The following is a 115,343-nucleotide window of genomic DNA, read 5'->3' as shown; positions in this document are numbered from 1 at the left end:
CTGCAAAACCTACTAAACGTTGGGGACCATCCTCTTCTCAAAGATTCAAGGTGGGATATACGTTGACTGGTATTCAGTTTGGTAATACAAGTTCAAGTATGTATTTTGATGGTCTGATTTCTGATATTCGTATGTGGAAGAAGTGTCTGACGGCGGAAGAAGTAAAAGCTAACTTGCGTACAATAGCTTCTCCATCTTCGTCGGACTTATATGGCTATTGGAAATTGGATGAAGGAGAAGGAAATACATTGAAGGACAGTTCGGGCAATGGGCGTGATTTAACTTTCCCTGCTTCGGCAAATATCATTTGGAATGCAGAATTCAATGATTTGCCTCAAGATAATTAAAATGTGATTTTATATTGGGAGTTATTGTGTTTTTACGTAACTCCCAATATTAACTTAAAGAAATGATGATGAAACGTTTTATGTCAGCTTTGATCGTTTTACTGTGCTCTATTGTTGGCGTATGTGCTCAACAACAGGGAAAAACTGTATTACGTTTTGATACTACTACTTGGAATTTTGGTAATATTCAGGAAGTAGAAGGCAAAGTGAGTCATACTTTTCATTTTACTAATATACATACTTCTCCTGTTGTGATTGAAGAAGTGATTTCAACTTGTGGGTGTGCCATTCCTGTTTATAGTAAACAACCTGTAAAACCAGGGCATACAGGCACTATTACCGTAACTTTCGATCCTAAAGGGCGAACAAACTTTTTCTCTAAGAGTATAAGGGTTGTTTCTAATTCAGGGCAAAGTGTCAATACTCTTTGGGTAAAAGGCACGATAAATACAATGAATCGTATAGAGGATGAATATCCTTATTCTTTATCATCAGATATTCTGGCAGATCGAATGACTCTATCTTATGATCTGTTACAGCATAATGGGAGGTCAAAACAATTGGAAATTAGAATCTATAACCGATCGGATAAAATGGTCAGGTTGTCATACTCGCTGTTGGATAAGAGTGGATGTTTGTCGATATCTATGCCATCATCTCTTCAAGGTCGATCTTGTGCGACTATAAAAATAACAGCTTCTCCTTTAAAAGGCTTTTACGGTACATTTAAAGATAAGATTATTATTAGTGCCAATTCCGTACACAGTTCTTCTATACAAATCTTTGGTACAGTGATTGATGATATGAGAAAAGTAAGCACGGCAACTGCTCCCCGAATGAAGTGTTCACAATCTTATTTTAATTTGGGGAATATCTCATTAAAAAAGCATATTCAGAGAAAAGTAAAAGTTACTAATGAAGGGGCGAATCCTCTTATTATCCGCAAAATAGAATGTCCGGAATTTGTTTCTACTAATATCCGGGGTGAAAAGGTTTTGAAGCAAAATGAGTGTCTGGAGGTTCTGTTTGAATTAAATGTATCATCTTCAAACCATCTATTGGATGCAAAGGTCAAGTTGATAACAAATGATGCTCATCAGCCTGTACATACAGTTATATTTGAAGGGGAAATGGGTAAGTAGGGTTGAATATCTCTATTTGAAAGATTAGAAATACACTATAAATTAATTGAGTCATTTTACTGTATATAACATTATGATAAAACGATTGTATATTTTGGTGATAGTACAGATGGTATGTACTTTGGGGTTTACTCAATCCTCTCCCTCGTTACCTGCTTACAAAGATCCCAGTTTGTCAATAGATATAAGACTTTCAGATTTACTTTCCCGCATGACTTTAGAAGAAAAGGTCGGTCAGTTACTTTGTCCTTTAGGTTGGGAAATGTATGAAATACATGGTAATGAGGTCTGTCCTTCCGGAAAATTCAAGCAATTGATTAAAGAAAGGAATGTTGGAATGCTTTGGGCGACTTATCGTGCAGACCCGTGGACAAAAAAAACTCTGGCAAATGGACTTAATCCCGAGATGGCAGCAAAAGCAGGGAATGCATTGCAAAAATATGTGATGGAGAATACTCGTTTGGGAATTCCGATGTTTTTAGCAGAAGAAGCCCCTCATGGGCACATGGCAATTGGTGCTACAGTTTTTCCTACGGGTATCGGAATGGCGGCTACTTGGTCACCGGAATTAGTAAAAGAAGTTGGTCAAGTTATCGCTAAAGAAATTCGTTCCCAAGGTGGGCATATTAGTTACGGTCCCGTACTTGATCTGACCCGTGATCCCCGTTGGTCCCGCGTGGAAGAAACATTTGGAGAAGATCCTGTGTTGAGTGGTATTTTAGGGGCGTCTATGGTTGACGGTTTAGGTGGAGGTAATCTATCACAAAAATACGCTACCATAGCTACCTTGAAACATTTTCTGGCATACGCTGTGCCGGAGGGTGGACAAAATGGTAACTATGCTTCAGTCGGTATTCGTGATTTGCATCAGAATTTTCTTCCTCCTTTTCGTAAGGCAATAGATGCAGGGGCATTGTCTGTAATGACTTCATACAATTCGATAGATGGGATACCTTGTACGTCGAACCATTATTTGCTGACTCAACTCTTGCGTAATGAATGGAAGTTTCGTGGCTTTGTAGTTTCCGATTTATATAGTATTGAAGGGATTCACGAAAGCCACTTTGTTGCTCCAACCAAAGAGAATGCAGCCATACAATCTGTAACGGCTGGTGTTGATGTTGACTTGGGTGGGGATGCTTATACCAACCTTTGTCATGCGGTTCAATCCGGACAAATGGATAAGACTGTGATTGATACGGCTGTCTGCCGGGTGTTACGGATGAAGTTTGAGATGGGCTTGTTTGAGCATCCTTATGTGGATCCGAAAATTGCTGCTAAAACAGTACGCCGTAAAGAACATATCGAACTGGCACGTAAAATCGCACAGTCTTCCATAACACTTCTCAAAAATGAGAATTCAATTCTTCCTTTAAGCAAGACGATAAATAAGGTGGCGGTAATTGGCCCTAATGCTGACAATCGATATAATATGTTAGGGGACTATACAGCTCCTCAGGAAGATAGTAATGTGAAAACAGTTCTTGATGGAATTCTAACAAAATTATCTCCTTTTCGTGTGGAATATGTACGAGGCTGTGCTATTCGTGATACTACAGTGAATGAGATAGAACAGGCAATTGAAGCTGCCCGCCGCTCCGAAGTTGTAATTGTGGTTGTGGGTGGTTCCAGTGCCCGTGATTTTAAAACGAGCTATAAAGAAACAGGTGCGGCTGTAGCTGAAGAGGGTAGTGTAAGTGATATGGAGTGTGGAGAAGGATTTGACCGTGCCAGTTTATCCTTACTTGGTAGACAACAAGAACTATTGGAATCTTTGCAAAAGACAGGTAAGCCTTTGATTGTCGTTTATATTGAAGGTCGTCCTTTAGAAAAGAATTGGGCTTCGGAATATGCTGATGCGCTACTGACTGCTTACTATCCGGGGCAGGAGGGTGGAAATGCTATAGCGGATGTTCTTTTTGGAGATTATAATCCTTCCGGACGTTTGCCAATCTCCGTTCCGCGTTCTGTAGGCCAGATTCCGGTTTATTATAATAAGAAAGCTCCTCGAAATCATGATTATGTGGAAGTGTCATCTTCTCCGTTATATAGCTTTGGTTATGGGATGAGTTATACCACTTTTGAATATTCTGATTTGCAGGTAGTGCAGAAATCTGCTCGTTGTTTTGAAGTCTCATTTAAAGTAAAGAATACAGGGAAGTATGATGGTGAGGAAGTATCACAACTTTATATGAGAGATGAATATGCATCAGTTGTTCAGCCGATGAAACAGTTGAAACATTTCGAACGTTTCCATTTGAAAAAAGGAGAAGAGAAAAAAGTTACTTTTGTTTTGACAGAGGAGGACTTTTTCTTGGTTAACTATACTTTGAAGAAAGTAGTAGAGTCGGGGACTTTTCAGGTAATGATAGGTAGTTCTTCTGATGATATAAGGTTAGAAAAATCTATTTCAGTAGAATAAGTTTCATCTTTTGAAAGTTGTTGCTTACTTTTATAAATCTTGATAAATAAAGAACAAAACTAATATTTCTAATTATATCAGCGAATGAACGTATTCAGATAGTACTAGTACACTGGAAATAATAAAGAGAGAATATTCCTTTTACGGAAATATCCTCTCTTTCTCACTTAAAAACCTAAACCTTTTATCTTAATTATTTGCTATTATAAGCCGTCAACATCCAAACCAATTTTTCCTGTTCTTTCAGATAATCGCTCATCATCGAAACGGTTACTTCATCTCCGGCTTGAGAAGCGATAGACAAGATTTTACGTTCTTCACCAATCAGATAACTGATACTCTGAAGGATATTGTTCAGTGCCTGTTCGCCGTTGCTCACCTTATCTACTTCACTGATATTTGCTACTTTCAAATAATCGCTGAATTTATTGGCAGGAGTACCGCCCAACATCAAGATACGTTCTGCAATTTCGTCTACCTTTTCGGCTGTGTCATCATACATCTTTTCGAATTGGCTGTGGAGAACAAAGAAATCATGTCCTTTGATATTCCAGTGGAAACCGCGGAGATTGGTGTAATACACTTGGAAGTCTGCTAATAGTTGTTGCAAAGATGCTACTACGTTGTTTGCTCCCGATTCATTCAGTTTGATAAATTCTAAAGTTTTCATATTCTTTTTATTTTTAATGATTTATACTTGTTTTCTTTTTTTTCTGTACTGCAAAGATAAGGCGGAAAATGCTTGTTGTCAAACTGAAAATTTCTATCTTTGCATAGATGAAATCTATAACTTAACATGATTTGATAGATGACGATACAACAATTAGAATATATATTAGCCGTAGACCAGTTCAGGCATTTCGCACGGGCAGCCGAATATTGCCGTGTGACGCAACCTACTTTGAGTGCCATGATTCAGAAGCTGGAAGATGAATTGGGAGTAAAGTTATTCGATAGGACAGTGCAACCCGTTTGTCCGACACCCATCGGGCAGAAAGTGATAGACCAGGCTCGTGTGATTCTGGCGCAGGCAGCTCAAGTAAAAGAAATCATCAGTGAAGATAAGCAATCATTATCAGGTGTATTCCGCTTGGGAGTATTACCCACTATCGCTCCTTATTTGCTACCCCGTTTTTTCCCTCAACTGATGGAGAAATATCCCGAACTGGATATTCGTGTCACGGAAATGAAAACCCAGGATATTCAGCAGGCTCTGCATGCCGGCGATTTGGATGCAGGGATTATTGCCAGTAAATTAGAAGACACATTCTTGACGGAAGAAACTCTCTTCTATGAGCAATTTTATGCTTATGTATCACGGAAAGAACCCTCGTTCAAACATGACGTTATCCGCACTTCCGATATAACCGGCGAACATCTTTGGCTTTTGGACGAAGGACATTGTTTTCGTGACCAACTTGTCCGTTTCTGTCAGATGGAAGCGGTGAAGGTTAGTCAGATGGCTTATCGCCTGGGAAGCATGGAAACCTTTATGAGAATGGTAGAAAGCGGAAAAGGAATCACTTTTATTCCCGAACTGGCAGTGGCTCAATTGACGGAAGAACAGCGACAATTAGTACGTCCGTTTGCTATCCCCCGACCGACGCGGCAAGTGGTGTTGGCGACAAATAGAGATTTTATTCGTCACAGCCTGCTATGTGTTCTGAAAGAGGAAATAAAAGCTGCAGTCCCCAAAGAAATGCTTACTTTGCAGTCCATACAGTGTTTGCTATAATAATAGAGGTTGAGATGATTCCTGTCATATACCCTTGTACCGGGTATAAGCGAAAAGAATAACTCCAACAGTGGCAAAGCGGGTTTCGGAGAAATTCATCGGAGTGACGTCATTGCTCAATCCTTGCTTGATAAGAGAGTTTACGATGGCCCATAAGGTAGAGGCTAATATGGCGTGCAAAAGTCCTTTTTTCATTTTATTTGCTTGCCTTTTATTCAAAAATGTTGCGAAAGCAATAATAATTTAGGCACGTAGGCTTTGTTTTCTTGGGTTAATTCTCTATATTTGATGCATTAACCATTATTTATAGTTATGAAAAAGTACATTGCAGAAATGATTGGAACGATGGTGCTCGTTCTTATGGGATGCGGAAGTGCCGTTTTTGCCGGTAGTGTAACCGGTACGGTAGGTGCTGGCGTGGGAACAGTCGGCGTAGCTTTAGCATTTGGTCTTTCAGTAGTAGCGATGGCGTATGCTATCGGAGGTATTTCAGGATGTCACATTAATCCTGCTATTACATTAGGAGTGTTCTTAACTGGGCGTATGAACGGAAAAGATGCAGGTATGTATATGATTTTCCAGGTAATCGGAGCTATTATCGGCTCGGCTATTCTTTTTGCTTTAGTTTCCACCGGTGCTCATGACGGACCTACGGCTACAGGTTCCAATGGTTTTGGCGATGGAGAAATGTTGCAGGCATTCATTGCGGAAGCAGTATTTACTTTCATTTTTGTATTAGTGGTGCTCGGCTCTACCGACTCGAAGAAGGGAGCAGGCAATCTGGCAGGACTTGCCATCGGTTTGACTCTTGTATTGGTACATATTGTATGTATTCCTATCACAGGGACTTCTGTAAACCCGGCACGTAGTATTGCTCCGGCATTATTCCAGGGAGGAGAAGCATTGTCGCAGTTGTGGCTGTTCATCATTGCTCCATTTGTAGGAGCTGCGTTGAGTGCGGTAGTTTGGAATTATCTGGGAGATAAGGAAGAAAAGAAATAAATCTTTTATAAGAATAACTTCTTTATATAAAGGAGAAGATAAAAGGGCGGCAGTTTCACAACTACCGCCCTCTTTTGCGTAATTAATATATTATATTAAAAAAGAGTGTGTTTTGCACGTTTACATTAGATTTATAATCTTAGGGAAACTTTACTTCATAAGTTTTCGGTCCGCCATATAAAGTGTTGACACGGATCCTTAATCCTTTTTTCCCTTCCATCCGGTCTTTAATCTTATCCAGTTTGAAAGATACATATCCTTCGCCCAGGCTTTGAGGATAATCACCTTCACTGTTATGGCGGAATTCCAGATTGATATATTCGTCCTCCGCACTGTCTTCGTCAGCAGTGGGAGCAGACTCTTCTTTGTCGTTGATTACGAGATTCAGGAAATGTTTTTTATCTTCACTATGCGTTCCATAATATTGGAATTCAATCGTTAGATATTTATTATCCTTGTTGATCCACATATAAGTCGTGTTGATCTTGTCATCTCCGACTTTTTCTTCATCGTTGTCATCTTCACCCATCGTGATGATGTCTTTAGTTAAGATTGGATTGATACCTCTCACCTGAATATTAAGGTCGTATCCATTTACAGGCTCTTCCAGCTCGTTGAATATCACAAAAGCTCGTTGTCCTTCCACCCAATCTTTATTACTCCATCCTTGCGCATTGCTGGGATACATCTTTTTCCCGTCATCCAAAGTGAAATAAAATTCCTTGCTATCCTGGCTAATCATATTGATGGTACTGACAACCAGAAGATCGGACGGGTTGTCATCGTCGTCCAAACATGACTGGAGAATCGGCATTGTAGTCATAATAGCAAAGATAAAGGCAATGAATTTAAATTTCTTCATATACTTATTTAAGTTTTAGATTATATAAAATGGTTCCTTTGTATTGTGAAAATGCAATGGGATAGAAAATATTGCATTTGAATCTGTTAAAGAAACAAAAGTGATAAAAGAGTTGTTCTCTCTATGCAGTATTTCTATCTTTGCTGCATTTATAAGTTAAACACGTGTATAAGAGAATGGAAGAATTAGAGTTGTCGGAACAATGCAGGCTAGGCAATAACCAAGCTCGCAAAGAACTGTATGAGCAGTATGCGGGACGTATGCTTGGCATCTGTCTTCGTTATACCGGCGACCGTGATACAGCCCAGGATCTGCTTCACGACGGTTTTTTAAAGATATTCGATTCCTTCGACAAGTTCACCTGGAGGGGTGAAGGCTCCCTGCGGGCCTGGATGGAAAGGGTGATGGTCAACACAGCTTTGCAATATCTCCGGAAAAATGATGTAATCAATCAGTCGGCACCATTAGAAGAGTTGCCTGAAGAATATGAAGAACCGGATGCTTCTGATGTAGAAGCTATTCCACAGAAAGTGTTGATGCAGTTTATAGAAGAACTACCTGCCGGATATCGTACAGTGTTTAACCTTTATACATTCGAAGACAAATCGCATAAAGAAATCGCACAGGAATTAGGTATTAATGAAAAATCTTCGGCTTCGCAACTATTTCGTGCGAAGAGTGTATTGGCAAAAAGAGTAAAAGAATGGATAATGCATAATGGATAGATAGAGATGGAAGAGAAAGAATTGTGGATGAATAAGTTGAAGGAGAAGCTCGCGGATTATTCCGAGCCGGTGCCTGCTTCCGGTTGGGAACAACTGGAAAAAGAACTTATGCCTCCTGTGGAGAAGAAAATATATCCTTATCGAAAATGGATGATGGCTGCTGCAGCTGTTATATTGTTAGCCGTCGTTTCGTCGGTAAGTCTATATTTTCTGGGGACACCGGCCGCGGATGAAATACGTCATATAAAGACTCCGGCATTGGCATCTACACCCGATGCGTTGCCGGGTGTGCAACAACCGGATGTGCAGGGCACTTCCGTAGAACCCGTCTTGCGACCAGTGGCTCGTGAAGACCGTTTGGCGAAAATTGATAAGAATCTTACAGAACAGAAAACAAATGCAGGCCAATCTGCAATAGAAAATAACAACGAACCTGTAACAGGGAATGAAAATAATCCTGTGATTGAGGAAGACCAGATGCTCAAAGGTGAGACGAAACAGACGAAAAATGAAGCAAGGCAGGTTGACAGTGAAAATGTGGGTCAGGCTACACAGTCACAGGACACCGAACGGCCGAACAACAGGCCGCGTCGCCCTTCCGGCAGAGACAAGCTGCATATTCCGGCAGAAAAAAGAGCACCTCAAAAAGGAACATGGTCCATGGGACTCTCGGTCGGAAATTCGGGCGGAGCATCCACAGAAGTCGGTGCCGGCTCTCATGCTTATATGTCTCGTGTGAGTATGCTTTCTGTTTCCAACGGTCTGATGGAGATACCTAACGATCAGACATTGGTTTTTGAAGATGGAGTGCCTTATCTGCGTCAGGCAAAACAAGTGGTCGACATTAAGCACCATCAACCTATTTCTTTCGGATTGTCTGTCCGTAAAGGACTGGCCAAAGGATTCTCTCTCGAAACGGGATTGACTTACACATTGCTTTCTTCGGATGCGAAACTGGCGGGTGAAGATCAGCAGATAGAACAAAAACTTCATTATGTCGGTATTCCGCTGCGTGCTAACTGGAATTTCCTTGATAAAAAACTCATCACTCTCTACGTTTCCGGTGGAGGTATGGTGGAGAAATGTGTTTATGGAAAGCTCGGTTCCGAGAAAGAAACGGTGAAACCTTTGCAATTCTCGGTATCCGGTGCGGTAGGTGCACAGGTGAACGCAACGAAACGTCTGGGTATCTATGTAGAACCCGGTGTTGCTTATTATTTTGATGACGGTTCGGATATACAGACCATACGTAAAGAGAATCCGTTTAATTTCAATATACAGGCTGGTATCCGCTTGACTTATTAATGCGAACTACCTTACTGAACATAGTGACGGTATCCGTTCAAGATAGCGTCACTATCCTGATTAGATAGCGTCACTATCTTGACCGGATGGCGTCACTATCCTGATATTAGTATCTTTTTCCTCATAAAAATCGGATAATTGAGAAAATATTAATAATATTGTCACCTGTTAATGGTCTATGGTTGCATACCTTTGTTGCAAAATTCTAAGCTATGGTGAATTTTACAGATGAAAAACATTTATTAATCGATTTAAAAGACGGTTCTTTTCAAGCATTTGAAAGATTGTATAATATGTACAGCGGTAAACTGTACAATTTCATTATGCGGCTTTCTTCCGGCAATCAATATATGGCTGAAGAAGTGGTGCAATCCACTTTTATCCGTATATGGGAAGTACGTGAGAAAGTCGATACGAACGCTTCATTTATTTCTTTTCTTTGTACGATAGCCAAAAATTTATTGATGAATATGTACCAGCGTCAGACCGTTGAATATGTTTACAATGAATATCTGCTGAAAAGCGGACTAGACCATGATTCACAGACGGAAGATACTATTGATCTTCGTTTCTTGAACGATTATATCGACTCATTAGCGGAAGAATTGCCGGCACAGCGAAAGAAAATCTTTATCTTAAGTAAGCGTCAGAACTATACGAATAAGGAAATTGCTGAAATGATGGGTATTTCTGAAAGTACAGTCGCCACGCAATTATCTTTGGCGGTGAAATTTATGCGTGAACAGTTGATGAAGCATTACGATAAGGTAATTGCGCTTCTGATTGCCTTTTTTGTTAATGAAATGTAATTGTAATACACGTTTTTGGATAGTAGATAGGATGAAAATGTATACTTGTAAATAAGCAGGAAAGAAGATGGATAAGATATATTATAAAGAACTGATTGAAAAGTATTTCGATGGAAATATAACGGATGCTGAAATAAAAAAGCTCTCCGATTGGATAAAGAACGACCGCCATTTACAGAACTGGTGGGAAGAAGAATTTTCCAAATCGGATGCCGGCATTAATCCGGTACTGCGCGATAAACTATTTGCCCGAATCAAAGAACAGACGCAGGGAAAAGAAGAAACACAGGGAAAAGAGAACCCAAGAACTATTCGTATGAATCCTTGGAAATGGGCTGCCGCCATCGTTTTACCCATTTGTATTGCCTTCTTCACCTACTATCTTGTAGATTCTTCCCAAACAGTGGGAGCGCCCTTTATAGTAAAAGCTGATAAAGGAGATAAAGCAACCATCGAATTGCCGGACGGAACGAATGTCGTTCTCAATTCTGCTTCGCAATTAAGCTATCTGAATAACTTCGGAGAAAATGGGCGTCGTGTGCAACTGAATGGTGAAGCCTATTTCAAAGTAGCTCATGATGAAAAGCGCGCCTTTATTGTACAGGTAGGCGATTTGGAAGTGAAAGTACTCGGTACTTCTTTTAATGTATCTGCCTATGAAGATGCTAAAGACGTGACAGTCGTTCTTTTGGAAGGAAAAGTTGGAGTCTATGCGCAGAAAACATCGCATATCATGAAGCCCGGCGACAAAATAGAATATAATAAAGCCACTCATAAGATAACAGCCACTCAAGTACACCCGAGTGACTACATTGAATGGACGAAAGGAAATATCTATTTCGAGAAAGAATCTTTGGAGAATATAATGAAAACCCTTTCACGTATCTATGACGTAGAGATTCGTTTCGACTCCAATAAACTACCTAATGAATATTTCACCGGAACCATTCCGGGAGGTGGCATACAGAATGCATTGAATATCCTGATGCTTACTTCACCTTTCTATTATGAAATGGACGGTTCGGTGATTGTTTTGAAGGAGAAATAGATAGTAATTTTTGATTGATATAAAAAGGTCATTCTTTGTGTTTTCAAGAATGGCTTTTTTTATTGAAATACTTAATAAAAGTTAAAGGGGAATAGGGGTTTGGATGGAATGAGGTAGTAACTTGTATACCTATCAAATAACTTAAAAGTATTGATATATGAAACACAGAACAACTTTTGTTAAACTCCCGCAAACTCATATAGGGAGAAGTAAAAACTGGAAAGTATTGCGGACTATTTGTTTTATGTTATTCCTGAATTTTTCTTTTGAAACTTATTCCCAAATAACGATGAACGTGAAAGAACTTTCTTTGAGAGCTTCCTTAAAGAAGGTTGAACTGGTAAGTAATTATAGGTTTTTCTATAATGAGAATCTTCCAGAATTAAATCAGAAAATATCTTTGAATGTAAAGGATGCAACAATTGATCAGACAATGAAGCAACTTCTGGATGGGATGGAATTGACTTACACCCATGAACACGAAAATGTTATCGTTTTAGTTCGTAAAACTCAACAGAGTAAACAATCCACAAAGAAAATAACAGGTACGATAGTCGATGAACATGGGAATCCGATTGTTGGTGCCAGTATAACAGTTAAAGGAACTTCTAACGGAACGATTACAGATTTGGATGGCCGTTTTTCTTTAGAGATACCATTGGGAACAACACAATTATGGGCTTCATATATAGGTTATATTGATCAGGCCGTTTTGCTTAACAATAGATCAAATATAACAATCTCTTTGAAAGAGAATATTGAATTGTTGGATGAAGTTGTTGTTGTAGGTTATAGCGCTCAGAAAAAAGTGAACTTGACCGGTTCTGTGGCTTCGGTGAATAGTGATGTTTTGGCTGCCCGTCCAATTCATAATGCGGTAACTGGATTGCAAGGTAGTTTACCTGGAGTTTCTATTACAAATACAACGAGCCGTCCGGGTGATAATAATACTAGTATACGGATTCGTGGTATTGGAACACTGAATAATTCTAACCCTTTGATTTTGATTGATGGGGTAGAGGGTAATATCAATACGTTAAATCCGAGTGATATAGAATCTGTTTCAGTTCTAAAAGATGCAGCCTCATCTGCAATCTATGGTTCACGCGCGGCTAATGGAGTTATTTTGGTAACAACTAAGAAGGCGAATAAGGATATGACTCCTACGATTACTTACTCTGGTTTTTTTGCTTTGCAAACTCCGACTGCTCTTCCTGAAATGTGTGATGCGGTTGAATATTTGACTTTATTGAAGGAGGCGACTGCCAATGTCGGTAAGCCATGGGGATATACTCAGGAGGATGTTGATGCTGTAATAAACAGAACAGACCTCAATAATAGGGCTAATGTCAATTGGGTGGATGAGCTTTATAGAAGTACGGCGCCACAGCACGGACATAATGTAAGTTTGAATGGAGGAAGTAAATCCCTTGGTTATTATCTGTCATACGGTAATTTGTCAACATCAGGATTATTTGTAGGCAATGGTTACCATGCATCAAGAAATAATCTTCGAGTGAAAGTTACCACTACTATGTTGGATAGAGTAAAAATTGATGCAAACTTTGGATATACTGACGTGGATAATTGGACTCCTGCCAGTAGTGATTCGTCAAGTGACGGTCTTTTCTATAAAGCACTAAGGAGTTCTCCATTAACTCCTGTTCGTTTTACAGATGGAGGATGGGGGTATGGAGGGAGTTCTGCCAATCCGATAGCTATTATATATGATGGTGGTTTTATTAACTACAAAGCTCGTGAAACAAACCTGAGTTTGGGTGGTGAAATGGAAATTTTGAAAGGATTTACTGCCAAAATACAATATGCTACTCGTCTCAAAGATGTATTGCGTAAGCAGCAGAGTAATAAGATACAGCATTATATACCGGATACAGATACTCCTTTGGCTTCTTCGTCTACTACTAGCAGCATTTCTCAGAGAGATATTTCAGAACGTTATCAGAACATCCTTGTACAAGGTGATTATGAACGGACATTTGGTAAACATACGGTTCATTTATTGGCAGGGTTTTCACAGGAGTGGAATGAAAACCAAACAATGAACGCATCTCGTCAAGATTTGGTATCTGATGATTTACATGTACTTAATGCTGGAACCGAGAAATTTGATAACGATGGCATGGGCGAGGAATGGGCGCTTCGTTCTGGTTTTGGAAGAATCAATTATAACTTTGATGACCGTTATTTGTTTGAAGCAAACTTACGCTATGATTTATCTTCCCGTTTTCATCCCGATCATAGAGGAGGATATTTTCCTTCTGTTTCTGCTGCTTGGAGAATATCTGAAGAGACATTTATGAGGCGTACACGAAGTTGGCTTGATAATTTGAAATTCCGGCTTTCATATGGAACTTTAGGAAACCAATATACATCATCGCTTTATCCTTATATGGCTACTATAGAACCGACTACTTCTATAATGCCTATTGGAGGAAGTATAACCTCAGCTATGCGGCAGAATAGTGCTTCTAATAGGTATATTACGTGGGAGACTATAAAAATGACCAATTTAGGGTTAGACATGGGCTTGTTTAACAATAAGTTAAATATGTCATTCGATTATTTTATAAAGGATACAGATGATATATTGTTAAGAGTTGAATTACCAGGAGTATTGGGTGTGACGGAGCCTTACCAGAATGCAGGTAAGGTACGTAATAAGGGATGGGAGTTAGCTCTTTCCTGGAAAGATAAGATCGGTAAAAACTTTACTTATGGTGTGGATTTCAACTTATCTGATGTTAAGAATGAGGTCGTAAGTATGGGTAATACTGCAGATGATTTTAGTGGTGATCAGATACGTGCTGTTGGCTATCCTATCGATGCTTTTTGGGGATTTCAGGCTGATGGGCTCTATACTGTAGATGATTTTGACTATGATGTGAATACAGGAAAGTATACTCCTAAAAAAAGTACTCCGGTTATAGAAGAATTGAGAACAAAGGTGCAGCCAGGAGATATTAAATACCGGGATTTGGATGGTGATGGTGAGATAACAACAAAGGATGACCGTACTTATATTGGTAGTGCTATTCCTAGATATACATACTCTTTAGGGGTAAATGCAGCATGGAAAGGCATTGATCTTAAAGTGTTTCTGCAAGGTGTAGGCAAGTGTGACGGTTACGTTGGCGGAATGGGACGACATGCTTTTACAGAAGTCGCGAACTATCCTCAGAAAGTACATTTAGACCGTTGGACATGGGACAACCAAAATTCTCATGCTACTTATCCTCGTTTTACATATGATGAAACGTATAATAAGAAGTTTTCTTCGTTTTGGATTGAAGATGCATCTTATCTACGTGTGAAGAATATTCAATTGGGATATACATTCCCGGCTCAAAAGATTAATTTCTTGTCAAAACTGCGTATTAGTAATTTAAGAGTTTATTTTTCGGGGGAGAATTTGTGGACTTTGACAGATTTCTTTTCTTCATATGATCCGGAATCTCCTATAAGTGATGGCGGTTATTATCCTATTACAGCTTCTTATTCGTTTGGTTTAAGTATAACCTTAAAATAATTATTTGGTATGAAAGTAAATAGTAAAATATTAATCGGTTTAATTTGTGTCATTATATTGAGCGGATGTAATGATTCGTTTCTGGATAGAATCCCATTGGATGATTTGACAGATGAGACTTACTGGAAAACGGAAGAACACCTTATTCTTGCCGCGAATGCTTGTATTAATGGTTTGCGTGGGAAAGGAACATCAGTCGATATGGAAATGTTGGGAGATAATGTTGTAAGAGAACGAAGTGCAAGTTATAAGAATATAGGTGCGGGTACATTTACAAGTGATTTATCTACTATTAATTCGGAGTGGGATACTAACTATAATGGAATTCGTCGTTGTAATCATTTCCTTGAGAATTATGAAAGAGCGGAAAAGGTTGCTCCGGAAAAAAGAGAAAGATATGCCGGAGAAGCCCGTTTTATGCGTGCATACCATTACGTATATTTGATAAATTTCTTTGGTGATGTTCCCTGGGTAACCCGTACATTGGATATTAGTGATTCGGAGTTGTATGGAGCACGTGAAGATAAAGAAAAACTGGTAGATTGGGTACTAAAAGAATTAGAACTGTCAAGTAACCAATTACCTTATGCTAAAGATTTGAAAACGACAGAATTTGGAAGACCTTCCAAAGAAGCGGCTTGGGCTCTTAGTTCTCGTTTTGCCCTTTATCATGAGCGTTGGGATATTGCTGTTTCAAGTGCAGAGCTAGTAATGGAGACCGGTTATCATGAATTATATAGTAACGGAAATCCTGCTACATCCTATTATGAAATGTTTACTTATGCGGGGAATGCTTCTAAGAATAGTAAGAACAAAGAGTTTATTTTAACAAGAGTTTTTAGTGAGGATGCTAAGCAAACGCATAACTTGAGTCGTGAATTACAGGTGCCTAATGAAGAGGCACGAATGGCTCCTTCACGTTCATTGGTAGATGCATATTTATGCAATGGATTGCCTGTTACTAATCCGGCTAGCGGTTATAATGATAAGACATATGTAACTTTGTTTGACGGACGAGACCCAAGATTAGAACAAACTGTATTAAAACGGGCTACTAAATGGGGAGGAAACCCACAGAACAGTACATATTATCAACCCAAACTTGGTGGAACAGCTTTGTCTGGTTGTAGAACTCCGTCAGGCTGGTATTTTAGAAAGTTTGTGGAGATATCGGCAGTTGCCAGATATAATAAGGATATGAATGACATACCCTTGATTCGTTATGCGGAGGTTCTTCTGAATTGGATTGAAGCAAAGTATATGAGAGGTGATCAAATAGACCAAACAGATATCAACAGTTCTATTAATCTGTTGAGGGGTAGAGTTGCTGCTCCTTTGATGATTCTTGCAGATTTGGAGTCGAATGGCATGAACTTGCGTGATGAGATACGTCGGGAAAGAAGAGTGGAGTTAGCTCTTGAGGGTGAACGTTATTTTGATATACTACGTTGGAAACAAGGTAAATTGTTGTCGGAAGACGTGAAAGGAATACGCAAAGCATCTCTGAATCCAGATCAACAGGTCTTTGTTGATGACTTGCCGTTGGATGAAGATGGGAATATAATTTTGATGACTGGTAGAATCTTTGTTGAACCGAAAAACTATTTATGGCCGGTTCCTTTTATTCAAACCCAAAGAAATCCGAACTTACTACCAAATAATCCCGGTTGGGAATAAACTTAGATAAATAATGAGTCCATTTGAAACGGCTTATTTTGAGTTGTATATTTCGGATGGACTCCATAACATGAAGAATATGAGAACTAGTAATTTTTTTCTTGGCTTGACCATATTTTTACTGGCAGCTTGTTCTTCATCTATTGATGAAGACTTGGACATAAAAAAAGATGTTGATGATCCGGTTTCTGAAAAAACATTTTCTTTGCTTTCTGTTGATGTCGGATACATAGAAAATGCAGACGCTTTAGCCGGACTGATTGGTGATGTTAATAGTGATATTGCAGCCATACAGAGAACCGGAAATGGTTTTCCAATGAAAACGGCCTACGCTTTAAGCAAAAAAGGTCAAAGGTGGCAAAATCACTTTTTTAGTGAGTCTTATCTTGTTCCGGGGAAGGGAACCGGTTTTCTATCTAAATCCATTATTAATTCAACAGAAAAGAAAGAGTTGGGTGACGTTTTATCACTTGGTATTGTAACATATCAGCTTGAAGATGGTGAAGATGTTTGGGTTGCGACTTGTAGGTTTGATGAAAATGATGCCGATAAGCAACTTCGACAAGCAGAAGCTTTGGCTAACTTTGCTGATATTGTGTCGAAAAAGTTAGTGATTGCTGCTGCGGTTTATGCTGACGAATCTAGTTCTGTCTTTGATATATTGGATAGGAAATATCGTAAGATATACAATTCGGCGGAAAATAATTCTCTAAGTTCCAAGACTGAATATAATTTCATATTGGCTCCTTTAAAACAGAATTGGACTACTCAGCTTATACAAATAGAAGGAGAAGAATTGACTTCAGTTTACAAGGCTACTTTGGTTAAAATGATATTGAAATAGAATGTTAAATGGAATTAGATTATAATAAAATGAAAAAGTTTTTTTTGATTGCTGTATTATTGAATATGTTGTTTGACGGTTATGCGCAGACAACCTTAAAAGTCATGTCTTTTAATATACATGCCGGGGCTGATGCTTCATTGGAACAATTGGCTTCTTTTATAAAAAAACAAAATCCAGATGTTGTAGCGTTACAAGAGGTAGATTACTATACTACTCGTTCTAAAGGAGTTGATATGTTATTGGAATTATCATACCTGACTGGTATGCATGGGATGTTTTTCCCAGCAATTGATGCTCATGGTGGAAAGTATGGGAATGCTATTTTAAGCAAATATAGTTTTGATGAGACACAAAAGAAAATATTGCCTTATACTTCGGGGACAGAAAAGCGTTGTGCTGCCATTGTGAAAATAGTACTAGATGATGGTACTTCCGTGTGCGTTGTCGGTACACATTTGGATATGGCGAATCTTTCTAATGGTTTGTTGCAAGTAGGAGAATTGACAAAGATACCTCAGACAGGAGAGTTGTGTGTCTTGGCAGGTGACTTGAACAGAAGAGTTGGTACGGAACATATCAACTTACTAAGTACTGTATGGGATTTAGCCGTAAGTAACACTTTTGATCATGTGGCTTATTATCCTCAAAATAGATGGGTGGTGAAAGAAACTAAAATTTTTGAAGAAGTACTTTCTGACCATAAAGCTATAATGGCAGTTTTAGAAATCAAATAAGGAGTGGAATACTTTACTTACCTCATTAATAAATTGAAATAATAAAAAATGAATAGAGCAGAATTTTTAAGAATAATGGGAGCTGGTGCAGCAGCTGCCGCGATGAGTAATTTTACATCAGTATCTCAAGCAATGGAAAGCCTGCAACAGAAAAAAAAACAGAATAATGGGCTTATAGAGGAACTATCGTCTACTCTTGAAAGTCAAGAAGCAGTAGTAGATAAGCCAATAACAGCGATTGTTATTGGTGCTGGTGCCCGGGGGCGCACCTATGCAAGTTATTCGGAGCATTTTTCAAAATCACTGAAAATAGTTGGTGTGGCAGATATAAATAAAGAACGAAAACTACACTTGAAAAATAAATATAATTTATCAGATGAACATTGTTTTAATGATTGGTCTGAAGTATTCAGTATTCCTAAATTCGCGGATGCCGTCATTATTGCTACTCCGGATAATTTACACTATCATCCTTGTTTGAAGGCATTGGAAGCTGGTTATGATGTTTTACTGGAGAAACCGGTCGCTCAATCTGTAAAAGAATGTACGGATATTCTGAAGTATGCCAAGAAATATAATCGCATTGTGGGGATATGCCATGTGTTGCGCTATGCTCCCTATTTTATGGCGATGAAGAAAGTTTTGGACGCAGGTATGATTGGCGATATTGTCAGTATTCAACATATGGAATGTATTCGCTTCCATCATATGGCTCACTCATATGTTCGCGGTAATTGGAAGAGTGCTCGGGAAACTACTCCTATTGTTATAGCAAAATCGTGTCATGACATGGATATGATGCGTTGGTTAGTCAACAAACCGTGCAAGTCTCTTAGTTCTTATGGTGGCTTAACTTTGTTTAAGCGCGAAAATGCCCCGGCTGGATCTACGGAACGTTGCCTTGATTGTGCTGTGGAGGCAGAATGTCCTTACTCGGCTAAACGTATTTATTTGAAAGATAGACGTTATCTTTATGTGTTTGATATTCCGGATAATGAACGGAATGATAAAAAATATGCTTCGTTGATTATGGACAAATTAAGAACTACAGATTATGGACGTTGCGTTTTTAGATGCAATAATGATCAGTGCGATCATTTTGTTACTTCAATGGAGTTTGAAGGAAACATTACTGGTGCTTTTTCTATGGAGGCATTTACGGCAACTGGCGGTCGATTGACTTGTATTATGGGCACTAAAGGATGGCTGAAAGGAGATATGAAGAAGTTTGAGGTGACGGATTTCTTAACCAATAAACATTCTGTCTGGAATCAGGATATATCATCTTTGCCCGGATATGAGGGGCATGCAGGTGGTGACTTTGGCATTGTCAAAGATTTTGTTTTAGCAGTGGCTAACCAAGATGCTTCTTATCTGACCAGCTCAATTGATCTTTCTATTGAAAGCCATGTGATGGGATTTGAGGCTGAACATAGTCGGGTACTTAAAAAGAGGATTGAGCTATAATGACCGTATATTCTCCACCGGATATATATATGGTGGAGAATTAAAATATCAGACATTTTGGGGAGATAGGAAAAGAGAAGGAAGAACGATAAAATAATGAATGAATATTGAAATGAGATTATATTGTATTTTATTATATGTATTTATATTATCTGGATTGCATGCTCAACAGGCAGAAAATAGGGAATATCGAAAAAATCAAACCTTTATAGGGAATGATAGTGATATTATGGTTGTATCTCACCGTGCCGATTGGCGTAATGCACCAGAGAATTCATTACAAGGTATACAAAACTGTATTGATATGGGAGTTGACATGGTGGAAATAGATTTAAAAAAAACGAAAGATGGACATTTGGTGTTGATTCATGACAGAACGGTAGATCGTACAATGAATGGAAAAGGGAAAGTGGAAGATTATACCTTGGCGGAATTGAAAGCAATGCAGTTGAAAAATGGGGTAGGTTGTAAAACGAGACACCAAATTCCTACATTAGAAGAAGTCATGCTGCTGTGTAAAGGGAAAGTTATGGTAAATATTGATAAAGGATATGATTATTTTCAGGAAGTTTATGCTGTTCTTGAGAAAACAGGAACAATAGAATGTTGTGTAATTAAAGCCGAACTTCCTTACGAACAAGTTAAAGCAGAAAATGGTGATGTGTTAGATAAAGTAATTTTTATGCCTGTTGTGCAGCTTCATAAAGAAGGAGCGGAAGCTGTCATTGATAGTTATCAGACACACATGAAACCTGCTGCCTATGAACTGGTTTTTGATAATGACAGTCCGGAGATTCTTAATTTGATAAAGAAAGTACGTAATACAGGCTCTAATCTTTTTATAAATTCGCTTTGGCCTGAACTATGTGGCGGCCATGATGACGACCGTGCAGTAGAACTTCATCAGCCGGATGAAAGTTGGGGCTGGATTATTGACCAGGGAGCCAAGCTAATTCAAACAGATCGTCCTGCTTTATTATTGGAGTATTTGCGTAACAAGAAACTTCACGATTAAACGCACTTCCTTCATGTTGAAACAACTAATCAATTTTTACAAGGTCTCTTCACCGAGACCTTGTAACGGAGAAGCTTTGTCTTCATCCGATACCCGTCGTCTGAAGTTTCTGAAATGGTCTACTTTCCTTTCTGCGACTTTTGGTTACGGTATGTATTATGTGTGCCGTCTTAGTCTGAATGTCGTAAAGAAACCTATTGTAGATGAAGGAATTTTTTCGGAAACAGAGTTAGGCATCATAGGTTCCGTATTGTTCTTCACCTATGCCATCGGAAAATTCACGAACGGTTTCTTTGCCGACCGTAGTAATATCAACCGTTTTATGACTACCGGTTTATTGATAACTGCTTTGGTTAACCTCTGTCTCGGTTTTACTAATTCTTTTATCCTGTTCGCTATCCTTTGGGGGATTAGCGGCTGGTTTCAATCTATGGGAGCAGCCTCTTGTGTAGTAGGGCTTTCTCGTTGGTTCACGGACAAAGAGCGCGGTTCATACTATGGCTTTTGGTCTGCGAGCCATAATATCGGCGAAGCGTTGACTTTTCTGATAATAGCCTCAATTGTCAGTGTGTTGGGCTGGCGGTATGGTTTCTTCGGAGCCGGTATAGTGGGATTGATAGGAGCGTTGATCGTCTGGAAGTTCTTCCATGATACTCCCGAAAGCATGGGATTTCCTTCGGTGAATGTTCCCAAACAGAAAAAGGAAATGAGTGAGACAGAAACGGCTGATTTTAATAAAGCACAGCGTCAGGTATTGCTGATGCCTGCCATTTGGATACTGGCTCTTTCGAGTGCTTTTATGTATATCAGTCGTTATGCTATCAATAGTTGGGGCGTTTTTTATTTGGAAGCTCAAAAGGGTTACTCCACCTTGGATGCCAGTTTTATCATTTCTATTTGTCCGGTCTGTGGCATAATCGGTACTATGTTTTCAGGTGTTATTTCTGATAAGTTATTTGGTGGACGTCGCAATGTTCCTGCGTTAATTTTCGGGTTGATGAATGTATTTGCTCTCTGTCTGTTTCTCTTAGTTCCGGGAGCTCATTTTTGGATAGACGTGTTGGCAATGGTTCTTTTCGGTTTAGGTATCGGAGTTTTGATCTGTTTTCTGGGTGGTTTGATGGCAGTGGATATTGCTCCCCGTAATGCTTCGGGTGCTGCATTGGGAGTAGTCGGTATTGCCAGCTACATCGGAGCCGGATTGCAGGATGTGATGAGCGGTATATTAATAGAAGGGCAAAAGACTGTTCAGAATGGCGTTGATGTTTATGACTTCACGTATATCAATTGGTTTTGGATTGGTGCTGCTTTGCTTTCGGTGTTGTTTGCTTTGCTGGTATGGAATGCAAAATCAAAAGAAGTGGATTAAAGTGAGTACATTAGGTTAGAATATAAGTCTTTGTTTTCGAGGTATTAGACACCATTCCGGGAAGTAAGTAATGATTGCTTATCTTTCTGGAATGGCTTTTTTATAATCAATTAAATAGAAAGTTTTATGGAAAATTCATTGAATGATGAATTATTGTGTTCATTGAAAGATGAACTTCGTGAAGTAACTGCACAAATCAATGTGCATAGTGAAAAATTAATGGATCTGCTCGACCAAAAAAAAGAATCGTCGGTCAACTGACTCGAGAGATGTCGCATCTCACGCCTGTCATCATCGAGTATCGGGGAAATCCGAAGCAATATGTCTCTGTTGTGCTCGATGCCATCAATCTGGGTAGGTTGACATATGACGGAGTAGCAAATTGCGAACAGACTTTTCGTGCGTTAGCAAGCGTTGTAGATGTGATAAGTCCTAAGAATGGGAAAACGCTTAGTGTAGAGACGCTGGTGTCTTATGAGAAGAAAAAGCGTGCTGGAGAATTTGAGGAAAAATAATATAAAATAAAAAGACGATTGTTGTATAGTTGAACAACAATTCGCATATTTGCAGTATGGAAAGCCTCAACGTAACCTCCGTGCATACGGAGGTTACGTTGAGGCTTTCATGGAGACTTTAACCGAAAAGGAACAAGATAAAATCCAGTATGGACTACTCTTGTTGAAAACACAAGAAAGACTCTCCACTAAATTTGTAAAATTTGTTCAGGACGGAGTTTTTGAACTTCGTACAGAATATAATGGTAATATATACCGGGTATTTTTCATTTTTGATGATGGAAATATTGTATTGTTGTTTAATGGCTTTCAAAAGAAGTCGCAAAAAACACCGGGTAGTGAAATAGATAAAGCATTAAAAATAAAGGAGGAATATTATGCAAATAAACAATCATCAAATAGTAGATTATGACGCTGTTCTTGATGCGAAATTTGGAGCAGAAGGTACTCCCGAACGTGCGGAAGCAGAAGAAAAAGCGTATGCTTTCTACACCGGGCAAATTATCGAAGACGCAAGGAAAAAGGCTAAGATTACTCAAGCAGAGTTAGCCCGACGTATCGGTTCCGACCGTTCTTATATTTCAAGAGTGGAAAGTGGTCAGACAGAACCTAAGGTTTTTACCTTCTATCGCATCATGAATGCGTTAGGTTGTAGGATCGAATTTTCGATGTCTTTATAAGAAGCGATTAAAAAAAACATGGTGGGAAATTTGAAAAAGACAGTTATCTTTTTCAAATTTCCCACCGTTTTTTTGAGGAAGAAAAAGGAAAAGGTGAGGGTAGGTGAGGGTAAATTTCTAACATTCGTATTTTTTTTTTAGAAGAAAATAGAAGAATAGAAATAAGAAATATAAAAATGAAAAGTTGCAAAAGTACCCTCACCAACCCTCACCTTTTTGCGTGCGAAGGAGATGAAATCTTATTCATATAGCCTGTTTGATTTCACCTGTTCCGTATCAATAATGAATACAGTGTATCTTCTCCCGTTTTTTCCCTTATGAAATTCGAAGCCGTGTTTGGACATCACTTTTCCTAGTTGGGCTTTGGTTCCGTGAGAATATTGATACCCCGTCCGTTCGCGAATCAATTCCGCAATTTCAGTGACCGTCAGATAATGCACCTTTTCGAAACGTTCCGGTTTGCGGATATGTGTCAACACCAGTTCTTCTTCCGGTGAGTGGAAAATGAAATCCTCGTTGTTCTCTTCAATCCGTGAGTTTTCCGATTGGGTGAACCAATACTGATACCCCGGCTTGTTGAGCAGATACTTGATTTGTGCATACAACTGCGCGTAGTTTATTTTGATAAACTCCATCGAGTTGACATGAAAGCAGAGAAAACGGCGGTTACCTGTGGTGTCGTGAAGCACTTCCTGATAATTGCATGTGCCGGCAAAAGAAGCCGTGTGAGGGAAGTTCTGTGAACGCCGCGCGTATGGCAGGCGGATGCTGATTACTTTGCGGGTAACCAAATCCTTGAAGATATTCAGTTCCCGTCCGTTCATCCCTTCAAACTCATCCAGATTGATAAGCATCGCCTGCGCTATTTTGGCCAGATCATCCTTGTTGTTCGGGTTGATAAGACCGGTAGAAAGATAGGCGCGCAATTCGGGCGGCAGCAGGTTGTTGATAAACGTAGTCTTTCCGATGTTCTGTATTTCGCTGCAAAGCAACAAAACAGTGTGGTTCACCACATCGTCTTGCGTGGCGGCAGCGCACATTCCCACCAGATAACGTTCCAGACATTCTACCCAAAATTTCTGGTGACTAGTATGCACGCTGTTGGCAAGGATACCGATATAATCCGTTCCGTCCCATTCAGGCAGCGAGTCTAAATACTCGCGAATAGGATGGTAGGTGCTGCTGAAGTCGGAGTAGATCAGATTCTGAATCGTCTTGACGGTGCACGAATAGCCCAGTTCGTTCATCTCCATCCAAATGCTGTTTTCCATCATTTCGTCGAGAATATGGAAAGGTTCCGGTTGCTCCGTGTCCGTTTTCCTTCTGCGATATTCCATGATATGAAGCACTTCGTTGTAGCGTGTATCGTAATTTTCTTTGATATGTTGCTCAATCTGTAATATTCGCTTCTGCGTACTATTCAGCTTGCGGGTGTCGAATTCCTCATTGTGTCCGTAAGCACTCCCGATCAGTGCGTCCATTTCATCCGCGGGAAGATCGGTGAACTGGCTCTTGATAAAAGCTGCCGCCTCTTCCTGGGGGACGCCGTAGCGATTGTACATACAAGCCAGGCAATGCAGGTAGTTGTTCCGGTTGCCGGTGACGTACTTTTCGGATTTATTGTGATAATAGTTCAGAGTCACCATTAAGGAAGCGTGCGAGGAATGGTAGTTGAGTGCCACTTGTTCGGTGAGGGGATTGTTGTCTGGTGCTGTCGTCTTTTTCTTTTTGCCGGATGCCCTTTTCTTCTTTTGAGACTTGAAGAACATCGGTGGCTGTTCCACGATGACAGCTGTGGCATCGGGATTGAAATAAATATCCGGATCGTAAGAGAACAGGCAAGTGCGGCTGACATCCTGTCCGGAAGTGTCGACCTCAACTCCGCAGAGTTGGGCATAAAAGGAAGCGATTTTGTGATAAGCGGCATGATGGAAATCTTCAATTTCCTGAATCGTTTCGGGCAATGTCCCGTCCGTCCGGCATACACGTACCACGATTTTCAGTCCCATTCCTTTGGGACTGATGAAAGCGATGCGGGTGTGGGCACACTTTTTTGCCAGTGCGAGGATGCGTGCCAATGCTTCCTGTGTCTGATGGTCGATGTCTACCACGATGTATCCCAGATACTTGACGAGAGTTGCGTTTGAACGTCCTCCCCGGTAGTTGGCTGAAAAGGTGATTTCCGGTAGTTCTATTTTCTTTTCGTTGGCTGCTTTCTCGCCTTGTTCCGCGAAGATTCGGCGCACGTCCTCCACTGTTTCCCGGTATGTGCCGTTGCTGATGGCCGATACGATTTCTTCTTCTGTCATTTCGGCTATGACGCGGTAAAAGTCTTGAAAGATGGTAAAATGATCCATGTTGGTTTGTTCTTTTTAATTTGCGGTTGCAAAGAAATTTGTTTGTAAAATAATAGAATGGAACTTTTCGTTTTTTTGATTAAGTTCCTAGGGTTCTCCTAAATAGCGTATGATCGTTGCCACTTGCCGGGGAGAGAGAAGCCGGTTGCGGGCACGATAGCCTTCTTGTTCGAGTTCTTGCAGGAGCGGAAGGTTGTAGACAATCCAACGACGTAGTATTTGTAAGGCTACTTTAAGGCATACGTTGGGGTTGTAAAGATGAGCTAGTTCCGACTTTTTATAAGTGCGGATATGAAACGGCTGATCCGGATAATACATGATGAATGATATTTGGTTTATGCTATAAAGTTACTGAAAATTAATGGTTTAATAAAAGAATAACGTCATTATTATTCATAGAGTATCAGGAAACTTCGTTGGGGAATCCGGAGGGTGAAAAATGTGTTATCTTTATGTCGTTAACAAATAAGGAACGCGTTCGAAATGTGTGAAATCTTAAAATTATTTTATTATGGCAATGACAGTAACTTATTCAGTAGTGCCGCGCAAGAATCCTGCCAAAAAGGATGAGTCGGCAAAGTATTACGCGCAGGCACAGGCTTCGGGAGAGTTGGATTTTGAAGAGTTGTGCGAGGGAATCACCAGTCGGTCTACCTGTACGGAGACAGATGTGCGGGCCGCCATTTCGGGTATTCTTTATGAGGCGAAGCGTGCGTTGAAAGCGGGAAGAATAGTCCGGCTGGGTGATTTGGGCAGTTTGCAGATCGGGTTGAACAGTGAAGGAGCTGTGTCGGTCAAGGAGTTTTCAAGTTCGCTGATTACGGCTGCCCATATTATTTTCCGTCCCGGAAAGACGTTGGCGGACATCACGAAGATTCTTAGCTACCAGCAGGTAACGACGCGTGCGGTGGCCCAAACGGGCGGTAGCGGCAATGAAGGAGAAGACGATGACAAAGGTTCCGGTGGCGGTTCAGACGGTGGTGGAAGCGGAGAAGCTCCGGACCCGGCAGCATGATAACTTTAATATTGGATCAAATGAAAGAAATTGTAACTAAGATTTTGGATGTAATTATGTTCCTTGTGCCTTTCTTCGGAAAAAGAAAGCGGAACAGAATTGTGAGAGAGGTGCGCTTCAATGCCACCCATAAGGAAGTGTGTAATGTGAAAACGACGGAAAGGGAGAAGGACGATGAGAAAGATTAGTCTGATTGTGATTCACTGCTCTGCTACCCGTGTCGATCGCGACTTCACGGCGAAGGATGTGGACACTGCCCATCGCTTTCGGGGCTTTTCGTGTTGGGGGTATCATTATTATATCCGCAAATCGGGACAGATAGAACCGATGAGGGATGAAGATACGGTGGGTGCTCATGCACGCGGTTTTAATGCGATTAGTTTAGGGGTGTGCTATGAAGGCGGGCTGGATGAGAACGGAAAGGCAGCGGATACACGTACTTCCCGCCAGAAAGAGGCGATGCATCGTCTGGTAAGCGAGTTGTTGCAGCGTTATCCGGATGCAAAGGTGGTCGGTCACCGGGACTTGAGCCCTGACACTAATTATAATGGAATTGTAGACCCCTGGGAACGGATCAAAGAGTGTCCCTGTTTCGAGGTGATCGAAGAATCTGAGAGTTGAGAATGGAGAGTTGAGAGTTGGCTGCGCACTGTTATACTGCATAGTTAACTCTCAATTCTCAACTCTCAATTCTCAATTCTCAACTTCTTCAACTAATTGACCACCACAGTAGTGAAATATTCTTTAAATACCTCCACGGCTTTTTCAAGTTGTTCGGGGGTATTTTCTTTTACGTCTTTCAGCTTGTATTCTTGCTCCATCGCTTCATACTTATGTACGCCTAATGTATGATAAGGCAAGATTTCCACTCGTTGCACCATCTTATATTTTCCCAGAGCCTCTCCTAAACGGCGGATGTCTTCCTCGAAATCGCTGTATCCGGGCACTAATACATAACGCAGCCAGAAAGGTTTCTCGTTTTCTTCCAGCCATGCTGCCGTGCGGATGGTTTGCTCGTTACTTCTTCCGGTCAGTGCCTGATGGCGTGCCGGATTGAACTCTTTAATATCCAGCAATACAAGATCCGTCAGTTTGAAAAGTTCTTCTACTTCTTCGTTCCAGATACCACCGTTGCTGTCTATGCATACATGTATTCCCTTTTCTTTCAGTTCACGCACTAAAGGAACAAGTGCTTTGGCCTGAAACGTAGGTTCTCCTCCGGAGAAAGTGACTCCTCCGCGTTTCCCGAAAAAAGGACGTTGGCTCATAGCCATGCGGACGATTTCTTCCGGTGGAGTAGGTGTGCCTCCTTTCCCGGCTATTGTGTCAGGGTTGGCGCAATACAGGCAGCGGAAATTGCATCCTTGAAGAAAAACGACGAGCCGTAAGCCCGGCCCGTCGAATGTTCCCATACTTTCGTATGAATGTACGTTTATCGTCATATTGAGTAGATCTGATTACATACGTTCGTGGAAGCTACGGCTGATAACTTCCAATTGATGTTCGCGGCTCAACTTCACGAAGTTTACGGCATAACCGGAAACACGGATGGTGAGTTGCGGATATTTTTCCGGATGTTCCATGGCGTCGTAAAGCATTTCACGGTTCAGTACGTTCACGTTCAGGTGGTGAGCGCCTTTGGTGAAGTAACCATCCATCATTGTCACCAGATTTTCTACGCGATCTTCTTCAGTAGCTCCCAGTGATTTCGGAACGATAGAGAAGGTGTTGCTGATACCGTCTTGTGAGTCGCGGTAACGTAATTTCGCTACGGAACTCAAAGAGGCGATAGCACCGTTCTTGTCACGTCCGTGCATCGGATTGGCTCCCGGAGCAAAAGCGACACCTTTGGCGCGGCCGTCGGGAGTAGCACCTGTCTTCTTGCCATACATCACGTTGGAAGTGATGGTGAGCAAAGACAGAGTAGGACGGGCATTCTTGTAAACCGGAAGTTTCTTCAATTCTTCGCTGAAGAAATAGACCAGGTCAACACCCAGATGGTCTACCTTGTCGTTGTCATTACCGAAGCAAGGGAATTCGCCTTGAATATCGAAACCTTCTGTCAGACCGATGTCGTTGCGGCGTGCAGTCACTTTGGCATATTTGATGGCCGACAGTGAATCGAGGGCGATAGAAAGTCCGGCTACACCGTAAGCAAGGTTGATGCGTGGGTTGGTATCTACAAGAGCCATTTGGGCTTTTTCGTAGTAATACTTATCATGCATATAATGGATGATGTTCATCGCTTCGTTGTAAACACGGGCGATTTCTGTCAATACCTTCTTGTAGTTGCTCATTACTTCTTCGAAGTTCAGTGTGTCGCTGGTTAGTACGGGGATATTTTTCACCATTACCGTACCGGTGTTTTCGCAACGTCCGCCGTTGATGGCAAGCAGCAGGGCTTTTGCCAGGTTGCAACGTGCGCCGAAGAATTGGATTTGTTTTCCGATTTCCTGATAAGATACGCAGCACGCGATTCCGTAGTCGTCAGACTGGCGCACTTCACGCATCAGGTCGTCGTTTTCATATTGGATGGAAGAAGTGTCGATAGATACTTTTGCGCAGAATTCTTTGAATCCTTCCGGAAGTTCCGGGCTCCACAATACAGTCAGGTTCGGTTCCGGTGAAGGGCCGAGGTTGTAGAGTGTTTGCAGGAAGCGGAAAGAAGTCTTTGTCACCTTTGTGCGTCCGTCGTTGAGGCGTCCGCCCAGAGATTCGGTTACCCATGTCGGGTCGCCCGCAAAGATGTCGTTGTAAGATTGCATACGCAGGTGGCGCACCATACGCAGTTTGATGACAAACTGGTCGATCAGCTCCTGTGCGAAAGATTCTGTGATAGTTCCTTTGCTCAATTCATATTCCATATAAATGTCGAGGAACGAAGAGACGTTACCCAGTGACATGGCAGCACCGTCTTGTTCTTTTACGGCAGCAAGGTAAGCCATGTACACCCATTGTACTGCTTCTTGTGCGGTGTAGGCAGGACGGCTCAAGTCGAGTCCGTAGTATTCGCCCATTACCTTCATGTCCTTCAATGCCTTGATTTGCTCTGCCACTTCTTCGCGCAGGCGGATGCGGGCTTCGGTCATCGGACCGGTAAGGTTACGCAAATCTTCTTTTTTTGCCTCAATCAGTCGGTCGATACCATAGAGAGCCATACGGCGGTAGTCGCCGATGATACGTCCGCGGGCATAGTTGTCAGGAAGTCCGGTGAGGAATCCCAGAGAACGGAACGAACGGATTTCTTCGGTATATACGTCAAATACTCCGTCATTGTGCGTCTTGCGGTAGTGAGTGAATATATCTTTTACACGGTCGTCCACTTCCACGCCGTTTTCGTGACAGGCTTTGCTCACCACGTTGATACCTCCGAAAGGTTTGATTGCACGTTTCAGAAGTTCGTCTGTTTGCAGACCGACGATCAGTTCGTTTTCTTTGTCGATATATCCGGCTTTATGAGAAGTGATGGTTGAGACGGTGACATTATCCAGTGAGCGTACTCCGTTATTGGCTCTTTCTTCTGCCAGTGCTTCGAGGCAGCGGTTCCATACAGCTTTAGTGCGTTCGGTAGGTCCTTCGAGGAAAGAAGCATCTCCATAATACGGAGTGATGTTGTGACTAACGAAATCTCTTACGTTGATTTCTGTGCTCCAAAGACCGTCTTTAAAGATCTTATTTAATTCCATAAATGATAAAATTAGAGGTTGTAGTTATCCTTTTCTTTAAAGCGCACAAAGTTACAACGTTTTTTCATATAATCAGCATAAATATGCTCTATTTTATGCTTTTCAACATAAAATACCTAGATATTGCTATTCTTTGGAAATGATGTTCGTGATTTTTTTTTGTGAAAACTCTTGTAAGTTTAAAATATATTCGTACCTTTGCACCGCTTTTAACGAAAAGCACTTCTGAAAAGGAAGTTTTGGAGAGGTGGCAGAGTGGTCGATTGCGGCGGTCTTGAAAACCGTTGTACTGCGAGGTACCCGGGGTTCGAATCCCTGTCTCTCCGCTAAGAATAGCAGCTTTTAAGCTGCTATTTCTTTTGTGGAAAATATATTTCCATTGTTTGTTTCCTTATTGGAAAATAAGGAGAGGTGCTCGAGTGGTTGAAGAGGCACGCCTGGAAAGCGTGTATACCCCTAAAGGGTATCACGAGTTCGAATCTCGTTCTCTCCGCTTTTTTGTTTGTTGTTTAAAAAATGTTTGAAAGCGGCTGCCTTGATTTTTCAAAGCAGCCACTTTTTATTCTGGACATTTATTCCAACTCCTCGATAATCTTCTTCACATCTATCGGTTGCAATCTTCCGTACACTTTCTCGCCAATCATCACTACCGGAGCCAGTCCGCAGGCACCTACGCAGCGCAGGCAGTCCAATGAGAATTTTCCATCCGGTGTAGTTTCGCCGACTTCGATGCCTAGTACGCGTTTGAATTCTTCGAGCAACTTCTCGGAGCCGCGCACGTAACATGCCGTACCCATGCAGACGGAGATGGGATGTTTCCCTTTCGGGGTCATGGTGAAGAAGGTATAGAAGGTGACCACTCCATATACTTTCGATACGGGGATATTGAGTTTGGAAGCGATGATGCGTTGCATCTCTTCGGGCAGGTAGCCGTGCAGGTGTTGCGCTTCGTGCAAAATATTGATTAGTTCGCCCGGGTTGTTTCCGTGCTTGTCGCAAATCGTTCGGACTTGTTCTGCCACATCGCAGGCTAGTTTTATATCTGACATAATACTCTTCGTTTAAAGTTAATCCATAGATTTGTTGAAATAGTGCGTGTGCAATAGCGTTTCCGATATCTCGCCCAGTGGTTTGCCGAGATATTCTTCGTACAAGGTCTTGATGTACGGATTCTCGTGCGATTTGCGCAAAGGCTTGTTGGCGTCTTCGCGGTAGAGTGCGTTGGCGCGTGCATACAATATTTCCGAGTTGCCGTGATGCAACGGCTGTCCGCCTCCTCCGATGCAACCTCCGGGGCAAGCCATAATTTCGATTACATGATATTCGTTGTGCCCGTTCCGTATATCTTCCAATAGATGGCGGGCGTTGCCTAGTCCGTGTGCGATGCCTACTTTTAATTCAAATCCGTTTAGGTTGATGGTAGCACGCCGGACACCGTTAAGTCCGCGTACTTGTTCGAAGTTTACATTTTTCAGAGATTCTCCGGTATAGATTTCATAAACAGAACGGAGGGCGGCTTCCATTACACCACCTGTTGTACCGAAAATAACGCCGGCACCGGTCGACTCACCCATAGGGTTGTCAAACGGGCTGTCCAGTACCAGCGGGAAGCCGATATTGGCGCGTTTAATCAGTCGTGCCAGTTCGCGGGTGGAAATAGAATAATCTACGTCGGGAATACCGTTCACTTTAAATTCATCGCGGGCACATTCATACTTTTTTGCCAGACAGGGCATGATGGATACGACTACCAGCTTTTCTCTGGGAATTCCCATCTTTTCCGCCCAATAGGATTTGGCGATAGAACCGAACATTTGTTGCGGTGAACGGGCGGTGGATGGAATGTCCAGCATATCCGGGAAGTGATGTTCGAAGAAGTTTACCCATGCCGGACAGCAGGAGGTCAGGATAGGTAACCGTACGGACTTATCTCCGTTGAGATAGCGCGTCAGACGGTTTAGTATTTCCGATCCTTCTTCCATGATGGTGAGGTCGGCGGCAAAGTCAGTATCGAATACATAGTCGAATCCCAGTTCACGCAGGGCATAAACCATTTTTCCGGTTACCAGTGTGCCGGGAGGAAAACCGAATTCTTCACCCAGGGCAGCACGTACGGCAGGGGCTGTTTGCACAATCACCACTTTATCCGGGTTGGCTAAGTCGTCGAGCAGACGGTTCGTATAATCGCGTTCGGTCAGTGCACCCACCGGACAGACAGCTACGCATTGTCCGCAATAGGTACATTCGCTTTCCGTCATCATCCGGTCAAAGGCAGGGGCTATCGTCGTGTTGAATCCGCGACGGATGGCACCGAGCGCACCGACTGTCTGAACATCGTTGCAGACACTTTCGCAGCGGCGACAGAAAATACATTTATCCATGTTGCGCACGATGGAGGCGGTGATTTCCCGCTTGCGGGGAGAGAGCTCGCCTCCATTGAAAGGCATTTCGCGGATATTAAAGCGTAGCGCTAATGTCTGAAGTTCGCAATTGCCACATTTGGGGCAGGTGAGACAGTCGTTGGGATGATCCGACAGGATAAGTTCGGCTACCACTTTGCGTGCGTTCATCACACGTAGCGTACTGGTTTTCACTACCATTCCTTCCGTGCAACGGGTAGCGCAGGCAGGAGCCAGATTGCGGCGTCCTATAACCTCGACCACGCAGATGCGACAGGAAGCAGGATTGTTCTTTATGCAGGTGCCTTTCAGGTCGATGTGACACAGGGTCGGTATGTTGATGCCGATTTTCGTGGCAGCTTCAAGGATGGTACTTCCTTCCGGGACGGTGATGAAATGACCGTCTATCTGGAGGGTGATTTGTTTTTCTTCCATAGTAAATAAGATTTTAGCAGACAAGAATAGCGTTGAATTTGCAGCGTGCCATACACATGCCGCATTTGATACATTTATCGGGAGCAATGACATGTGGCTTGCGCACCAGCCCGCTGATAGCATCCGCCGGACAGTTTTTGGCGCATAGATGACAACCAATGCAACGTTCCGGACTGATGGTATACGTTAATAGTGATTTACATTGCTTGGAACGACAAGTCTTATCCCGTACGTGTTCCATATATTCATCGTAGAAGTTATCCAATGTGGATAAAACGGGATTCGGAGAGGTTTGTCCCAGTCCGCAGAGGGCCGTATCTTTGATGACTTGTCCCAAAGTGGCAAGTGTGTCCAGGTCTTTTTCTGTGCCTTTTCCTTCCGTAATCTTGTTCAGTAGTTCCAGCAGACGTTTGTTTCCAATGCGGCAAGGTGTGCATTTCCCGCAGGACTCTTCCACTGTAAAATCCAGATAAAAGCGGGCTACGGATACCATGCAGTCGTCCTCATCCATGACAATCATCCCTCCTGAACCCATCATGGAACCGGCCGAGAGAAGGTTGTCAAAGTCAATGGGAGTGTCCAGATGTTTTTCTGTCAGACAGCCGCCTGACGGTCCTCCTGTTTGTACAGCTTTGAATTTCTTTCCGCCTTTGATGCCTCCTCCGATTTCGTAGATTACTTCCCGAAGAGTAGTTCCCATCGGCACTTCGATCAGCCCTACATTATTAATCTTTCCGGCAAGAGCAAACACTTTGGTTCCTTTAGAACGTTCTGTGCCAATTGTTGCAAACCAGTCGGCTCCTTTGGTTAGGATAATGGGAATATTGGCAAGTGTTTCCACATTATTTACATTGGTTGGTTTTCCCAGATAACCGGATTCGGCAGGGAAGGGAGGTTTCAGAGTCGGCTCTCCTCGTTTTCCTTCCATCGAATGAATAAGGGCAGTTTCTTCTCCGCAGACAAAAGCTCCGGCTCCGTATCGTATTTCTATGTCGAAACTGAAATCTGTTCCTAAGATATGATCTCCCAGTAATCCGTATTCGCGTGCCTGATTGATAGCTGTTTTCAGTCGGTTGATAGCTAGCGGATATTCGGCACGGATATATACCAATCCTTTGGTGGACCCGATGGAATAACCGCAGACACACATCGCTTCTACAATCGAATGTGGGTCGCCCTCCATAATGGAACGGTCCATGAATGCACCGGGATCTCCTTCGTCGGCGTTACAAACCACGTATTTGACATCCGACTGTTGTTTGTTGGCAAATTCCCATTTCAGTCCCGTCGGGAAACCGCCACCGCCACGTCCGCGAAGTCCCGAACGTTTGATAATATCAATAACGTCCGTCGGCTGTTTGTTAAGCAGGCAATCGGCCAATGCAAAGTATCCTTCACGGGCGATATACTCTTCAATATTTTCGGGATCGATAAAACCACAGTTACGCAATGCGATGCGGAGTTGTTTCCGGTAGAAATCCATGTGCTTGGAGTCGCTGACGGTATGTTCCGTTTTAGGATCTACATACAGCAACCGTTCGATTCTTCGTCCTCCGATGATATGCTCGTTGATGATTTCTTCCGCATCTTCGGGAGTGACTTGGGTGTAAAAGGTATTATCGGGGATAATTTTCACGATAGGACCTTTTTCACAGAAGCCGAAACAGCCTACGGTGATGACTTCTACTTTGTCGGTGATTTCGTTCTTTTGGATGGCTTTTAGAAGATTGTCTGTAATACCCTGGCTGGAAGATGCCTTACAGCCTGTACCACCGCAGATCAGAATCTGAAGATGTTGCGCACCGGATGCCAGTCCGTAACACTTTTCAGTCACCTTTTCATTACTTTCTTCGCGCAATGAAAGATTGTGCTCTGCTCTCTTCCTGATTGTTGCCAAATCATGGATAGATAAAATTTTCATAAGTATCAGAATTGTTAGTCGGTTTTTTGCAAATATAGTTCTTTGTTTGAATAAAAGCAGTGTTCGGGCAAATAAAACAGGTCTTAATGAAAGTAATTAGGTAAATAATTCTCTATCTTCGTATTTAATAGGTAGTAAACCTAAAAATGAAATATAAAGTATGAGACAAATTTTATTGGGACTATGTCTTCTTTGCTTATTGAATAATGTATCCGGACAGGAAAACGGACGGGAAATTCCGTTGCCGGAGAAAATGCCGCAAGAACATCCGAGAGTGTTGACTACACCGGATGGAAAGCAGGATACGTGGGAGCTGATTAAAAAAGAGAAATGGGCGAAAGACGTATTCAATAAATTGAAGGAACGAACTGAAGTATATACCAATCTGACGGATGCTCAACCCGCATGGTTGTTATCCCGTCTGGCCATGTATTGGAAATCTCATGCAACCGAGGTATATGTGAAAGGTGAGACCTACGATTATGCCGGAGGCGAAAAAGCTCCTTATCCGACTGTCCGTTATACAGGGACACGTGGAACGGCTGCTACTCATGGCCGTCCCAAACTGGCAGATGTAGTACCTTATGACGATGATGAAAACGGAAATGTGACTTTTTGCAATAATGCATTGCCGGAACGTCCTTTGGAAAGTGTACATCCGTCAAAAACGGGACGGAATATCGAAAGTCTGAACCGGGAAATTCTGGGAATAGCTTGTGATGCAGCTTTCCTCTATTGGATGACAGATGAGGAGAAATTCGCGAAACTGGCTGCCGGTGTGTTTGATACGTATATGACTGGAATTTATTACAGAAATGTTCCCATTGATCTGAATCATGGTCATCAACAGACATTGGTGGGATTGACTTCTTTTGAAGTGATTCACGAAGATGCCCTGCATATCGTTGTTCCCTTGTATGATTTTCTTTATAATTACCTGAAGATCAACTATCCGGAAAAGATGGATATCTATGCCGGTGCATTTAAGAAATGGGCGGATAACATCATAGCGAATGGAGTCCCTCATAATAACTGGGATTTATTGCAGGCACGATATATCATGAATGTGGGATTGGTGCTTGAAGATAATAAGGAGTATGCAGATGGAAAAGGACGTGAATATTATATTGATTATGTGTTGAACCGTTCCAGTATCCGTCAATGGAGTCTGTCTCGTCTTGCCGATTATGGCTTTGATTCAACAACTGGTATCTGGGCAGAGTGTCCGGGATATAGCAGTGTGGTAATCAACGATTATGCTAATTTTGCCAATCAGTTTGATAATAATTTGAAATATGATTTGGTAAAGGCTATGCCTGTACTGTCGAAAGCAGTGGCAGCCACTCCGCAATATCTTTTTCCCAACCGGATGATTTGTGGGTTCGGAGATACGCATCCAAGCTATTTGAATACGAATTTCTTTATCCGCATGATACAGAATGCGCAGGCAAACGGTAAAACGGAACAGGAGAACTACTTCACTGCTTTGCTGAAATGCTTAAATCCCGAAATTGATAATGAAAAGGGTGAGAAGAATAACGTGCGTGTATCTGTCAATTCTTTCTTTGAAGATAAACCGTTAAGTCTGAATCCGAAAGTGAAAGCAGGAAAGATAGAGGACTATGTTTCTCCTTTATTCTATGCTCCCAATGTGTCATGGCTGGTGCAGCGGAACGGAATGCATCCGCGTCATAGTCTGATGATTTCTCTGAATGCCAGTGAAGGAAACCACATGCACGCTAACGGCATCTCCATGGAACTTTATGGAAAAGGATATGTGCTTGGGCCAGATGCAGGAATTGGTCTGACTTTGTATAGTGGCCTGGATTATGCCGAATATTATTCTCAATTTCCAAGTCACAATACAGTATGCGTAGATGGAATATCGAGCTATCCGGTAATGAAAAGCAATCATTCTTTTGACTTGCTTTCCTGTTTTCCTGCTTCGGCAGAACCGGGAAAGGAGTTTACTTCTGTGACTTATAGCAATGTCTATTTTCGTGAACCGGAAAGCAGGGCGGATCAGACCCGAATGATGAGCATTGTTACCACCGGACTCGAGACAGGATATTATGTGGATGTATTCCGGAGCCGGAAAGAGCGGGGAGGGGATAAGATGCATGATTATTTCTATCATAATCTCGGACAGACCATGACATTGACAGCAGCTGATGGTACAGACCTGAATCTGCGACCGACAGAAGAACTTGCTTTTGCGGGAGCGCATCTGTATGGTTATTCTTATTTATATGACAAGAAAGTTGCAGCTACCGGTAAAGATGTAAAAGCGACCTTTACCATCGACATGAAAGATAAAGGTGGGGATGATATAGTAATGAATCTCTGGATGAAAGGGGAACCGGATCGTGAAGTTTTCACAGCCTTGTCACCGATGACCGAAGGTTTAAGTCGTACACCTGGTATGCCATATAATATAAAAGAACAACCAACATTGACTTTCGTGGCCCGTCAGCATGGAGAAGCATGGACTCGTCCTTTTGTCGCAGTCTATGAACCGAGTACGAAGAAAGAACCGTCTGCCATTCAGTCTGTATCCTATTTTGATGCGGAAGAAACTGTTTTGAAAGACTTTGCCGGTATCTGTGTGAAAAGCAAAAATGGGCGTACAGATCATATTTTCTCCTTGTCTGATGCTACGCAGACCGCCACTTATCAAGGAATGAAAGTAAAAGCAGACTATGCAATTGTCAGCAATGAATATGCAGGAAACCGGACTTTATTCCTGGGGAACGGAACACAACTTGTTGCACCCGGGGTGACCGTTCATACGGATCAGGCGGGCAATGTGTTACTCGAAAAGAAACAGGGAAAATGGTATATCCTTTCTTCTGTTCCTTGTACGGTGGTTATTAATGGAAAGAAGATAAAATCAGGAATAACATCGCAACTCACGTTATTGCCTGTCTGATTAAAATGATTCTGAATGAAAAAAGCATATCTAGTGTGGGGGGATTAATGATACTTATGATGGAATTAAACAGGGTAGGACAAAATGTGTCTTTTCTGTGATGGGAGGATTATATATGGAAATAACAAAGATGGATCTATTTAGGATATTACAAGGTAGAAAGAAGGGGCTATTGCTCACATTTATTGCATTTTCAATTTTTGCAAATGCGCAACTGGTGACTTATCCGGAAGGATTGAAAGCAGGGATGCAACATAATGACGATTATACTGTCCGGGTACGTGTGCCGGGTGGAGAATGGAAAGACTTGTTTGAATATAATGTCAGTGTGGATATGGACAATGTACAATCAGCTTCTATGGTACAGTTTGATATGGGCAGTCCTGTTGAGGTGATGGTAAAGAAGAATAACGGGCTGATTCAAGATGTACAAATCCGACCTTTGGTAAATGGAATCCGGCATACGGTAAATCAGAACACTATTTTATTTACTTTGGAGAAACCACGATATCTATCCGTGGAATTTAATGGTGACCGCTTGCATAATCTTCATCTGTTTGCTAATCCTTTGGAGACAGAAACTTACTCGGAAAGTAGTGCGGACGTCATGTATTTTGGACCGGGAATACATCGTCCCCAGGATGTTCCCAATAATCAAATTCGGATCCCTTCTAATACAACAGTTTATCTGGCACCGGGCGCTGTCGTAAAAGCAAAATTATTGATAGATAAAGCCGAGAATGTACGTATCATTGGTCGTGGAATCCTCGATCATCCACTACGCGGCATTGAAGTAACTTATTCTAAAAATGTATTGGTTGATGGAATAACCATTGTAAATCCCGATCATTATACGGTTTTCGGAGGTGAAACCACCGGCTTGACCATCAAGAACCTGAAATCTTTCAGTTGTAAAGGATGGAGCGACGGCATTGATCTGATGTGTTGCAATGAGGTATTGATTGATAATGTTTTCATGCGAAATAGTGATGACTGCATTGCTGTTTATGCACATCGTTGGAATTATTACGGCGGAAGTAAAAATATCACTTTACAGAATTCTATCCTTTGGGCTGATATTGCACACCCTGTCAATATCGGCGGACATGGCAATTCGGCGGATGAAGTGGGAGAGACAGTAGAAAACATAACTGTCCGCAATATCGATATTCTGGAACATGATGAAGATGATCCTCTTTATCAGGGATGCATGACGATAGATTGCGGTGATAAGAACCTGGTACGTAATATCTTGTTCGATAATATAAGAGTAGAAAGTATTCAGGAAGGACGTTTGTTCCATGTCAATGTCCGCTTCAATCCGAAATATGACAAGCAGCCCGGACGGGGTATTGAGGATGTTATTTTCCGTAATATAACCTATAATGGAGTAGGCGAGAATCCCTCTCTATTGAAAGGATTAGATGAGAATCGTAGAATAAAAAATGTGACTTTTGATAATGTGATGATAAATGGGGTGAAGATGAAGAATATCGATGGCTTTATAACGAATGAATTTGTGAAAGGAATTAAAGTAAAATAATTATCTTTGTTCGTAAGTAAGACATAGCAGAAAAAAGAGACTTAAAAATAACACTATGATTAACAGGCTTATATGTATTGTTTGGGTGATATGGTTGGGGAGTATCCATGAAGTAGTACAGGCACAACGAGCCTTTGTACATCCCGGTATCACTTATACAAAGGGTGATCTGGATAGAATGAAAGCAATGATTGAAGTGCAAAAAGAGCCCTACTATTCTACTTTTCTGAAATTGAAAGAATCCCCCTATTCTTCATTGGAAGCTCCTGTTCATCATCGTGGAAAGCAAATTCAGGGAGGACGATTCAATGCTACCATTGGAGTAGATGGCAGGCGTGCCCATGATTTGGCATTGCTCTGGCATCTGACCGGAGATGAGGCTTATGCACGTAAAGCGGTAGAGTTTCTGAATGCAAATTCTTATTATACAAACACAAGTAGTCGTGGTACAGGACCACTCGATAATGGCAAAATCTACTTGCTGATAGATGCTGCGGAACTAATGCGTGACTATCCGGGATGGAAAAAGGAAGATCAACGGAGATTTAAAGATATGTTGGTTTATCCGGGATATAGCCATACAGAGGATTTGGCTGCCAAGTATGCCGATTACTGGGATGATTCGAAGAATGGAATAACCTTCTACTGGAATATCTATAATTTTGATGTTGCGCGTTTCGGAAATCAAGGATTGTTTGCAGCGCGCGGAATGATGGCAATGGCAATTTATCTGGATAATGAAATAATGTATGACCGTGCTTACCGTTATTTATTGGGCATGAAACATCGGGCGGACGATTTACCTTATCCCTCCGGTCCTGCAATCAGTAGCGAAGAGCCGATCCGCACGTCACCCACCATCATTGATTATAAATTGCTGGGAAGGAAAACGGATATTTCTGATTATGGTTATGATGAGCAGTTACAACATTATATTTATCCGAACGGACAATGCCAGGAGTCAAGCCGCGATCAGGGGCATGTGTTTGCCGGAGTTCATAATTATGTGGCAATAGCGGAAATGGCATGGAATCAGGGAGACTCTCTTTATAGCTGTCTGAATAATCGTCTGTTGTCCGGATTAGAATGGAATTATCGTTATAACCTTTCGAAGATACAATCTTATGAAGATCAGAAAGAAGCCTGGGAACCCACCGGATTTACAAAAGACGCAAATGAAGTAACTTTTGAAAATGGAAAGTTTTTGCAAATAAAGAGTCGTAGCGGACGATGGGAGTCAGTAAGTATATCTTCGCATGGGCGGGGAGATGTTTCCGGGAGCGGTGGAACACGTGAAATGGCTTTGGCTCACTATGCGGTACGTGCCGGTTTACCTTTGGAAAAGTACACGTGGCTTCAACGTTATCGTGATTATATGATTGAACATTATGGCTGTGAAAACTGGGGAATAGCTCCTAATTGGTTTTACGAATGGACGGGATGGGGAACATTAACGAAACGCCTGACTCCTTGGATGGCAGGTGATCCGGTGATTTTTTCTTCGGGAAAGCGAATCTCCGGAATACATCTTCTACCCGGTACAATCCAAGCAGCTGATTATGATTACTACTCTTTATCAGAGAATCCCGAAGGTCATACCTATCATAATGTAGGGGTGAAACGGGGAAATGAATACCGTCCGGATGGGGCTGTCGAATTAAAGAACATAGGAAACGAATATGTAGTGACACAAGTAGAAGATGGAGAATGGATGAATTATACAGTAAAGGTGCCGTCTGTAGGAACATATACTGTTTATATCACTTATCAATCGAGAACTAAATCAGCACTTTCCGTTGCTTCTGATCAGGGTACTGATACGGGAACAACTTCTTTACCGGCTTCAAAGCAATGGACAGAAAAAGAAATAGGCTGCTTGTCACTTTCAGCAGGAGCATGTGTCTTGCGTTTATCGGTGAAAGAGGCAGGGGAAAATTTGCTTCTTGGCAAGATTCATGTTAGATTGCAGGGCGAAAAGAAAAAATAATCGCAGGGTAGATACGGGGATTTGACTTTTGCTTCGTATATAAAATAGTAACAATGTAAAGTGATGGCCATGAAAACACGAATATATTTGTTAATAGCCTTATTGGGCGTCCTATTCCTGAATAACGCATATTCGCAGGAGTCCTCTTATGTCTTCCGGCATATCGGGGTTACTGAAGGACTACCGGATAATTATGTCAAAAGTGTATTCTCTCTTCCGGACGGGCGGATCGGTGTCCGTAGCACAGTATTGCTTAGTTTGTATGATGGTGCAAACTATGCCAACTACCCTTTTACCCTTAGGGAAGAATATCCCATTTCATATAATCATATTATCCCTGAACAATACATTGATGCCGATAAGCGTTTATGGATGAAAGAACGTGGTATATTACGTGTTTTTGACTTGATTACTGAACAATATGTCCATAATGTAGATTCTCTGTTGCTTCAATTCGGTATCAAAGAAAAGGTGGCGGATATGTTTGTTGACTCGGAAAAACATTGTTGGTTTTTGACGTCCGGTTCGTTGGTGTATATGTATGATAGCAAGAAGAAATCTTTGGACTTGATATGCCGGAATGATGAATTTATGGAATTCTATGGTGGACTCTTAGGAGTGGAAAGCCATGGAAATTGTAGCTGGATGGTTCATCAGAAAGGAGCTATCCGTTGTTATGATCAGGAGAAGAAGCGTTTTGTCAAACAAATAAATTTCCTGGAAGGGCAGTTGAAACCGGACGATCGCGTCATCTTGAAAATACTGGGTAATGGAGACTTTTGGGCAATGTGGGATCGTGGAGTTGGTTATTATGACGTATATAACAACAAATGGAACCAGATTTCTGATATACAACTCGGACATTATTCCTGGTTTACCTCCATGGATATAGATAAAGGAGGAAATGCATGGGTTGGTACTGTACAGGATGGAATATATACCATAGATATGCATAATTTCTCGGTCACTCATACATACGATCTTTCTTTATTATCGGGCAAAAAACTGCAGAGTGGCATTCAGAGTATTTATTGTGATTGGGAAAGCAATGCTGTTTGGATTGGTTTGTACAATCAAGGTATCTGCTATTACCATCCCAGTATGAATAAACTCATGATATGCAATAAGAAAGTGCTGACCGGAGCTTGGGGGGGAGAAGAAATTCGCTGTATGTTAGAAACTTCGGATGGGGCTATCCTGATGGGAACTTCACAAGGACTTTATCGCTATTGTCCTGAGTCACACCGTATGGATATTTTTTATAAGGAATTTAATCAGAAAAACTGTCGGGTGCTTTATGAAGATAATCAGAAACGAATTTGGGTAGGCACTTATCATGACGGATTATATTGTATCGAAAAAGGAAAAGTGAGAGCCTTTGCTTATCCCAATACGGACTATCAGAATGAACTGGATTATAGCAATATACGTACGATGGTGTCGGACTCGTCCGGACGGTTATGGATCAGTATATACGGTGGCGGCGGAGTCGGTCAGCTCAACCCCGATAATGGGAAGATTACTCTGTTGTCGGAGCAATTTCCTGAATTGAAAAAATACAAAGTGGCCAATGCATTGGCTGTGGATAGTCATTCAAGATTAATAGTCGGGAGCGATAATGGTTTATATATCTATGATCCTGCAAAGAATACAGTATGGATACCGGAACAGGATGGAGGAGCCAATTCTGTATTTAATCGTGGCAGTTATAAATATAATCAGATTCTGAAAGACCATGAAGGCACATTGTGGTTTGCTACGCAGTATGGACTGACCATTTTGACTTCTGATGACAAGAGTTATACGTTAGGTAAAGAAGAAGGATTGACCAGTGCAATTCTAAATGTCGTAGAAGATCATAATCATGATATCTGGATTTCTACGGTTACTTCGATTTATAAGATTAAAGTAGATAGAAAAGCGGATAAATACTCGTTTCATGTGGTCAGTTACCTATCTGAAGCAGAGATTCGTCAGGATGATCTGTTTAATTTTCCTTCGATGGTAACCAAGAACAACAAACTCTATTTCGGGTTAATGGACGGATTTGTCACTTTCTTACCGGAGAGTATGCTTGACAACCAATGTCTTGTCCGTCCCTTGATTACCTCATTCAGACTGTTCAATGTTTCGGTTAGTTCCGGAGAAGAATATAATGGACGTGTATTGTTCGACAAGGCACTTAGCTATTCAGACGGAGTTTCTTTGGACTATGATGAGAATTTCGTAACGCTTGAATTTTCCGGGTTGAACTTTCCCAATCCTTCGCAAACCTCTTTCCGCTATTTGTTGGACGGACTTGATAAAGAATGGACTGAAACATTGTTTGAAAGCGGGCAGGGGCGTGTTACCTATAATAATCTTCCTCCCGGTGAATATATTTTTCGTGTATCGGCAGCCGGAAATGACCGGGTATGGGGACCGGAGGCGGAGTTTGCCATAACGATTCATCCTCCTTTCTGGGATACAGTTTTCGCCCGTATCCTTTATGCAATTCTTTGCTGTCTGGCCATAGTAGGAATAATCTATGTAGTCAACCGTCGTAATCACCAAAGAATGATTCGTATGCAACAGGAGGAGGCTTTGAAACAGAAAGAAGAACTGGATCAGATGAAATTCCGTTTCTTTACCAACATCAGTCATGAACTGCGTACCCCGTTGACGTTGATTATAACTCCACTCGATATGATGATACGCAGAGTAGCAGATGAGACAATGAAGAAACAGTTGAATACCATTTATAAGAATGCGCAAAACCTATTGTCACTGGTCAATCAATTACTTGATTTCCGGAAATTGGAAATGAAAGGAGAGAGGCTGAACCTGATGAATGGGGATATGGAGGAATTTATAGTCTCTGCCTGCAACAATTTTACACCGATGGCAGTCGAAAATCATCTTAACTTTGTCAATCAGACTTTGCATAGACCTGTCTATATGTTTTTTGATCGCGACAAAGTGCATAAGATTGTGAATAATCTGTTGTCCAATGCCTTTAAATTTACCCCTGAAGGTGGTACGGTAAATCTGTTCTTTTCTACAGAAGAGATCGAACAAAGAATGTATGTTAAGATTGAAGTCTCCGATACAGGAATCGGAATTTCCGAATCTGATCTTCCTTATATTTTCGATCGTTTCTATCAGGTGGGTAAGCAGGCGGATGAAAAACTGGGTAGCGGTATCGGCCTGCATTTGGTCAGGGAATATGTGACAATCCATGAAGGTAAGGTCAAAGTAGAGAGTCAGGTAGATCGTGGATCGACATTTATAGTATGGATACCGATGGATTTGAAACTGGAAGAGGAAGCCATGTCTGAAGCAACGGAGGAAATAGTGGCAGGTGAAGTTGCAGAAGCGAGTGCTCCTGTGGTTACCGGAGAAGACAATCATAAGAAATTGTTGTTGGTAGAGGATAACAAGGAATTCCGCACATTCTTGAAAGAGCAATTGGAGGATTTCTATCAGATTGTGGAAGCCGGTGATGGTGAAGAAGGCGAAAAATGTGCGATAGAGGAAAATCCGGATTTGATTATCAGCGATATTATGATGCCGAAAGTAGATGGTATTGAGCTTTGTCGCCGTATTAAGACGAATGTGCAGACTTCCCATATTCCGGTGATATTGTTGACAGCCCGTACGGCAGATGATATAAAAATCAATAGTTATGAAGTAGGAGCGGATTCTTATATGTCGAAACCTTTCAACTTTGACATGTTGATGGTTCGCATCGAAAAACTGATAGAGCAACAGGAGAAGAGAAAACAGGAATTCCGTAAGAACATTGAAGTAAATCCCAGTGCGATAACGATTACTTCGGTGGATGAACAGTTGATACAGAAGAGTCTGGAGTATTTGGAAAAGAACATGGATAATCCGGAATATGGGGTGGAAGAACTAAGCTGCGACCTGGGTATGGCGCGTATGAGTCTTTATCGCAAGCTGCAATCGATTACAGGTGATACACCAACGGACTTCATCCGTAGTATTCGTCTGAAGCGTGCGGCACAACTCTTGCAAGGCAGTCAATTGCCGATTGTGGAGGTAGCCAATCGGGTAGGATTCAGTTCGCCGAGTTATTTTTCAAAATGTTTTAAAGAGATGTTTGGGATGTTACCAAAGCAGTATGTAGAAGAGCATGAGAAAAAAGAATAATGAAAAAAGACTTCAGACTGTAATATAATTTATTACTTTTGCATCAATTTGGTTATTCGATAGCCTGTCTGGCGATCATAGTATCGCAGACTTTTAATTTTTAATCTTTAATTGATATTATATGAAAGTATTAGTTTTTATTTCATTGGTTGGAAGTTTGTTGTTGGCTTCTTGTGGAGGTAGTGGTTCGAAAGGTAATGCAAACGCTCAAGAGGTGAATCCGGCAGATACTATTTATTTGGGTGACTTGCGTGAGAAATTTGATGGAGACAGTGTGTTCTTTAAAGTCGTTGCTCCGGATCTGATGTTGATGGATTATCAATATTTATGGGCTGTAACAGAATCGGAAGCGATCGAAAAGGGTCTGACAAAAGAATACTATAAACGCGTCAAAAAAGAAATTACCGATACGAATGAAGCTATCAAAAGAGGTGTCATGAAAGGTGCGAACGTAAAACGTATACCGGATTTTCAAGAATTACAAACGAGCAAATGAAAGAATGTAGATGAGGTAACATCATCTATGCAAATATAGAAACAGGGGAGTCGTTAGAAGTAGCGTCTCCTCTTTTTTTTCTGATAATGATAAGAAAATCCCCGATGAAATGGGGAATTTTATGAAAAGAATAGAATTGTTACAATTGCGTTGTCATCTGTTACTTTTCTTGTATCCGTTCTAAAGCCTATTCCTTACTTTTGTAACATCGTTAAACGGATAAATTTAATGCCATGAATAAACAGTCTTCTACATTTGACAGATTCTTCTCTGAATGTTACTTGAAATATAGAGTCTTTATCAAGAACTATATCGCCATCCGTATTTGTCATCCATACGAAGCGGAAGATCTGGCGCAAGATGTCTTTGTTCGTTTATGGGAACACAGGGCATTTGTGAACAAAGATACTGTATGGTCTTTACTTGTCACTATTGCACGTAATCTTGTGACGGATAAAATCCGCCGTTATTATAAACAGGAAGATTTTATCTCTTACATATATAATAATGTCGAAGACAGCAGTCGGAATACCACCGAAGAAGCGGTGCAATATGATGAATTGGAAAAACTGCATCACACAGTGGTGGAAAATCTTCCTGCTAAGCGTCGTCGAATTTATGAATTGAGCTTTCATCATGAATTATCGTGTCCTGCCATCGCTGGAAAGTTGTCATTATCTCCTCGCACGGTGGAATGTCAACTATTACTGGCTCGTAAGACTGTTCGCACCTATTTGAAAAATGAATTCTCCAAAGTCGGTTAAATACCAGATTCGGAAAAACACATATTAACTTTAACAATTTAATAGTATTATGGAAATTAAATCCAAATTCTTATGTAGTAGAGGAGTCGCATTGGCTTTCGCCATGCTGCTGGGAGGATCACCTGGTATAGCGCTCTATGCAAATGAATCTGTAGAAGAGAGTTTGATTGCCGCCCAGACTGGTCGCACAATTAAAGGTCTTGTTACGGATGCTAACGGCGAACCTCTGATAGGTTGTAATGTAGTGGTGGTCGGAGGAAATGCAGGAGTAATCACCGATATTGACGGCCGGTTTACTCTGAATATTCCTGCTGATGCGAAACAGATTAAAATTAGCTATATTGGATATGTAGATCAGATTATTAACCTTCATGACCGCTCTGATTTTAAAGTTGTACTAAAGGAAGATAATAATGCACTGGATGAGGTCGTTGTAGTAGGTTATGGTACACAGAAGAAAGCTACGCTGACAGGTGCGGTAGAGCAAATAGGTAGCCAGGTATTGGAAAGCCGTGCCATTACCAATGTCGGTGCTGCTTTGCAAGGAGCTACTCCGGGATTGGTGGTCACTCGTTCTTCTTCACGTCCGGGTAATGAAGGATTAAATTTTCAGATTCGTGGTTTGACATCTGTCAATGGCGGTAGTCCGTTGATTATTGTGGATGGAGTACCCGTATTGAATTCAGAGTCATTTCAAAATCTAAATTCGGATGATATTGAGAATATTAGTGTATTGAAAGACGGTTCAGCTTCCATTTATGGTGCAAAAGCAGCTAATGGTGTTATATTGGTAACTACCAAAAAAGGTAAAGGCAAGACAACGGTAGATTATGGCTTCAATATGCGTTTCACTACCAATGGTATTATGGCTTTTTCTCCCAGTATGCAGGAATATGCCACCATGTGGTTGGAAGCCAATAAAGAAATGCCGGAACATGACTGGTGGGGCTGGGGAGAAGAAAACCTGAAAAAGATGGCTCAAGGCATTGAAGGAATTTACGAGTCGACTGTAGCCGATTGGGGTACAATGTTTGTGGGCAATGCCAATCGCTTGGATGAATTGTTTGCCCGTCGTTATTCTTATCAGCATAATTTGAGTGTAGCAGGTTCTACGGATAAATCTGATTACCGTATTTCTTTGGCTTATGCTGATAATCAAGCCAATTTGGCCACTGCCTATGACGGGCAGAAACAGTTGAACTTGCGTTTGAATTATGGAATCAAATTGACTGATTGGTTCAAATTGGAAACTTCGGCAAGTATGATTAAAACAAATACTGAAACACCGACACATGGTATCGACCGTACACTTTACGGAAATGATGCTCCGTTTTTTCCGGCTAAGAATCCCTATGGACAATGGTATGCCAACTTTGGTAATGTGGGCGACCGCAATGCGGCGGCAGCTACAACAGATGGAGGACGTGACGAGAGGGAAAAACTGACTACCCGTGTCGATTTCAAAGCATTGGTGGATATTTGGAAAGGAATCACTTTCGAGGGTACTGCTTCCTTTCAAAATGAGGAATACCGTAGAGAACGCTATTCGCTTCCGGTACAGTGTTACAATTGGTTCGGCGAGCAGACGGCGAAGTTAGTATATGAAACAACACAAACCCTTAGTACTCCGCAAGATGTGATGAACTTTAAAGATTCTCATCAGCCGGGATATTTGGTACAGGCAAATAATGCCCGGTATCAGTACTATTCAGGGTTATTGAAATATAAGCGTACATTTGCCGAAGTACATAATATAGATGCTATGTTCGGTATCAGTGCCGAGAAGTGGGTAAATAAAAAAGTCGTTACCGCCCGTGAGAAGTTTGAGGATGCCGGAATTTACGATTTGAATTTGGCTACGGGTACACAGGGTAACGGTGGAGGAAAGACTCATAATGGTACCTATTCATATATTGCCCGTTTGAATTATAACTATGCGGAAAAATATATGGTTGAATTGATGGGGCGTCGTGACGGAAATTCCAAGTTTGCTCCCGGTTATCGTTTTAAGAGCTTCGGTTCCGTTTCTTTGGGCTGGGCGTTCTCGGAAGAACAATTTGTAGAATTTTTAAAACCTGTTCTTTCTTTTGGTAAGTTGCGTTTAAGTTACGGTAGTTCGGGTAATGATGTCGGGCTGGGTGATTACGATTATGTGTCTACTGTCTCTCTTGGAACAGCCGGTTTTGGAACTATACCTGCTAATCAAGTATCTTCAGGTTTTGGCGGTTTAATTTCTTATGACCGTACTTGGGAGAAAGTTTCACAGAAAAACTTTGGTATCGATCTTAACTTTTTCGATAATCGTTTGAAAGCTACATTCGATTATTTTATAAAAGATAATACCGGTATGTTGGTAAATGTCACATATCCGGGTGTTTTAGGAGGTAAAGCTCCTAAAACGAATAGTGGTCATTTGAATGTAAAAGGTTGGGAGTTCACTATTGGATGGCGCGATCAGATTAAAGACTTTTCTTACTATGCCAACTTTAATATTGGTGATACAAAGAGTCTGTTGAAAGAGATGGAAGGAGCAGATTCTTATGGGGCTGGTTGGAATGCAGCCGTGAATGGGTATCCTTTGAATTCGTACTTCCTTTATCGTACAGATGGTTACTTTAAAGATCAGGCAGAAGTAGACCGCTATTATGCACTCTATGGAGAGGGTAAAGAAGATCTGACTGGTGTAGGAGCAGGAAGTGCAAGCCGGTTGCGTCCGGGTGATACCAAACGTTTGGATTTGAATGGTGATTATAAGATTTCCGGTGCAGGGAATGAGAATAGCGATTTGCAATATCTCGGTGACTCCAATCCACATTTTGTTTTCGGTTTCACATTGGGAGGATCATGGAAAGGTTTTGATGTGAACGCGATGTTCCAAGGTGTCGGTAAGCAGTATGTTATCCGTAATGACTGGATGGCTTATCCTTTTCAAACACGTACTGCCAATCAGAATCCGACATATTTGGGCAAAACATGGACAGAGAGCAATCCGAATGCGGAATTCCCTCGTCTGACTACTAATGCGAATCTTGCACGCTGGAATTATCAGAATAACGACTTTATGATGCAGAATAACCGCTATATCCGTTTGAAAACATTAATAGTCGGCTACACATTGCCGCAGATTTGGACGCGCAAGGTGAAACTGGAAAAAGTGCGTGTTTACTTCTCTGGTAATGATTTATGGGAAGCTACCAGTATTCGAGACGGTTTCGACCCGGAAATGGGAGCAGCCTCCAACAACAGTGGATACCCGTTTGCACGTACTTGGTCGTTCGGTCTGAACATCACTTTATAGTAGCTATGGAAAATTAAATACAGAACAGAAGATATGAAAAAGATAACGAACTATATATTAATTTGTACCTGCGCATTGGGATTTTCTTCATGCGTGAATACGTTCCTTGATTTGGAACCCCTAGATGCCAAGACAGATGTGATTTATTTCAAGACACCGGAACATTTCCGTGAATATGCTAACGGGCTTTACGGGCAATTATTGGGATGGCAGTCTTCTTATGGAAGTATATTCGATCACATGGATGCGGCATCCGATCTTTCTACTTGTTTCAGATATTCGTATGGTGTGGGAACCGGTGTGATGGGAGTTCCTAATGACGATAGTCGTTGGGGTAATTGCTATGGCAATATTCGTGCCACTAATCACATGTTTGAAAGAGCTGTTTCTTCCTATACAGGTAATTTGGCAGATATTAAAAAAGAATTAGCCGAAGGTCATTTTTTTCGTGCCTACAACTACTTTTACTTATTGAAGTTTTTTGGCGGAGTGCCTGTCGTTACGAAGGTTCTCGACGTGACTTCACCGGAGTTATATGGAAAACGTAACAGTCGTTATGAAGTTGTCGATTTGATTTTGTCCGACTTGGATGAAGCTATCGCAGGATTGCCGTTGGAACAGAATATCACTTCTGCCGACAAAGGCAAAATTAGCAAACAGGCTGCACAGGCTTTTAAGGCTCGTGTGTTACTTTATGAAGCTACCTGGCGTAAGTACAATGGCACTTCTACTGATTTTGAAGGTTCTGCCGGTCCGGCTTCCGATCAGGTAAATACTTTCCTGGAAGAATCTGTTCAACTATCCGAAACAGTGATGGGAGATGCTGCTTATTCCCTTTGGAATTATAACAATGTAGCAGCTATGAGAAATATGAGCAATCGTTACCTGTTTAATATTGAAGAAGAAGCTAGTAATCCTGCCGGTGCCGGAAGAGCGACGAACAAGGAATTTATCATCGCTTCTGTATATAGTCAGGAAACGCGTAAAGGACAGGTAGATTTGAATCGGGTGATTTATACGGATATGCGTCCCAGCCGGAAATTGATTGATATGTTTTTATGCACTGACGGGCTTCCGGTCAGCATGTCTGATAAGTTCCAGGGATATAAGAATCCGGGAGATGAATTTCAGAATCGGGATTTCCGTTTGACTTCTTATGTAGGTTCATATGCTACGAGCCTGACAGTTGAGAACTGTGGGTATGGTGTTTCCAAGTTTGCTATTACCGATATTCAACGCCAAAGTAAAGATGAATCGGCCAATTATCCGGTACTTCGGTTAGCAGAAGTATACTTGAACTATGCCGAAGCTGTGATGGAGCGTTATGGTGAAATATCGGATGACCAGTTGAATAAATCTATCAATAAGATCCGTGCTCGTGCTGGAATTGCCAACTTGACAAATGCATTGGCAAAGCGAATTCAGGAAGGGGTACCGGCAAATGCGAATAAGACAGTCAATCAGGTGATGCTGGATGAGATCCGTCGTGAACGTGCATTGGAACTCTATATGGAAGGTTTCCGTTGTGACGACCTGAAACGTTGGGGTATTGCGGAAGAGAATCTGAATGAGTCTCGTTGCGGTGCGGTGGTAGGTAATGCTAGTTATCCTACAGCATTTGTAGACGAAAACGGGAATGCTACCAGTGCTTTCAATCCGGCTATTTTTACGAAAGGAACGGAAGTTGTAGAAACAGGTAAAGGTAAGTTACCTTGTGTAGTGCTTCTCAAATCATCTGACTGTGCATTTACTAAAGGAGATTATTTGTGGGCGATTCCAAGAAATCAAATCAATCTGAATTCGAATCTGGTACAAAATCCGGGATATTAATCATTCAATTGTTTAACGTATAATACCATAGATTATATGAAGTTTTTATTCAAATATACATTTCACTTGGCAATACTTGCTTATGTTTCCGCACTTTTCTCCGGTTGTGAGCAAGACCCCAAGTACAGAGTTTATGATTATCCTGTGCCGGTAGTGGAGAGTATATATCCCACAGACGGATATGTCACTACGCAGGTTGTTATTACAGGAACCAATTTCGGTGATCGTGCTGAAGCAGTGAAAGTTTTCTTCGGTGAAGCCCAATCCAATAAAGTGCTCGACTGCAAGAACAACCGTTTGGTAGTGGAGGTGCCGGAAACGGCAGTAACAGGCAATCTGTCTTTACAGATTTATAATAAAAAGGTGGAGAATATCGGTCATTATACAGTACTACCTACACCACGTGTCATTACAGTGACTTCTGATAGTGAAGACGGTGAAGGGGTAGCCGATACGGGAGACAAGGTTACTATAACAGGTGAAAACTTTGGTACGGATCCATCCGATATTTCTGTTAGTTTCAATGGAACGCCGGCCGAATTTGAGCTGGTGGATGAGTCTACTATTGTTGCGACAACTCCTGCTGATTATCAGACAGGTAGTGTGACTGTGACTATTCACGGATATACAATGACAGGTGGTGCAATGTTCAATCCTAATTCGAAGGGTGATGTGACAGTGCTTTATCTTCAAAACTATAAGCAGCCGTTTGCCAAGGCAAATGATGAAAGTTGGAAGAACGGTGAATGGTGGACTCCGGCAGTGTGGAATCAAAATGCAGCATCGTTCAATGCAAAAGGCAATACGACTGTTTCCGGAATGCAATATAAATCAGAAGAAGGCTTAACGTTAGCATTCCAGAATGGATGGGATAAAGAAGCTTATACGAATGGGAAAATGTGGCAGGTTGCTACGCTCCGTCCTGGTAAATACAGACTGGAAGTCACTTATGCATATACATTGGTAGTTACTGATGCGGGGAACTTTATTTCCGTATTGATAGCTAAAGGAGATAGTGAAAGTGATATACCGAATGTCGCTGATCTTGAGCAATTAAATGGAGTTTATGTGGCCTATGATAAAATGGGAACAGCGAATGATTCGGGTACGTTGGTTACACCTTCATTTGAAGTAACGGAGACAACGGACGTTGTTATTGGATTCCTGACTTCATTGGCAAAGGGTAATTCATACTTTAAGGTGACAGAATTGAAATTGATTCTTGAATAATGTGGAAAAGAAAAAAGAGTAATCCATCATGATAATATAATTAAGATTATGAAGAAAATATATAACTATCTGTTTCCCGTTTTTCTCTCGTTTTTCGCATTAGCTGCTTGTGACGAGGACAATGAAGAAATTGTTCCAATGAGTTACACTGATCCTGTGGCGACCGTAACAAAGATAGAACCCGTCGAAGGATATGTTGGAAATGAATTTACCATTAATGGTGATGATTTTGGAATCAGAACCGAAGATGTAAAAGTATTTATCGGTTCCCAGGAGGCAACAGTCATCTCCTGTGCCGATGATGCTATTCTAGCGAAAGTGCCGCAATTGGCTACAAACGGAAAAATAACTGTTGAAGTCTTCGGACAACGTGTAGAAACTGATCTTGTTTATCGTGTACTTGGTAAACCGGGTGTTAGCGCAGTGAAACCTTCTTATGGTTTTCCCGGTACCAGTATTGTTTTCGAAGGACAAGAGTTTGTGTCTTCCAAAACATTATATACTTTGACTTTCGGAACTTCTACGGATAAGGCAGAGATTGTGGGAACGCCTACTGATACCGAATTTACAGCAAAAGTTCCCGAGACGGCTGTCAGTGGAGTCATGACACTTGTTATGGCAGAACAAACGATTGATTTGACTTCTTATCCTTTCACGGTGTTGAAGCATGCAACGCTTGATATTCCTAAGGAAGACGAACCGGTTACATCAGGTTTTGCTGGCAGTAAATTTGCAATAACAGGAACCAATCTTGTGCAAGAATTGCTGGATAAGTCTGTTGAAGGGTTGGAGCCTTTGAAAGTAACTTTTTCTAAAGCTGGCGGAGAACCTGTAGAAGCTGTAATAGATACAGATAATTTGACGGATAAGAGTATTCCACTCACTGTACCTGCTTCGTTGGAAGCTGGAGATTATACAATTACTGTCATTACTCCGTTTGAAACTATCGGGACACAGTTGAAATATACGGTATTACCGATGCCTACAGTAACAGGCATTTCAACGAAAGCCGGATATATTAATACGGAAGTAACGATCATTGGTCAGAACTTTGGTACGAAAGCTGAAAATATTCAGGTCTTTTTCGGAGAAACAGTTTGTGATAAAGTGACACTGAATGATAAAGGTAATATCGTAGTGAATGTTCCCAAAGGAGTTTCATCGGAAGCTCCGGTGAAGATTAAGCTGATAATTCAGGGTAAGGAAATAGAGATGGGCGAATCGGGCACATTTGAGGTTTGGGAAACTCCGGAAATCACTTCTGTTGAAACACCGTATATTTATCCTTATGGTACATTAGTAAAAGCCGGGCAGGAAATAACATTTACAGGAAAAGGTTTTGGAACGGATAAGAATTCTGTTACAGTTACTTTTGAGGGAATATCCGTACCCGTTACGGTTAAAGAGATTACTACGACTTCTATTACTGTAACGGTTCCGCAAGGTTTCAATGGTGGAAAAGTAACAATGGTGTTTGAAGGTATTGCACAACCCGTAGAGAGTGATATGTTACAACCTCTGCCGGTGGATGGAGATATTTCTCAATATGTACTCATGAACTATAAACAGCCTTTTGAATATGTAAAAGAAGGTGGGGATAAAGGATTCCATAAAAAAGGAGAGTGGGCAAAAGCTGCTTATTGGATAGTTCAGAACTCTAACTTGACTGCTGGTGAAGGAGGTGCTGCTGTTGATTTGGCATTTAAAACGAAATATGGTGATGGAAGTGATGCAGGTTTGGCTTTACAAACAGATTGGGGATTTGACAATCCTAAAAATGATGGTAAGGTATATCAGACTTCTCATCTTCAAAAAGGAAAATATAAGTTGACGGCACACGTTTATGAATATGACGGCAGAGGTTTTACCGGTTATGTTGCGGTTTGTAAAGGTAACGAGATGGCAAATACGAGTGATATACCAAGTAAGAGTCTGGCAAACGCTTCTATTTCGGGTACGGGTGATGTAGTAGTTGATATTCTTGTTGAAGAGCCTACCGATGTTGTCATTGGTTTTGTATGTACGATTACAGTAAAACAAGGACGGGCTAAGATAGATAATTTCAAATTAGAGTTAGTAGAGCAATAAACTATAATTGGGTGCACCGTAATCAATGGTACGGTGTACCATTAAACCAAAAATATGATGAAAAAGATATATTATATAGCCGTGGTATTCGCTATCCTGTTTTTGGCAGGATGTGGTGACGGCATTGACCTTCCGGGTGTCAATGTGGAAACTGATTTGAATAAAATTCCTCTTCCTGATAATAACGTAAATTTGGAACAGGTTGAACTTAAACCGTCAACGGAACCCATGCTGCATGAAGGGTTGCATACGGAGGAAGACTTCCAGCGTATCCGGGATAAAAAAGCTGCCGGAGAAGAGCCTTGGGTTAGCGCTTATCAATTATTAGTAGAAAGTCAGTTTTCGCAGAAGACGGCAGATACTTATCCTACGGAATGGATTAAACGTGGAGTTTCCGGTGATGAAAATTATATGAATGCAGCCAGAGGGGCCACTATTGCATATCAGCAGGCGCTTCGTTGGAAGATTGAACAGGATGATGAATATGCGGCAAAAGCAGTGGAGAATCTGAATAAGTGGGTACAGACTTGTGTAGGTGTAACAGGTAATACGAATTTATCGCTTGCCGCAGGACTTTATGGTTATGAATTTGCTATTGCCGGTGAATTATTGAGGGATTATGAAGGATGGGATCGTGCGGACTTCGCAGCGTTCCAGAATTGGTTGCTTAAAGTGTTCTATCCTGCTAATGATGATTTCCTGAAACGTCATCACGATACGAATGCGTTACATTATTGGGCTAACTGGTGTCTTTGTAATATAGCGGCTAAAATGGCTATCGGCATTGTAACCGATCGTCGTGATATTTATAATGAAGGTATCGGCCATTTGCAGACAGGTGATACAAACGGACGTTTACGTCGTGCTATCTATCACGATTATGCACCGGACTATAACTTTGCTCAATGGCAGGAAAGTGGACGTGACCAAGGGCACACGTTGATGTGTGTCGGATTGATGGGAGTTATTTGTCAGTTGGCATGGAGTCAGGGAGACGATTTCTTTGCTTATGATGACAATCTGTTCATGCGGGCTTGCGAATATGCTGCTTGTTGTAATTACACTAATGAGACTGTACCATATACTACTTATATATGGCAAAAACAGAGTCAATGGGGATATCCGATTCCGGAAGAGCAAACAACACTTGGTGGCGGTAAATGGATCAAACGTGCAATATGGGCGTTGCCTTACTATCATTACAAAGGGGTAAAAAACATCTCGGATGATAATCTCAAATACACTAAGATTGCTACCGAATATGTAGGAATAGAAGGAGGCGGCGGTTATTATGACGCTAACTCCGGTGGCTATGACGTACTTGGGCTCGGTACGCTGATGTATGCAAGATAAAATGAATAAAATGTGTTAGACTTCGCCACAGATTCGGATATGCCAGTGTGGATGGATTATTTGTTTCAATCTGTGGTGAATTCCAGGACATTAACGGTATTAGTAAAAACTTGAAATGAATAAACTAATAAGAATAGCGCTCACATTTTTACTTGTAATGACCACAGGAGTCATACAAGCAGAAATAGTCATCTATCCGGTACCTCAAGGCATCTATTATGCCCGTCACAATGATGACTATACGGTAAAAGTACGGCAAGTGGGAGAAAAAGACTGGGTAGACCTTTATGAGTATAACGTAAAGGTGGATATGGATACGAAGTCCGATGCCACGATGGTTCAGTTCGACTTTTCAGGGAAAGTGGAAGTATTGGTACAAAAGAACAATGGGGAGATCCGTTCGGCAGTGGTGCGTCCTTTATCCAAAGGTATCCAACCGGAGATTGATGGTAACTTTCTATTGTTTACGATAGATAAACCACAAAAGTTGTCGGTCGAGTTTAATGGAGATCGCCTGAATAATTTGCATGTATTTGCCAATCCTATCATCAAAAATGTGCCAGATAAGAATGATCCGAACGTGATTTATTTTGAAGCTGGAATACATGAACCGACTGATACGGCTGGAAAATGCTTCCGTATTCCCAGTAATACGACGGTTTATTTAGAAGGTGGTGCCGTTTTGAAAGGTTGTCTCACTTGCGACAGTGTAGAGAATGTGAAAATATTGGGACATGGCATGTTGCTTGAACCGCAACAGGGAATTTCGGTTACCTACTCCCGGAATGTACTGATTGATGGAGTTACGGTGGTCAATCCACGGCATTATACTGTCTCTGGGGGACAATCTACCGGAATTACTATCAAAAATCTGAAATCATTCAGCTATCAGGGTTGGAGTGATGGGCTGGATTTTATGTCCTGCTCGGATGTGATGATTGATGATGTGTTTCTTCGTAATTCGGATGATTGTATAGCTCTTTATACGCATCGTTGGAATTATTATGGAGACTGTCGCAATGTTCATGTACTTAATTCTACTCTATGGGCAGATATTGCGCATCCTATCAATATCGGTACACATGGAAATACGGAAACGGGAGATGAAGTTTTGGAAGATATAGTATTCAGGAATATTGATATATTGGAGCATGATGAGGATGATCGTGATTACCAAGGCTGTATGACTATCAATGTAGGGGATCACAACCTGGCACAAAACATTACTTTTGAGGACATTCGTGTGGAACATATTCAGGAAGGACAGTTATTTCATCTTCGGGTGATGTATAACCAAAAATACAATACAGGTCCCGGCAGAGGTGTCAAGAACATAACATTCCGTAATATTTCATGTACCGGGAAATATATCAATTCTTCTTTAATAGAAGGTTATGATAAAAATAGGAAGATTGAGAATATTTTGTTCGAAAACATTGTGTTGAACGGTAGGCGGATCACTTCTTTGGAAGAATTGAATATAGATAAAAAAGATTTTGTAGAGAAGATACGGATAAAGTAGCTAATAACTAAAAGATGAAAGATGCGACAAAAAACAGTTTTTCGTGCTTTTTGCCGCATCTATTTTATAGAAAGAGGAATAAACTTATCGTAAAGGAGTGAATGAACCTATATAAATGCGTTCTATTTTCAGGGAGGTGGCATTTATTCCGAATAGGTCGGTCACATCTGATTTATAATCTTCAGTTACATCTTCCACTAACCAATAAGGAATCGGGCCAAGGTCTCGTGTGGTGATACTCTTTGAAGTATCGGAACGTTCGGGAAGTTTAAATTTGCAGTCATACTCTTTACCATTGATTGTAATTTGGAATGTAGTGCCTGACTCTGATGTGGAGCGGGAGAAGCTTCCTTCTATTTTCGGAGCATTATCTTTACTAGTAACAATTGTCACTTTACCACTACTTTTTTGGTCATAAGAGAAAGCTATTCCTCCTGTAGCTTGTATACCCGCTTCATCCTTTATCTTTTTTTTGACCGCTTCTAGTTTTTCTTTTTGTTGTTCATCCAACAGACTTTCATCTATTCCTGTGATTCTTGCTTCCACGGAATTCACTGAAAAAGATTGTTTGCCGTTGACGACCTTTAGTCCTATTTTTATGATTCTTCCATCAGCGTCTTTTACCATCAATGACGTGTTGCCCAGTTTTATAGAGCTGATCTGAATATCATTGTTTTTGTCCACATAAGCTGTAGCAATTTGCCCATCGGCTATTTCTGCAGTATAGGGAGCTATGCCACCCTTAATTCCCAACTTTGTTCCTCCCGTGATTGACAAACTGGTTTCACTAATAGGAGGTTCTGGATTGAGCATTACTTCCCAGTATTCAAACAGGTAAAAATCGTCAGCCTCGTCGCTGCATGAATAAAATACAGGAAGGGAGCATAATAGAATAAATAGTAGACAGAGCTTCGCCATTTTTGCTTTCATAATATTCTTCTTTTTTATTTCTTCACAAAAGTAAAGCTCCTTTCCTGTATTTCAAAGTATATTGATGAAAAATAAGATTAAAACTCTATCTTATGTTGTTTCTCATCATCCACCACAGCCATCATTCCTTCTACCTGTGCTAAAGCCAGCATACGTCCGTGGAAAGAATAACCGGCATTGTAGCCTTTATCCTCATCTCCGAGCATCATTCGTCCATGATCTACGCGCATGGGAAGTCCTGGATTCTCTTTCTCGAAAATGCGGATGAGATCAATCAGATGTCCTCTTCCTGATAGATGAGAACTTTCGATGAAGTTTCCACCCGGCATGGCCTCTGTACTGCGTAGATGAACGAAATGGGTTCTTCCTGCAAACTTCTTTGCCAATTCACGAGTATCATTATGTGCGTCTGCGCTAAGAGAACCTGCACAGAAAGTCAGCCCATTATGCGGATTGTCTACGGCATTCAGGAACCAGGCTATATCTTCTTCATTGGTGACAATACGGGGTAGGCCGAGAACCTGGAATGGAGGATCATCCGGGTGTACGCACATGTTGATACCATATTCATCGCATACAGGCATAATTGCAGAAAGGAAGTAACACATATTCTCTCGTAAAGCGTCCCGGTCTATGTCTTTATATAAACCTAACAGACGTTTGAATATAGCAACCGGGTTTTTATCTCCTTCTTTGATATTACCGTTCACAAATCCTTGTGTCTTGACGATAATAGTATCAATCAAATCATCCTTTTCGGTCTCTGTAATCACTTTGTCCAGTTCGGCAACTTTATGCAGTTCTTCTTCTGTATAGTCTTTTTCAGCTCCTTCACGTTCTAGTATTTTGATGTCGAAGTAAGCGAAACGAATACGGTCGTAGTAAAGCGAACTGGTACCGTCCGGCCAAGGGTACTGTAAATCCGTACGTATCCAGTCGATTACCGGCATGAAGTTGTAACAGACTGTTTTCACTCCGCATTTACCCAGGTTGGCAAGACTTACTTTATAATTTTCAATCAACTGTTCACGTTCCGTACCCGCATACTTGATTGCCTCACAAACCGGAAGGCTTTCCACGACCGACCAGCGCAACCCATACGATTCAATATACGATTTTAAATCGTTGATGGCTTCTACTGTCCAAATCTCTCCGTTCGGTACCTCGTGTAATGCAGTGACGATTCCTTCAACACCTATCTGACGGAGCATCGGCAAGGTGATTTTATCTTTCTTGCCGAACCATCTCCATGTTTTTTCCATCATAGCGTTTGAATAAATTAAAAGATTAAATATTAAACGCCGCTGAATGCACTGAAACCACCATCGATAGGCAACATAGCTCCCGTTACGAAACTAGCGGCTTCACTACACAGGAATTGTACAGCACCATTCAATTCTTTGATGTCGCCGAAACGATTCATCGGAGTTTTGGCTAACACCTTTTTACTTCTGTCGGTCAATGAACCATCCGGGTTGATAAGTACACGACGGTTTTGGTCACCGATAAAGAATCCCGGAGCGATAGCATTAACACGGATACCATCACCGTATTTCAGTGCCATTTCGCTTGCCAGCCATTGGGTGAAGTTGGCTACTGCAGTTTTAGCGGCCGAGTAACCCGGTACACGGGTGATAGCACTATAAGCAGCCATAGAAGATACATTGATGATGCATCCTTTCTTCTGTTTTGCCATTACCTTACCGAATATCATAGACGGATAGACTGTCCCATTCATATTCAGGTTAGTCACTTTTTCCCAGCAAGAGATGTCCATATCATAGAAGTGCTGATCCGGTTCGAGAGTGGCTCCCGGCATATTGCCACCGGCAATGTTCAATAGAATATCGATCTTTCCCCATTTGGCTACAACTTCTTCGGCTACTTTCTCCAGGCTGGCGATGTCAAGTACATTACCGATGATGCCGATTACATCGTTACCATATTGCTTAAGTTCAGTTACGCGATTGTCCAGTTGTTCCTGACGAATGTCAATAGCTACAACTTTTGCTCCCTGCTGTACAAAGTGTTGGGCAATATTTCCGCCCAGTACACCACCTGCTCCGGTAATAACAGCAACTTTACCGGCAATACTAAATAATTCGTTCATGGTTTCTATCAAATGTTTTTATGAATGGATGCAAAAATAGCGGGTTTTTATACATGCTATGATGCGTATTTTTGCAAGATATTTACCTATCTTTGCAAAAGCAGTTTAGAAAGGAGATTTATGAAGAAGATAATGAATGAGAAGTTGACTATTACGACTTCTAATCCCGTCCGTGCCCGCTTTTATGAATATCCACGTTTCACGTATCCGTGGCATTTTCATAGTGAGTATGAAATTATTTATGTGGAAAAGGGAGAGGGGGATTGTCTGGTGGGTGACAGCATTATCTCCTATTCAAAAGGTGATTTGATTCTTTTTGGTTCCGAACTGCCTCATAGTATGCAAAGTCCACCGGATGGCGGGGAAGAATCTGATAACGAAGAAAAAACCGAACCGAAAGTAAGAGGAGTCAATATTCAGTTTGAGAAAGATTTTATGCATTATTCTATTTCTCAATACTCCCAGTTTATTCCTATCAGGAATTTATTGGAGGATGCTTGCAGAGGGATTAAATTCACAATTACCCGTTCGGGGAAAATCATTAAATTATTGGAGCAAATTCCTTCTGCCAAAGGAGCAGATCAAATCATCCTGTTGCTTTCACTTCTACAGATGATGGCTACTAGCAATCATAAGAAATATCTGACTACTTCTCATTATACTCCGTCCCCTTCGATTATGCGTAATGAAAGAATGGAAAAGGTGATTGCCTATTTGAATAAACATTATACCGAGTCTATCGGTCTGGATGAAATTGCTTCTTATACAGCGATGAACCCTGCTGCTTTCTGCCGATACTTTAAAGAAAACACAGGAAAGACATTTAAAGAGTATGTACTTGATATGCGTATCGGATATGCTTGTAAACTATTGAATAGTAGTATGATGAATATATCTCAAATCAGTGCTACTTGCGGATTTGAATCACCTGTACATTTTAACCGCATTTTTAAAAGGGTGACAGGAATGACACCTACTTTTTATAGGGAACAGATGGAATAAGCTTTTTCAGGCAATAAACATTTGAGTATAATTTCTTTCTCGTTCGTATATAATAGAAAAGGAATAAACATGAACGTAAATAGAATGAAGAAAAGAATTTTGCTTTTGTTGTTGGTGATACCGGCATTGGTAAAAGCGCAAGATGTGATGACAGAAACCCGTCAGGAACTGACGTCTCCTGATGGAGCTTATCGTTTTACCTTTTATCAACGTGCGGTGGGAGAGGATAATGCACAAATGTATTATACCTTGACTTATAAGAATCGTCCGGTGATTGAAGAAAGTAAACTGGGTGTTCTGATTGAAAATCAGTTATTTGAATCGGCGTTGGGTATACCGAATGATACTTGTCATTTTTGGTGTGAGAATCTGAAGTTGACAGAGACTGAACATCAAAAGACGGACGAGAGATGGAAGCCTGTATATGGCGAACGTGCGGAAGTACGTGATTGCTACAATGAGATGACTTTGAAACTCAAGAAGGGAGAAGGAAATGGCAATCAGGACGGTGGTTATGATAAGCGTAAGAATTACTTTATGAATATCATAGTTCGCGCCTATAATGAAGGAGTTGCTTTCCGCTATCATTTTCCGGAAATGACAAACGGGCTTTTCTTGCATATCGTCGGTGAGCAGACTAGCTTCACAATGCCTAAAGGAACGATGGCGTATTATGAACGTTGGGCGCAAGGACCTTATGAACTTCGTCCGTTGGAAGGATGGGGCAAAGAGGAGAGTGAGCGTCCTTTGACTTTGAAACTGCCTGATGGATTATCTGTAGCTTTGTTGGAAGCGGAAATGGTGGATTATGTTCGTGGTAAATTCCGTTTATCGGCAGAGAAACCTTCCACTTTGGAGACAAGCCTGTATAGTAGTGCCGATATTATTTCTCCTTACAGTACTCCGTGGCGTGTAATCATGGTTGGCGAACGTCCGGTCGATTTAATTAATAACAATGATATTGTCTTGAATCTGAATCCGGCTTGCAAACTGGCTGATACTTCTTGGATTAAACCCGGGAAAGTATTCCGTTCGGGCGACTTGAAACAAGATAGAGTAAAAGCAGCCATTGACTTTGCGGCAGAACGTGGTATTCAGTATGTGCATATGGATGCAGGCTGGTACGGACCAGAGATGAAAATGAGTTCGGACGCTACTACTGTTTCTCCTGATAAAGACCTTGATATACCCGCTTTGTGTAAATATGCCGAATCGAAAGGAATCGGACTTATGGTGTATGTCAATCAGCGTGCATTAGTGCAGCAGTTGGATACTCTGTTGCCTTTGTATAAAAAATGGGGATTGAAAGGTATCAAGTTCGGTTTTGTACAGATAGGTAATCAGCGTTGGAGTACTTGGCTGCATGATGCAGTTCGTAAATGTGGAGAATATGGTCTGATGGTAGATATTCATGACGAATATCGTCCGACAGGTTTCAGCCGTACTTATCCTAACCTGATGACGCAGGAAGGTATTCGTGGAAATGAAGAAATGCCGGATGCCACACACAATACGACTCTCCCTTTTACCCGCTATCTGGCAGGTGCAGGAGACTATACGCTTTGTTATTTCAATAACCGGGTGAAGAATACGAAAGCACATCAGTTGGCGATGGCAGCTGTGTATTACAGTCCTTTGCAATTTATGTTTTGGTATGACAGACCGGAATTCTACCAGGGAGAAGAAGAACTGGAATTTTGGAAAGCAATTCCGAGTGTATGGGATGACAGCCGCGCGTTAGATGGGGAGATTGGTGAATATATCGTTCAGGCACGTCGTTCGGGGAATGACTGGTTTGTAGGAGCAATGACGAATACGGAAGCCCGCACAATTACATTGACTACGGATTTTCTGGAATCAGGTAAGAAGTATATGCTTCACCTGTACGAAGATGATGACAAGCTGAATACACGAACGAAAGTACGCAGTACTCATAAGAAGATAGAAGCCGGAGATAAGCTTGTTTTGAAGCTAAAAGCAAGTGGCGGAGCCGCATTGCATTTCACTCCGCTTAAGTAGGCAAGTTTATGTTTCTTTTTAGGCACGGATAACGCAGATTACACTGTTGCTTTATGCAACCATCATTTCTAAAACCGTGAAATCCGTGTAATCCGTGCCTGAAAAATATAGTGAGGTATTATTTGCTATAATTAATCAACCACTTCACCATTTCCGGGTCGTAATGAGAGAAGAGGAGAGTTTTCTCATTCATTGAGTGGAAAGGTTATTCAAGGAATTAAAGAACTAATTCCTTGAACAACCTTTCTAAAGTATTATCTAAATCTGTAGAGAATCCCGGATGAGGACGGGATACTTGAATACAGGAGCTTTTTACCGCAGTCAGCCACCGGAAGCGGTCCGGAATGTCCATATTGGCAATAACTCCTCCTTCTTTATTTCCCTGACAAATCTTGTCGAAGACTTTCAGCCCTTCTATCAGACAGTTGATGTCCAATTCGGAAGAAAACAGTTTCAGTTTGTTTTCATCTATTGTATAAAGAGACTTTAGATATTTGCACCGTTTGGAAAACAGTACAATACCTACATTAATAAATTCCTCACGTTCTACTTTAGGAACGAAACGGATAACTGCGTATTCATATAAGTGCCTTTCTTGCATTTTGCGCTTCATTTACAAATATTTCGGAATGCTTGATCCTTTCTTCTAAAAATTGAATATAAACATCTCTCAAGTCTTGCGGAGTTTTCTGTCCTTCCGTCCAGTTCAGCCAGTCGTCAGGGACGGCATTGACTATCTCTCGTATCTTGTCATCGGTAAGTAGTTGTTTGAATGTTGCGTCTACTTCTTCCAGCTGATCGGCAAACGGCAATAGTACATGATCTTTTATTTGTACGAACGGACTAAGTGCGTGTTTCTGCCAATTCGTCCACGAATGATGGAAATAAAGGGAAGCTCCATGATCGATTAACCACAATTCTTTATGCCACATCAGCATATTCGTATTCTTGATTGTACGGTCTACATTGGTCAATAACGCATCCAGCCATACAATTTGCGAAGCAGTTTTACCGTCCACCTTATGCACAACAGGGTCGAACGTCAATGAACCGGACAGGAAATGCAGACCCATGTTCAACCCACGGCTCCATTGCAGTAAATCCTGTATTTCTTCATCCGCTTCTGTCCGCCCGAAAGCCTCATCCAGATTCAAAAATATAATCTCCGGAACTCTGAATCCCAGTGTACGGGCTATTTCTCCCCCTATCAATTCGGCAATAAGGGCTTTAGTCCCATGTCCTGCTCCTCTGAATTTTACGACATATTTAAATTCATCATCCGCTTCAGCCAAAGCCGGCAATGACCCTCCTTCCCGCAAGGGAAGAATATATCTTGTTACATTTGCTGTACGTAAATCCATATCACTCCTTTCTTAAATTGAGAATAAAGATACAACGTTTTTATGGAATAGTCAGTGAAAGGCTTCCTATAATAATAGTTTTTTGTATTTTTCGGTTGAGTATACTTTCTTCCTGCTACGTATTATATAAAACAATGATAAATGAATTAAACATGAAACTACTTCGATTTTTGGTGTTTGGAATAATGTCCGTTATTCTGTTACCCAGCAATATGGCAGCCGAATGGCAGTGGTCTGTACAGCTGCCAGGTATTATTTCCAACGAAACGAACGATCATCCGCAAGCATTCTTGTGGATACCTTCCGATTGTACTCAAGTGAAAGCTGTGATAATAGGCAATCATAATATGACAGAGGAGACTTTGTTTGAAAATTCTCTATTTCGTGAAAGATTATCAGAAACGGGTATAGCACTGATATGGATTACCCCTGGATGGGATCAAAGATGGGATATAACTACCGGATGTCAGGAAGCCTTTGAAAAGATGATGGAGGATTTTGCGAATGTCAGCGGCTATAGTGAATTGAAATATGCGCCTATTGTCCCTTTAGGACATTCGGCAATGGCTACCTATCCGTGGAACTTCGCAGCATGGAATCCCGACCGCACATTAGCCATTATCTCTTTACATGGAGATGCGCCGCGCACTAACCTTACCGGATATGGTCGTGACAATATGGAGTGGGGGAAACGTACGATTGACGGCATCCCTGGATTGATGATTGAAGGCGAATACGAATGGTGGGAAGACCGTGTAAATCCGGCTTTGGCATTCCGTATGATGTATCCTAAAAGTTGCGTCTCTTTCCTTTGCGACACAGGACGAGGACATTTCGATATAGCCGACCGCACCGCTGGTTATATTGCGTTGTTCTTAAAGAAAGCACTGGAATATCGTATGCCCGCAACGTATGATTTGGATAAGCCTGTGGAATTGAAGAAGCTGAATCCGCAGAATGGCTGGCTTGCCGAAAGGTGGCATCCGAATCAGAAGAAACGTGCAAAAGCTGCTCCTTATAAAGAGTATAAAGGAGACTCGCACGATGCATTCTGGTATTTCGATAAGGAAATGGCTGAAATGACGGAAGAACGCTATCGCCGGGAAAGAGGGAAGAAACCACAATACTTAGGTTTCGTACAAAAGGGGCAATTACTCACATATAATCCCAAATCCCATGTGAAAGTTGCCGCCCGTTTCCTGCCGGAAAAAGACGGATTGACTTTTCATCTGAAAGCTGTATATACGGATAGCTTGCATACTGCAATTTCTGACGAACATTCGCTCACTTCTCCTGAAATAACCCGTATCTGTGGCCCGGTTCAGAAAGTGAACGACACAACCTTTACTGTCCGTTTCTACCGTATGGGGATGTACAATAAGCGTCGTACGGGAGATATTTGCCTTCTAGCCGGTAATGACGGTGACAAGCACTATAAAAGCACAGTTCAGGAACTTAGTTTCCGGATTCCCTATCGCAATACGGAAGGTAAACGCCAGCATATTCTTTTTCCGGGCCTTGACGATGTGAAGAAAGGCACGGAAACTATCTCTTTACATGCAACTTCCGATTGCGGGCTACCCGTATATTACTACGTGAAAGAAGGACCGGCAGAAATAGAGGGAAACAAGTTGGTATTTACTCGAATTCCCCCACGCAGTAAGTTCCCGTTGAAAGTGACTGTGGTGGCATGGCAATATGGATTGGCAGGAGAAGTACAGACTGCCGAACCGGTAGAACGGAGTTTTTTCATTTATCAATCGGCAATTGATAAATGAAAGATTATGGAACTATAAGTTGGAATTCGTATTTTTGCATTGAGTGTTAGGCTGAACTTATTCGTATCCTATAAATATAAGGATATTAAAAATGATTATGAATAAGAAATCTTTAGTTGTAATCGCATTATTGGCAGTATCGGCTATATCGTCGGCTCAATCTGTATACCCCGGACAGCACCAGGGGAAAATGAAAAAAGAGACAGTGGCTCCTGTTCGGGTAGAAAGTTTTGATTTGAAGGACGTCCGTTTATTACCGAGTCGTTTTCGTGACAATATGTTGCGGGATTCCGCATGGATGACCTCTATCGACGTAAGTCGCCTATTACATAGTTTCCGGACAAATGCCGGAGTCTTTGCTGGTCGTGAAGGCGGTTATATGACAGTGAAAAAACTTGGTGGCTGGGAATCTTTGGACTGTGAACTTCGCGGACATACTACCGGACATCTGCTTTCGGCTTACGCTTTGATGTATGCCGCTACCGGAAGTGAGATTTTCAAGCTGAAAGGGGATAGCCTTGTCAACGGGCTGACCGAAGTTCAGAACGCTTTGAAAGGCGGATATTTAAGTGCTTTTCCCGAAGAACTGATAAACCGTAATATCCGGGGAAAGAGTGTTTGGGCACCTTGGTACACCTTGCATAAGCTTTATTCCGGTCTGATAGACCAATATCTGTATGCGGATAATCAGCAGGCTTTGAAAACAGTGACCAAAATGGGCGACTGGGCTTATAACAAACTGAAACCACTTAGTGAAGAAACCCGCAAACTCATGATACGCAATGAGTTTGGAGGTGTCAACGAATCATTCTACAATTTGTATGCTATCACAGGAGATGAACGTTACCGTTGGTTGGCCGAATATTTCTACCATAATGATGTAATTGACCCGTTGAAAGAACTTCGGGACGATTTGGGAACCAAACATACGAATACGTTTATCCCGAAAGTCATAGCCGAAGCACGTAACTATGAACTGACAGAGAATGAGACCAGCAAAAAGCTCTCGGAATTCTTCTGGCATACCATGGTTGACCACCATACTTTTGCTCCGGGATGTAGTAGTGATAAGGAGCATTTTTTCGACCCGAAGAAATTTTCTAAACACTTGACCGGCTATACCGGAGAAACCTGCTGTACTTATAATATGTTGAAGCTTAGTCGTCATCTTTTCTGTTGGACGGGCGATTCATCTATTGCCGATTATTATGAAAGGGCACTATATAATCATATCCTGGGACAGCAAGACCCGGAAACGGGAATGGTCACTTATTTCTTACCCTTACTTTCGGGTTCACATAAACTGTATAGTACCAAAGAGAACTCTTTCTGGTGTTGTGTCGGCAGCGGATTCGAAAATCATGCTAAATACGGAGAAGCTATCTACTACCACAACAACGAGGGAATCTATGTAAATCTGTTTATTCCTTCCCAAGTCACCTGGAAAGAAAAAGGATTAACCCTTCTCCAGGAAACGGAATTTCCGAAAGAGGAAACGACCCGGTTTACTATTCGTGTCGAGAAACCGGTTCGCACTACTGTTTATCTAAGATATCCTTCATGGAGTAAAAAAGCGGAAGTTCTTGTGAACGGTAAAAAAGTAGCAGTAAAACAAAAGCCGGGTTCTTACATCGCTATCACTCGTGACTGGAAAGATAATGACCGTATCTCGGCTACTTACCCGATGCAGATTGAATTGGAAGCCACTCCCGATAATCCGAATAAAGTGGCTTTATTGTATGGCCCGTTAGTGCTTGCCGGAGAACGGGGTACGGAAGGTATGCAGGCTCCCGCACCTTTCTCTAATCCAGCTCTTTATAATGATTATTATACTTATAATTTCCATGTGCCTGCCGATTTGCGTACCTCATTGAAAGTAGATATGAAACATCCGGAACGTACTTTGCAGCGTACAGGAAAAGAACTGAAATTTATAACAGAACAAGGAGATGTGATTCGTCCGCTTTATGATTTGCATCATCAGCGTTATGTGGTATATTGGGATTTGCAGTCGAAATAGAAAAATTTAAGAACGAATTACACGAATTACGCGGTTTTATAATTATAATTGCATCAAACAATAGCGTAGTTCGTGTAATTTGTGTTTAATACGAATTTAATAGATAACGAAAATGAAGGGAAGATTATTAATCGTAATTTTTATAAGTATCTGTTTTATTGCAGGTTCCTGCAATGTATCATCCGTACAAGGGAGTCGTTATAACTTCTCTTCATTAGATTCTGTTATTCAAGGCTGGGTGAGTAAAGAGTACTATCCAGGTGCTTCTATCTGTGTAGTAAAGAATGATTCTGTCATTTTTCAGAAGAACTATGGTAGCTATACTCCTGATACAAAAGTATACGTAGCCTCTGCCGGAAAATGGGTGGCGGCTGCTGTTATCGGAGCGGTAGTGGACAGTACCAGTTTGGACTGGGATGACCCTGTGGAAAAGTGGTTGCCGGAATTTAAGGGAGATGCCAAAGGAAAAATCCTTTTACGACAACTGTTATCTCATACTTCCGGAGTGCGTCCCTATCTTCCTGAACCGCGTGTAGATAATTACAATCATTTGGATTCTGCCATTATTGAAATATTGCCGTTAGATACGGTTTTTACTTCGGGAAGCCGGTTCCAGTATGGAGGGCTTGCCATGCAGATTGCCGGAAGAATGGCGGAAGTGGCAATGGGGAAGGAGTTTGAAACTCTCTTTCAAGAACTATTGGCGCAACCATTGGAAATGAAAAATTCTCATTTTACTCCGATAAATACAGATGGCGGACATGCCCCGATGTTAGGTGGTGGTCTGTGTACCACCTTGAACGATTATATTCATTTCCTATCTATGATTTATCATGATGGAATGTATAACGATAAGCGGATTATATCAGCAAAAACTGTAAAGGAAATGCAGGCCGACCAAGTGAAAGACGCAATAATCCCTTCGAATAACTCGGATAATTATGTAGCGAAAGGGCTAGGACAATCCCACAATGGAATCTACGGATTGGGAGAATGGCGTGAATTAATCGATAAGAAGACAGGTGAAGCTTATCAGATTAGTTCACCAGGATGGGCTGGCGCTTACCCGTGGATCAATAAACGGGAGAATGTTTATGGCTTCTTTATTGCTCATGTAGTCGGTGCTTCCAGTAAAGAAGATGGTTTCTCGTCTTTTTATGGTAGTCCTGTAATTTCGAGAACTGTTTCAGAGATTGTAAAGGGACATCCGTTGGTTGTGAAACAAGGCCGCGTTGAAGTGGGCAACGGTTCTCTTTACTATGAGGAAGCCGGCACAGGTGCTCCCGTCATCTTTGTTCATGGTCATTCTTTGGATCATCGTATGTGGGATGAACAATTTTCCGTACTGGCAAAAAAATATCGTGTGATCCGCTATGATTTGAGAGGATATGGCATTTCGTCTTCACAAACGGAAGACTATCAATTCACACACGCTGGAGATTTAGTTACTTTGATGGATTCTTTGCACATCAAGAAAGCGCATATCGTCGGACTTTCTTTAGGTGGGTTTATTACTGCTGATATGTTGGCGTATTTCCCTGACCGAATGTTATCTGCTTTTTTAGCCAGTGGAAACATTCGGAAATCGAAAGGTCCCAGTGAACCGATGACTCCGGAAGAAGCAAGAGTACGTGATAAGGAGATTGCTGCTTTGAAAGAGAAAGGGGTAGATGTGATGAAGAAAGAGTGGTTTGAAGGATTGATGAAGTCAGGAGGAAGTCAGCGGGAACGAATGCGTGAGTCTCTATGGCAAATGATCGATGAGTGGGATGCGTGGCAACCTTTACACAAAGAAGTACGGGTGGTAGCTGGTTTGGATGCCATCGAGAAATTGAAAAAGAATCATCCCGATGTACCTGCTTTAATTGTTGAAGGTCATTCTTCCGGCAACCGATTCTCAAAAGAACCTCCCATTTTACAATATCTTCCCAATGGAAAACTGAAAGTAATTGACGATTGCGGACACATGCTGAATATGGAACGCCCGGAAGAATTTAATGCAGCATTGGAAGAATTTTTGAAAAACGTTCAATAAAGAATAATATTGTAACTGATTATATATAGAATAGACTAAGTACCATGAAACAAACTATTATTGCTGTTATCTGTTTTTTTTGTGTTTCTTCATTATATATACAAGCACAAAAAATAAATCATCCTTCATTACTGTATACTCCACAACGCATACAGCAAGTGAAACAGCGTATGCAGCATGAACCTAAATTGCAGGAAGCATGGGGAGATATTAAGAAAACAGCCGATGAAGCTTTGCAAAAGAAAGATTTTAATCGATTAGACTATTTGTCGTTAGCTTATTTGATGACTGATAATAAGGAGTATGCAGACGCAATCAAAGAAATCCTCCTGAAAGCTGTGGAAGCCGAATCATGGGGAGATGTGGAAATGATGGCGCGTATTCCTGCATGGCGTTCACAACTGGGTATGGCTCATAAGAGTTTTCTTTCCGCAGTGGGGTATGATGCTGCATACAATGTCATGTCTTCTTCAGAAAGAAAAAAGATAGCCGAAGGATTGAAACGGTTAGCCGTGGAACCGGCATTGGGAGACTGGTTGTTGGAGCCGACCCGTATTCACTCATTGAATTCGATGGGACATAACTGGTGGACCTCCTGTGTTTGTCAGGGTGGAATATTGGCTTTGAGTCTTCAAAATGAACTTCCCGAAGTAAAAGAATGGGTGGAGCAACTTCACGAATCACTTCCTGAATGGTTTGATTTTGCCGGTGATGTATTGCAACAGAAAGCAAAGAGTTTTGATGAGGCTGGTGGAATGTATGAAAGTCTGAATTACGCCAACTTTGGTATTCAGGAAGCTTTGTTGTTTAGGATCGCTTGGATAAATACTCATCCCGGACAGAATCCGGGTGATATTCCTCAATTGGCAAAATTGCCGAGTTACTTCTCACAAGTCTGCTATCCGCGTACAGGTATGCTGCATAGTTTGAATTTTGGAGATAGCCATAAAAATGTATCGGCAGAATCCAGCATGATGTTATTGTATGCATTGGGGGTGAAAGATCCAACTATTTTGTGGTATATAGCCCAGGTGGAACAAGGACAACATCGTGATGGCTTTTTCCTGAATCGTCCCATGGGCTTCCTTTACACTCCTGATTTGAGTAAGGCGCCCGCTGTCCCTCAACTGCCGACTTCTCAATTATTTGCCGATTTTGGTTGGGCTACGATGCGTGATTCGTGGGAAAAGGATGCTACGATGCTGGCTGTAAAAAGCGGTCATACATGGAATCATTCTCACGCAGATGCCAATTCATTTATTGTCTTTCATAAAGGGGTAGATATTATTAAAGACGGGGGAAACTGTTGGTATCCTAATCCTGCTTATCGGAATTATTTCTTTCAAAGCCAGGCGCATAATGTAGTACTGTTCAATGGCGAGGGACAACCCCGTGAGCAGCAGTACAGCGGTTCTACTTTGAGAGGATATTTACATCATCTTTTGGATGCGGGAAATGTGAAATATGTCCTGGCTAATGGAACAGGTCCTGTATCTAATAATTTCAGTCGTAATTTCCGCCATTTCCTTTGGATGGATAATGTGATTTATATGATTGATGATTTAAAGACGCATAAGGTCGGCCGTTTTGAATGGCTGTGGCATACCAACGGGACTTATAAGAAGTCGGGAGTTGACGTGAATGTGACGAATGGTAATTCTTCCGTTGTGATTCGTCCTCTTTATCCCCGTTTGCTTGCTAAGTCTGATTTTGTACACGACTATCCGGAGGATTTGTATTGGGAAGAAATACAGGCTCCAACTGAAGATTTGAAAGGTACTGAAACCTATTATTCATTCCATTTGCCGGCAGAAGTCAATCGTGTAAAAGGGCTGACAGCTATTATATTAAAGGAGACTCCCAATGAAAAAGACTTGCCACAAATGGAACGGCGGGAAGGACAAGATTGGATTGGACTTCGTATCCGTCACAAAGGTAAAGTGACTGACTTGTATATTAACCAGTTGGCAGATGGCAGACTGATGCACAGCAACTCATGGATTATGCCGGACGGCTGGATGACAGATGCCTATATGTTTGCAGTTTCTTATCCCGAAGGAACGGAAGCCAAAGACGCCAAAGATTTCTTTATCTGTCATGGCAGTGCATTAAGGCGCGATAAGGAAACCTATTTTTCTTCTTTGGCTAAGTTGTTTGTCATTCAAAAGGAAGAAGATAAGAAACTCAATCTTTGGATAGACGGACAGCCGAAGATAAATGCCAGTTTCAGGAGTAAGAAGAAGCCTGTAAGAGTAGAGGTTAATAATAAGAGAATTCCTGTTGTGTATAAACAATCCCAATTGAGTATAAAGCTGGTAGATTAACACTCATTTTTATTGAGGAGTGTGTTTTGTTTTTGTATAAACCTACATAAAATTCGGGATATTTTATGTAGGTTTGCATTGTTTCATCAAATATAAATCCTATGAATAATCTGATACGACATATAACAAGCCTTATATTTATTTCTCTTTCTCTGTCTGCCTATCCGATTTCTTATTCCTTTCGTGGTCTGTCAGAAACAAATGGATTATCTGATTTAACGGTCAGTGCCTTGTATAAAGACTCCGTAGGTTATCTTTGGATTGGAACAGCTACGTCAGTTGAATGTTTTGATGGCTTCCGTTTCAAGCATTATCCGATATTCGGAGATGATGAGAAACTGAAATGGGTGAATGTGATTGCAGAAACGCAAGGCAACCGGATTTGGGTGGGAAACGATATGGGCCTTTGGCGGATAAATAAAGAATCCGGTAAATTAGAACCGTTTGTTGCTGAAGTGATAAAATTCGGAGTTCGTTCTTTATTGACCGATGCGCAGGGAACCTTATATATTGGCAGCGAAAAAGGATTGTTTGTCTGCAAAAATAATGAATTGGAGCAGATTACTATCAATGCGGATATGTGGTCATCGGATAATTTCATAGTCGATTTGAATATGGGAGAAAAAGATACATTATGGATTCTGACCCGCTCCAAACTATATTCAATGAATCTGTCTACCCGAAAAATAACTTTATGTCCATGCGGTGACAATGATAGCCAGGATTATACTTATCGAAAAATGGCACGAATTGGTTCCAGGCTCTATTTAGGGACAATGGAACATGGAGTGGTTGTTTACGATATACCGACAGGGAAGTTCAGGGATAATTGGATTGATTTGGGATGCAATGTAATTTCTTCTTTGTCGGGTGACGGAAAAGATATACTTTATGTTGGAACAGACGGAAATGGAGTACATTTTGTATCTGTCAAGGAAAATAAGGTTATGAAATCTTTCCGCTATGAACCCGGTACTAATGGCGGAATCCGCTCTAACTCTGTCTATTCATTGCTGGTGGACAGGGAAGGATTGATATGGGTTGGATTCTATCAGTTGGGACTTGATTATACACTGTATCAGAGCGGGCTTTTCTCTACCTATTCTTATTCTCCTTATTTTGATTCAAAAGACATACCGGTACGGGCTATAGCTATCAATGAGAATGAAAGATTGATAGGTTCCCGCAATGGCCTCTTCTATGTTGATGAGACGAAACGGCGTTTTAGGAGTTTCAAGTCACCCCAATTACGCTCTAATATGATAATGTGCATTTACCCGTTTCAAGGAAAGTATTATATCGGTACGTATGGTGGTGGCATGTATATACTGGATTCTTCTACATTAACTATCCATGATTTTGAACCTTCGGAGACTCCTTTTGTGAAAGGGCATGTTTTCTGCATCAAGTCGGACAATGACGGTTGTCTGTGGATTGCCACTTCAATGGGCTTGTATCAGTATAAAGATGGCGAACAACTCAATCACTATACCAGTTCGAACTCCAAACTTCCGGAAGGGAATGTGCTTGATATATGCTTTGATTCTACAGGAAAGGGCTGGATTTGTACGGCTACCGGTTTATGTATTTGGGATCCTTCCACTCGTAGTATCAAATCAGATATATTCCCCGAAGGCTTTATACATAAAGAGAAAATCAGGACAGTATATGAAGATTCTTCCCACGAGCTCTATTTCCTTCCGGATAAAGGCCCTATTTTTATTTCCGATTTGTCAATGACTCATTTCCGAAGATTCCAGCCGGGCACTCTTTTGGAAGGGAAAGATGCCATGTTTATGATCGAAGACCGTGAAGGGTGGCTGTGGATTGGTACGAATCTGGGCCTGTACCGTTATGATAAAAAAAGTACAATTGTTCCTTATACTTTTGTGGATGGATTACCGAGTTCTGTTTTTATTACCTGTTGCCCTGTTATAGATGCTTCGGGAACAATCTGGTTTGGCAATTCCAAAGGATTGATTTATTTGACCAGGGATTTACGTGATATAAATGAAGAAAACAGTTATCCCCTGGCTATTACAGATGTATATGTGAATGGTAAAGAACCTTATCATCCTGCTATACAGAGTGAACAGCATCTCTATAAAGTCTCTTTGGAATCGTCGCACAAGAATTTGACTATCTGTTTCTCCGGATTTACTTATTCCGATCCTGCATATATGTCTTATGAATATAAAATGGAAGGGATGGATGATGATTGGCAGTTGTTGGGTGGTAAATCCGAACTGACCTATTATGACTTGTCTTCCGGGAAATATCAATTCAAAATCCGTCGGATTGGTGAGCCCGGTTCGGAAATCTGTTTATCAGTGACTATTGCTTCCTCTTTTAACGCGACCTTATGGGGAACAATTCTATTATTGATTGCAATAATATGCTTAAGCTATGCTTATTACCGGAGAAAAAAGAACTCTCCGGCTCTTGCGGTGGACGCCATAGAAACCGGGAAACCGGTAGTTGAAGAAAAATACAGAAAGAGCAATGTGAGTATGGAAGAATGTCATCGGCTGGCAAACGAACTGGACATGCTGATGCAGGAAAAAAGACTGTATGTTAACCCTGATTTAAAGATTGCGGATTTGGCGTCAGTGCTGAACGTCTCTCCATATACATTGTCCTACGTGTTTAATCAGTTCTTGAACAAGAATTATTATGATTATCTGAATGATTACCGCATAGCTGAGTTTAAACGATTGCTTAATGAGGATGAATATTCAAAATATACCTTAAGTGCTTTAGCTGAACTGTGTGGTTTTAGTTCTCGTACTTCCTTTTTCCGTTATTTTAAAAAGACGACCGGAATAACCCCGAACGAATACGTCCAAAGTATAGGACGAACTAATGAAGATTGATTGCCGGAGTCTCATATAATAATTTGAGACTCTAGCTTGCTATTGTTTAATTAGTTGATTATCAGTAGATGTTATGACTTCTGTTTCCCTTCCAATAGGATGAAATCTATCCGCCCTTTTTTATTGTTTCTTTTCCGTATTTACCATTTATATTTGCCAGCGTAATGATAAACAAAAATCTAAGCAATGGAAAATATAAACATGAAATCCACTCAACTGGTTGCTGACTCTTATAAGAGTTATCATCATTCCGTTTATCTTTATATCTATTATAAAATAGGTAAGGACGAAGAAGCAAAAGACCTGTCACAAGATGTCTTTTTGCGTTTGATGGACTATAAGCAGATATTGCGTCCGGAAACAGTGAAACATTTTATATTCGCGATTTGCCGGAATCTGGTAACGGACTATTTGCGTCGTTTTTACAAAGCTCAAGAAGTAACTTCCTATCTTTTCGACCGGATTCCTACTTGTACCAATGAAGTGGAGAGCCAGATTATTGCCAATAATCTATTGACATGCGAATGGGAGAGAGCCAATCAGCTTCCTGAACAACGTCGGAAGATTTATATCATGAGTCGTTTCGGAAATAAATCCTCGGCTGATATTGCCGCCCAATTGGGAATTTCTTCCCGTACGGTGGAAAACCACTTGTTTATCAGTCGGAAAGAAATCCGTGAGTATATCCAACAGTGTATCTAATATTAGAATAAATAGTATAAATGTTAGTTTTAAATTTTATGTATATGAAAAAAAATCTCTTCAGATTCTCATCGAGAAGATTTCTATTCTCTACGGTGATGGCCTCTGCCCTTGTAACAGGTGCTCCGCAGGTGGTATTTGCCAATGTGGGAGAAGTGCAGGCTGTTTCGCAGACTGGGGCAATCAAAGGTAAAATCGTGGATTCCTATGGCGAACCTGTTATTGGTGCCAATGTCAAAGTGAAAGGCACTACCAATGGTACGATAACGGATATGAATGGAAACTTTACTTTGAATAATGTATCAGGTGGTACGTTAGTGATTTCTTTTATTGGTTATAAGACGTTGGAAGTTTCTGTAAAAGGGACGAATCTGGCTAAAATTATCATGCACGAAGATACAGAGGTGCTGGATGAAGTTGTTGTGGTAGGTTATGGTACTCAGAAAAAAGAATCGTTGACAGGCTCGGTAACAGTGGTCGACCAAAAACTTTTTAAGGACAAAGGTACAGTGGCCAATCCGCTCTCGGCTATGCAAGGTCAGGTTCCGGGCTTACGCATCACCCGCTCGTCGGCTGCTCCCGGCGAAGAAGGATGGGGTGTCTCAATCCGTGGCTCTGTCTCAAAGAACAAGGTAGAACCTCTTTTGATTATTGACGGTGTACCAGCCAGTGGTGTCAGCGAGATGGCTCAACTCAATGCCGACGACATCGAAACCATTAACTTCCTGAAAGATGCTTCGGCTGCTATTTATGGCGCAAAAGCAGCGGGTGGTGTGATTTTGGTAACTACCAAACGTCCCGATGCCGGCAAAACCAGAGTGGAATATAGCGGTTCGGTTACACGTAAAATTGTGGGTTTGCAACCCCGCATGATGAGCATGGACGAATGGACGGACGGTGTGCTCCAAGCCCGTTTGAATGACGGCTATGGCGAAGACGACAACTGGGTGCGCTATGCCCGTTTGGCCAAAGCGATGAAGGGGAGTTGGATTAATCTGCATGGTGGAAACAACCCCGATGAAGATCCTATTCCGGGAGGATTCCGTGGCGTGGCCGACTTTGTGTTTCACGATATGAACTGGACTGATGTGCTGTGGGGAAATGCCACTTCTACCCAGCATAACCTCAGCGTAAGCGGAGGTTCGGAAAAATCGACCTACCGACTTTCGTTGGGGTATTTGAACGACCAAGGGACACTGCAATGGGGGAACAACTCGAACGAACGCTATAACGTACGTTTATTCAACAGTTTCAAGATAAACAACCGTATCAGCTTGGAAACCAATATGTCAGCTAGTCGTCAGCATCAAGTGGCTCCTACACAGATTGGTAGTATATTAGGCAGTAGCATACCGCAGCCAGGGCTACCGGTTTCGACCATTGATGGCAAACCGTATGCGTGGGGAGGCATTCATACTCCCAACTGGTCGGCCGAATTGGGTGGTGACAACAAACTTGTGGTGACCACTATGAATGTGAACGAAATTTTGAAAGTGAACATTTTGGATGGTCTTGATTTTCAGGGAACTTTGGGATACTCAACGAACAATGCGGCCCGTGACGAACAATATCTTTCGATTGATTGGTATCAATACGACGGCACTCCGATTCTGAATGAGAACTCTCCCTATCCCGCAAAAGAAAAATCATCGTATACTAAAAGTTCTGCGCGTACCGACAATTACACGGCATCAGCTTTCCTCACTTATAAGAAATTATTTGATGAGGTTCATGACATATCGCTTATGGGAGGTGTGCAATACGACTATGCCGCTTACGATTATAGCGGCACCAAAGCAATGGACGTGGAAGCGGCAATCGAATCGCTTAACGGTAAAGGACAAATCTACATAGACAAAGTAGACCGTTGGGAGGAAGCCATTCTTTCTTATTTCGGTCGCTTGAATTATAACTACAAGTCGAGATATATGGTCGAAGTGAATGCTCGCTACGACGGCTCTTCGAAATTCTTGCCCAAGAATCGCTGGAACTTCTTCTGGGGCGCATCAGCCGGATGGCGTATTACTGAAGAAAAATTCATGGAGAACTTGCGTGACTATGTGAATGAACTGAAATTACGTGCCTCATATGGTGAGGTAGGTAACCAAAATGGTATCGGACGCTATGACGGCATCCAACTTTACAACTACAAATCGAACAGCGGCGCTTTGTTGGGCAACTCGAAAGGAACCTATGTGGAATCTGCCGGACTGGTGAGCACCGTGCGTACTTGGGAACGTATCTACAACTATAACTTGGGGATTGACTTTGGATTCCTCAACAATCGCCTTACGGGTACGTTCGAGGTCTTTAAAAAGAAAAACGACAATATGCTGGTTTCGCGTCTGCACCCCGGTGTATTGGGTGGAACTGCTCCCAGCACCAATAGCGGTAAGTTTGAAGCCAATGGTTACGATGCCAGCTTGACTTGGCGTGACAAGATAGGCAGTTTCAACTACCATGTTGGCGGTACGTTAACTTATATGACCAACAAACTCGTTGATGGAGGTAACATCGTGGTGAGCGCAGGTTATAACGAAGCCGTGAATGGTTATCCACTCAACTCGGTATTTGGCTACCGCTACGTGGGCAAAGTACAAAACCAAGACCAACTGGACTATTACGTGGACAAATATGTGGGCAGCAACTCTATTGCCCTACCTGCCAACTTGCGTTTGGGCGACCACATGTATGAAGATGTGAACAAAGATGGTAAACTGACACAAGACGACCTTGTATTTCTTGGTTCCGACGACCCCAAATATTCGTTCTCGTTTAATTTCGGATGCGAGTGGAAAGGATTCGATTTCAATACCGTGTTCCAAGGTGTGGGCAAGCGTACCATCTATCGTGAAATTGACTCTTGGAAAGTGCCTTTCAAAGCTATTTGGCTGAACACTACCAACCAGTCGGTAGGTAATGTATGGAGTCCTGAAACTCCTAACAACCATTTTCCTACTTATTCAAACAGTAATGACATCAATAACTATAACTACATTCCCTCTACCTGGTCGGCCGATAATGGAGCATACCTGCGTCTCAAAGAGATTGTACTAGGTTATACATTGCCAAAGGCATGGATGAATAAGAGCGGTTTCATCAGCAACCTGCGTATTTATGTATCGGGCGCCGACTTGTGGGAAAAATCATATATCACCGATGGTTGGGATCCCGAAGCCACCCGCAAAGTGGAAAACAAGCAACGCTATCCGTTTAACCGCACCGTGACTTTCGGTGTGAATGCCACATTCTAATTTTTATTCTTAATATTGAAGATAACAATGAAAAAAATAGCATATATTTTAGGAATCATTTGCGCCATGACCATGCAGTCGTGTTTAGACCTTGAGCCCAAGACACAATTGGCGGATACCAACTATTGGAAGTCGCCCGAACACTTCAAACTTTTTGCCACCCAGTTCTACGGCTGGTCGGCCGACTTTCGATGGCTCGACGACAGTCAGCACGCTGATATTCGCTCGGACTTGTTTGCCGGTAGCACGGTGAACATCTATAGCAACGGAACAAACAGTATTCCGTCATCTGACAAGCATTATACCGACAATTACAATCGTATTCGTCAAACCAATACTTTATTGCAACAAGCCGATGCGTATGAACAACAAGCCGACATCGCCATTTCGGTGGGGGAAGCCCGTTTCTTCCGTGCTTATTGTTACTTTGAGTTGTTGCAGGCCTACGGTGACCTTATCATTACCCGCACGCCGCTCGACATCGACTCGCCTGAGATGCAGAAGGCTCGCAATCCGCGTACCGAGGTAGCTGACTTCATCATTGACGACTTGAAAGAAGCCGCTAAACTATTACCCGTCGATAAGGCTATCAGCAGCAGCGACGAAGGTCGCCTCTCCAGCGAAGCTGCTTTGGCATTTCTTTCACGTGTAGCCCTCTATGAAGGTACATGGGAGAAATTCCATAATGGTGGTCAAAATACCGAACGTACAAAAAATTTGCTCAATACCGCAGCACAGGCGGCTCATGATGTAATGGCGGGCGGAGCATTCGAGCTTTTTGCTCCTCAAGAATTGGGTACGGAAGCCTACAAATATCTCTTTATCTTGGAGAATGAAAAGTCGAATCCTGCCAGTATCAATAAAACAGGTAATAAAGAATATATCTTTACCCGCCGCCACGACCCTGTAATCAATTCTATCGGCTTCAACATCACACAAGGGCGTTTGGGCAATGCCTTGTACGTTACTCGAAAAATGGCTAATATGTATCTGCAAAGCAATGGGTTGCCCATCAATCCCCAAACGTGGAATTACACGAAAGTGGATGATGAATATAAAAATCGCGACAACCGCATGAACAATCAACTTATGGTGCCCGGACAAACTTACTGGGGTACAAACGGCGGACGCATCGATTGGAGCGGCAATGCTGCCGAAATAGCCAATGCCTCGCATAGGAACTTCATGCCTCAAACGGGTACAGGCTACTTTCCCCACAAGTGGTGTAGCGAACGCGACGGAGTGCCTACCGGTATGGAAGCCTATGACTTCCCCATCATCCGCTATGCCGAGGTACTGCTGAACTATGCCGAAGCCGTGTTTGAACGCGATGGACAAATATCGGATGAAGACTTAGCTATCAGTTTGAACTTGACACGCAAACGCATCAACCCCGAAATGCCTGACTTGACTAACGACTTTGTTACGGCAAATAATTTGGATATGCGCACAGAGATTCGTCGTGAACGTACCATCGAATTTTTCGATGAGAACTTCCGCATTGATGATCTGAAGCGTTGGAAAACGGCCGAAGATGAAATGCCGATGAACCTCACCGGTGTGAAGTGGAAAGGTACCGATTTTGAAAACAGATGGCCTGATGCTTCCTTTAAGGACAAAGATGGCGAAGGTTGCATTATCCACGAGAAAGGACGCAACTGGCACGAAAAGCATTACTTATTGCCACTGCCCACCGACCAGCTCAAACTGAACTCCAACTTGAAACAAAATCCGGGTTGGAACCAATAATCCATTCATTGTTCATTTATAAAGTAATCGAATTATGACATACAAAAATATACTTCAAAAGGGTGCGTTTGCAGCACTGATGACGGCTGGCTTAATGATGACCGTTTCGTGCAACGATGACGATGTATCCCCTGTTTTAGAAGAGAGAGTGCTCGTTAAGGAAATCAACCTTGAAGTGACCCCCGAACTGCCTCTGCTGATAGGCACTGACACTTTGATAAAATATACCGTAGGCCCTGATGAGGCTTTCAATAAAGAGGTGGTATGGAAATCGACTGTGCCCGATGTGGCTACCGTAGATGCCGAAGGACGCATCACGGCAGTGAAGGCAGGTAGCACGGTAATTTCGGCCAAGCCGGCTGTGGGCTATTCTGCCACTTCGACCATTAATGTGAAGGTAGTAAACGAAATTATTCACATCACTGATATCAATCTCACTAACGAAGACCTCGAAGTGTTTGTAACCTCAACTTTGCCCCTTACTTGGCAGATTACCCCGGCCGACCCCACTTACCCCGGGTTGATTTGGAAAAGCCTAACTCCCGATAAAGCCACCGTCAATGAAAAAGGCGAGGTGAAGGGCATAGCCGAAGGAAAGGCACGCATCCAAGTTACCGCTACCGACGACAAACATTTCACGAAAGAGTTTGAAATTAAGGTGAAGCCTATTATCTATATCGAAAGTATGGAATTTGTGAAAGAAGCAGATAAGCTGGCTTTGGGCGAAACCTACACTCCGCAGATGAATGTAACGCCGATAGATGCTACGCTTTCGTACATCGCATGGGAAAGCAGTAAGCCGGATGTTGTAGAGATTGACGAAAAAGGCCGGTTCGTGGCGAAGGCTTATGGCAATGCAGTAATTACCGCTTTGGCCGACTATGGTGACGGTAAACCTGTCAAAGCTACGATGAGTGTCAACGTGAGCGAAGGTTTAATGAACGACCAGTTTACTGTCGAGAACATCTGGCAGCCATTCGGAAACTTTACTCACCGGGAATTTGAATGGATGGAGAATGACGGAGTACTTCGTATTTTCCCCGGTGAAGATAAGACTTACAAAGCTGTCCGCATTTGTCGCAACGGCGGTTTTGGGTTCAACGTAACCAACTATCCCATCTTGGCCTTTAAAATGAAATTCCCCGAAAATGTGTTCGAAGCATCGACAAGTATAGAGTGGTATCTAGACATTTGGGGCGGAAGCGGCATTACCGTAGCCGGTAAATATGGCGAAGATACCGATAAAGGAAAAAATGCCATGACTGTGGTAGATTGCGGTGAATACAAAGTATTCTACGCCGACTTCACGAAGAAATTCCTTGGCAAAAATCAACAGTATATGCCTACCTCATTGACGAAGTACGACACGGTGGAACTTCAATTTTGGAAAATCTGGTATGAAGCCAATGAAACAGGCAGCATCTATGTGGATTGGATAAAGACTTTCGAATCGGAACAAGAACTGAAAGATTTGATAAAGAACGAAAGTGGTAAACAATAGCATCTACTTTCTCTGGAAACTGATTGAATAACAAAATGAAAATTGAATGTATGAAAAATCTTATTTATACCTTCGTGGGCAGCGTAACGCTTGTGTTGCTGACCAGCTGTAGTGCTGAGTTCGAGAACGGAACTCCCGAACCATGGCAACGCGAAATCAACCCCAATGAAAATTATGAGTACACCATCAAGCATCCTTGTCTGGTGAACACCGAAGCCGACTTTGAACGCGCACGCCGCAAAGTGAACGAACGTGCCGAACCTTGGATTAGCGGTTGGGAAAAATTGTGCGAAAGCCGATTTGCCCAACTGAGCTACAACGCAAACCCGCAAGAAGAAATTGTACGTCACTCGCAAGGCGGCAACTTCAATACGGCCGCTTTCGATGCCGGTGCCGCTTATCAGTTGGCTGTACGCTGGAAAATTTCGGGAGATGAAGATTATGCCAAGGCAGCTGTTAGAATTCTGAACGGATGGGCTAAGACTTGTAAGGGGGTGAATTATAAAACATGGCCCGACGACAGCCATCGTCTGCTTGCCGCCGGATTTATCGGATACCAGTTTGCTGCTCCCGCTGAATTGATGCGGGATTACGAAGGTTGGAAAACCGAAGATTTTGAAGTCTTCAAGAAATGGATAGATAAAACTTTCTATCCCATCTGTGATGATTTCTTGGATAACCACTTTAATTCTTCAGCCATTTCGGGCTGGATGAGTTGGGATTTGCCTGCCATGCTTACCATTCTTTCTATTGGCGTGCTGAACGATGACGATGCCAAGATTAAACAAGCCTTGGAATTTTTCTATCACGGAAAAGGTATGGGCTGTATCGAATGGTCGGTGAAAGGTATGCACGAGGATCCTGCGGGAAAAGTGAAAGGCAGACATTTGGCACAGAGCCAGGAGATGGGACGCGACCAGGGGCACGCTACTCTCAACGTAGGCTTGCACGCTTACTTCTGCCGTACAGCCTATAACATGGGCATCGACCTTTTTGCCTACAACGACAACATCATTCTTGACCTCTGCGAATATACGGCTAAGTATAACTTAACTTCGGCCGAAGATGTGGAAATGCCTTTCGAACCTTACTATCACCCCAAATACGGTTGGCATGAGAAGGTGTCGGCTGACGGTAAGGGGCGTGCCCGTCCGGGATGGGAACTCCTTTACAACCATTATGCCAAGGTGAAAGGTATGAATGCTCCATATTCGCAAGCTTTTGCCGAAAAAGAACGCCCCGAAGGATATGGCGAGCGTGGTACTGCCGAAGCCGGTGATTTGGGGTTTGGAACATTATTGTATACTGAAGAATAACTTTTTGAGATTTTCCTACTGATTTCAAGGAGTTAAGAGGTTAGGCTTCTTAACTCCTTGACGTTACTCAATGGAAACCCTTACAACCCTTTATCTTATGATAAATAGATTATTTTCTACCTTATTATTCCTTTCCTGTCTTTTTTGTGGTTTGTCCCCAACGGCAAAGGCGCAAAACAACGAGTGGGAAAATCCCACCCAATATGAGTGGAACAAAGAGAAACCACACGCTGACTTTCGCCTCTACGAGCGCGCAGATGATGCAGTGAACGATAATCCCCAAAAATCGCCTTGGCAATACTCGTTGAATGGTACGTGGAAATTTGTTTATGCTCCCTCTATCGCAGAAAGCATAAAAGATTTTTATCGTACAGATTTATCCGACAATGATTGGGATACAATTATTGTCCCTTCCAACTGGGAAATCCAAGGATTCGGTGAGCCGATAATCCGCAACATTCAGTATGTGTTTTCACCCAATCCACCTTATATCGACGTTGATAATCCTGTGGGGACTTACCGGCGCACATTTACGGTTCCTCAAAACTGGCAGGGGCGTGAAGTGTTGTTGCACTTCGGTTCCATCAGCGGCTACGCCCGTATCTATGTGAACGGGCAGCAGGTGGGGATGACTAAAGCATCCAAGACTCCGGCAGAATTTAATGTGACAAACTATTTGAAAAAAGGAGAGAACTTGCTTGCTGTACAGGTGTATCGCTGGCACGATGGCAGCTATATGGAAGACCAGGATTTTTGGCGTCTAAGCGGTATCGAACGCGATGTTTTCCTGACCGCTTATCCCCAAACGACCATTTGGGATTTCTTTCTGCATGCAGGACTGGACGATACCTACCGACACGGGCAATTCCGGGCTACTGTAGACTTGCGTTCGTTCAATACCAATGCAACCCTGCAAAAGGGGACACTTACACTTGATTTGAAGGACGCAGGGGGGAAGACTGTCCTATCTGCGCAGAAAGTATATTGTATCTCAGACATAAGTACTACACTTACTTTCGAAGGCACTGTGCGCAATGTGCGGAAATGGAGCGCCGAACACCCTTCGCTCTACGACTGTATCCTGACACTTCGATCCGATGGCGACAAGCAACAGACGGTAGTGGCTCATAAAGTCGGATTCCGCCGCATTGAGATTAAGAATGCACGGCTACTGGTAAATGGTGTACCCACCTATATAAAAGGTGTCAACCGTCACGAACACAATGATACGTTGGGACATGTGCAGACCCGCGAAATCATAATGAATGATTTGCGACTGATTAAACAACTGAACATGAACGCTGTTCGTACCAGTCATTATCCAAATCATCCGTTATTCTATCAATTGTGTGACCAATATGGTATCTATGTAGTGGATGAAGCCAATATTGAAACTCATGGAATGGGTTCGGTTCCTTATTTCAAAGATACCATCCCGCATCCTGCTTATCGTCCCGAATGGTATGCAGCCCACGTCGACCGTATCACCCGAATGGTGGAAAGGGATAAAAATCATCCATGTATCATCGGATGGTCATTAGGAAACGAATGTGGTAATGGAATCGTGTTCCACGATGAGTATAAGCGCTTGAAGAAATATGATCCCGGTCGTTTTGTACAGTTCGAGCAGGCTTGGGAGGATTGGAATACAGATGTTGTCTGTCCGATGTATCCCAATATGTGGAAAATAACAGAATATCGGAAGTCCGGCAAACAGCGACCGTTTATCATGTGTGAGTATGCTCACGCCCAAGGAAACAGCAATGGCAATTTTAAAGACCTTTGGGATATTATTTATGACAGCCCTAACTTGCAGGGCGGTTTTATCTGGGATTTTATGGATCAGGGATTTAAGGTAAAGACCGAACCAAGAGACGGACGTACTTATTGGACGTATAATGGTAAGATGGGGAGCTATAAATGGCTGGAAGATAAAAAAGGGGAACTAAACACGGGAACTGACGGTTTGATTTCTGCCAATGGTATTCCCAAACCACAAGCGTATGAAGTGAAGAAAGTGTATCAGTACATTCAGTTTAGCGCAAAAGACTTGGGGAAAGGAATTATTTCCATTAAAAACCGTTATGACTTTACCAATCTGGATGAGTATGCTTTTATATGGGAAATATACAAAAACGGAGAAAAAATATCTACAGGGGATTTCAACGTTGATTTAATACCTCACGAAGAGAAAGAGATACGTTTATCTCTTCCTGTTATTCCAGAAGACGGGAATGAGTATTTCCTTAATCTCTATGCGCACACCCGGGTTGCTACCGATTTAGTACCTGCCGGTTATGAAGTAGCTAGAGAGCAGATGCAATTAAATAAAAGTAGTTTCTTCACATCGCTTCCGCCTTGTTCGGGAAAACTATCTTATGAAACAAAAGATAATATTTTGTCTTTTCAATCGGGGGGCGTTTCTGGTAAGATTGATTTGAAAAAGGGAATCTTATTTGATTATATGATAAATGGCGAGCAACCTATCAAGCAATATCCCGAACCAGCCTTTTGGCGTGCTCCGATTGATAATGATTTTGGAAATAAAATGCCCACTTTGGCAGGTGTTTGGCGGACAGCTCATGTCAACCGTTATGTGAAGAAAGTGACAATAGACGAACAGAATGAAAAAGGATTATCCATCAGGATTGATTGGATATTAAATGATATTCAGGTTCCTTATATGATGGAATATTTGATCTGTAATAATGGTGCTATTGTTGTGACAGGCAGTATCGACCTGACAGGAACGAAACTTCCCGAACTTCCCCGTTTTGGTATGCGTATGGAATTGCATCAACCTTATGAAAACTTGGTCTATTACGGTAGAGGGCCTTTTGAGAACTATATCGACCGTTATTCGAGTTCCTTCATCGGACGATATGAGGATAAGGTTGAAAATCAGTTCTATTGGTATACACGTCCGCAGGAAACAGGAAATAAAACAGATGTTCGTTGGCTGTCCTTATTGGATAGCGAAGGGCAAGGAGTGAGAATTACAGGCTTGCAACCTATCGCATTTTCCGCTTTGCATTTCTCACCGGAAGACCTTGATCCCGGCCTGACCCGTAAATTGCAGCATACTATCGACATTGTTCCGCAAAAGAATATCTTTCTGCACGTTGACTTGAAGCAACGTGGATTAGGCGGCGATAATAGTTGGGGAATGTATCCGCACAATGAATATCGCTTGCTTGACAAGAAATATACTTATAGCTATATGATTGAATTGGTAAAAAAGAATTCAGATTAAGGCTATTATTTGAATCAGTGGCAGATAAAATCTTCAATAGCATTGAGTAAATAAATTCTCCCCTTCGTATTTGTTTTCCATATATAACAAATACGAAGGGACTATTTTTTTGTATAAAGGAATGTGCTCTTTTGGAGATTTTTATGTATGTTTGTCACATGTTTAATATGAAAGGAAGCGGTTGTAAGTGAAGAACACGATTAAATATCTGATTCTTTTAATCATATACTTGGTTTGTGGTGTAAATCTGCAAGCCCAGAATTATACATTTCGTAATGTAGTCATGTCCGATGGACTGTCCGGGTTATTGGTGAACGCCATTTATAAAGACTCGGAAGGTTTTGTCTGGCTAGGAACAGATAATTGTCTCGATCGTTTTGATGGTGTGAAAGTTCGCCATTATGAATTTCGAGGCGTGGATTCCGGAAGGAAGAAACGGGTGAACTGCATCACGGAAACAGCTGACGATCAACTTTGGGTAGGAAACGGTATCGGACTTTGGCGTCTGAATCGTGCGAACGGCCAGTTGGAGAGAATTGTTCCCGAAAAGATAGATTTTGCTGTAAATACCTTACTTCCGGATGGAGATATTCTCTATATCGGTACGGAGAAAGGATTGTTCATTCAAAAGGACGGGCAATTGCTCCAAGTCTTGACCGACCGGAATATGCTGGCTGCCTGTAATCGAATTATGGATCTCTGTCTGAATGAAGATAAAAGTGCGTTATGGCTGGCTACAGTACAAGGTTTGTTCTCTTATTCATTGAAAGATGGTAAGATTGATTCCTGGCATTTCCAGGAGAATGTTCCCGAGACCGATTACTTCCGTTGCCTGACTCGTATTGGAGAAACCCTTTATTTAGGTACAATGAGCCAGGGAGTAGTTCGTTTCGATATAAACAAAAAGAGCTTTTCGCATACGGTGTCTTTAGGCTGTGATGTCATTTCCGACATATCCAGTGATGGAAAGGAGACAATATACATTGCAACAGATGGTAATGGCGTTCATTTCCTTTCGCATAAAGCCCAACAAGTGACCCGTCGTTTTTGTCACGATGTAAGTGATAAAGAAGGTATTCGCAGTAATTCCATTTATTCACTATTGGTGGATGACAGAGGTGCTGTTTGGGTGGGGCACTTCCAGGCAGGTTTGGATTACTCACTTTATCAGAATGGTCTTTTCCGAACTTATGCTTATCCTCCTCTGTTTAACTCTGCCAATCTTTCCATTCGTTCTTTTGTCAACAGAGGACACGAAAAGGTCATCGGTTCACGTGACGGCTTGTATTATATAAATGAAGCTACCGGAGTCGTAAAGAGTTTTGTGAAACCTGTTTTGACTTCAGATTTGATATTGACAATCTGCTTTTATGAAGGCGAATATTATATCGGTACGTATGGCGGAGGTATGATGGTGTTGAATCCGGAGACATTATCTCTAAAATATTTTGCCCAGGGAGGAGATGGAGATGCAGAGCTGTTTCAGAAAGGACATATCTTTTGTGTGCGACCGGATGAGAAAGGAAATCTCTGGATAGGCACTTCACAGGGATTGTTCTGTTATAATAAACAGGCAAAGCAGATCAAACACTTTACCAGCGCCAATTCCCAATTGCCGGAAGGTAACGTTTATGAAGTTAGTTTTGACTCTACCGGCAAAGGATGGATTGCCACGGAAACCGGTATGTGTATATATGATCCTGCTTCTCAAAGTTTACGATCGAATGTGTTCCCTGAAGGATTTGTACATAGGGATAAGGTGCGCACCATTTACGAAGATACCGGACACGACCTTTATTTTATTCGTGAAAAGGGGAGTCTGTTTACCTCTACTTTAACGATGGATCGTTTTCGGAACCGTTCCGTCTTTTCCACGCTTCCGGACAATTCGCTGATGTCGATTGTGGAAGATAACCAGGGTTGGTTGTGGGTGGCTTGCAATGATGGATTGTTACGCATAAAGGAAGAAGGAGAAGAGTACGATGCCTTCACTTTCAATGATGGAGTACCGGGACCTACTTTTACGAATGGGGCTGCTTATAAAGATGAAAAAGGAATATTATGGTTCGGCAACACCAAAGGTTTGATTTATGTCGATCCGAAGCGGGTGGATGAAGTGCGTGGTAAAGTCCGTCCGATTGTGTTTACGGATATATTGGCTAATGGCATTTCTTTTACCAACCCGTCTTTAAAATATAATCAGAATAATCTGACTTTCTGTTTTACGGATTTTGCTTATGGGCTGCCTTCTGCCTTACTGTACGAATATCAGTTGGAAGGAGTGGATAAAGACTGGAAACTATTGGCTGCGCAGAATGAGGTTTCCTATTATGGATTATCTTCCGGAACTTATACGTTCCGTGTGCGCCTTCCGGGAAATGAACAGTCGGAAGCTGTTTATCAAGTGACGGTGCGTCCTATGATACCTTGGTGGGGATGGGCACTTTCTGTTTTATTAATTGTAGGCATTATTGCTTTTATACGATATTATGTGTGGAATCGTATGCGCCGCCTGCTTACTTCTCCTGCATCGGCAATCTCCGCACCCATAGAGAAGACACAGCAGAAAGACCGAACGATAGAACAAGCGGAAGTGATTTCTGAAGAGTCTTCTATCGCTGCAACCGAAGAAAAGTATAAAACTAACAGGCTGACTGAAGAAGAATGTAAAGAACTCCATAAGAAACTGGTTGCTTATGTGGAGAAAGAAAAGCCATATATTAATCCTGATTTGAAAATGGGCGACCTGGCTTCTGCTCTGGATACTTCTTCGCATTCATTATCGTATCTTTTGAATCAATATCTCAATCAGTCTTATTATGATTTTATAAACGAATACCGCGTCACTCAATTCAAGAAAATGGTGGTGGATAGTCAATATTCCCGCTATACATTAACTGCACTGGCAGAACTCTGCGGCTTCAGTTCTCGTGCTTCTTTCTTCCGCTCATTCAAAAAGAGTACGGGAGTCACTCCGAATGAATATATTCGTAGTATAGGTGGAACAGCCAAAGAAGAGTAACTTTTCGACTTATTATCACTGAAATCTATTTTATACTCATATCCCTTTCACCCTTCACACCGCCCTATTCATCGGGGTTAGAGGGTGAAGGACCTCCTTTCACCAAGTGGATTTTCCTTTTACTAGTCTTTTTCTCGTAATCTATTAATAGATAAGTTCTTCTTCTCCCTATACAAACTTCTTTTGCTCCTATTGCAAAGTTGTTTTTTATAGGGAGTAATCTATAAACGCAAGCTTTGTTTTTATAAATGAAACTTGCGTTTATAAAAACAAAGCTTGCAATTATATAATTGAAGCTTTCATTTATAGTTTGCCCTTAATCAAACGTAACTTTGCAATAAGTGCAAAGCAAGTTTATCTTTAATGAAACGGAATTTATCTATTAATGTTCGTACTTCATTAATAGCTTTGATGTGACAATGAAACGATCAAATAATAAAATTGAAGAGGGGAAGAGGATGGGAGCAAACGAGCGTAAGTGGAGCAAAGATACGTTGATTTGAGTGATTTGAGTCTCATTTTATAAAGTGATACTCTCTTTTTTGTGAACGTAATATATTGATAATTAGAATTGTATGTTTAAATAAGTCTACCTAGATTCATTGAGATTGATCTGCTTTATTTTCTGGCTGTTATATCCCAAATCGCCTCTATATTTGCATCGTGATCAAAACCGAAAAAGATAGTATTATGGAGACAACAGCTAACACTTCCGACAACATTATCACCCGTTCTTATGAAGAATATTATCAGGTGATTCTTACCTATATTACTTATCGTATCACTCATCGCTACGAAGCGGAGGATTTAACCCAGGATGTATTTGTACGTCTGCTGGACTACAAGCAAATGCTCCGTCCGGACACAGTGAAATATTTCTTGTTCACCATTGCCCGCAATATTGTAATCGACTATATCCGTCGTTATTATAAGAAACAGGAGATAGACAGCTACATCTATGATACTATGTCCACTTCTACCAATGAAACCGAAGAAAAAATTATCGGTGATGATTTAATGACAATGGAACGGACCCGCTTGGCAGCTATGCCCGAACAACGTCGGTTAATTTATACATTGAACCGCTTCGAAAATAAAACGTCTCCAGAAATCGCAAATGAACTGAATTTAAGCTGTAGGACGGTGGAAAACCATCTGTTTCTGGGACGTCGTGAAATGCGCGAGTTTTTCCGGAATTGTATATAATCTTATTCATTAATAAATAACCCTTTGTGCTTATGGAAAAGGAGTCAGAATTTACAAAGAGGTACTTGTATGCCTCACCTTATTTTAGAGAACAAAAAATTAATACTATTTTTAAACCTCAAATTTAATTTTATGAATGATATCTTAAAATGTTCGCCGAAAAGATTTTTATTTTCAATGGTGGTTGCTTCTGCCTTATTGACAGGAATACCCCAGAAGACTTATGCAGAAGTTGACAGGTCACAATCTGTGATGCAGACTGTGACTGTGAAGGGAACTGTGTTGGATGCAAATAATGAACCAATAATTGGTGCTAGTGTGCTGATGAAAGGAACTACTAATGGTACAATCACGGATATAGATGGAAACTTTACACTTAGCAATGTCAATCCGGGGACTTTGGTTGTTTCTTATATTGGATATAAAACAAGAGAAATTAATGTGAATGGTAGCGCACCTGTGAAAATTACATTGCAGGAAGATTCTGAAGTTTTGGATGAAGTGGTGGTTGTAGGCTATGGTACCCAAAAAAAATCTTCATTAACAGGTGCTGTTACGGTTGTAGGAGCTAAAATGCTTCAGGAAAAAGGAGGACTGTCTAGCCCATTGGAAGCTTTACAGGGGCAGGTGCCAGGTGTCATGATTACTCGTAGTTCCTCTGCTCCGGGAGATGAGAGTTGGGGATTGAGTTTGCGCGGTTCAGTGTCTGTGAATAGCACAGAACCATTAATTATCATTGATGGTGTGGCGTATGAGAGTGTGAACGAACTTCGGCTGTTGAATCCCAATGATATTGAATCAATGAACTTTTTGAAAGACGGTGCGGCTGCAATCTATGGTTCACGCGCTGCCGGTGGTGTTGTTTTAATTACTACAAAGAAAGGTGCTGAAGGTAAAGTAAAGGTAGAGTATAGTGGTAGTGCTACTTTGAAGACTGTTGGTTTGATGGCCTCTGCTATGAATATCGACCAATGGGCAGATGGTGTAATGACAGCATTGACTAATGATAAAAAGACATCTGACGTATGGTATACTTATGCCGAATTAGCGAAGAAATATAAAGGTTCTTATCTTGATATGCGTTACAGTCCTAATCCATTCGGTTCGACCAATTTTACTGATGTCGCTGATTTTGTATTTACGGATGATGTAAATTGGCTGGATACGCTTTTTGGCGATACATGGAGTACAGAACATAGTTTAAGTGTTTCCGGTGGTTCGGAGAAATCATCTTATCGTATTTCCATGAGTTATCTTTATGATGGTTCTACCTTACAATTTGGTAATAACAACAACCAGCGTTATAACTTTCGTATGAACAATACGTATAAGTTTACTAAGAACCTGAAATTAGATTCTTCTATTTCGTATAATCGTCAGGAACAAGTTGCGCCAACGCAGATTGAATCAGCTTTGTCTGCCACTTTACCTATGCCCGGTCTTCCTTTTGAATCATTGAATGGAAAACCATATGCTTGGGGAACATGGGGATCTCCTGCAGCTGTTGTACGTGATGGAGGTGACAATAAACTCTCTGTTTCTGCTATTTCATTAAGCGAAACTTTGAATTATCAGATTTTTGATTGGCTGTCAGCTAATGCCAATGTAGGATATAGTACAAGTACGGCAGCTCGTAATAAAACAACAAACGCTGTTACTTTTTATAATTATATGGGTGATGTAGAGGTACGGACAGACCCAAGCCAGGCAAACTCAACTTATACACAGACAAGTTCACGAACGGATTTTTACTCTGTCTCCGGATATTTGGCGGCTAATAAGACATTTGCTCAAAAACATAAGCTGAATTTGACGTTGGGCGCGCAGTATGAATTTAAAGAATACACTTATTTCGGTGTAATGGTTAAAGATATTCAGAACGGTATGGAAATAGTAAACGGTTCGGGGGATGTGACTCTGACTGGTGATGAGAAGAAGTATCAGAATGCAAACCTCTCTTATTTCGGACGTTTCAACTATGATTATGATGGACGTTATTTGTTGGAATTGAATGGACGTTATGACGGTTCTTCTAAATTCTTACCTGAAAACCGTTGGGATTTCTTTTATGGTGTTTCACTTGGATGGCGTATAAAAGAAGAATCTTTCTTGCAGAAAGTCGATTGGTTAAGTGATTTGAAATTACGCCTTTCCTATGCCGAAGTGGGTAATCAGAGTGGTATTGGAAATTATGATGGTGTACAGCTCTATAATCTGGTTGCGGCTGGAGATGATGGTGCATATATTGGTTCCAATAAGCTTTCTTATATTAAAACAAATGGAACTCTGGCCTCCACTACACGTAGTTGGGAACGTATTAAGAATTATAATATAGGTGTTGACTTTGGCTTTTTAAATGGAACTCTAACCGGTTCTGTTGAAGCGTTTATGAAGCATAATAATAATATGTTAGTGAATGTTACTTTTCCGGGGACGTTAGGTGATTCTGCTCCGAAAGCTAATGCCGGAAAGTTTGAAGGTTGGGGATATGAAGGTCAGCTTAATTATCGTAACCGGATTGGAGACGTAAATTATCATGTAGGTGGTACTTTTACTTTTGCCCGTAATGAATTAGTCGACTATGGTGGTACAACTGTGTTGAAATCAGGATATGTACAAACACAGCAAGGCTATCCACTAAATTCAATTTTCGGTCTGCGTTACGGAGGTAAAATTCAAAACGAGGAACAGCTGGCTGCTTACAAGACTAAGTATTATAATAATAATGGTATTGGTATGCCATCTAACTTGCGTGTAGGTGACAATATGTATTGCGATGAGAATGGAGATGGTGTGTTGGATGAAAAAGATTATATCTATTTGGGTAGTGATACTCCTGAAATATCTTATTCTTTCAACTTTGGCGCAGATTATAAAGGATTTGATATAAATGTCGTTTTTCAAGGAGCTGCCAATCGATTTGTTTATCGTCCGATTGATAACTGGACTGTTCCATTCCGTAGTAATTATACCAATACAAGCACTGCTTCTCTTGGTAACACATGGAGTCAAAATAACCGGGATGCTTACTACGCTCCATATACTAATGAAAGTAATATCAATAATTATAATTATCAGGCATCTTCTTTGACAGCGCAAGATGGCCGTTACCTTCGTTTGAAGAATGTGACAATCGGTTATACGTTTCCTGCCAAGCTTTTGAATAAAACAAAAGCGATTTCAGGTGCCCGTATATATGTGACAGGAGCAGATTTATGGGAGACCACCAAAATTAAAGATGGATGGGATCCGGAAGCATCGGCTCGAGATACCAATAATACTACTCAAGCTGCTAAGGGAGTGAAACGTTATCCGTTTACTCGTAACTTTACCATTGGAGCTAATTTAACCTTTTAAATAATTGATAATATGAAACTAAAGCAATATATAAAAGCTGCATGTCTTTTTTCCTTCATGGCGGTAACAACTTCCTGCATGAATTTAGAACCATTGTCGGATTTGGGTGATAATCTGGTGTGGAACAATGCTACCAATTTCCAGTTATTTGCCAATCAATTTTATAGTTGGCCTCATGACTTCAACCGTGCTGTATCAGACGAGCCTCATAGTGATTTTCGTTCAGATTTAGTGGCGGGTTCATCTATGAATGTGTATAGCCAGGGTACAAATGCTATTCCTGCTACAGATGCTAATTACACTAGACTATATAAACGTATCTATTATACTAACCTGTTGTTGAAGAATGCTGAAAGTTTTGCTGTACCTGCAGATATTGCAGTGCCTGTTGCTGAAGCAAAATTCTTCCGTGCATATAGTCATTTTGAGTTGGTGCAGCTTTATGGAGACGCCATCGTTCTTACGCAACCTTTAGACTTGGACTCTGAAATATTGTATGGGAAGCGTAATGATCGCGGTGAAGTGATAGATCAGGTAATTAAAGATTTGAAGGAGGCAGCCGGCAGTTTACCCGAAACGTCTTCCGAAGCCGGACGATTGAATAAATATATCGCTTATGCCATGTTGTCACGGGTAGCATTATATGAAGGTACCTGGCAAAAATTTCATACAAATGGAAAAGATGCTACTTCAAATACTACTCGCAGCACGGAACTGTTGACTATTGCCAGGGATGCAGCTAATGAGGTTATTAAAGGTGGTAAATATAAAATCTTCTATAATGAAAAATTAGCGAATGAGAGTTATCGTTATATGTTTACGTTAGAAGATGGAGCACAATGCAATCCGGCCAACCTTTCAAAGAGTGATAATACAGAATATATCTTTGTGAAACGTCATCGTAATGGAGATAAAACAGCATGGAATCTGACTCACGGTATGGTGGCAAATGCTTGTTATGTGACTCGTAAGTTGGCGAATATGTACCTTTGTTCTGACGGGTTGCCTATAGGGAAATCATCCAAGTTTCAACAATATGCCGGAGTAACTGATGAATTCCAAAATAGAGATAACCGTATGGGAAATAATATGCTGTATCATGGGCAACAGTATTGGAATAACGATGGAAAATGGCGTACAACCTGGACAGATGCAGATTTGACAAGTAGCCTGACCGCTAATGTACGTTCTGGTAGTGGCTATCAAAATCGTAAGTGGGGCACAGAACGTCAGTTGGAAGATTATTACGAATCTTATGACTTCCCGGTTATTCGTTATGCGGAAGTGTTGCTGAATTATGCCGAAGCTGTTTATGAACTAAATGGTACTATAACGGATCCGGAATTAGATTATTCTTTAAATCTGGTTCGTCTTCGTGTCAATCCGGATATGCCAAAATTGAGTAGCAAATTGGTTTCGGCAAACAATCTTTCAATGCGTGAAGAAATCCGTAGGGAGCGTACTGTTGAACTTGTACTGGAAGGTTTTCGCATTGATGATCTGAAACGTTGGGCTACTGCACCTGTTGAGATGCCGCAAGATCAGCTTGGAGTGCAAGTTACAGGGACTTGGTTTGAAACCAACTGGACTGATCATAAACGTTCGCTTAGTAGTGACGGCTGCCTTATACTCTATAGTGATCGTACCTGGAATGATAAACTTTATCTTTATCCGCTACCTTCTGACCAGTTGCAGTTGAATCCACAATTGGAACAGAATCCGGGATGGAAAAACTAAGATGTATTATTGTAATAATGAATAAAAGAAAAAACGTATGAAACAGATATTAAAATATGGGTTAGGTTGTCTGTTTATGACAGCGGTCGTTTCCACATTTCTGTCATGTGATGATAATGATGAGGTATCCCCACTATCTAAAGCGATTTATCCTAAATCGGTAGAAATGATTATTTCAGAAGATTTACAACAACTTATTTATGTGGATGACACGAAAGTGAAAGTCTTGCCCTTAGTAAAAGGAGAGAAAATAGAGTTGGGCTATAATATAACTCCTGATGATGTTACTTATAAAGAGGTAAATTGGACTTCCAGTAATGCAAACGTAGCTACAGTAGATGCTAATGGAACAGTAAATGCTGTTAGTGGTGACGGTACAGGTGTAGCGGTGATTCAAGTTGCCCCCAGTGTTTATTATTCGGGTAGCGATGTGGCTAGTGCTTTGAAAGTGTTGGTTGTGAATTCACTGATTAGTGCGGAGAGTATTACGATTACTTCAAGTGCAGATAATGTATATGCAGGAGAAACTGTACAGTTGACAGCTGGGATTTTACCATCTGACGCGACTTATAAAACTGTGAAGTGGTCAAGTTCTGACGAAACTGTTGCTACAGTAGATAAGAATGGAGTTGTTACAGGTTTGGACAGCGGTAAAGGTGCGGCTGTGCCCGTTACTATTACTGCAACTTCTTTAGATGGCGCAAATGTGATCGCAACTAAAGAAATTATCGTGAACTCAATTGTACAACCGGAGGAGGTAGCTATTGACCAAAATTACTCATCGACTAATGGCTATGAATTTGCTATTGCAGAAAAGAGCGTTGCTTTGAACTTTACAACAGTGCCGGAAAATTGTACCAAGTCATTGATAGAGTGGACATCAAGTGATGAAACTATTGCTACGGTGAAGGCAGGTGTTGTTACTTTCAATGCGAATGGGGTGTTTGGCAAGGTTACTATAACTGCCACCTGTCCGGAAACAGGTAATTCTTCGTCTATAGAGTTGAATTTGGCAGAAGGATTAATACGGGAGCTTTTCCGTAATGAGAATTATACATGGGCTAATGCTTCAAATGCGGAATCACATACATGGAATAAAGATGGAGGCTATATAACGATCAATACAAAATTAACCGGTGGTAAATGCCGTGGAGATTTGATTTGTAAGAGTACAACCTCTTGGTTACATTCTGGCAATTATCCTATTTTCGCAGTTCGCATGGATGATGTGAAAGATTATGAGGGAGTAACTGCACGTAATATAACTCTTGACGCATCCGGGATGTGTGATGGTACTAAATATTCCGGTGGTCTAGACGGAAATAACAATAAATGGCTGAATGATTATAAATGTAGCGATGGAAGTCATGTGCTTATTTATGATATGGCCAGTCAGAAATGGGGTACAGGTGGTTTACTCCCGGCAACTGCTGTTGCATCGTTTACAACTCTTCAATTCAAATATGCTGATATTGTATCGTCTACAGCTGTAAGTTATAATGTTTACTGGGTTCAGACGTTCAAAACATTACAGGATGTGCAAGCATATATTAAGTCAGAAGGGCTGACTTATGAAGTGATAAAATAATAGAATAATAAATTAAGGCTCAAAATAGATTCTTTATGAATAAAAATACAATTAAGATAATGGGTTTCGCACTGCTGATAGCAGTGCAGACCTCCTGCCGTGAGAATGAATTCGGAGTAGTGGATTTGACACTCCCGGAAGGAGTATATGTTCCGGTAGAAGCTGAATATACTTACAATCATCCTTGTGCGATGTTTAATCAGGCAGATTTTGATAGGGTAAAGAAAATGCTGAATGATGGGACTGCACCTCAAAAAGTAAAGGATGAGTTTGAAAATCTGAAAAACTCCAGTTATGTATCAGCTTCTTCCTATACCCCGCAACCACAGACAAAGATTGTTCGTGGTGATGTAACTGGAACGGGATTTAGTAGTGAAAACTACAGCTATGCTATGGAGGATGCTGCAGCTGCTTATCAGATGGCGCTTTTATGGAAACTTACCGTTACTGAACAGTATGCAAAGAATGTGGTTAACATTTTAAATCAATGGGCTGCAACCTGTACGGAAGTGACTTCAAATGATGCTAATCATAAATTAGCGGCAGGTGCGCAAGGATATACTTTTGCTAATGCGGCAGAAATAATGCAAACCTATGATGGTTGGACGGAAGCAGATAAAACAACTTTTAAAACGTGGATGGTGAAAGTATTCGCTTCTAAAAATAAAGATTTTCTGGATAATCATCAAGGTAGTAACAATTGTGCTTTACATTACTGGTCGAATTGGGATTTAGTTAATATGTGCTCCTATTTGTCTATTGGTATTTTAACTGAAGATGATGATATGGTTAACTATATTGTGAACTACTTTTATAATGGTGTTGGCAATGGAGCTCTTAATAATTTAATCCAGGGTACTCATGTTGATCCACTGTCTGGTGAAGAGATATGTCAGAATCAGGAAAGCGGACGCGACCAGGGGCATGCTCAAATGTCGGCAGCCGTAACAGCTAATCTTTGTCAGATAGCTTATACATTCTATCAGGATAATAAAGACATTTCCCGACTAGATTTCTTCGCGGCTAATAATAACGCAGTTATGAAAATGGGTGAATATGTAGCACTTAGCAATGCAACGGATGGAGTGAAAAATGACAATTCGGATGGTACCTGGCTGATTGATATAACAAAAATACCTTTTAAAGAGTATCAGTACTGTACAAATTGTACATGTAAAGATAAAAATCACGGACAAGATCATAAGGTAGTATCTGACGATGGTCGTGGGGAAGTTCGTCCCGGATGGGAAATTTTCTATACTCACTATGCAAAGATTAAGGGATTGAGCAGTGGTTATAAGTATGCTCAAGTACTGGCGGATAAAATGCGTCCTGAAGGTGGGGCAGGAGAGACTGCTAATCGCTACGGTTCTAATAGTGGCGCTTTTGACCAATTGGGCTGGGCTACGTTAATGTTATATCGTGAATAAAATGGGTATGAGTTTTTAGATAAATAGAAAAAAGTTGGAAAGGGATTAGGTATTTACCTAATCCCTTTCGTATATATAAATAAATAGGTCAGTAAATAGATTGTTTTGAAATCAGAGATAGGATTCAGTTTTAAAAGTGATTGGTTTTTATATAAGGTAGAAAGAACCTGTTTTTAGGAATAACGAATCTAGTTTTGAATGAAATTGATTAGTAAGGTATATGCGTAAAAAGATTCTGTTTTTAGCAGGAATGATGGCTTGCAGTTCATGGGCAGGCGCACAAGAAATTTCTAAGACCTGGGTGGCTGATAAGGGGAATGGAACTTATCAGAACCCGGTTCTTCATGCTGACTATTCAGACCCGGATATCTGTGCGGCCGGAGATGATTTCTATATGACAGCATCCAGTTTTAATTGTATTCCCGGAATTCCTATTCTTCATTCCAATGATTTGGTTAATTGGTCGTTAGTAAACTATGCGTTACCGGTTCAAGAGCCGGAACCTTTCTTCGATAAGGCACAGCATGGTAAAGGCGTATGGGCACCGGCCATTCGTTTTCATAACGGAGAATTTTATATTTACTGGGGTGATCCGGATTATGGAATCTATATGATTAAAACCAAAGACCCGAAAGGAAAATGGAGCAAACCTGTATTGGTAAAAGCAGGGAAAGGAATGATTGATGCAACTCCTTTGTGGGACGAAGACGGGAAAGTATATCTGATACATGCTTATGCCGGAAGTCGTAGTGGGGTGAACAGTATCCTCGTCATTTGCGAACTGAATCCAGAAGGAACAGAAGTTATTTCCGATCCGGTGATGGTGTTCGACGGAAATGATGGAAAGAATCATACCGTAGAAGGACCGAAGCTCTATAAACGCAACGGATACTATTATATTTTTGCTCCGGCAGGAGGTGTCGCAACCGGTTGGCAATTGGTACTTCGCTCAAAGAATATCTATGGCCCTTACGAATCGAAAATCGTGATGGCACAAGGAAAGACAACGATAAACGGACCTCATCAGGGTGGCTGGGTAGACACCAACACAGGAGAATCCTGGTTCGTCCATTTTCAAGATAAAGGCGCTTACGGACGTGTGATTCATCTGAATCCGATGATGTGGGTAAATGACTGGCCTGTAATCGGAGTGGACAAGGATAAAGATGGTTGCGGTGAACCTGTAACGACTTATAAGAAACCGAATGTGGGAAAGACCTATCCGATCGCTACTCCGCCGGAGAGTGACGAATTCAATACCCGGCATTTGGGATTACAATGGCAATGGCATGCCAATAAAAAAGACACTTACGGGTTTACTACCGATTTGGGATTTATCCGTCTTTATGCAGGCAGCCTTTCGAAAGAGTTTGTGAACTTCTGGGAAGTTCCTAATCTGTTGATGCAAAAGTTCCCGGCTGAAGAGTTTACAGCTACGACCAAGCTGACATTTACTGCCAAGCAGGATGGAGAACAAGCCGGAATTATTGTGATGGGATGGGATTATAGTTATCTTTCTATTCGCAAAGCGGGGGATCAGTTTATTCTGCAACAGGCAGTTTGTAAGGACGCGGAACAGCAAAATCCCGAACAGATAAAAGAATTGGCAAACATTCCGGTAAAATATCTAAAGATGCCGGGAGTAGCAGATAATGAATGGCAAACAGTTTACTTGCAAGTAAAGGTTCGGAAAGGAGCCGTTTGTACATTTGCTTATAGTCTGGACGGGAAGAAATATACGACAGTAGGAGAGTCTTTCACAGCCCGTCAGGGCAAATGGATTGGAGCCAAAGTCGGACTATTCTGTGTGACTCCGAATGAAGGCAATCGGGGATGGGCAGATGTCGATTGGTTTCGGATGAATAAGTAATTGACCAATCAATAATTGACAAAGAGAAATAAAGATTAAGAATTAACTCGAAGATATCAGATTAAGATGAAAAAGATTGTAGTAGGTTTGGCTGTGATGTTAGGTTTCTGTACGTGTGTTCATCAGCCGTCCGGTACATTGGATGTGAATAAGGCATTGGACTATTGTGCAGAGCAGACACAACGTACGCTTGCGGAACTGAAAACAGACTCCGGCATCGACTATACAATGATGCCACGTAATATCATGACTGACGAACATCATTGGAATTGTCGGAAAGCGACGAAGGAAGAATGGTGTGCCGGTTTCTGGCCCGGAGTATTGTGGTATGATTACGAATATACGAAAGATAAACAGATTCAGAAAGAAGCGGAGAAGTTCACGAACTCACTAGAATTCCTTTCCAAGACTCCGGCTTTCGACCATGATTTGGGCTTCCTCGTGTTCTGTAGCTACGGAAATGGTTACCGCCTGACCAAGAATCCGGCTTACAAACAAGTGATTCTTGATACAGCCGATACGTTGGCTACTCTGTTCAATCCTATCGTAGGAACCATCCTTTCATGGCCTCGTGAAGTGGAGCCCCGCAACTGGCCGCACAATACCATCATGGATAACATGATTAACCTCGAAATGCTTTTCTGGGCAGCGAAGAATGGTGGAAATCCTTATTTATATGATATTGCCGTTTCTCATGCCGATAAAACGATGAAATGCCAGTTCCGTCCCGACTATACATCTTACCATGTAGCGGTATACGACACCATTACAGGTAATCTGATAAAAGGAGTAACCCACCAAGGTTATGCTGACAGTACCATGTGGGCGCGTGGTCAGGCATGGGCAATCTATGGATACACGGTAGTTTATCGTGAAACGAAAGATCCTAAGTATCTTGATTTCGCGCAGAAAGTGACAGATGTCTATCTCGAACGTCTGCCGGAAGACAAGGTTCCTTATTGGGATTTCAGTGCACCGGGAATACCGGATGCTCCGCGTGACGCTTCTGCTGCGGCAGTGGTGGCCTCTGCTTTGCTTGAATTATCCACTTACCTCCCGAATGGAACAGGAAAACGTTATAAAGATGCAGCTATTGAAATGCTGGCAAGCCTGAACTCTGACAGCTATCAGAGTGGTAAAAGCAAACCGTCATTTCTGTTGCATAGTGTAGGACACTGGCCCGCTCATTCTGAAATAGATGCTTCTATTATTTATGCAGATTATTATTATATCGAAGCCTTGTTGAGGCTGAAACGTCTGCAAGAAGGACACGGGGTATTGGGATAACAGTATTACCGGGCTTATGAATACGGTAATATCAAAGTATCGGTAGAACTAATAAAGTGAATAGTCCGATTAGAATAGGTGATAGTGTAAAAAAGGAAAAGCTCTGCAAGAACGAAGGTTCTATACAGAGCTTTTTTTACTGGTTAGGGTTAGGCTTATTATTATTTTACCTTGATGATGTCATAATTCAAATTGCTGACAGCTTCTTGCAAGCTATCGTTCACCAAACGAAGAGTGGTGTCGTTAACAACCACGAAATACATCGGAGCTTCACCATCTTTCGGAGTTAACTTAACAGCAGTAACAGGTTTTTTGTTCACAACCTTGTGTACAGTCTCTTGTTTTCCTTTCGAAGTGAAAGTCTTGTTTTGTCCTTGACCTTCAGCGTCGAGGTAAGTCATATCCAGTGTGTACACTGTATCTACACCGTCAGTTGCAGCATTTAGGGTCAGTACATAGTCAATACCCGGACCGTCGGCAGCAGGAAGAGTACCTTCATAAACTTCAGTCAATTCGGTAATCGGAGTCATCGCAAGAGCTAGACTGTCTGCTTGTGCCTCTGCGGCTTTGTTTGCTTTTGATTGGCATGATGCCAAAGCAGCTACGACTGCTGCTAACATAATTACTTTTTTCATCGTTAAGTGCTTTAAGTTAATATAAATATAGTGAGCTATTGCTCGTTTTTTGCTATCCTATTCCTGTTCATCGTCCCGTTTGATGACAAGCAGTTTGTCTACTCGTCCGCGGTCCATATCCACCACTTCGAATTGCAGATTCTTGTAGGTGAAGATGTCTCCTGCTTTCGGGATGCGGCCAATCAGGAACATGGCCAATCCACCCAGAGTGGTGAAGTCTTCCGATTCCAGATCTTCATAGGATAGGATACCCATTTCCTCCATGAAGTCGTCGATATTCATTGAAGCTTCCACCAGCATTGAACCATCCTGCCTTGTGACGATTTCTTCTTCTTCCATTTCATCCTCTTCAAGGATGTCTCCAAAGATACTTTCGGTCAGGTCGTGCAGTGTGATAATGCCTTCTGTGCTGCCATACTCGTTAACAACAATTCCGAACTTGTTTTTGTTCTTCTTAAATAGCTCTAAAACTTTATTTGCATACAAACTTTCCGGAATAAAGAGGGGAGGACGGGCAATTTCGCGCAGGTTAAACACCTTTTTGTTGCCTACCATCAGGATAATATCCTTTACGGAAACCACACCGATAATCTCATCTTTCCGTTCGTCTACCAATAGATATTTACTGTAATGTTCTTCTTCGATAATCTTCATCACTTTTTCCTGTGTATCATCGGGATGAAGGATAATAAGATCTCTGCGATGTGTCATCAGTTCGTTGGCGCGTTTATCAGAGAAACGGAATACGTCGCGTATCATCTCCGTTTCCTCTTTGTCAATCACACCCTGCTCCGAACTTTGATGCAGGATCATTTTGATTTCCTCCTGTGTCATGGGGCGTTCTTCGCTTTTCAGACCGATAAGTTTGTTCAGTAACCGGGTAGAGACGCTTAGCAACCACACAAAAGGATAAGAAACCTTCGTCAGCAGAATCATGACCGGGCTGAACAAAGTGGCGTACCGTTCCGGATTACTAAGAGCAATGGATTTAGGAACCAGCTCTCCGATAATCAGAGAAAGATAGGTGATGATTGCTACGGTAGTAATCATTGCCAGGTTGCGTGCGTATGCTTCTGCGCCCGGAATGAGAGAAAAGAAAGGTACGAGGTCGTCGGCAATAGCCACACCACCATACGCACCGGATACGATACCGATCAGCGTGATACCAATCTGAATGGTAGACAAGAACTTTTCCGGTTCTTCCAATTGTTTTAAAACTCCTCGGGCTGATTTGTTACCTTTTGCGACAAGTGTTTCAAGACGTGCTTTGCTGGATGATACCAACGCAATTTCATACATGGCAAAAATGCCATTCAGTACAAGTAAGAAAACGATAATAAGAAATTCCATAAATGGATTAAAATGGTTATTGCTTCGAAATTATATAAAAAAAGAATACTCTCTCTATATATTAATGATAATTAGGTAAAATTGTTTGCTTCGCTATGTCGGTATTTTACAAAACGGAGGAGAATATGGGATATATTAAAGCATTTGAATATAGGTTGTATTGATAAATATTCAGGCACGGAATTATACAAAATTCCGTGCCTGGTAGTAGTCATACGAAAGTATTGTTTATTACTTCTTAGCGTAGCTGTCTGCTTTGGCTTTTGTACGTTCAATGCGTTTTTGAGTGTCCGGATGTGAAGAGAACATTCTTTGTGCATAGGATGCTTTAGGAGCATCTTTTGCAAGTTCTGCCAATTTACTCAAGGCATTTGCCATTGCATAAGGGTCGATGCCGTTTTTTACGCAGAATTCAACACCATAATCATCGGCTTCATTTTCTTGCTTTTGTGAGAATTGTGCACCGGCAAGAGCTTCTGCCATGGCTCCCAGTTCGGAGTCTGTCAGTTTGGCTACTTTGTCGTTGGCTGCACCTGCCGCGTTCTTCACAGCTGAACGTAGGTAGGCATTTTTCATAGCGTCTTTGGAATCTGTGTGAACCACATGACCGATTTCATGACCTACCACTGCCATTACTTCTTCATCCGTCATAACATCCATTAGACCGGCGCAGATACGTACACTACCGTCACCGCAGGCAAAGGCGTTTACGTCTATTACTTCATATACGCCAAAGTTAAGTTTCAGTCCGTCCACTTCTTTGATATGTCCCGTCAGTTTCTCCAGACGTTTGCCATATTCAGTATCAGGTTTTGTCAATGGATTATGAGTGTCCATCCATGCCATATATTCCTTACTCATATTAGCAATGTCCGCATCAGATAATGTAACGGCTGATACTACATCTTTACCTGCTTGTAAAGCTTTTCCTAAATTAATCTTCTTGCCGAATTGTGCAGAAGCTGTCATTCCCATGCCTAATAATACGAAGGCAATCATAGCGATTTCTCTTTTCATACTCTTTTTCTAGTTTAATGTTCTATGCATAAATTAATACTCAAATGTTATTCCTAATGTGGGGAGCAAAGTCCCGCTCGATTGTTGGAGGCGTTTCATTTTATAGTGTTGGCTGTTGGCAGGAGCTGCCGGATTTTCGATGATGCCGGTGCTCATCAGCACATCCTGCTGTTTCAGTTTGCTGGCCGTGATATTCTGCAAATCAAGATAGAATCCCAGCATGCAATGTTTCAGATAAAATGTCTTGTCGATGCGGAGGTCTACCTGTGCAAAGGCCGGAAGACGTTCCTTATTATATTTTGAATAGTCGTAATATGCTTTGCCTTGTGCATCCCAAGCGGATACTAAAGATGACTTTTCTTCATCATAAGGGGTGTAAGGAGCACCGCCGATGCAACTGACTTTCATGCCAACACTCCATTGGTGGGGCAGATTGTAAGTTCCCCGTAAATTGAAAATATACCGGTTGTCCCATGCAGATGCAATGTATTCGCTCTCTTTGTCGTTGCGGTATTCACTTTTAAAGATGGTGAAGGAAGAAGCCAGATTCAGTTTCTTGGCGATCAGCCACTTTACCAGAATCTCCGCGCCATACGAACGTCCTTGAGCGGTAGAAGTCAGCAATTCATTGCCAATCACTCCATAGTCATTTCCTTTGCAGGTAAGAGGAATATCGTCTACAACGGAGAGCGGAATTTTGTCATAGTCTTTATAGAATCCTTCGACGGAGACTTCGAACGTATCTCCTTTGCGCCAACTAATGCCCAGACTTTCCTGGCTGACTTTCATATAGCGCAGATTGTATTTGTTGACATACATTCCGTTATTATCTTTAAAACCGAGTGCCGTGTAAGGAGGCAACTGATAATAAAGTCCTGCATTTCCGCTTACGAACCAGTGCTCGGCAAGTTGGTAGGAAAGCGATATGCGGGGAGAAAGCTGATCGGAGAGTGACTTCATGGCCGACGAATAATTGTTGGCATCAGCTCTCAATCCCAAGGAAGCTGTGAAACGTTCGTCCATCGAAGAGTAGCTGATAGTGCCGAAAAGTCCCCAACGTATCATTCCCAAATAGGTATGGTAATCAAACGTTTGTGCCTGATTGGTATATGCCTTTTGAAAGGTGGTGTTGGTATATTGACTATAATCCAGATTCACTCCGAGATTGACTTTCCAGTTGCGGAAAGAAGAATTGTTTTCGAAGCGGAACTTCGTCTCCTGTTCGGTAGAACGGAGGCGGAGCATCAGATTTTCCGGAATGCTTTCATCATTCTGCCGGTATTTGGTGTTGCGATTGTTAAGGTAACTGTGACTGACTACCACCGATTGCACATGCGGCCCTGCATAGTGACGATATACAGCACCTAAGGTAAACGTTTCCTGCTTGATTTTTGGCAGGTAACTAAGGATGTATTCATTGTCCTCGCTATCTGCTTTCGTGTTCAATCGCATATTGTCGATTCCTCCAAGCCCCAATACCGTCAATTCGTTCTGCTCGTTGAACCGGGTTTTCAATTTGAATTGCGCATCGGTGAAAGTCGGCAGGAAAGGCAGGTCGAGCATATCAAACAGGAATTGCAGATAAGATTGACGCACAGATACCAGATAGGAGGTTTTCTTTCCAATATGTCCGTTGGAGGCCAGAGAGACTTCGGATGCTCCGAGGGTAGCTTTTAGTGAGTTATGCTCCATGTCTCCGTCGCGCAATTTGAAATCAAGCACGGAGCTAAGCGCGTTTCCTCTGTCAGTGGGAAAAGCACCTGTATAGAAATTTACTTCACGGATCAGGTCGGCATTGAGAATCCCCACCGGACCGCCGGAGGCTCCTTGTGTGCTGAAGTGATTGATATTGGGAATTTCCACTCCGTCCAGATAGAAACGGTTTTCAGAAGGAGAACCACCGCGTACAATCAGGTCATTGCGGTAGCCGATAGGCGAGAAGGCAACTCCCGGATAAGACTGAACAATACGCGAAATGTCCCGGTTGGCTCCCGGACTCTTTTCTATTTCCTGCAATCCGATGATGCGCAGGCTGACCGGACTTTCCAGATCGCGCCGGAAAGGAGAAGCGGTGACGGTTACTCCTGCGAGTTCGGTCAGGTTCTCTTCCATTTCTATCGAAATGTTCAGATCTTTGGTAGATAAGATATATTCGGGAGTAGTGACACTCTTGTAGCCGATGGCTGTCACTTGCAGACGGTAGATGCCGGGAGGTACTTGTTCGATAGTGAAATGACCTTCCGCATTGGTGACACCACCTTTGTTCAGCCCAAGAATCATTACGTTAATGAATTCTAATGGCTGACGGCTGTTTTTCTCAATCACCGTTCCCTTTATTTGATGTACAGGTTGTGCCTGTAACAGGGAAAATAGGATGTTAGAAAATAGTAGCAGTGTCAATAGTTTTTTCATGTGATTGCCAATTGTCGCTGCGAAAGTACGAAAAAAGTATTAAATAATGATACCTTCCGTGAAAAAAAAAAGAATCACTTCTGATTTGGTTCGTTTTACCTGCTGATAAAGTTAGTCGGGTTTTGTTTCACATTTCATTTTTATATCTTATTTTTGTGGGACATATTAAAACAGATTCCTTATGAAGACTGTAAAATTGATCACTTGTAATGATGCGATGAAGGCACATATCCTTCAGGGAGCATTGGAGAATGAAGGCATCGAGTCTATTCTGCACAATGAGAATTTCTCTACTTTGTATAAAAGTTGCGTGAGTAGTATAGCAGGGGTGGATATATTGGTGGCAGATGAAGACTACGAGAATGCTGTCCAAGTGTTGAAGGATAACGATAGTTGGCCGGAAGAGTTAACGCTTTGTCCGTATTGCGGTTCATCGGACATCCAGTTGGTTTTGAGAAAAGAAAAGCGTTGGCGTGCTATGGGGGCTGCTATCATTTCTGCATTAATGGTCATTCCCCCGGGAGACAACCACTGGAACTATACCTGTAAACAGTGTCATAAAAACTTTGAAATGCCGGTTGCTAAATTTAATCCTGCTGCAGAGCCAGAGGAATAATTATATCTAACTATTTATAACACACAATGGAAAAGAAAAAAAATCTATTAATTGCTCTTCTTTTAATTTGGGTAGCTCCCTCTTTTGCTGCCAAAGTAGATACCTTGTTAATTAAAAGTCCTTCCATGAATAAGGAAGTGCAAGTGGTCGTTGTTACGCCGGATGTTGCATCAGGAAAGAAAGCGGTGGCTTGTCCTACTATTTATTTGTTGCACGGTTATGGTGGAAATGCTAAAACATGGATTGGCATTAAACCGAATCTTCCCCAAATTGCGGACGAAAAAGGAATCATATTCGTTTGTCCGGACGGAAAGAATAGCTGGTACTGGGATAGTCCGGTCAACCCGTCTTTCCGCTATGAAACTTTTATTTCGTCGGAACTGGTGAAGTATATCGACGAACATTACAAGACGATTGCCGACCGTAAGGGACGCGCCATCACCGGATTGAGTATGGGTGGACACGGAGCGATGTGGAATGCAATCCGTCATAAAGATACGTTTGGTGCCAGTGGAAGTACAAGCGGAGGGATGGATATTCGCCCGTTCCCTAAAAACTGGGATATGTCCAAGCAGTTGGGAGAATATGAATCGAATAAGGAGGTATGGGATAATCACACCGTTATCAATCAGATTGATAAGATAGAGAATGGCGATTTGGCTATCATTGTCGATTGTGGAGAAGGAGATTTCTTCCTGAATGTGAACAAGGATTTGCATAACCGCCTGTTGGAAAGAAAGATCGATCATGATTTTATTACCTGCCCGGGAGGACATACAGGGCAGTATTGGAATAACTCCATTGATTATCAGATTCTGTTCTTCGATAAATTTTTCAAGAAATAAAACCGGGAATACTTGACTTTGGCTTTTCAATGTTGTATCTTTGGTACAGAATCATAAAATAGATTGAGGTTAAACTACGATAGAAGGAGGGAGCGGAAGCTTTCTCCTTTTTTGTTGTATCCTTGGGAGTCGTGAGCTTTATCCCGGTTTATAAAAGGGATGAAACCAGAGATTAACGTGTTTTATACCGCAGCTTTATGAAAATTAGACGGTGCGTTACGACTCATTAAACGCTGCGTTAGGAGAAGTTAGAGCCTTTGTTAGGTAAAATCAGAGCCTTTGTTTCGGAATAAACAAAGTTGAGGCATGAAAAGTATCTTTATAGGTTAAGAATCTATAATTCTGCTCTTGACAGAAATAGAGTGATTATGCTACTTTAAAAGAGAATTCGATGTTCGGAATGAAAGATTATTCGAAAGAAATCGAAATGTTGCGTGTGTATGGATAATAGCTGGCCTGTCCTCCGGCATAGGTCGTCTGACAAATCATTCTGGATGGATTTCCTTTTTTATCAAACCCATACGAATAAACTGTCTTTTCATCGTTACTTCCTGCAGGACAACTGCGTATGGTGAAATGGCGCGGGTCCTTACCCAATAACCCTGCGTAAAGAGCTTCAATATGGAATGTCAGAGGGTGTATCTCCAATAAACCGAGGCAGGGCAAATGGTATGTAGAACTTTCTTCTCCCGGTTCATAAATGAACTTGTTTTCAAGGCCGTTCATCTTGGAACTGATAGAGGTTATATCTCCGTTCTCGTATGTAAGTGATGTTGATGAATATTCTCTATTGTCGATATTCTCGACAATTCCGGTTAAGTATCCTTCTGCAGAGTAAGAAAATTGATAAATACGATTTTGTGAAGACAAACTGTATACACATTGACTGGCATAGCCTTCGCTATTTAATGTATATACTAAAGTGAGATAGTCAGTGGTAACTGTTACCTGATTATCAGAGTAGCTCAAGTTTACTTCGTTACTGATTTCTTCTTCGAAATAACGTTGTTTTATAATATGTTGAATCAGGCGCTCGCCATCGAACATAAACTTCTCTGTCTTATTTACAGGTTTTGAATCGTTCTCGACGGATTCATTGAAAATCATAGCCCATTGCCCTTTATCCTCTTCTGTACCCTTTTCGTCATCATCCGAACAACTGAATGTCAGTATTGCCAGCAATAAAATAGCTACTTTTTTCATCCTTTCTTATTTTAATTGTAATCCGTTACTACTAAAACGTCTACTAGCCGGACTTATTACGCTTTTCTCTATCTTGAATTGTGCTTTTGTCGTCTCTTCGGTTTCCTCGTCCTTTGGTGGATAACTTCCGTCAATAACACCGATGGCTACTTTTAACATTCTTTCGTTAGGATCACCGAATGGCAGAAACTCACTGTAATTAGTAACTCCACCAATAGTCGTTTCACTAATTTTAAGATCTGTTGCAGGGGAGAGAGCTCCTCCGGCATCGTGGTTGGAATCATAAACAGTGCAGACTACCGGATTGATTGACCACAGAAATTCTTCATTAATGAATTGTTCTGTTGCTACATTTTGTCCTTTGGTGACACCACCGATGGTTACAACAGGATAGCTGTCTTTCAGGAATAGGCTCCTGATTAACATTTCCGGTGCTCCGGCTGTTGTACTGCTTGTGATAGCGAATAGGGCGGGCAGGTCTAAATTAACACCGCTCTTTAATATCTCACTATCAAAGTTGATGGTAGCATCCTTGTCCCTGTTTTTATTATTATATTCCAGATAGGCCATCGGCTTATTTAATCGTACTTCTGAAGTCAGAATTGTACCTAATAACTGAACGCAATCCAATGAACCACCGGCGTTGTAACGTAGGTCAAGTATAACATATTTCACGCCTGCTGTCTTGAACTCTTGTGAGATTTGTCGCAGTTCGTTATTATACTTGTCTGGATCACTATTGGTTCCGGCAGTGAAGCTATTGTACATGAGATACCCTACTTTGATATCTCTATTGTTTTCTTTTACCGTAAGTATTTTGGTTTTATGTACCGGATTATCCTCAATGGATCGTGCAGCAGGTAGTTTTAATGTTATGTCATTAGGTACTACCTTATATACAAATTTTTCTTCTCCTACTTCTTCCCCTTCTTCCGGCTCAACAGGAACTTCTTTCCATACTCCCATCACCAAATCCCGGGCTTGGGTTCCCTGTAATAATTGAGTCTCATATTTCTTGCTGATGTAAGAAGTATCGACTTTCATAATCCAGTTTCCACGTTCCAGTCCGGCTGCTTCTGCCGGTGAACCGGGAATGACGTAAGTAATTAATGCGTTATATGCTGTATCGATATCCACACTTCGAACTAGTGAATAGTCGAATCCATAAGTAGGCAGCGGAGCCTCCATCACAGAATCTACAAACGAGTAGCTGTCTTTTTTTGATTTCACTTTAGATAAGAACGAGGCAGGTTCCAGAAACAGATTCACATCATCGTAGGAAGGTAGATCTTGATACCACAGATAGTGCTGTTGCATGATGTCGTACATCCATGTATCCAGTGCAGTTTGATGGGCATACTCCGGCCAGCGGTCGACACCACAGGAGAAGAAACCACTGATAGATACGAAGATCAGGGCAGGTATGAGGATTATCTTTCTTAATTTCGTCATCATAAAAAGCTTTTTACTGTGCAAATGTAGGAAATACTTTGCTTATCTACCACATTTATGGTATAAAAATGCCTTCAATGTGTGATTGGGTGTTAGAGAATCTTGCCTTATCTTTGTGACATCAAAGTTTTCGATAGGTATTAGCTAAAATATAGAAAGTTATTAATAGACGGATTTTTATTCATGGAGATAGCTGCATTATTATCAGGAGGTGTCGACAGTTCGGTTGTCGTACATCTCCTTTGTGAGCAAGGATATAAGCCTACTCTTTTTTACATTAAGATAGGTATGGACGGAGCGGAATATATGGACTGTTCGGCAGAGGAGGATATTGAATTATCTACTGCAACGGCACGTAAATACGGTCTGTCTTTGGAAGTGGTGGACCTGCATCAGGAGTATTGGGAGAATGTGGCGGCGTATGCCATTGATAAAATTCGGCAGGGATTGACACCGAATCCGGACGTGATGTGTAATAAGCTTATCAAATTCGGCTGCTTTGAACAGCGTGTCGGGAAAGATTTCGACTTTACGGCAACCGGTCACTATGCTACCACCTTGCAATGTGATGGTAAAACTTGGCTGGGCACAGCAAAAGATCCCGTGAAAGATCAGACAGACTTTCTCGCCCAGATTGATTACCTGCAAGTTTCCAAACTCATGTTTCCCATTGGAGGGTTGATGAAGCAGGAGGTACGTGAGATTGCACACCGTGCCGGATTGCCTAGTGCCAAAAGGAAAGACAGTCAGGGGATTTGTTTTCTTGGAAAGATAAACTACAATGATTTCGTTCGTCGTTTTTTAGGAGAAAAGGAAGGGGCGATTGTTGAACTGGAAACCGGAAAGAAAGTGGGTACACATCGCGGCTATTGGTTCCACACAATTGGTCAGCGGAAAGGGCTCGGATTGAGTGGAGGTCCCTGGTTTGTAGTCAAGAAGGATATTGAGGAAAATACTATCTACGTATCCCATGGATATGGTGTAGAGACGCAATACGGTCATGAATTCCGGATGCATGATTTCCATTTTATTACTGATAATCCTTGGAAAGGTCAGGAGAAGGAGGTAGACATTACTTTCAAGATTCGCCACACTCCCGAATTTACAAAAGGAAAACTGATACAGGAAAGGGAGAAGCAGTTTCACATCTTGTCGTCCGAAAAGTTGCAAGGCATTGCTCCGGGACAGTTTGGGGTGATTTATGATGAAGAAGTAAAAGTTTGTGTGGGGAGCGGTGAAATCATCTGTTAAATAGTTTATTTTGATTGGTGAAGATTGGATTATCAGGAGATTTTTCACTACTTTTGTTTCGTAGAATATAAATAAAGGAGGATTGCTTATGACAACGATGGAATTGAAAAGTCTGAAAATGGACTTGGTGGAGGAACTCCTGAGTTTGAATGACAAAGAGATGCTCAATCGAGTGAAGAACTATTTGAAACGACTGAAAAAAATGGAAGCTGAAAAAGAAGAGGAAGAAATCACGAAAGAAGAAGTTCTAGCAGGGATTGACGCCGGACTGAAAGAGGTAAAACTTTCAATGGAAGGTAAGTTGGAGGTAAAGACTGCAAGAGAGTTCATTAATGAATTATGAAATTATAGTTAAGCCGACATTTCAGCGGGAGGCTAAAAGGCTGGCGAAACACTATTCCTCTTTTAAGGAGGATTTTGTTTCATTGATTGATGATTTAGAACAGAATCCTCTGCTAGGAACGGACTTGGGACATGGACTGCGCAAAGTTCGTATGAAAATAACTTCAAAAGGAAAAGGTAAAAGTGGAGGAGCGAGGGTTATAACATTTACTTTAGTCGTTTCTCAACAAGATGCAGTTTTGA

82 protein-coding genes and 2 tRNA genes (2 of these 84 cut by a window edge) are annotated in these 115,343 nt (G+C 41.6%); 63 read left to right on the top strand and 21 right to left on the bottom strand.

Annotation, left to right across the window (positions count from 1 at the left end; genetic code table 11):
* From DW862_RS05650 to DW862_RS05640, 3 genes are all read left to right on the top strand, one after another.
* On the top strand, positions 1-347 hold the 3' portion of the coding sequence (locus DW862_RS05650) for a BT_3987 domain-containing protein (protein ID WP_008021554.1). 934 nt of this gene lie to the left of the window's left edge; only the last 347 of its 1,281 coding nucleotides appear in the window; its start codon lies off the left edge, out of view; the stop codon is at positions 345-347.
* Between the two features lie 65 nt (positions 348-412).
* Positions 413-1,489, top strand: a complete 1,077-nt coding sequence (locus tag DW862_RS05645; protein ID WP_120067453.1) for a DUF1573 domain-containing protein — start codon at positions 413-415, stop codon at positions 1,487-1,489.
* A gap of 73 nt (positions 1,490-1,562) precedes the next feature.
* Entirely contained in the window at positions 1,563-3,911 is a 2,349-nt protein-coding gene (locus DW862_RS05640; RefSeq protein WP_120067436.1) for a glycoside hydrolase family 3 N-terminal domain-containing protein, read from the top strand.
* 193 nt (positions 3,912-4,104) lie between these two features.
* On the opposite strand, the gene DW862_RS05635 is transcribed toward DW862_RS05640, so the two are convergent.
* The gene (locus DW862_RS05635) at positions 4,105-4,581 is read right to left on the bottom strand and encodes a Dps family protein (protein WP_004314742.1); all 477 of its coding nucleotides are present in this window, start codon (positions 4,579-4,581) and stop codon (positions 4,105-4,107) included.
* Between the two features lie 138 nt (positions 4,582-4,719).
* On the opposite strand from DW862_RS05635, the gene DW862_RS05630 reads away from it, so the two are divergent.
* On the top strand, positions 4,720-5,646 hold the full coding sequence (locus tag DW862_RS05630; RefSeq protein ID WP_008643125.1) for a hydrogen peroxide-inducible genes activator: 927 nt from the start codon (positions 4,720-4,722) through the stop codon (positions 5,644-5,646).
* A gap of 24 nt (positions 5,647-5,670) precedes the next feature.
* Here the strand turns inward: DW862_RS05630 and DW862_RS25815 are convergent, their stop codons facing one another.
* On the bottom strand, positions 5,671-5,841 hold the full coding sequence (locus DW862_RS25815; RefSeq protein ID WP_165450455.1) for a hypothetical protein: 171 nt from the start codon (positions 5,839-5,841) through the stop codon (positions 5,671-5,673).
* A 117-nt stretch (positions 5,842-5,958) separates the two neighbouring features.
* On the opposite strand from DW862_RS25815, the gene DW862_RS05625 reads away from it, so the two are divergent.
* Positions 5,959-6,648: an MIP family channel protein gene (locus DW862_RS05625; RefSeq protein ID WP_004314740.1), complete on the top strand. Its 690-nt coding sequence runs from the start codon at positions 5,959-5,961 to the stop codon at positions 6,646-6,648.
* A 139-nt stretch (positions 6,649-6,787) separates the two neighbouring features.
* Here the strand turns inward: DW862_RS05625 and DW862_RS05620 are convergent, their stop codons facing one another.
* Positions 6,788-7,510 carry a NigD-like protein gene (locus DW862_RS05620; RefSeq protein ID WP_074708452.1) on the bottom strand — a complete coding sequence of 241 codons (723 nt, stop codon included), beginning with the start codon at positions 7,508-7,510 and terminating at the stop codon, positions 6,788-6,790.
* A 176-nt stretch (positions 7,511-7,686) separates the two neighbouring features.
* Here DW862_RS05620 and DW862_RS05615 point away from each other — a divergent pair, with 176 nt between their 5' ends.
* The 15 genes from DW862_RS05615 to DW862_RS05550 all read left to right on the top strand — a co-directional run bounded on the left by DW862_RS05615 (position 7,687) and on the right by DW862_RS05550 (position 23,248).
* Positions 7,687-8,235 (top strand): RNA polymerase sigma factor, encoded by a 549-nt coding sequence (locus tag DW862_RS05615; RefSeq protein WP_004314738.1) that lies wholly within the window; start codon positions 7,687-7,689, stop codon positions 8,233-8,235.
* A 6-nt stretch (positions 8,236-8,241) separates the two neighbouring features.
* Complete coding sequence (locus DW862_RS05610; RefSeq protein ID WP_120067435.1) at positions 8,242-9,540, top strand: outer membrane beta-barrel protein; 1,299 nt, start codon at positions 8,242-8,244, stop codon at positions 9,538-9,540.
* 212 nt (positions 9,541-9,752) lie between these two features.
* Entirely contained in the window at positions 9,753-10,349 is a 597-nt protein-coding gene (locus DW862_RS05605) for an RNA polymerase sigma-70 factor (protein WP_008643132.1), read from the top strand.
* Positions 10,350-10,416: 67 nt separating this feature from the next.
* On the top strand, positions 10,417-11,397 hold the full coding sequence (locus DW862_RS05600; protein ID WP_015532722.1) for a FecR family protein: 981 nt from the start codon (positions 10,417-10,419) through the stop codon (positions 11,395-11,397).
* Positions 11,398-11,554: 157 nt separating this feature from the next.
* Positions 11,555-14,944 carry a TonB-dependent receptor gene (locus DW862_RS05595; protein WP_081357937.1) on the top strand — a complete coding sequence of 1,130 codons (3,390 nt, stop codon included), beginning with the start codon at positions 11,555-11,557 and terminating at the stop codon, positions 14,942-14,944.
* A 9-nt stretch (positions 14,945-14,953) separates the two neighbouring features.
* Positions 14,954-16,621, top strand: coding sequence for a RagB/SusD family nutrient uptake outer membrane protein (locus DW862_RS05590; RefSeq protein ID WP_074910053.1), 1,668 nt, complete (start codon positions 14,954-14,956; stop codon positions 16,619-16,621).
* Positions 16,622-16,700: 79 nt separating this feature from the next.
* A complete protein-coding gene (locus DW862_RS05585) occupies positions 16,701-17,465 on the top strand; it encodes a hypothetical protein (RefSeq protein ID WP_133304311.1) in 765 nt (254 codons plus the stop codon).
* An 8-nt stretch (positions 17,466-17,473) separates the two neighbouring features.
* Entirely contained in the window at positions 17,474-18,202 is a 729-nt protein-coding gene (locus tag DW862_RS05580) for an endonuclease/exonuclease/phosphatase family protein (RefSeq protein ID WP_074910045.1), read from the top strand.
* 48 nt (positions 18,203-18,250) lie between these two features.
* Positions 18,251-19,669, top strand: coding sequence for a Gfo/Idh/MocA family protein (locus tag DW862_RS05575; protein WP_243636450.1), 1,419 nt, complete (start codon positions 18,251-18,253; stop codon positions 19,667-19,669).
* Between the two features lie 229 nt (positions 19,670-19,898).
* Positions 19,899-20,684: a glycerophosphodiester phosphodiesterase family protein gene (locus tag DW862_RS05570; protein ID WP_243636449.1), complete on the top strand. Its 786-nt coding sequence runs from the start codon at positions 19,899-19,901 to the stop codon at positions 20,682-20,684.
* A gap of 13 nt (positions 20,685-20,697) precedes the next feature.
* Positions 20,698-22,053, top strand: coding sequence for an MFS transporter (locus tag DW862_RS05565; RefSeq protein WP_120067433.1), 1,356 nt, complete (start codon positions 20,698-20,700; stop codon positions 22,051-22,053).
* Between the two features lie 126 nt (positions 22,054-22,179).
* Positions 22,180-22,314 carry a hypothetical protein gene (locus DW862_RS26615; RefSeq protein ID WP_004302294.1) on the top strand — a complete coding sequence of 45 codons (135 nt, stop codon included), beginning with the start codon at positions 22,180-22,182 and terminating at the stop codon, positions 22,312-22,314.
* An 8-nt stretch (positions 22,315-22,322) separates the two neighbouring features.
* A complete protein-coding gene (locus DW862_RS05560; protein WP_004315521.1) occupies positions 22,323-22,568 on the top strand; it encodes a hypothetical protein in 246 nt (81 codons plus the stop codon).
* Positions 22,569-22,677: 109 nt separating this feature from the next.
* Positions 22,678-22,980: a type II toxin-antitoxin system RelE/ParE family toxin gene (locus DW862_RS05555; RefSeq protein WP_120067452.1), complete on the top strand. Its 303-nt coding sequence runs from the start codon at positions 22,678-22,680 to the stop codon at positions 22,978-22,980.
* The gene (locus DW862_RS05550) at positions 22,946-23,248 is read left to right on the top strand and encodes a helix-turn-helix domain-containing protein (protein WP_120067432.1); all 303 of its coding nucleotides are present in this window, start codon (positions 22,946-22,948) and stop codon (positions 23,246-23,248) included. Before DW862_RS05555 ends, DW862_RS05550 begins: the two co-directional genes overlap by 35 nt.
* A gap of 239 nt (positions 23,249-23,487) precedes the next feature.
* Here DW862_RS05550 and DW862_RS05545 read toward each other — a convergent pair whose 3' ends face one another.
* A complete protein-coding gene (locus DW862_RS05545; protein ID WP_074910036.1) occupies positions 23,488-25,605 on the bottom strand; it encodes a BT4734/BF3469 family protein in 2,118 nt (705 codons plus the stop codon).
* An 87-nt stretch (positions 25,606-25,692) separates the two neighbouring features.
* Positions 25,693-25,923 (bottom strand): DUF4248 domain-containing protein, encoded by a 231-nt coding sequence (locus DW862_RS05540; protein ID WP_004305834.1) that lies wholly within the window; start codon positions 25,921-25,923, stop codon positions 25,693-25,695.
* A gap of 193 nt (positions 25,924-26,116) precedes the next feature.
* Here DW862_RS05540 and DW862_RS05535 point away from each other — a divergent pair, with 193 nt between their 5' ends.
* The 3 genes from DW862_RS05535 to DW862_RS05525 are packed head-to-tail and all read left to right on the top strand — an operon-like array spanning position 26,117 to position 27,241.
* On the top strand, positions 26,117-26,620 hold the full coding sequence (locus DW862_RS05535) for an HU family DNA-binding protein (protein ID WP_004305836.1): 504 nt from the start codon (positions 26,117-26,119) through the stop codon (positions 26,618-26,620).
* Positions 26,617-26,808: a hypothetical protein gene (locus DW862_RS05530; RefSeq protein ID WP_004302306.1), complete on the top strand. Its 192-nt coding sequence runs from the start codon at positions 26,617-26,619 to the stop codon at positions 26,806-26,808. The genes DW862_RS05535 and DW862_RS05530 overlap by 4 nt, the downstream gene beginning before the upstream one ends.
* Complete coding sequence (locus tag DW862_RS05525) at positions 26,795-27,241, top strand: N-acetylmuramoyl-L-alanine amidase (RefSeq protein ID WP_120067431.1); 447 nt, start codon at positions 26,795-26,797, stop codon at positions 27,239-27,241. Before DW862_RS05530 ends, DW862_RS05525 begins: the two co-directional genes overlap by 14 nt.
* A 92-nt stretch (positions 27,242-27,333) precedes the next feature.
* Here DW862_RS05525 and pflA read toward each other — a convergent pair whose 3' ends face one another.
* Together pflA and pflB are read right to left on the bottom strand one after the other, a co-directional pair.
* Positions 27,334-28,062, bottom strand: coding sequence for a pyruvate formate-lyase-activating protein (pflA, locus tag DW862_RS05520; RefSeq protein WP_120067430.1), 729 nt, complete (start codon positions 28,060-28,062; stop codon positions 27,334-27,336).
* A 15-nt stretch (positions 28,063-28,077) separates the two neighbouring features.
* Positions 28,078-30,306: a formate C-acetyltransferase gene (pflB, locus tag DW862_RS05515; RefSeq protein ID WP_004308785.1), complete on the bottom strand. Its 2,229-nt coding sequence runs from the start codon at positions 30,304-30,306 to the stop codon at positions 28,078-28,080.
* A 241-nt stretch (positions 30,307-30,547) separates the two neighbouring features.
* Between pflB and DW862_RS05510 the strand changes: the two genes are divergently transcribed.
* Both DW862_RS05510 and DW862_RS05505 read left to right on the top strand, forming a co-directional pair.
* A tRNA-Ser gene (locus tag DW862_RS05510) sits at positions 30,548-30,632 on the top strand.
* Between the two features lie 79 nt (positions 30,633-30,711).
* Positions 30,712-30,799: transfer RNA gene (locus DW862_RS05505), tRNA-Ser, on the top strand.
* Positions 30,800-30,878: 79 nt separating this feature from the next.
* On the opposite strand, the gene nuoE is transcribed toward DW862_RS05505, so the two are convergent.
* From nuoE to nuoF, 3 genes are read right to left on the bottom strand one after another with little or no spacing between them, the layout of a single operon-like run.
* Positions 30,879-31,355, bottom strand: a complete 477-nt coding sequence (gene nuoE / locus DW862_RS05500; protein WP_008021615.1) for an NADH-quinone oxidoreductase subunit NuoE — start codon at positions 31,353-31,355, stop codon at positions 30,879-30,881.
* An 18-nt stretch (positions 31,356-31,373) separates the two neighbouring features.
* Positions 31,374-33,140, bottom strand: a complete 1,767-nt coding sequence (locus DW862_RS05495; protein WP_074910024.1) for an NADH-dependent [FeFe] hydrogenase, group A6 — start codon at positions 33,138-33,140, stop codon at positions 31,374-31,376.
* A gap of 13 nt (positions 33,141-33,153) precedes the next feature.
* Positions 33,154-35,061 (bottom strand): NADH-quinone oxidoreductase subunit NuoF, encoded by a 1,908-nt coding sequence (gene nuoF, locus DW862_RS05490; protein ID WP_008774971.1) that lies wholly within the window; start codon positions 35,059-35,061, stop codon positions 33,154-33,156.
* A 160-nt stretch (positions 35,062-35,221) separates the two neighbouring features.
* Here nuoF and DW862_RS05485 point away from each other — a divergent pair, with 160 nt between their 5' ends.
* From DW862_RS05485 to DW862_RS05430, 12 genes are all read left to right on the top strand, one after another.
* Positions 35,222-37,990 carry a heparinase II/III family protein gene (locus tag DW862_RS05485; protein WP_120067429.1) on the top strand — a complete coding sequence of 923 codons (2,769 nt, stop codon included), beginning with the start codon at positions 35,222-35,224 and terminating at the stop codon, positions 37,988-37,990.
* Positions 37,991-38,120: 130 nt separating this feature from the next.
* The gene (locus DW862_RS05480) at positions 38,121-39,533 is read left to right on the top strand and encodes a glycosyl hydrolase family 28 protein (protein ID WP_032811824.1); all 1,413 of its coding nucleotides are present in this window, start codon (positions 38,121-38,123) and stop codon (positions 39,531-39,533) included.
* Between the two features lie 55 nt (positions 39,534-39,588).
* Entirely contained in the window at positions 39,589-41,520 is a 1,932-nt protein-coding gene (locus tag DW862_RS05475; RefSeq protein WP_120067428.1) for an alginate lyase family protein, read from the top strand.
* A gap of 69 nt (positions 41,521-41,589) precedes the next feature.
* Positions 41,590-45,672 carry a hybrid sensor histidine kinase/response regulator transcription factor gene (locus DW862_RS05470; RefSeq protein WP_120067451.1) on the top strand — a complete coding sequence of 1,361 codons (4,083 nt, stop codon included), beginning with the start codon at positions 41,590-41,592 and terminating at the stop codon, positions 45,670-45,672.
* A 121-nt stretch (positions 45,673-45,793) separates the two neighbouring features.
* Positions 45,794-46,168, top strand: a complete 375-nt coding sequence (locus DW862_RS05465; protein ID WP_120067427.1) for a hypothetical protein — start codon at positions 45,794-45,796, stop codon at positions 46,166-46,168.
* A gap of 233 nt (positions 46,169-46,401) precedes the next feature.
* A complete protein-coding gene (locus DW862_RS05460; RefSeq protein WP_120067426.1) occupies positions 46,402-46,932 on the top strand; it encodes a sigma-70 family RNA polymerase sigma factor in 531 nt (176 codons plus the stop codon).
* Between the two features lie 49 nt (positions 46,933-46,981).
* Positions 46,982-50,230 carry a TonB-dependent receptor gene (locus DW862_RS05455; RefSeq protein ID WP_120067425.1) on the top strand — a complete coding sequence of 1,083 codons (3,249 nt, stop codon included), beginning with the start codon at positions 46,982-46,984 and terminating at the stop codon, positions 50,228-50,230.
* Between the two features lie 33 nt (positions 50,231-50,263).
* The gene (locus tag DW862_RS05450) at positions 50,264-52,060 is read left to right on the top strand and encodes a RagB/SusD family nutrient uptake outer membrane protein (protein ID WP_120067424.1); all 1,797 of its coding nucleotides are present in this window, start codon (positions 50,264-50,266) and stop codon (positions 52,058-52,060) included.
* A 36-nt stretch (positions 52,061-52,096) separates the two neighbouring features.
* Complete coding sequence (locus DW862_RS05445) at positions 52,097-53,290, top strand: DUF5013 domain-containing protein (protein WP_115484099.1); 1,194 nt, start codon at positions 52,097-52,099, stop codon at positions 53,288-53,290.
* Between the two features lie 48 nt (positions 53,291-53,338).
* Entirely contained in the window at positions 53,339-55,378 is a 2,040-nt protein-coding gene (locus tag DW862_RS05440; protein WP_115484098.1) for an IPT/TIG domain-containing protein, read from the top strand.
* A gap of 54 nt (positions 55,379-55,432) precedes the next feature.
* Complete coding sequence (locus DW862_RS05435; RefSeq protein ID WP_120067423.1) at positions 55,433-56,731, top strand: alginate lyase family protein; 1,299 nt, start codon at positions 55,433-55,435, stop codon at positions 56,729-56,731.
* Positions 56,732-56,846: 115 nt separating this feature from the next.
* A complete protein-coding gene (locus DW862_RS05430) occupies positions 56,847-58,253 on the top strand; it encodes a glycosyl hydrolase family 28 protein (protein ID WP_120067422.1) in 1,407 nt (468 codons plus the stop codon).
* 84 nt (positions 58,254-58,337) lie between these two features.
* Here the strand turns inward: DW862_RS05430 and DW862_RS05425 are convergent, their stop codons facing one another.
* The 3 genes from DW862_RS05425 to DW862_RS05415 form a co-directional block, all read right to left on the bottom strand.
* The gene (locus tag DW862_RS05425; protein WP_120067421.1) at positions 58,338-59,183 is read right to left on the bottom strand and encodes a pilus assembly protein N-terminal domain-containing protein; all 846 of its coding nucleotides are present in this window, start codon (positions 59,181-59,183) and stop codon (positions 58,338-58,340) included.
* A 77-nt stretch (positions 59,184-59,260) separates the two neighbouring features.
* The gene (uxuA, locus tag DW862_RS05420) at positions 59,261-60,448 is read right to left on the bottom strand and encodes a mannonate dehydratase (protein ID WP_120067420.1); all 1,188 of its coding nucleotides are present in this window, start codon (positions 60,446-60,448) and stop codon (positions 59,261-59,263) included.
* Between the two features lie 29 nt (positions 60,449-60,477).
* The gene (locus DW862_RS05415) at positions 60,478-61,293 is read right to left on the bottom strand and encodes an SDR family oxidoreductase (RefSeq protein ID WP_120067419.1); all 816 of its coding nucleotides are present in this window, start codon (positions 61,291-61,293) and stop codon (positions 60,478-60,480) included.
* Between the two features lie 120 nt (positions 61,294-61,413).
* Between DW862_RS05415 and DW862_RS05410 the strand changes: the two genes are divergently transcribed.
* Together DW862_RS05410 and DW862_RS05405 are read left to right on the top strand one after the other, a co-directional pair.
* Positions 61,414-62,295 carry an AraC family transcriptional regulator gene (locus DW862_RS05410; RefSeq protein ID WP_120067418.1) on the top strand — a complete coding sequence of 294 codons (882 nt, stop codon included), beginning with the start codon at positions 61,414-61,416 and terminating at the stop codon, positions 62,293-62,295.
* 69 nt (positions 62,296-62,364) lie between these two features.
* Positions 62,365-64,314, top strand: a complete 1,950-nt coding sequence (locus tag DW862_RS05405; RefSeq protein WP_120067417.1) for a glycoside hydrolase family 97 protein — start codon at positions 62,365-62,367, stop codon at positions 64,312-64,314.
* A gap of 217 nt (positions 64,315-64,531) precedes the next feature.
* Here the strand turns inward: DW862_RS05405 and DW862_RS05400 are convergent, their stop codons facing one another.
* Both DW862_RS05400 and DW862_RS05395 read right to left on the bottom strand, forming a co-directional pair.
* Entirely contained in the window at positions 64,532-64,915 is a 384-nt protein-coding gene (locus DW862_RS05400; RefSeq protein WP_004316036.1) for a DUF3037 domain-containing protein, read from the bottom strand.
* Positions 64,893-65,675, bottom strand: coding sequence for a HipA family kinase (locus DW862_RS05395; protein WP_120067416.1), 783 nt, complete (start codon positions 65,673-65,675; stop codon positions 64,893-64,895). Before DW862_RS05395 ends, DW862_RS05400 begins: the two co-directional genes overlap by 23 nt.
* A gap of 152 nt (positions 65,676-65,827) precedes the next feature.
* Here DW862_RS05395 and DW862_RS05390 point away from each other — a divergent pair, with 152 nt between their 5' ends.
* The 19 genes from DW862_RS05390 (at position 65,828) to DW862_RS05300 (ending at position 103,977) form a co-directional block, all read left to right on the top strand.
* Positions 65,828-67,453 (top strand): hypothetical protein, encoded by a 1,626-nt coding sequence (locus DW862_RS05390; RefSeq protein ID WP_120067450.1) that lies wholly within the window; start codon positions 65,828-65,830, stop codon positions 67,451-67,453.
* A gap of 91 nt (positions 67,454-67,544) precedes the next feature.
* Positions 67,545-69,473, top strand: coding sequence for a glycoside hydrolase family 127 protein (locus tag DW862_RS05385; RefSeq protein ID WP_120067415.1), 1,929 nt, complete (start codon positions 67,545-67,547; stop codon positions 69,471-69,473).
* Positions 69,474-69,585: 112 nt separating this feature from the next.
* Positions 69,586-71,508, top strand: a complete 1,923-nt coding sequence (locus tag DW862_RS05380) for an alpha/beta fold hydrolase (RefSeq protein ID WP_004316032.1) — start codon at positions 69,586-69,588, stop codon at positions 71,506-71,508.
* A gap of 44 nt (positions 71,509-71,552) precedes the next feature.
* Complete coding sequence (locus tag DW862_RS05375) at positions 71,553-73,832, top strand: heparinase II/III family protein (RefSeq protein ID WP_120067414.1); 2,280 nt, start codon at positions 71,553-71,555, stop codon at positions 73,830-73,832.
* Positions 73,833-73,933: 101 nt separating this feature from the next.
* A complete protein-coding gene (locus DW862_RS05370) occupies positions 73,934-76,705 on the top strand; it encodes a two-component regulator propeller domain-containing protein (protein ID WP_120067413.1) in 2,772 nt (923 codons plus the stop codon).
* Between the two features lie 186 nt (positions 76,706-76,891).
* Positions 76,892-77,407 (top strand): sigma-70 family RNA polymerase sigma factor, encoded by a 516-nt coding sequence (locus tag DW862_RS05365; RefSeq protein ID WP_087318886.1) that lies wholly within the window; start codon positions 76,892-76,894, stop codon positions 77,405-77,407.
* 44 nt (positions 77,408-77,451) lie between these two features.
* The gene (locus DW862_RS05360) at positions 77,452-80,661 is read left to right on the top strand and encodes a TonB-dependent receptor (protein WP_008997760.1); all 3,210 of its coding nucleotides are present in this window, start codon (positions 77,452-77,454) and stop codon (positions 80,659-80,661) included.
* 27 nt (positions 80,662-80,688) lie between these two features.
* A complete protein-coding gene (locus DW862_RS05355) occupies positions 80,689-82,410 on the top strand; it encodes a RagB/SusD family nutrient uptake outer membrane protein (protein ID WP_008020342.1) in 1,722 nt (573 codons plus the stop codon).
* Positions 82,411-82,444: 34 nt separating this feature from the next.
* A complete protein-coding gene (locus tag DW862_RS05350) occupies positions 82,445-83,911 on the top strand; it encodes an Ig-like domain-containing protein (protein ID WP_120067412.1) in 1,467 nt (488 codons plus the stop codon).
* 50 nt (positions 83,912-83,961) lie between these two features.
* On the top strand, positions 83,962-85,227 hold the full coding sequence (locus tag DW862_RS05345; RefSeq protein WP_044130664.1) for an alginate lyase family protein: 1,266 nt from the start codon (positions 83,962-83,964) through the stop codon (positions 85,225-85,227).
* A 97-nt stretch (positions 85,228-85,324) separates the two neighbouring features.
* The gene (locus DW862_RS05340; protein ID WP_004316024.1) at positions 85,325-88,480 is read left to right on the top strand and encodes a glycoside hydrolase family 2 TIM barrel-domain containing protein; all 3,156 of its coding nucleotides are present in this window, start codon (positions 85,325-85,327) and stop codon (positions 88,478-88,480) included.
* Between the two features lie 187 nt (positions 88,481-88,667).
* Positions 88,668-91,502 (top strand): two-component regulator propeller domain-containing protein, encoded by a 2,835-nt coding sequence (locus DW862_RS05335; protein WP_120067411.1) that lies wholly within the window; start codon positions 88,668-88,670, stop codon positions 91,500-91,502.
* A gap of 690 nt (positions 91,503-92,192) precedes the next feature.
* Positions 92,193-92,708, top strand: a complete 516-nt coding sequence (locus DW862_RS05330; protein WP_008021654.1) for an RNA polymerase sigma-70 factor — start codon at positions 92,193-92,195, stop codon at positions 92,706-92,708.
* Between the two features lie 69 nt (positions 92,709-92,777).
* Positions 92,778-96,065, top strand: a complete 3,288-nt coding sequence (locus DW862_RS05325; RefSeq protein ID WP_120067410.1) for a TonB-dependent receptor — start codon at positions 92,778-92,780, stop codon at positions 96,063-96,065.
* Between the two features lie 12 nt (positions 96,066-96,077).
* Positions 96,078-97,802 (top strand): RagB/SusD family nutrient uptake outer membrane protein, encoded by a 1,725-nt coding sequence (locus DW862_RS05320; RefSeq protein ID WP_008648422.1) that lies wholly within the window; start codon positions 96,078-96,080, stop codon positions 97,800-97,802.
* Positions 97,803-97,839: 37 nt separating this feature from the next.
* On the top strand, positions 97,840-99,390 hold the full coding sequence (locus tag DW862_RS05315; RefSeq protein ID WP_120067409.1) for an Ig-like domain-containing protein: 1,551 nt from the start codon (positions 97,840-97,842) through the stop codon (positions 99,388-99,390).
* A gap of 35 nt (positions 99,391-99,425) precedes the next feature.
* Complete coding sequence (locus DW862_RS05310; protein WP_120067408.1) at positions 99,426-100,820, top strand: alginate lyase family protein; 1,395 nt, start codon at positions 99,426-99,428, stop codon at positions 100,818-100,820.
* Between the two features lie 220 nt (positions 100,821-101,040).
* Positions 101,041-102,690, top strand: a complete 1,650-nt coding sequence (locus tag DW862_RS05305; protein WP_120067407.1) for a glycoside hydrolase 43 family protein — start codon at positions 101,041-101,043, stop codon at positions 102,688-102,690.
* A 66-nt stretch (positions 102,691-102,756) separates the two neighbouring features.
* The gene (locus DW862_RS05300) at positions 102,757-103,977 is read left to right on the top strand and encodes a glycoside hydrolase family 88 protein (protein WP_008648414.1); all 1,221 of its coding nucleotides are present in this window, start codon (positions 102,757-102,759) and stop codon (positions 103,975-103,977) included.
* A 161-nt stretch (positions 103,978-104,138) separates the two neighbouring features.
* Here the strand turns inward: DW862_RS05300 and DW862_RS05295 are convergent, their stop codons facing one another.
* The 4 genes from DW862_RS05295 to DW862_RS05280 form a co-directional block, all read right to left on the bottom strand.
* On the bottom strand, positions 104,139-104,612 hold the full coding sequence (locus DW862_RS05295) for a copper resistance protein NlpE N-terminal domain-containing protein (protein WP_165861883.1): 474 nt from the start codon (positions 104,610-104,612) through the stop codon (positions 104,139-104,141).
* Between the two features lie 57 nt (positions 104,613-104,669).
* Positions 104,670-105,962, bottom strand: coding sequence for a hemolysin family protein (locus DW862_RS05290; RefSeq protein WP_120067405.1), 1,293 nt, complete (start codon positions 105,960-105,962; stop codon positions 104,670-104,672).
* A gap of 231 nt (positions 105,963-106,193) precedes the next feature.
* Positions 106,194-106,979 (bottom strand): M48 family metallopeptidase, encoded by a 786-nt coding sequence (locus DW862_RS05285; protein ID WP_004296962.1) that lies wholly within the window; start codon positions 106,977-106,979, stop codon positions 106,194-106,196.
* A gap of 33 nt (positions 106,980-107,012) precedes the next feature.
* Positions 107,013-109,391 carry a TonB-dependent receptor gene (locus DW862_RS05280; protein WP_120067404.1) on the bottom strand — a complete coding sequence of 793 codons (2,379 nt, stop codon included), beginning with the start codon at positions 109,389-109,391 and terminating at the stop codon, positions 107,013-107,015.
* Between the two features lie 181 nt (positions 109,392-109,572).
* Between DW862_RS05280 and DW862_RS05275 the strand changes: the two genes are divergently transcribed.
* On the top strand, positions 109,573-110,007 hold the full coding sequence (locus DW862_RS05275; protein ID WP_004316013.1) for a DUF2007 domain-containing protein: 435 nt from the start codon (positions 109,573-109,575) through the stop codon (positions 110,005-110,007).
* Positions 110,008-110,033: 26 nt separating this feature from the next.
* Positions 110,034-110,852, top strand: a complete 819-nt coding sequence (locus tag DW862_RS05270) for an alpha/beta hydrolase family protein (RefSeq protein ID WP_120067403.1) — start codon at positions 110,034-110,036, stop codon at positions 110,850-110,852.
* 408 nt (positions 110,853-111,260) lie between these two features.
* Here DW862_RS05270 and DW862_RS05265 read toward each other — a convergent pair whose 3' ends face one another.
* Together DW862_RS05265 and DW862_RS05260 are read right to left on the bottom strand one after the other, a co-directional pair.
* On the bottom strand, positions 111,261-112,055 hold the full coding sequence (locus DW862_RS05265; RefSeq protein ID WP_117684424.1) for a DUF4595 domain-containing protein: 795 nt from the start codon (positions 112,053-112,055) through the stop codon (positions 111,261-111,263).
* A 6-nt stretch (positions 112,056-112,061) separates the two neighbouring features.
* Positions 112,062-113,510, bottom strand: a complete 1,449-nt coding sequence (locus DW862_RS05260) for a S41 family peptidase (RefSeq protein WP_120067402.1) — start codon at positions 113,508-113,510, stop codon at positions 112,062-112,064.
* Between the two features lie 180 nt (positions 113,511-113,690).
* Between DW862_RS05260 and mnmA the strand changes: the two genes are divergently transcribed.
* The 3 genes from mnmA to DW862_RS05245 form a co-directional block, all read left to right on the top strand.
* Complete coding sequence (gene mnmA / locus DW862_RS05255) at positions 113,691-114,758, top strand: tRNA 2-thiouridine(34) synthase MnmA (RefSeq protein ID WP_120067401.1); 1,068 nt, start codon at positions 113,691-113,693, stop codon at positions 114,756-114,758.
* A gap of 88 nt (positions 114,759-114,846) precedes the next feature.
* Entirely contained in the window at positions 114,847-115,101 is a 255-nt protein-coding gene (locus DW862_RS05250) for a hypothetical protein (RefSeq protein ID WP_004316007.1), read from the top strand.
* Positions 115,091-115,343, top strand: the 5' portion of a protein-coding gene (locus DW862_RS05245; protein WP_008643242.1) for a type II toxin-antitoxin system RelE/ParE family toxin. Its footprint extends 89 nt past the window's final position; 253 of the gene's 342 nt are visible here — the first part of the coding sequence; the start codon lies at positions 115,091-115,093; the stop codon falls past the right edge of the window. Before DW862_RS05250 ends, DW862_RS05245 begins: the two co-directional genes overlap by 11 nt.

This window comes from Bacteroides sp. AM37-9, assembly GCF_003603455.1.
Classification (GTDB): domain Bacteria; phylum Bacteroidota; class Bacteroidia; order Bacteroidales; family Bacteroidaceae; genus Bacteroides; species Bacteroides xylanisolvens.
The sequence above is the reverse complement of the archived record's forward strand: the minus strand, read 5'-3'. Positions and strand labels throughout refer to the sequence as shown.

What these genes read in the sequence shown, in the direction of transcription:
- DW862_RS05645 (WP_120067453.1), top strand. Translation starts at nt 413, where the DNA reads ATGATGAAACGTTTTATGTCAGCTTTGATCGTTTTACTGTGCTCTATT.
- DW862_RS05640 (WP_120067436.1), top strand. Translation starts at nt 1,563, where the DNA reads ATGATAAAACGATTGTATATTTTGGTGATAGTACAGATGGTATGTACT.
- DW862_RS05635 (WP_004314742.1), bottom strand. Translation starts at nt 4,581, where the DNA reads ATGAAAACTTTAGAATTTATCAAACTGAATGAATCGGGAGCAAACAAC.
- DW862_RS05630 (WP_008643125.1), top strand. Translation starts at nt 4,720, where the DNA reads ATGACGATACAACAATTAGAATATATATTAGCCGTAGACCAGTTCAGG.
- DW862_RS25815 (WP_165450455.1), bottom strand. Translation starts at nt 5,841, where the DNA reads ATGAAAAAAGGACTTTTGCACGCCATATTAGCCTCTACCTTATGGGCC.
- DW862_RS05625 (WP_004314740.1), top strand. Translation starts at nt 5,959, where the DNA reads ATGAAAAAGTACATTGCAGAAATGATTGGAACGATGGTGCTCGTTCTT.
- DW862_RS05620 (WP_074708452.1), bottom strand. Translation starts at nt 7,510, where the DNA reads ATGAAGAAATTTAAATTCATTGCCTTTATCTTTGCTATTATGACTACA.
- DW862_RS05615 (WP_004314738.1), top strand. Translation starts at nt 7,687, where the DNA reads ATGGAAGAATTAGAGTTGTCGGAACAATGCAGGCTAGGCAATAACCAA.
- DW862_RS05610 (WP_120067435.1), top strand. Translation starts at nt 8,242, where the DNA reads ATGGAAGAGAAAGAATTGTGGATGAATAAGTTGAAGGAGAAGCTCGCG.
- DW862_RS05605 (WP_008643132.1), top strand. Translation starts at nt 9,753, where the DNA reads ATGGTGAATTTTACAGATGAAAAACATTTATTAATCGATTTAAAAGAC.
- DW862_RS05600 (WP_015532722.1), top strand. Translation starts at nt 10,417, where the DNA reads ATGGATAAGATATATTATAAAGAACTGATTGAAAAGTATTTCGATGGA.
- DW862_RS05595 (WP_081357937.1), top strand. Translation starts at nt 11,555, where the DNA reads ATGAAACACAGAACAACTTTTGTTAAACTCCCGCAAACTCATATAGGG.
- DW862_RS05590 (WP_074910053.1), top strand. Translation starts at nt 14,954, where the DNA reads ATGAAAGTAAATAGTAAAATATTAATCGGTTTAATTTGTGTCATTATA.
- DW862_RS05585 (WP_133304311.1), top strand. Translation starts at nt 16,701, where the DNA reads ATGAGAACTAGTAATTTTTTTCTTGGCTTGACCATATTTTTACTGGCA.
- DW862_RS05580 (WP_074910045.1), top strand. Translation starts at nt 17,474, where the DNA reads ATGGAATTAGATTATAATAAAATGAAAAAGTTTTTTTTGATTGCTGTA.
- DW862_RS05575 (WP_243636450.1), top strand. Translation starts at nt 18,251, where the DNA reads ATGAATAGAGCAGAATTTTTAAGAATAATGGGAGCTGGTGCAGCAGCT.
- DW862_RS05570 (WP_243636449.1), top strand. Translation starts at nt 19,899, where the DNA reads ATGGTTGTATCTCACCGTGCCGATTGGCGTAATGCACCAGAGAATTCA.
- DW862_RS05565 (WP_120067433.1), top strand. Translation starts at nt 20,698, where the DNA reads ATGTTGAAACAACTAATCAATTTTTACAAGGTCTCTTCACCGAGACCT.
- DW862_RS26615 (WP_004302294.1), top strand. Translation starts at nt 22,180, where the DNA reads ATGGAAAATTCATTGAATGATGAATTATTGTGTTCATTGAAAGATGAA.
- DW862_RS05560 (WP_004315521.1), top strand. Translation starts at nt 22,323, where the DNA reads ATGTCGCATCTCACGCCTGTCATCATCGAGTATCGGGGAAATCCGAAG.
- DW862_RS05555 (WP_120067452.1), top strand. Translation starts at nt 22,678, where the DNA reads ATGGAGACTTTAACCGAAAAGGAACAAGATAAAATCCAGTATGGACTA.
- DW862_RS05550 (WP_120067432.1), top strand. Translation starts at nt 22,946, where the DNA reads ATGCAAATAAACAATCATCAAATAGTAGATTATGACGCTGTTCTTGAT.
- DW862_RS05545 (WP_074910036.1), bottom strand. Translation starts at nt 25,605, where the DNA reads ATGGATCATTTTACCATCTTTCAAGACTTTTACCGCGTCATAGCCGAA.
- DW862_RS05540 (WP_004305834.1), bottom strand. Translation starts at nt 25,923, where the DNA reads ATGTATTATCCGGATCAGCCGTTTCATATCCGCACTTATAAAAAGTCG.
- DW862_RS05535 (WP_004305836.1), top strand. Translation starts at nt 26,117, where the DNA reads ATGGCAATGACAGTAACTTATTCAGTAGTGCCGCGCAAGAATCCTGCC.
- DW862_RS05530 (WP_004302306.1), top strand. Translation starts at nt 26,617, where the DNA reads ATGATAACTTTAATATTGGATCAAATGAAAGAAATTGTAACTAAGATT.
- DW862_RS05525 (WP_120067431.1), top strand. Translation starts at nt 26,795, where the DNA reads ATGAGAAAGATTAGTCTGATTGTGATTCACTGCTCTGCTACCCGTGTC.
- pflA (WP_120067430.1), bottom strand. Translation starts at nt 28,062, where the DNA reads ATGACGATAAACGTACATTCATACGAAAGTATGGGAACATTCGACGGG.
- pflB (WP_004308785.1), bottom strand. Translation starts at nt 30,306, where the DNA reads ATGGAATTAAATAAGATCTTTAAAGACGGTCTTTGGAGCACAGAAATC.
- nuoE (WP_008021615.1), bottom strand. Translation starts at nt 31,355, where the DNA reads ATGTCAGATATAAAACTAGCCTGCGATGTGGCAGAACAAGTCCGAACG.
- DW862_RS05495 (WP_074910024.1), bottom strand. Translation starts at nt 33,140, where the DNA reads ATGGAAGAAAAACAAATCACCCTCCAGATAGACGGTCATTTCATCACC.
- nuoF (WP_008774971.1), bottom strand. Translation starts at nt 35,061, where the DNA reads ATGAAAATTTTATCTATCCATGATTTGGCAACAATCAGGAAGAGAGCA.
- DW862_RS05485 (WP_120067429.1), top strand. Translation starts at nt 35,222, where the DNA reads ATGAGACAAATTTTATTGGGACTATGTCTTCTTTGCTTATTGAATAAT.
- DW862_RS05480 (WP_032811824.1), top strand. Translation starts at nt 38,121, where the DNA reads ATGGATCTATTTAGGATATTACAAGGTAGAAAGAAGGGGCTATTGCTC.
- DW862_RS05475 (WP_120067428.1), top strand. Translation starts at nt 39,589, where the DNA reads ATGATTAACAGGCTTATATGTATTGTTTGGGTGATATGGTTGGGGAGT.
- DW862_RS05470 (WP_120067451.1), top strand. Translation starts at nt 41,590, where the DNA reads ATGAAAACACGAATATATTTGTTAATAGCCTTATTGGGCGTCCTATTC.
- DW862_RS05465 (WP_120067427.1), top strand. Translation starts at nt 45,794, where the DNA reads ATGAAAGTATTAGTTTTTATTTCATTGGTTGGAAGTTTGTTGTTGGCT.
- DW862_RS05460 (WP_120067426.1), top strand. Translation starts at nt 46,402, where the DNA reads ATGAATAAACAGTCTTCTACATTTGACAGATTCTTCTCTGAATGTTAC.
- DW862_RS05455 (WP_120067425.1), top strand. Translation starts at nt 46,982, where the DNA reads ATGGAAATTAAATCCAAATTCTTATGTAGTAGAGGAGTCGCATTGGCT.
- DW862_RS05450 (WP_120067424.1), top strand. Translation starts at nt 50,264, where the DNA reads ATGAAAAAGATAACGAACTATATATTAATTTGTACCTGCGCATTGGGA.
- DW862_RS05445 (WP_115484099.1), top strand. Translation starts at nt 52,097, where the DNA reads ATGAAGTTTTTATTCAAATATACATTTCACTTGGCAATACTTGCTTAT.
- DW862_RS05440 (WP_115484098.1), top strand. Translation starts at nt 53,339, where the DNA reads ATGAAGAAAATATATAACTATCTGTTTCCCGTTTTTCTCTCGTTTTTC.
- DW862_RS05435 (WP_120067423.1), top strand. Translation starts at nt 55,433, where the DNA reads ATGATGAAAAAGATATATTATATAGCCGTGGTATTCGCTATCCTGTTT.
- DW862_RS05430 (WP_120067422.1), top strand. Translation starts at nt 56,847, where the DNA reads ATGAATAAACTAATAAGAATAGCGCTCACATTTTTACTTGTAATGACC.
- DW862_RS05425 (WP_120067421.1), bottom strand. Translation starts at nt 59,183, where the DNA reads ATGAAAGCAAAAATGGCGAAGCTCTGTCTACTATTTATTCTATTATGC.
- uxuA (WP_120067420.1), bottom strand. Translation starts at nt 60,448, where the DNA reads ATGATGGAAAAAACATGGAGATGGTTCGGCAAGAAAGATAAAATCACC.
- DW862_RS05415 (WP_120067419.1), bottom strand. Translation starts at nt 61,293, where the DNA reads ATGAACGAATTATTTAGTATTGCCGGTAAAGTTGCTGTTATTACCGGA.
- DW862_RS05410 (WP_120067418.1), top strand. Translation starts at nt 61,414, where the DNA reads ATGAAGAAGATAATGAATGAGAAGTTGACTATTACGACTTCTAATCCC.
- DW862_RS05405 (WP_120067417.1), top strand. Translation starts at nt 62,365, where the DNA reads ATGAACGTAAATAGAATGAAGAAAAGAATTTTGCTTTTGTTGTTGGTG.
- DW862_RS05400 (WP_004316036.1), bottom strand. Translation starts at nt 64,915, where the DNA reads ATGCAAGAAAGGCACTTATATGAATACGCAGTTATCCGTTTCGTTCCT.
- DW862_RS05395 (WP_120067416.1), bottom strand. Translation starts at nt 65,675, where the DNA reads ATGGATTTACGTACAGCAAATGTAACAAGATATATTCTTCCCTTGCGG.
- DW862_RS05390 (WP_120067450.1), top strand. Translation starts at nt 65,828, where the DNA reads ATGAAACTACTTCGATTTTTGGTGTTTGGAATAATGTCCGTTATTCTG.
- DW862_RS05385 (WP_120067415.1), top strand. Translation starts at nt 67,545, where the DNA reads ATGATTATGAATAAGAAATCTTTAGTTGTAATCGCATTATTGGCAGTA.
- DW862_RS05380 (WP_004316032.1), top strand. Translation starts at nt 69,586, where the DNA reads ATGAAGGGAAGATTATTAATCGTAATTTTTATAAGTATCTGTTTTATT.
- DW862_RS05375 (WP_120067414.1), top strand. Translation starts at nt 71,553, where the DNA reads ATGAAACAAACTATTATTGCTGTTATCTGTTTTTTTTGTGTTTCTTCA.
- DW862_RS05370 (WP_120067413.1), top strand. Translation starts at nt 73,934, where the DNA reads ATGAATAATCTGATACGACATATAACAAGCCTTATATTTATTTCTCTT.
- DW862_RS05365 (WP_087318886.1), top strand. Translation starts at nt 76,892, where the DNA reads ATGGAAAATATAAACATGAAATCCACTCAACTGGTTGCTGACTCTTAT.
- DW862_RS05360 (WP_008997760.1), top strand. Translation starts at nt 77,452, where the DNA reads ATGAAAAAAAATCTCTTCAGATTCTCATCGAGAAGATTTCTATTCTCT.
- DW862_RS05355 (WP_008020342.1), top strand. Translation starts at nt 80,689, where the DNA reads ATGAAAAAAATAGCATATATTTTAGGAATCATTTGCGCCATGACCATG.
- DW862_RS05350 (WP_120067412.1), top strand. Translation starts at nt 82,445, where the DNA reads ATGACATACAAAAATATACTTCAAAAGGGTGCGTTTGCAGCACTGATG.
- DW862_RS05345 (WP_044130664.1), top strand. Translation starts at nt 83,962, where the DNA reads ATGAAAAATCTTATTTATACCTTCGTGGGCAGCGTAACGCTTGTGTTG.
- DW862_RS05340 (WP_004316024.1), top strand. Translation starts at nt 85,325, where the DNA reads ATGATAAATAGATTATTTTCTACCTTATTATTCCTTTCCTGTCTTTTT.
- DW862_RS05330 (WP_008021654.1), top strand. Translation starts at nt 92,193, where the DNA reads ATGGAGACAACAGCTAACACTTCCGACAACATTATCACCCGTTCTTAT.
- DW862_RS05325 (WP_120067410.1), top strand. Translation starts at nt 92,778, where the DNA reads ATGCCTCACCTTATTTTAGAGAACAAAAAATTAATACTATTTTTAAAC.
- DW862_RS05320 (WP_008648422.1), top strand. Translation starts at nt 96,078, where the DNA reads ATGAAACTAAAGCAATATATAAAAGCTGCATGTCTTTTTTCCTTCATG.
- DW862_RS05315 (WP_120067409.1), top strand. Translation starts at nt 97,840, where the DNA reads ATGAAACAGATATTAAAATATGGGTTAGGTTGTCTGTTTATGACAGCG.
- DW862_RS05310 (WP_120067408.1), top strand. Translation starts at nt 99,426, where the DNA reads ATGAATAAAAATACAATTAAGATAATGGGTTTCGCACTGCTGATAGCA.
- DW862_RS05305 (WP_120067407.1), top strand. Translation starts at nt 101,041, where the DNA reads ATGCGTAAAAAGATTCTGTTTTTAGCAGGAATGATGGCTTGCAGTTCA.
- DW862_RS05300 (WP_008648414.1), top strand. Translation starts at nt 102,757, where the DNA reads ATGAAAAAGATTGTAGTAGGTTTGGCTGTGATGTTAGGTTTCTGTACG.
- DW862_RS05295 (WP_165861883.1), bottom strand. Translation starts at nt 104,612, where the DNA reads ATGAAAAAAGTAATTATGTTAGCAGCAGTCGTAGCTGCTTTGGCATCA.
- DW862_RS05290 (WP_120067405.1), bottom strand. Translation starts at nt 105,962, where the DNA reads ATGGAATTTCTTATTATCGTTTTCTTACTTGTACTGAATGGCATTTTT.
- DW862_RS05285 (WP_004296962.1), bottom strand. Translation starts at nt 106,979, where the DNA reads ATGAAAAGAGAAATCGCTATGATTGCCTTCGTATTATTAGGCATGGGA.
- DW862_RS05280 (WP_120067404.1), bottom strand. Translation starts at nt 109,391, where the DNA reads ATGAAAAAACTATTGACACTGCTACTATTTTCTAACATCCTATTTTCC.
- DW862_RS05275 (WP_004316013.1), top strand. Translation starts at nt 109,573, where the DNA reads ATGAAGACTGTAAAATTGATCACTTGTAATGATGCGATGAAGGCACAT.
- DW862_RS05270 (WP_120067403.1), top strand. Translation starts at nt 110,034, where the DNA reads ATGGAAAAGAAAAAAAATCTATTAATTGCTCTTCTTTTAATTTGGGTA.
- DW862_RS05265 (WP_117684424.1), bottom strand. Translation starts at nt 112,055, where the DNA reads ATGAAAAAAGTAGCTATTTTATTGCTGGCAATACTGACATTCAGTTGT.
- DW862_RS05260 (WP_120067402.1), bottom strand. Translation starts at nt 113,510, where the DNA reads ATGATGACGAAATTAAGAAAGATAATCCTCATACCTGCCCTGATCTTC.
- mnmA (WP_120067401.1), top strand. Translation starts at nt 113,691, where the DNA reads ATGGAGATAGCTGCATTATTATCAGGAGGTGTCGACAGTTCGGTTGTC.
- DW862_RS05250 (WP_004316007.1), top strand. Translation starts at nt 114,847, where the DNA reads ATGACAACGATGGAATTGAAAAGTCTGAAAATGGACTTGGTGGAGGAA.